The following is a 114963-nucleotide window of genomic DNA, read 5'->3' as shown; positions in this document are numbered from 1 at the left end:
GGTCAGACGATAGCCACATCCCTTCTCAAACATTTGCGCTGCCTGCTCCCGAAGCAGACGATCATGTCTTACTCCCAGATTTATAGACATGAAAAGCCTCCCGTTTCCTGGACTTCAATTTCGTTGTCCAAGAAACGGGAGGCAGTTCACAAAGCTGAAGCGGGGGCTTCATCTATAGAGCCTCTCCCGGAGACGCTCCAGAAGCGGCGAGGTGCGAGCAGAGAGGTGCGAGCAGACTAGAGGCTACTCGTCATCGTCGTCATCCTCAGTGTCCAGAGGGAGCATCATCTCATCGGTCAGAGCGCGGCGCAGAGTGTCCAGACCCACCGAACCGAGCAGAAGCGCACGCGTGTGGAATGCACGCAGGTCATCGCCGCGGCGCACAGCCTGATCGCGCAACTCCAGCCAGAGGCGCTCGCCAATCTTGTAGCTCGGCGCCTGACCCGGCCAACCCAGGTAACGCAGGAACTCGAAACGCAGGTGGCCCTCGGACTCGTCCAGGTTCAGCTTCAAGAACTCATAACCCAGCTCAGAAGTCCAGATGGTGCCCGGCTCAACGCCCAGCTGCTCAGCCCACTCGTCCGGAATCGGCATCTCGCAGTGAACACCAATATCGAAGACCACGCGGGCGGCGCGCATACGCTGAGCATTCAGCATGCCCATGCGGTCACCCGGATCCTTCAGGTAGCCCAGCTCCTCCATGAGGCGCTCGGCGTACAGAGCCCAACCCTCACCGTGACCGGAAACCCACAGCATGTTCGTACGCCAAGAGTTCATGGTGCCCTGCAGAGCCGTAGCAATCGCAATCTGCAGGTGGTGGCCCGGAACGCCCTCGTGGTACACGGTGGAGGTTTCACGCCAGGTAGTGAACGTATCCTCACCCTCGGGAACCGACCACCACATGCGGCCAGGACGCGAGAAATCGGGGGAGGGGCCGGTGTAGTAAATACCGCCCTCGTTCGTGGGGGCAATGCAGCACTCAATACGGCGCATGGGGCCGCCAATCTCGAAGTGGCTACCCGCCAGGTTCTCCACAGCGGCGTCGGCGAGCTTCTGCATCCACGCCTTCAGCTCATCGGTGCCGTGCAGCTGACGTGCCGGGTCCTCATCGAGCAGCTGCTTCGCGCGCTCAATGCTTGCGCCCGGCTCAATCTCCTCGGCAACCTCACGCTGACGAGCGATAATGCTCTCCAGCTCCTTCACACCCCAGGCGTAGGTTTCGTCCAGGTCAATGGTGGTGCCCAGGAACGAACGGGAGTGCAGGCTGTACGCCTTACGGCCCACAGCGTCGCGGGAGGGAGCGACCGGCTGCAGCTTCTCCACCAGGTAGCTGTTGAGGCGGCGGTAGCCTTCCTTGGCGGCCTCGGCACCTGCGGCAGCCTCGTCCTTCAGAGCGGGGACAGCCTCGGCGACCTCAGCCGCCAAATCGTCAAAGAAACCACCCGGAGCGTAGTACGCGGCGGTCTGCTCAATGACAATATCCACCTGGCGGCGCGGGGCGACCTTGCCCTCTTCACGAGCCGCCTCGAGGGTCTGGATGTAGCCCTCCAGAGCCTCGGTGACGCGGTGCATACGACCGACAATATGCTCCCAATCCTGCTGGGTGTTGCGCTTCATCAGGTCGAAGACCGAACGCACTTCCTGCGGTACGGACGCAATATTGTTCAGCTGCCAGCCGCCAAAACCAGCCTTGTGCTGCTTGCGGTACAGGCTCAGACGCTCCTGCAGAGCATCCAGGGTGACCAGGTCAACGTCATCAATAGGCAGGACGTTATCAACCTTCTTGAGGGTCTTCTTCGCAAGGCGCGCGAAAGCCTTCTCGCCGGCGGGCGAGTAATCGGGGTACAGGGTCTCTACGCCCTTACGACCAAGCTCGGTTGCATGGACGGGGTTCAGGTCGAGGACCTTTTCAAAGTATTCGTTAGCAATCTGATCGACGTCGGTCAGCGAGCGCTTCAATCGGTAGATGCTGGGAAGTTCCTGGTAAGTGCTCATGTTCATATCCTAACGCAGGGGTGTGCCTTCAACCACGATTTTCGGTGATTTAGCTCGCTTAAACCGGCAATATTACGGGCTGAGAAGCACCGAATGCGACAAAAAGGGCACACCTGTGGACAACTCCCAGGGGCGGATGCGCGAAAACGCCCCGGCTTTCTCCCTCCGAACGTGCAGGAAAGAGAAAACCGGGGCGTGCCCAAGATGGGCTACAAGCTACTAGCAGGGGAGGCTAGCCGGCGAAGTATTCGCCGTTCAGCTCCAGCAGACCGTTCGCACCCTCGACCACGCCGAGGCGGTGCGCAATGAGGCGGTCCTGCAGCTCATCACCTGACACCAAGTCCACCAGAATGTTCGGGTACTTGGTCGAGCAGCGGATGAACTCGTCGTACGCCTCATCGCTGAACGGGGCGTTCGTAATGAAGGTGCCGAGCTGGCCGCCGCGGGCGTGAATCGCCAGGAAGAACGCGGTAATGTCCTGCGGCTGAACGCCGGCGGACAGTACGCCGTTAGATGCCGGACGCAGAGTACGAACGTAGAACGCTCGCTCTTTTTCGCCGGTGGCGGGGGTAGCCACGCCGTCCACACCCCGAGCCTCCAGAGCCTCCACGGTGTAGCCGCGCATCAGGAACAGGTCGAAACCAATGCTGCGGAAACGCTCTTCAGACACCTGCGCCAGGGCGGGTGCCAGAGCCTCGCGGCGGAAGACCTGACGGTAACGCTTCAGAGCCTCACGCACCTGAGCGGCAGCAACCTGCAGCGCGGTCGAGGGCTCAGCAGCAGAAACAGCAGGAGCGGAAACAACCGGCTGAACGGGAGCCACAACGGGTGCAGAAACAGCGGGCGCAGCCGGCTCAACAACCGGAGCCGCGGAAACAACCGGCGCAGCCGCCGGAACCTCAGCGGGAGCCTGCGTAGCAGCCGCCACCGGCGAACCAGCCGGACGCGCCAACAGCGCCGGAGAAGCACCCGGTACCGGAGCCAACGGCTCACGACCCTCACGGGCCGCCAGACGAGCCTGACGCTCCGCGGCACGCGCCTCCTTGGCAGCCTGAAGAGCCTCCTCACGAGCCTGCAGTTCAGCGGCAATATCCTGAGGCAGCTTGTGCTTGAGCGATTGGGGCGGCAGCGGCGCCATGCGGGCGGTCACCGCCTCCGGAGCGCCCTCCGGGAAACGCTTGAGCAGTTCCTTACCCGCCTCGCTCAGCTCGTAACGCTCCGGGTTCTTGCGGGAAGTACGACCGGTACCCTCACGCAGAGCGTTCAGGTAGCGCTCGCCCTTCAGCACGTGCATCGCCACCGAATAGCGGTTACGTAGACGCGGGGTCAGCTTGTAGCGGTGCGGCGCGACCTCACCCTGCAGGTACGGGATGTCCAGGGCGATCTTCAGCTCATCGTAAATGTCGTAGTAGGAGATGCGCGGGTTCTCCTCCACGAGCTTCAGAATCGGGTACAGCAGCTGATGCGGGTACGGCAGAGCATCCACAGCGGCAGGATCCAGCAGAGCCGAAGCCACCAGCTTCTGAACGCTCGGCTCAGCCATCTGCGCCAGGGTGGGCGCAAACGCGGAACCCAGCGAGTAGACGGTCTCACGCTCGGACAGGTAGTGGTGCGCGGTCAGCACATCGTAGATGTAATCCTGCGCGTCAATCTGCACAAAATAGGGGTTCGAGGACGCCTGCTGAATACGCTCGTCGCGGTCAAAGACCTGCTCCAGGCTCGGAAGGCTCAGCTCCACATCGGCGCCGTGGTCGTTGAGAGTATCGAGCAGAAGCACGCCCATGTGGGTCAGCAGAGCGTCGGTTGCGGCAATATCCTCAGCGGTAATCGAGGTGCCCTCATCCTTCACCAACGCCAGCACGGAGCTCAGCTCGCTCGCCGGCACGCCGGTCTCCTCATGACGAGCCACCAGCTCCTTCGCAGACGGGGACAGCGAGTACAGAGTCAGCGGCGAATCCGTGTGCTCGTGAATGGTCTTGGTGCGCAGGTAGCCCTCACGGGTCAGCAGGCTCAATGCCTGAGCAATCACCGGCTCAACAATGCGCTGCTCCAGGTACGACAGACCGTACCAACCCTGCACGAAACCGCACTCGCGCAGCACCAGCTCACGAATCTTCACGGGAGCCGCCGCGGGGTAGGACGGGGTAACGCTCAGGACGATGGGCAGAAGCTCACGCACCGTAATGTGCGAGAGCAGAACCGGGTAGAACTGCTTCAAGTAGTAGAGGTACACGCCGCTGAGGAGGGGCAGAACCGGCAAGAGAGCCTGAGCCTGTTGCTCCTTCGGGGTACCCAACAGCTCGCGGCCAGCCTCGCTCAGAGTGTAGTGCAGATTGCCCGGATGCAGCTGGCTGAGGGACACCTCAAGATAATCAGCGTTGACCAGCGCCGCAATCAGCTTATTAAGCGCCTCACGGAAGAGGACATTGTCACCCACAGCGATGAAACGCTGAGTCATATTGAAACCCAGGTCTACGCCAACCGGGGTGTACATATCGGGGAAGAAAACCTTCTCGCCACGATCCTGCGCGCGCTCAAAATGGCGGAGCAGAGAGAAAGCCGCCGCAACGCTGAGAGTGCGTGCTTCCTCGGGTAGAGCCTCCCACGAGGTTTCCTGCTGCAAAGAGTGCAATTCGGAATGATCGATATGGAGCATTGTTTTATTCACAAAAGCCACGCCGGGCTCCTTATCTAGTGTTATTTATCGTGCAGGCGTTCTTCATGAAGTGCAGTCATTTGAGCGGGAAAATAATCACGAAAGTGAGCGGCACCATCTTTATTTTTGGGCCGGCACTTTGAAATCCCGCTGTGAAGAGAAGCAAGGTAGGTAGTTTTTTCTCAACCCGTCCCGCTTACGCACCGTCTTCTATGACGCGCACTCAGAAAGAACGCTATAAATTGGGGTGAAGTGTCTAGACCGTCACGGGTATATACACTTCGTGAAATAATGCGAAGAATATATAACGCACTACCTTCTCATTGTATCGGCTGGTTCGAGAAATAACCTAGATTTCTAAAACCAGCCGATATGTGAAAAATATCCTCAAGGAAAAGTGAAAATACATTAAGTGAAATGACGCGGGAAATGCGCGAAGATCAGAGATATTCGGAGAGAAATACTCGCCCCAGAAACACCCCCGGCTACTCCATGCCACGGGCAAAATACTCCTCGTCAATGCGGTAACCGCACTCGCCCTCACCATCAAGAACACCCACACGGTGACGAATCATCAGCTCCACCAGCTGGTGCCGATCAACCAGCGCAATATTGCGAGCGCCCGGCAAACCTTGCAAATACTCGGGAACCGGCTGCGCAAAAGCACCGCAGGTCACCAAAACACCCTGCAGGCCGCCGTGCAAAAGCACTGCACCGGCAAGCTTCTGAATCTCGTTCGGGGTGACCTTCATGGTTCCGCAATAATGCTTCACCTGAATATAAATCGGCGCAAAATCCAGACCGTCAGAATAGCGGGCAATAACATCCACGCCCTTATCGTCGGCGCCGCCGGTTACCTCGGTCGTAAAACCGAGAGCCGTAAAAATATCGGCAACAATCTGCTCAAAGTACTCCGGCGTCACCGCGTGAATATGTTGAATCAAATCCTGCGTAAAATGCTCCGCAAACTCAGCCTGAGCGTGAATGACCGGCGAATCGCTGGCGCGCAAAATAATATCCAGGGGAGACTGACCGGCGGGCCAGGACCCCGCAGCCTCCGCAGTGCCCGCAGAATTCAACGCGTTTACAAGGTGCTCTGCACCGGGTGCTTTATGGGCGGGGGCAGAATCCCCGGTATCGGGGAGGAACGGTTCCATGCCTGTGCCCGCGTCACTATCAGACGCACCAAAAATGAGGCGATGCTCCGCCTCCGCAGTCTCCAGCAGGGCATTCGCCTGCTTCTTCAGCTTCTTCGTGGTCCTCGCCGTCAGACTCTGAGCACACAGAGCCTGCACCTGCTTCACCACGCGCGGCGGCACCGAACCGTGCAGGTGCGGGGTGCAGGTCAGCTCGGCGCCCAGGGGAGTGAGCAGATACTTCCTCTTCTCCCACGGGGTCAGACGAGGCATCAACTGGGCATAACGAAGCGCCACCAAGATTTTCAAGGTGGTACGTACAGCCACCGCAAAATCGGTGGACTCAAGATCAGGAAGGTTCTTATTCGACCCCAACGCCTTAGTCTGCTGCCGCAACTGCTCACTAACATAGGCTGCGGTGCGAGGTACAGTCTTCGACAAGCGCCGTAGCGTCGGCAACAGAAGCGCGATATAGACATCCGGTGGGGGCCTATGGTTTTTATTCAGCATCTTTGCCATGGTCCCTGCCAATTTATTAACACTAATGTGATGGTATATACATCGTAGCATCAGTACGTATCATCATGACTTTATCGTTTCTAATATGACAAAACCGAAAGAATTAGCGCATTAGATGTTGAATAGCGCAATATAAATCTTGAATTTGAGGCAAAACAATAAATTCCCGCCGCACCAGCCGGTGCAACGGGAATCTACTATTCAGATGAGCCGCCCACACTACATGGGGCGGGCGCGCCTCCACGAACCGGGGCCCGGACGCAAGGACGCACCCAGACGCTGGCGACGGTTCAGCAGACGCGATGCCGCACCCACCAGCGACTTCGGCTCCTGCTTCGCGGAGCTTGCCTGCATCATCGCCACCACGGCGGTCAGCGCGGCAATCTCCTCCGGGGTGGGGGAGCCCTTGACCACCTTCAGCAACGGCTCTTGTTCAGCGTCAGTATCTACCGAAGACTGAACGGGTTCCTTCGTTGCGCTGGACGCGGTAGCCGAGCGTGCCGAAGACCGAGCGGAGCCACGCTCAAGCTGCTCGGAACCCTCAGCGGACTCCGAACTATCCTTCTTCTTGCCGAACGAGAAATAACTCAGCGGATTGTAGCCTGCCAAAGGCACGCCTCCTTAGAAACCTAAAATCGTGCGAACGCCTGCACCACAAACGGTGCGGGCACAACGGAAGCCTACAGCGGGATGTTGCCGTGCTTCTTCGCCGGGGTTGCCGCACGCTTATCGTGCAGGGCGCGCAGCGAAGAAATGATGCGCACGCGAGTCTCGCTCGGGGCGATGACCTCGTCAATGTAGCCCAGCTCAGCAGCCTGGTACGGGTTCAGCAGCTCTTCCTCATACTTGGCGATCAGCTCAGCGCGGCGAGCCTCAACATCGCCACCCCCAGCCGCCAGAGCCGCCAGCTCACGACGGTACAGAATATTCACCGCACCCTGAGCACCCATCACACCAATCTGAGCGGTGGGCCACGCCAGGTTAATATCGGCACCCAGCTTCTTCGAACCCATCACAATGTACGCACCGCCGTACGCCTTACGGGTAATGACGGTAACCAGCGGAACGGTCGCCTCCGCGTAAGCGTAGAGCAGCTTAGCGCCGCGGCGAATAATACCGTTGAACTCCTGATCGGTACCGGGCAAGAAGCCGGGAACATCCACAAAAGTCAGAATCGGAATGTTGAACGCATCGCAATGGCGCACGAAGCGGGCAGCCTTCTCGGAAGCCGAAATGTCCAGGCAGCCGGCGAACTGCATCGGCTGGTTCGCCACAATACCGACCGTGCGGCCCTCAACGCGGGCGTAACCAATCATCACGTTCGGGGCGTACAGCGCCTGCATCTCCAGGAAGTGGCCGTCATCCACCACGGACTCAATGACCGCGCGCATATCGTAAGGCTGGTTTGCCGAATCCGGGATCAGGGTGTCCAGGTCCAGATCGTCAACGGTCACCACGGGCTCCTGGTCGTGCTCCAGGGGCAGGGGCTCGGCAAGGTTGTTCGACGGCAAGAATTCCAGAAGCTCACGCACAAAATCGAACGCGTCTTCCTCGTCCTCAGCCAGGTAGGTGCTGGTACCGGTCACCGAGTTGTGCTGACGCGCACCACCGAGGGTCTCCATGTCCACATCCTCACCGGTCACGGTCTTAATGACGTCCGGGCCGGTAATGAACATGTGCGAAGTCTTATCCACCATGATGATGTAGTCAGTCAGGGCGGGGGAGTACGCGGCACCGCCAGCGCAGGGGCCCATAATGACCGAAATCTGCGGAACCACACCGGATGCGCGCACGTTCATACGGAAAATATCGGCAAACATCGCCAGGGAAGCCACGCCCTCCTGAATGCGGGCGCCACCACCATCGTTAATGCCGATGACCGGGCAACCGTTCTTCAGAGCGAACTTCTGCACCTTCACAATTTTCTCGCCGTTCACCTGCGAGAGGGAACCACCGTACACGGTGAAATCCTGAGAGTACACGGCAACCAGGCGGCCATCCACGGTGCCGTAACCGGAGACCAAACCGTCACCCAGAGGCTTCTTCGCCTCCATACCGAACGCGGTCGTGCGGTGGCGGGCGAGGGCATCAAACTCAACGAAAGAACCCTCGTCCAAAAGCATCTCGATGCGCTCGCGGGCGGTGTTCTTGCCGCGTGCGTGCTGCTTCTCGATAGCTGCCTCACCGCTGGGCGCGAAGCTGCGCTCTCGACGTGCATAAAAATCAGCGAGCTTACCGGCGGTGGTGCTCAAATCAAATTCCTGCTGGAGGTTCTCGGACATTATTCCTCGTTCCTGCTCCACCCGATTGTCGGGAGCCAGTGGTTGCGGTGATGGTTGTTCAGGAGGCCCCGAAGAGCGCTCTTGAACAATGTGCATATCCCTCAACTATAGTGCGAACTAGGGCACATGTGCCAGGTGAGAAGCCAGAATATCAACACTAGATACACTTTTATGCACTCAGTACCCAAGAAGGTGCATATAGTAAACGAAAAGTGCAAAAGAGCGGCTCAAAAGAGCGCAGAAAACCCCCTCTCGCGCCGGCAATCCTTGCCGGCGGAAAGGGGGGCTTACGTTCAAGCTTTTCCAGCGTGAAGCGGTGCTCGACCTTAGATGGTGCCCAGAACCGGGTTCCACTCGGTCACGGTGTGAGACAGAACCGCGCCACCAATGTTCATCGGGTCGTTAGCCACGATCTTCTCGGCAGCCTCAGCGGAGTCAACCTTTGCAATCAGCAGAGCACCGGCGGGGGTCTCGCCATCCAGCAGGGGACCGGAAACAATCAGGTTGCCCGCCTCAATCTGCGAACCAAGGTACTCGCGGTGAGCCGGGCGGTACTTCGCCTGCTCCTCGGGAGCTGCGTAAACGTAAGTAATTGCGTAATAAGCCATAGCGGTCTTCTTTCGAGCAGGGCGGAGGAACCTCCGCAGCCGGTCGGTGCTTGATGCACCCTCACTGTCTAATGTACCGTCTCGGGCGCCGGGCGGGCATCACCGGCGGCAAGAAAATTGATATGGTGAGAAATCAGCATGACTCGGCAGAAACCGGCAGATTACGGCGGCAGGTTAATAACGAGTCGGAGTATTGCAGGACGGATTGAGGTAGGACAGAAAGGTACAGGCTATGGAGAAGAATATGAACACCCAGAGTGATCATTCGGTTTTGGATGCGCCGCGCATCCGCACCGTGGCGCTGGACGCTGGCTACTCCAGCGTAAACCTCTACGACGAAGTGGACTCCACCACCACCCGCGCCCGCGAGCTACTCATGGGCGGCACCGACCCCGAACGCGAACAGCTCGGCGAGCTCTCCGTCTACGCCAGCCTCTACCAAAGCGCCGGACGCGGCCGCCTCGCGCGCGCCTGGACCGCACCTCCCGGAGCCTGCCTCGCCGCAAGCATTGTGGTGCGCCCGCACGCCTCCACCGACCCGCTCGCCCGAGAACTCCCCGAAGACAGCTACCACTGGATGACCCTCATCGCCGGGCTCAGCGTGGTCGATATTTGGCGTAGCTACGGCGTGGACGCCGCCCTCAAATGGCCCAATGATGTCATCGCGCAGGGTGCTAAGGGGTGCGGAATCCTCGCCCAGCTCGTTCCCGAAAGCGGCGCCAACGAGGGGCAACGCAGCATCATTGTGGGCATCGGACAGAACACGAATATGTCCGCCGAGCAGCTGCCCGTACCCACCGCCACGAGCCTGAGCCTGTGCACCGGTGCCGCGGTTGATTCCTCCGAGGTGCTTGCCCGACTGCTGAGCATCTTCGCTCGACGCTACCGCGCCTTCGTGCGTGCCGGTGGCGACCCCGAACGCCCCGACCCGCTCAACCCGGATAGCCTCAGCCTGCTCAACCAGGCACGCGCCGCCACCGCCACCCTCGGCGCCAGCGTCCGCATGAGCCTACCCGACGGAAGCACCGTAGACGGTGTTGCCGAAGACATCGACGCGCAGGGGCGCATCCTCATTCGCCGTGAGGATGGTGCACTAGAAACCTACGCGGTGGGCGATATTGAGCATCTTCGCCCTGCCAACGGTAGCTACGGAGATTTTCAGCAGGCACACTAGAACCAGTCCCTAAAAATTCAGCCCAAAAAATTCAGCCCAAAAAAATTAGCCCGGCACGGCAACCTCATCAACCCGCACCACCTCAACCGGCGGCCCCAGCCGGAACACACACCAACCAGCACAGCTAAGGAACACCATGCGTTTGCGCGGAAAACTCAACCCCGGTGAGCATGTCATCATTGCGACCCGACAGCACTACGGTGCCCTGCTGCCCACGCTTGCCTACCTGCTGGTTGCTATCGCCGCCTCAACCTTCGCCTCCACGGCGCGGTCCTCGCCGATTCTGTGGACTCTCGGCATGATCTGTGCGGTAGGTACCCTGGTCGGTGCCGTGCGCACCGCCTGGCGTTGGGCAACCACCTACTACCTGCTGACCACCCACCGGCTCGTGGTGCGCCGCGGCGTGATGACCCGCAGCGGAGACGAGTCCCTCTACCTAGATTCCATGGGGGAGCGTTGGGCAAAACAGCGCGGCCCGGGTGCCTGGCTGGGCTACGGTTCGGTGTATGTGGTCTGCCGCGGGGTGCATCACCGCCTGACCTATGTGCCCGACCCGAAGCGCTTTGAGAAAGAAATTAAAGCCGCCCGACGCGACTACTACGCCCTGCGCGCTCGCTATATTTAGGGCTTCTTCGGCCTCTGTCACCGACCCGGGCGGGAACTGTCGGGTTGGCTCAGAGCCTAAACCCGCCGCTAAATCTGCCGAAAAAATGCGGATTAGAGTATTCTTAAATGTGAATTACTCCACTAAACTATCCTAGGGTGCGGGCGCTTTTGTGACCCAAACACCACCGCGGAGGGGTATATTAACAAGGCGCTACACGGTGAGCATCATCGCAGCGACGCAATGCGAAACCCGCAGAGCACAACGAGGTACCACGTAACCTAGCGCCACCACGGTATAGACCAGACAGTATTTTCCGGCAGGGATGAAAGGAACGGCAGCGGCAATGAGCACGGCAGACCGCCACGAACCTGCGCACTCTCCGCAGGACACCGGCGCCACCATGGGCCCCGAAACCCAAATGCTCAACCTCAAAATCCTGCAGAATCTCGCGCAGAACAATATCTACCGCGATGAGGATTCCAAGGCAGGAATTCGTGCCCTCGAAAAGTCGCTCCTGGGGGAGGGGCGCCGCTACACTCCCGTACAGGCTGCCGAATACGCCGGAATCCCCCTGAAAACCGCACAGCGCATCTGGCACAACATGGGCTTCCCGACCATCGCCGAGCACGCGCCCTACTTCACTGAAACCGACGTGCAGATGCTCGCCGACCTGCAGAAGCTGGACGAATCCGGCGATATTCGCATGGAGTACGTAGCGTCCCTGGTGCGTGCCGAAGGCCAGCTGACCGACCGCACCGTCGCCTGGCAGATTGAGGCGCTGGTGCACAACATTATGGTCACCGAAAACCTTGACGATAATGATGCCCGCCGCAAGCTCCTTAAAGACTTCCCGCGCTACCTCGAGGTTCTCGAGCGCCTGGCGCTGTACGCATACCGCCGCCAGATGTACGCCGGAATCCTGCGCCTGGGATTGCGTGAGAACAATGTGACCACCTCCGGTCTATCCCGCCTACCCCTGGTACGCGGCGTGGGATTCGTGGATCTGGTCTCGTACACCTCCCTGGTGCGTAACCTGGACGCCGCGGCTCTTTCTCAGCTCATCAACCACTTTGAGCAGAGCTGTCTGGACGTCATCGCACCCCTGGGCGGTCGCATTATTAAGACTCTCGGTGACGAAGTTTTCTTCCTCACTGAAACCCCGGACGCTATCGCAGAAATTAGCCTGCGTCTCTCCGAAAAGATCGGTGCCGACCCGCAGCTGCCGGACTCCCGTGTCGCCTTCATTTGGGGCGAGGTTCTGGCGAACCGCGGTGACGTGTACGGATCCAGCGTGAACCTGGCTGCACGCCTGGTTTCCCTGGCTGAACCGGGTACCGTGCTGACCGATAATGAGACAGCAAACACGCTCCGACAGGTGGGAAATCGCTACAATCTCACCTCTCAGGGAACGCGAAACGTTAGAAGCTTTGGTAACGTAGACCCCGTGGCGGTGACTCGTCGCGTGAACTACACAATGGAGATAGACCTCTCATGACTGAACTGAAACTACGTACCGGTGGTGCAACGCACCGCGGCGCACATCGAGAAAATAACGAAGATTCGATGGTCGTCGCCGGTTCCCTTTGCGTGGTCGCGGACGGCATGGGAGGCCACGAGGCGGGAGAGGTTGCTTCGCGCCTGTGCGTGCGTCAGCTCGCCTACTCGCCCTTCTTCACCATGCCCGGTGGCCGTAGCGAAGAGGAACAGCAGGCTTACCTTGACCGCCTCGCAGCTATCGACGAGGAAGATCCCGCCAAGCGCCGCCGCCGCGCAAACACCCTGCTCAATAACGAGATTGTGGGCACCCTCAACCGCCTGCACGATATCATTGGTGAAACCAACGAGGAGATTAAGCAGGCGCTGTCCCGCTCCGGCGGTACGACCGTAACCGGTGCCTGGCTGACCCGCATCGGCGACCGTAACCTGTGGGTTGTTTTCAACGTGGGTGACTCCCGAACCTACCGTCTGCTGCGTGAGGAAGAAGGCATTCACCACTCCGCAATGGAGAAGCTGCCCGGCTCCGAGGGTTCTGCCTCGCTCGAGCAGGTCACTAGTGACCATTCCGAGGTGCAGTACCTGGTGGACGAGGGTCAGATTACTGCCCTGGAGGCGCTGACCCACCCGCGCCGCAACGTGATTACCCGTGCGCTGGGTACCGGCAACTACTGGGAGCCGGACTTCTGGGTTCTGCCCGCCCGCGCCGGTGACCGCCTGATGCTCTGCTCTGATGGTCTTTCCTGTGAGCTGTCGCACGAGTACATGGCGCGCGTGCTCACCTCGATTCGCCACCCGCAGGATGCTGCTGACGTTCTTCAGCACGAGGCGCTGCGTTCGGGCGGCCGCGACAACATTACGGTGATTGTTGCTGACGCTGTCGAGGCCTAAACTCGAAGCCTAAACTTCATACTTTATGATTCACCCCCGTTTTCTTCGGACGCTCGGTTGAGCGCCTGCAGGAGGCGGGGGTGAACTGTATCTGCGTTCAGCGCTGCTGAGATGAGAGACGAAGAATATGCGCTCGCGGACTTCGGCAATATGACGAGCGATAGGGGAGCGGGGCGGCAAAAACGTTAAACTGGACGGGTGACTGAGAACAACACCACCCAGCAGACTGCCCCCGCCGAGACTCGAGCAGAGAGCCCCGCAGACAGCTCCGCGGAGATTACCGAAGCCCTGCGCGCCGAGTACGCGGAACTAACCGATAAGATTCGTGCCGCACGCCGTGCCTACTACAACGAAGACGCCCCCTTCCTCTCCGACGCCGAGTACGATGCGCTCTACCGCCGCCTCGAAATCATTGAGGCGGAGCACCCGCTCATCATTGCCAACGACTCGCCCACCCAGGAGGTCGGCGGCGAAGCCATCGAGGCCTTCGCGCCCGTCACCCACCTGGAACGCATGTACTCCCTCGAGGACGTCTTCTCCTTCGAGGAGCTGCGCACCTGGCTGACCAAGACCGAAGAGAGCACCCGCAACCTTACCGGCAGTGCACCGCAGTGGCTGACCGAGCTGAAAATTGACGGCCTCGCCGTGAACCTGCTTTACCGCAACGGCACCCTCGTGCGCGCTGCAACCCGCGGCGACGGCACCACCGGCGAAGACGTCACCCACAACGTGCGCACTATCGCCAGCATCCCGCAGCAACTGAGCGGTGAGGGCCACCCCGAAGAAATCGAGATTCGCGGCGAGGTGTTCATCTCCTCCGCCGATTTTGAGAAGCTCAACGAGTCCATGATCGCCGCCGGCAAGAACCCCTTCGCGAACCCGCGTAACGCCGCGGCAGGCTCGCTGCGCCAGAAGGATGCGGCGATTACCGCCTCGCGCCCGCTGAGCATGTACGTGCACGGCATCGGTTCGCGCACCGGCCTGGATATTGCCACTCAGTACGAGACCTACGATCTGCTCGCTTCCTGGGGCCTGCCTGTGAGCCCCTACAGTGAGATTGCCGCCAACACCGAGGCGGTGTTCGACTTCATTAATAAGTACGGCGAGCAGCGCCACTCCCTGGTGCACGAAATCGACGGCATCGTTATTAAGGTCAACGACTTCGCGACCCAGGCTCAGCTGGGCTACACCTCCCGCGTGCCGCGCTGGGCGGTGGCGTACAAGTACCCGCCCGAAGAGGTGCACACCAAGTTGCTGGATATTCGCGTGGATGTGGGACGCACCGGCCGCGTGACCCCCTACGGTGTTATGGAGCCCGTGTTCGTCTCCGGCTCGACCGTCGAACGCGCGACCCTGCACAACCAGGACGTGGTCAAAGCTAAGGGCGTGCTCATCGGCGACACCGTGGTGCTGCGCAAGGCAGGCGACGTGATCCCCGAGATCGTCGCCCCCGTGGTTGCCCTACGTGACGGCACCGAACGAGAGTTCGTCATGCCCAGCGAATGCCCCTCCTGCGGTTCGCCCCTTGCCCCCGGTAAGGAAGGCGATGTGGACCTGCGCTGCACGAACCCGCGCTCCTGCCCGGCGCAGCTGACCGAGCGCGTGTACTATGCGGCAAGCCGCGGCGCCTTCGACATTGAGGCGCTCGGCTTTGAAGCAGCAAAGGCACTCACCAGCCCCGCAACCCCGGATACCCCTCCGCTAACGACCGAGGCGCACCTGTTCAGCCTCAACATTGAGGACCTGCGCGAGGTCACCATCGAACGTGAGAAGAAGGTCAAGGGTGTGGGCACCGGAAAGATGGAGCGCGTGCCCTACTTCTACACCAAGCCGACCAAGGCACGCCCCGAGCCGAAGCCCACGAAGAATACGCTGAACCTCTTCGCCGAGCTGGAGAAGGCAAAACAGCAGCCGCTGTGGCGCGTGCTGGTTGCCCTCTCGATTCGCCACGTGGGCCCGACCGCTGCCCGCGCGCTCGCCGCGGAGTTCGGTTCGATGCAGGCGATCCGCGAGGCTGACCGTGAACGCCTTGCCGCTGTGGACGGTGTGGGCACCACGATTGCCGACTCGATTATTGAGTGGTTTGCTGAGGACTGGCACGCTGAGGTGGTGGACTCCTGGGCTGCCGCCGGTGTGCGCATGGAAGATACTCGTGACGAGTCCGTGGCGCGTACCTTGGAGGGCATGACCGTGGTTGTGACCGGCACGCTGAACGGTTACACCCGTGACGGCGCGAAGGAAGCCATTATTTCTCGAGGCGGTAAGGCATCCGGCTCGGTGTCTAAGAGGACCCACTTTGTGGTTGCTGGCGCGAACGCCGGCTCGAAGCTGGATAAGGCTCAGCAGCTGGGCCTGAAGGTACTGGATGAGGAGGGCTTCACTGCCCTGCTCGAGGGTGGCCCGGAGGCTGTTGAGGCTACCGCCGAGTAGACCCGGTAGTGGGGGCACCTGAATCTGACCCCTGCAATATATAGAGCATTCAGGCTCTGGAGTGCGTGCTTCAGGGTCTGAATGCCAATTTCTGGCATTTATAATTACCACAGCTTTTAAGGCGGAAGCGCCTTAAAACACTCCCAAAGCGAAGAAATATTTAAAAAATATTTACACGCTGTTCAAAACCCTTAAAGGTGGCGCCCATCAACCCCGAATCGGAAAACTCGGCGGGGGAGCGCATCCGATTTAAACCCCTAGAAAACCCCGAAATTCCGGGGTGAAACCCTTAAGGCGCGCGGGGCTCAAGGTCTTAAATAATGTTTCCTGCACTTTTAACCTGGAAGAACCCTGGGAGAACCCGGGACGTTCGCTGTGAACTTGAAATCGGGTTGGAATCATAAAAAACCTCGGCTATCTTTGAGACCAGATGGATTCTCGCAAGAGAATCACCTGTGTGGTTTCAAGCTTGGAATGCTTGAAACGATGCCCGGTTCTACCGCACGTCCCCATCGAGGAAGTGCCACCCGGATTCCGCACATAAGTGCAGAATCGCTCACGGTGACATGAAATCGGTGGAGAGCCGCTCACATGGTAGAGCCAGAATATGAGTAACCTACTTCGTTATCAAAGGGTGAGCGGCGGCGCGCTAGAGTTCCGGGGACGGAACGAGCGGGGACGGCCCCAAGGAGCATTATGAAGAACACTTCCATTCGTCGTACCGCAGCAGCTCTCGCCATCGGTGGCGCTGTAGCAGCTACCATGTCGATGCCCGCTGCAAACGCAGTAGACGGTGCTACCTGGGACGCACTGGCACAGTGCGAGTCCGGTGGCAACTGGTCCATCAACACCGGTAACGGCTTCTACGGCGGTCTGCAGTTCACCCAGCAGTCCTGGAACGGCGTCGGCATGTCCGGCTCCCCCGCGACCGCTACCCGTGCACAGCAGATCGAGGCTGGCGAGCGTCTGCTCGCTATCCAGGGCTGGGGCGCATGGCCCGCATGCTCCGCTAAGCTTGGCCTCTACGGCAAGACCGGCGCAGCTCCCACCTACACCGAGCCCACCACCACCGTGGCTGCACAGTCGCAGACCCAGCAGACCTACACCGCTCCCGCGGCACAGGCTGCACCCGCAGCTCCTGCAGCTCAGGCTGCACCCGCAGCAGTTGAGGCACCCGCAGCAGCTCCCGCTGCACCGGTAGCACCCGCTGCACCCGCAGTTGAGGCTCCCGCAGCTCCCGCAGCAGCACCGGCAGTTGAGGCTCCCGTAGCAGCAGCTCCCAAGGCAGCGGCAGGCACCTACACCGTGGTTCCCGGTGACTCCCTCTCGCTGATCGCTGCAAAGCTCGGCGTTGCAGGCGGCTACCAGGCAATCGCAGCTGCGAACACCGACATCATCTACAACGTTGACCTGATCTTCCCCGGCCAGGTTCTGACCATCCCCGCCTAAGGATTAACCCTCAAGCGTAACGTGGACACGTTGTAGCCCAACGCCCCGCACCTCACACGAGGAGCGGGGCGTTGAGCATTTAACCCGAAAACAGGGGAGAAGAACACCGCCTGAACACGCAAACCAGCAGGTAAACCCTCCAACCCCCAATGAGACGGAAAACGCAACCTCCACTACACTAGAGAAGAGACAAGAAAACAAACTACGGGAGAACCATGTCTGCCATCACCTTTGAACAGGTAAAGCACCTGGCATCGCTGGCACTCATTGAGATGACCGATGAAGAACTCACCGCGATGGCGTCTGAGCTGGACGTCATCGTCGCATCCGTTGAGACCATGTCGCAGAAAGCAACTGCCGACATCCCCGCGACCAGCCACCCCATCCCCCTCGAGAACGTCTTCCGCGAAGACGTACCCGTCACCACCCTCACCCAGGAAGAGGCGCTCTCCGGCGCCCCCGACGCACAGGACGGCAAGTTCCGCGTGCCGGCAATCCTCGACGAAGACTAAGAGGAGAACAACCAAGTGAACGAACTGATCCAGCTCACCGCCGCAGAAGCAGCAGAAAAGCTCGCATCCGGCGAAATCACCTCCGTCGAGCTCACCCAGGCACACCTGGACCGCATCGCAGCCACTGACGGCGCGCCCCTAAGCGACAACCGAGCAGACGGCAAGAACGGCCTCAACGCCTTCCTGCACATCAACGCCGAAGAAGCACTCGCCACCGCAGCAGCAGTGGACGCAGACCGCGCAGCAGGCAAGGAACTGCCCCCGCTCGCAGGCGTACCCATCGCCGTCAAGGACCTCATCGTCACCAAGGGCCAGCCCACCACCGCAGCATCGTGCATGCTCGAAGGCTGGATGAGCCCCTACGACGGCACCGTCACCCGCAAGGTCCGCGAAGCACGCATGCCCATCCTCGGCAAGACCAACCTTGACGAATTCGCAATGGGCTCCTCCAACGAGCACTCCGCATTCGGCGTAGTCCGCAACCCCTGGGCACTCGACCGCGCACCCGGCGGCTCCGGCGGCGGCTCCGCAGCAGCCGTCACCGCCTTCCAGGCACCCCTGGCGCTCGGCACCGACACCGGCGGCTCCATCCGCCAGCCCGCAGCACTGACCGGTAGCGTCGGCGTTAAGCCCACCTACGGCTCCGTCTCCCGTTACGGCGTCATCGCCATGGCATCCTCCCTCGACCAGGTAGGCCCCGTCGCACGCACCGTCCTGGACACCGCACTGCTCCACGAAGCAATCGCAGGCCACGACCCGCTCGACGCAACCTCCCTGCCCGATGAGCCCGGCAACTTCGTTGAAGAAGCCAAGGCAGGTGCCGAAGCCGCACGCAAGGGCGACCTGTCCGGCCTGCGCATCGGCGTCATCAAGGAACTTGGCGGCGGCGACGGCGAAGGCTTCGAAGCAGGCGTCCTCGCACGCTTCCGCGAATCCGTCGAAGAGCTGCGTGCCGCAGGTGCAGAGATCATCGAGGTCTCCCTGCCCTCCGTTACCGAAGCCATCAGCGCCTACTACATGATCATGTCCTCCGAGGTGTCCTCCAACCTGGCACGCTACGACGGCGTCCGCTACGGCCTGCGCGTCGTACCCGAAGACGGCCCCGTCACCATCGAACGCGTCATGTCCGCAACCCGCTCCGCAGGTTTCGGCCACGAGGTCAAGCGCCGCATCATCCTCGGCACCTACGCACTGTCCGCAGGTAACTTCGACGCCTACTACGGCGCCGCACTGCGCGTACGTACCCTCATCCAGCGCGACTACGCGGCAGCATTCGAAAAGTGCGACGTACTCATCTCCCCGACCGCGCCCTCCACCGCGTTCAAGCTCGGCGAGAAGACCGAAGGCGACCCCATGGCAATGTACCTGGGCGACGTCGCAACCGTGCCCGTCAACCTGGCAGGCGTCCCGGCGCTCTCCCTGCCCGGCGGCCTCTCCGAAGAGAACAACCTGCCCGTCGGCATCCAGTTCACCGCACCCGCACGCGAAGACGCACGCCTCTACCGCGTCGGCGCAGCACTGGAAGAACTGCTCACCGCAAAATGGGGCGCACCGCTCTACAAGAGCCTGCCCGACACCGAAACTCTGATCCGCGACTTTGACTTTGGGGGAACCAAGTAATGAGTGAAGAAGTCCTCAGCTTCGAAGAAGCCATCGAAAAGTACGACCCGGTCCTCGGCTTCGAGGTGCACGTCGAACTCAACACCAAGACCAAGATGTTCGACTCCGCACCCAACGAGTTCGGCGACGAACCCAACACCAACATCACCCCCGTATCGCTCGGCCTGCCCGGCGCGCTGCCCATGGTGAACAAGACCGCTGTTGAGTCCGCCATCAAGCTCGGCCTGGCACTGGGCTGCGACATCGCAGACAAGTCCTACTTCGCCCGCAAGAACTACTTCTACCCGGACTCTCCGAAGAACTTCCAGACCTCCCAGGCTGGCGGCCCCATCGCGGAAAATGGCTCCCTGGACGTTGAGCTCGAAGACGGCACCATCTTCACCGTCGAAATTGAGCGCGCCCACATGGAAGAAGACGCAGGCAAGCTCACCCACGTCGGTGGCGCAGACGGCCGAATTCAGGGTGCAACCTCCTCCCTGGTCGACTACAACCGCGCAGGCGTGCCCCTGATCGAGATCGTCACCCGACCCATCGTCGGTGCCGGCGAGCGCGCACCCGAACTGGCACGCGCCTACGTTGCCGCAATCCGCGACATCGTCCGCTCCCTCGGCATCTCCGACGCCCGTATGGAACGCGGTAACGTCCGATGCGACGCCAACGTCTCCCTCATGCCCAAGGGCGCAGAGAAGTTCGGCACCCGCTCCGAAACCAAGAACGTGAACTCCCTCCGTTCCGTTGAGCGCGCCGTCCGCTACGAGATCCGCCGCCACGCAGCGATCCTCGAACGCGGCGAAAAGGTCACCCAGGAGACCCGCCACTGGCACGAAGACACCCGCGAAACCTCCTCGGGCCGCCCCAAGTCCGACGCTGACGACTACCGTTACTTCCCCGAACCGGACCTCGTACCGGTCGTCACCAACAGCGATTGGATTGAGCGTCTGCGCGCCGAACTGCCCGAACCCCCGGCAGAGCGCCGCCGCCGCCTCAAGAACGAATGGGGCTACTCCGACGAAGAGTTCCGCGACGTCGTCAACGCTGGCGCACTCGACGTCATCGAAGAGACCGTCGCCGCAGGCGCAACCGCAGCAGCAGCCCGCAAGTGGTGGATGGGCGAAATCGCCCGCCGCGCAAAGCAGGCTGAAGTTGAGCTCACCGCCCTCGGCGTGGAGCCCGCAACCGTGGTCGCCCTCGAAGCGCTCATCTCCGAAGGAAAGATTAACGACAAGATCGCCCGCCAGGTGCTCGAGTTCGTCCTCGCCGGTGAAGGAACCCCCGCCGAAATCGTTGAGGCACGCGGCCTCGCCGTTGTCTCCGACGACGGTGCGCTCACCGCAGCTGTCCAGGAAGCACTGGCAGCAATGCCCGACGTTGCCGACAAGATTCGTGCCGGCAAGGTTCAGGCTGCTGGCGCTATCGTCGGTCAGGTCATGAAGGCTACCCGCGGTCAGGCTGACGCCGCCCGCGTGCGTGAGCTGATCCTGGCTGAGTGCGGCGTGGAAGGCTAAGCTTTTCCGCTGATCCGGCTCTAGCGAAAGAGGCGCTGTCTCCCGTGTGGGAGACGGCGCCTCTTGCGCTCTCTAAAGTCCGTGACTGGTTCCGTATGGCTCTGCACGGTTGCTTCCGCTTGGAAAGGCGGTTATCGTCCTCGTTCCTATAGGTAGGGGGGTGGGTACGCTATACCCTTCCTCCGCTCCTGCAGGGGAACCCACCCTCTCGGGCGCTCCGCTCTCTCCTTGCTTCGCTGCGGAGAGCACCCGAGAGGGTACCCTGATGTCGCTTCCGGAGGGTATAGCTACCCCGCTCCGGCTAGGCTTGGTGCGTCGTGTGGAGGGGCGGTGTCGTCCGTAGTGACATCAGGGTGCCCGAAGCGAAGCGAGGGCGGGTGCCCCTGTAGGAACGAGGACGAACACCGTCCCCCCCCCGCGTAGCGCAACGTGCTGAAACGAAGAACGCTCCGTCCGTATCACTTGGATACAGACGGAGCGTTCTATTTAAGAGATGAGTTACTCAGTAACGCCGAGGTTGGTCAGCAGGAACGCGTAATCCCAGGCAATTTCACGCCAACGCGTATACCGGCCGGAACCACCACCGTGACCGCCCGACATGTCAATCTTCAGCAGCGGCACCGGCGACGACGGGTCAATCTGCTCACGCAGTGCCGCAACCCACTTGGCGGGCTCCACGTAGAGCACGCGCGTGTCGTGCAGGCTCGTCACCGCAGCAATCGCCGGGTAGCGGACCGGGCGGATGTTCTCGTACGGGGTGTACGACTTCATGTAGGCGTAGACCTCGGGGTCCTCAATCGGGTTGCCCCACTCTTCCCACTCCATCGCCGATAGCGGCAGCTCCGGGTCGAGGATGGTGGTCAACGCATCCACGAACGGTACGGCGGCCAGGCAGGCGGCGTACTTTTCGGGGGCGAGGTTCAGCACAGCGCCCATGAGCAGGCCGCCCGCGCTACCGCCGTAGCAGCCGATACGCGCCTCATCAGCCCACGGCTTCGCCGCAATGTAGCTGGTGACGTCCACGAAGTCGGTGAAGGTGTTCTTCTTCGACAGCTTCTTGCCGTTCTGGTACCAGGAGCGGCCCATCTCGCCGCCGCCGCGAATGTGCGCGATGACGTAGATGACGCCGCGGTCCAGGATCGACAGCATCGGGATAGAGAACATCGGGTCCATGGACGACTCGTACGAGCCGTAACCGTACTGGATGACCGGGTGCGGCTTGCTCATGTCCAGGTCGGCGCGGTGAATCACGGAAATCGGGATGAGCGTGCCGTCCGCTGCGGGTGCCCAGTCGCGGTAGGCGCGGTAGTCCTCGCGGTTGTAGCCGCCCAGCACCGGGGTTTCACGGCGCAGCAGCAGGGTCTGCGACATGGGGAAGTAGTCGTAGACACGGCGCGGGGTCAGGTACGAGGTGTAGGCGATGCGCAGCACGGGGGAGTAGTTCTCCGCGCGCAGCACCGAGGCGGTGTACAGTTCCTCGTCGAAACCGGCCGGTTCCATGAAGGTCACGCCCGCGGGTCGGCGGCGGCGCCACTGGATGGGCAGCTGCTCACGCGGCGCCAGGAAGATGCGGGTGGTCGTGTCTGCGCGGGCGGTGACGACCAGGTGCGTTGCGGTAAAGGTGAAGCCCTCCAGGCGCACGTGCTCGCTGTGGCGGATGACCGGCACCCAACGCTGCGCGTACTCTTCGAGGCTTTCGCCCTCGCGCGGCATGTCGGCGAGGACCAGCTCGGAGTTCAGCGCATTGTAGTCGTGCTGAATCAGCAGGTGCTGCTCGCCGGCAATGTTGAGCGGCTCAGCGTAGTATTCGATGCCCGCGCTCTTGGGGATGAGCAGGGTCGGCTCGCCCTTGGGTTCGCGAGTGGGGACGATGCGCACCTCGGTGTACTCGGAGTTCGAGCTGGTGAGCACCACGGAGGAACGGTCGGAGCTCATAGCCGCCGAGAGCCACATGGTGTTGTCCGGCTCTTCGTAGATGAGGTGATCTTCGGTGCCCTGTCCGACGTCGTGCACATAGACACGCCAGGGACGCCAGGAGTCGTCGGGGACCACGTAGATGAGCTGCTCGGCGTGGTTGATGAAGAAGGAACCCGCCGCAATGTTGGGGATGGTGTCTTCGAGGAAAGTGCCGGTTTCCATGTTGAGGAAGCGCTGCTCGTAGCGTTCGTCGCCCTTCTCGTCCACGGAGATGCTCAGCAGCTTGCCGTTACGTGCCGGCTGGAAGCTGCCCAGGGAGAAGAACTCCATGTCCTTGGCGTATTCGTTGCAGTCGAGGATGACGACCTCACCCTCGAGCACCTCGCCGGGGGTGACGGTCGGCGGGGTGTAGCGCACCACCTCGTCGCCCTCGTGCAGGGCGGGGTAGCGGTAGAAGACGGGGTACTGGCCACCGGGCACCATACGGCTGTAGTACCACCAGTCACCGATACGGTTCGGGACGGTCAGATCCGACAGCAGGGTGCGGTTCTTAATCTCGTTGAAGATGGACTCGCGGAGGGGCTGCTGGTCTGCGGTGACAGCTTCGGTGTATTCGGCTTCTGCTTTGAGGTAGTTGAGGACCTCTTCGCTTTCCTTGTCGCGGAGCCATTCGTAGTGGTCGATGAAGACGTCGCCGTGGTGTTCGCGGCGGTGCTCGACCTTCTTCGGTACGGGCGGGGTGAGGTTCTGTTCAGCCATGCTGCCACCTCTTTCAATGAGTTATGGGTTTGTGAATGGTGTGTGCCGGAGGCGCCTGCCTCCTCTGCCGCCGGGGTGGCGGTGAGGGTGTGCGGGGGACTGTGGGCACGCCTAGTTCTAGTGTATCGAAGAGTGAGGGAGGCTACTATATTGCCGCCTGCGCGGGGTTGCCCGGCTCAGCCTGTGGAAGCCCCGCCGAAGTCTCACCGAAGCCTCGCCGCAACGTGCGCTTTCGGCGGCTAGTTGGCGCGTCCCTTAATGGACATGAGGGTGCGGCGGCCCGCCTTGTTTGCCTTCGTGAAGGCGCGGTTACTCTGCCGGTACTCGCGCTCCTGAGAGCGCAGGCGCAGGCGTGCAGATTCTGCCATCATCCTGCGGTAGCGTTCAAAACGTTCGGGGTCGAGGGAGCCGTCGGCGAGCGCCTGCTGCACCGCGCATCCGGGTTCGGAACCGTGGGAGCAGTCGCTGTACCGGCAGGAGGAGGCGTAGCTGGAAACGTCATCGAAGGTCTCATCAATGGCTGCGCTGTCGCTCGTGGCGGCGAGGGCTCGCACGCCCGGGGTGTCAATCAGCACCGTGCCAGCCGAAGATTCTGCACCGGAGTCTGCCTCACCGGGCAGAACAATCATTTGGCGGCTGGTGGTGGTGTGGCGTCCCTTGCCGTCGGCATCGCGAACCGCGGAGGTCGCCTGCACCCGGTTTTCTGAGCTGGCCTCGCGGGGGTCAACTCCGGGGTTGAGCAGGGCGTTGACCAGGGTAGATTTTCCGGCGCCGCTGCGGCCCAGGAACGCGGCGGTACGCCCTGCGACGAGCTCAGCCACCGGGGCAGGGTCGTAGCCGTTATCCGTGCAGACGATGAGCACCGCATCCACGCCGCTACCCAGGGATTCCTGATACCCGGCGAGCTGTTCTGCGGTTACCAGGTCACCCTTGGTGAGAATTAGCGCGACCTGCACCCCGGAAGCGTGCGCCAGAGCGGTGTAGCGTTCAATTCGCCCAATGGACGGCTCGGGGAAGCAGGGCTCAACGATGCAGAGCATATCCACGTTGGCGGCGACAGGCTGATCCGCGGATTCTCGGGTGGCGCTGGGTCGGGTGAGGTAGCTTCGCCGGGGCAGTATCGCGAGGGGTTTGTGCTCCGCGGGGTGGGCTGCACCGCCAGTTCCGGGGATGGGCTGGGTGAGTACCCAGTCACCCACGACGGGGTACTCTTCTTCGCCGTAGTCGTTCTCAACCGGACGCAGCGGAGCGGAAAGCTTAATGAGCTCACCCCGCTCGCAGGTCAGTAGCTCGCAGCGGGTGCGGTGTACGGCACTAACACGGGCGAGGGTAAAGTTTTCGAGGGTACCGCCGAGGGTGAACGCGGCGCGGATTGCCGCGCCCTGCCAGGAGGGGTCGAACCCTAGAGTCTCTAAGGTGTATGGAGCGGGAGCAATGGTCACAGGAATAGTCTTTCTTGGTTGCGGCGCCCGGATAGCGGGTGATTACAAGGTTCGTTCTTTTTCAGGGTTCACCGTTTACAACAGCGAGGCGCGGGCGCCGGCACGGATGCGGCGGGCGGCAAGGAAGGTTAGCCCCAGCCCGATAGCGGCGTAGAGTACTGCCAGGGCTGTGTCTGTCGCCAGGAGCGCGAAAAGCTCCGGCGCGGTGCCGTTCGCGATATCGCTAGAGGTATCTAAAGCCTGCACCAGCCGGGATCCGGGAACCCACGAACATACCCACGCAAGCCACGTCGGGTAGGTACTCACCGGCACAATCACGCCCGCGCTGACCGGCAGAACAATAGATAGAACGTTTGAGCCCGTGTACGGATCCGATAGGTACAGGCCCAAGCCGGCAGCAAAGATACCTAGGCAGACTCCGCCCAGAACCGCAACCGGCATCAGTAAGATGGTGCCAACTAAAAGCCCGGAACTTGCTCCCGCAGCGGAGGATGTGAGGGAGAGTAACCACACGATGCCCACATTGCTCAGACCCGTCACGGATGCCAGCAACGCGGGTACCGCCGCCGCACCGAGCCAGTAGCCAGCATCCACCGGGCGAGCCGTACACACGTACTCGAAGACGCCAATCCACCGGTCTGTGGCAACGCGCGCAACAATACCGGCTGCCACCGAACTGAGGGTGGCAATCAGAGCAGACGCGCAGCCGATGCGTACCGTATCGTTCGCGGCAAGATCAGCACCCAGAAGCACCGTGAAAAGCACGTTAAGACCGGGTACGAGAACCAGAGTCGTGATGGCCGTTCCGAGGGTCGCGAAGGTAATAGAAGATGACCAGCCAATAGAGGCGGTAGACAGTGCCCGACGCACCACGCCGGGCAGAGAATCAGTAGAGAGAACACGCACGCTACATCGCCCCCAGAGTTCCGCGACGACGGGCGGAGGCGAGAGCCTTCCGGGCAAAAAGGAAGGCACACAACGCCCAGATGAAGCTCACGACCAGGGTCTGAATTACGGGCAGGAGTGCATCCGTCGGGGTAGTGATGGCGGTACGCCCAAGTAGGAGGTGAACCGGCGCCTGCAGGGGAATGAGCACGCCCGCAGCATCCAGCCAGGCGGGCGCTTCAATGGTCGTGAAGAGAACCCCGGAAAGAATAAAAACCGGCACGAGCAACAGCTCCTCGTAGGCGATAGCGTTCGGCGTGGCCACGAAGAATACCGCAATCATGAACGTGACCGACAGGCACGCAAGCCACAGCAGGGGAACGCCCAGAACGTAGCGCGGCCAGAGTGCTGAAAAATCCGTGACCTGCGGGTTAAGCGTCACAAGAGCCCAGATGAGCCACGACAGGGGCAAAGCCGCCATACCCACAATGGAGGCGCTCGAAACGATAGCCGCCAGCACCCGCACCGGAGAAATCGACCCCGAACACAGGTACACGAGGGTCCCACGGAAACGCTCGAAATTGATGATGCCCGCAGACACGATGCAGACCGACCACATGCCCACAATGCCCGCGCGGGTCCACGCGAGGGTCGGGTCAACGGAGTGACCCGCGGAGCTCTGCGCCGCCGCATGCACGGCGAGCGCCTGAAGGATGACCGAGCCGAGTACCGTACTGATGAGCAGCTGAATGAAGTAGGGGACCGTCAGGAACTGGCGCAGGCTAAAGCCCATGAGTCGCAGTTGGCGGGCGCACTCCTGCCACAGGTCGTACCGTCGACCCTGCCGCTGGAACTCTTCCGAGCGTTGCGTCTGAGCGTTCATCGCTTGAGCCCCTCCGCCATCGCCAGGTAGGCCTCCTCCAGGGTTGCCGGGCGCGTGTACGGCTCGGTTCGTGCCCCGATATTCGCCGCGGCAAGCCCCTCCGCCAGGATGCGGTGCGCCTCACCCGCCTCGAACGTGGTGCGCTCGCCGTGCCAGTAGAGGGTCAGCTCCCAGCCGGAACCGCGCGGGGCAAAAAGTACTGTCGCCCGATCGCCAAGGAAGCTACGCAGCGCATCGAGACCCTCGGTGGCGGTGGCTTCAACCTGCACCACGGTCGTGGCGGCAATACCGGCGTGAGCGGCAACGTCCTCGAGGGTGCCGCTCACGGCGACAGAATCGGCACCCAAAACGGTGATGGTATGCGCCAGGTCCTCGATTTCGCCCAGCAAGTGACTCGTCAGCAGGACGGCGGCGCCGTCCTCCGCGAGGGAGCGGATGAGGGTTCGAACGGTCAGGGCGATATCGGGGTCGAGCCCGTTGGTCGGCTCATCCAGCAGGAGCAGGGAAGGGGAACCGAGCAATGCCCTGGCGATGTGTAGGCGCTGCTTCATGCCGCGAGAAAACTCCTGGACAGGCCGCGTCGCAGCGTCGGAGAGTTCCACGCGGGCTAGGGCATGCTCCACCTCGTGTCGTCGAGCTCGCCCGGAAACCCCCGCAACATCGGCGAAGAACAGCAGGTTATCGCGGGCACTGGCGCGCGGGTAGAAGCCGTTCTCCCCGCCGAGGGCGAGGCCCACGTGACGGCGTGCCCGCTGCGGGTGAGCGATGGCATCAACGCCATTCACGGTGAGGCTACCGCCGGTGGGAGTCAGCAGGGTCGAGCACATTTGCACGGTCGTCGTTTTGCCCGCGCCGTTGGGACCGAGGAGGGCGTGAATCTCGCCGGAGCTAACGCGAAGCGAAACCCGGTCGACGGCGGTAAAGGCGTTTTCACCTTTGCCAAAGACGCGGCTGAGCTGCGCGGCGTCAAGAACAAGAGACATGGTAGGTAACCTTCGGGTATGACCCTCTGGCCCCTATACCGGAGGGATGCTGTGCAGGATAAACGGCGTAGTGAGCCGCGCCCTGCGCGAGTGTATGTGTAGTCAGTGTTGTAGTCTCAGTGTACCGAAAAGCGCGGATAAAAGTGATGGGGGTTACTGCATGTGGAAGGGTGTCCTCCAAACCCCTCGATTGCCACCCGGTATTGTTGCCAACGTTTTGTTGCAGGCGGGTTTTTGTTACGGACGTTAAAAAACGTCATCTTTGCAATGAAACGTCTTAAAGTGCCGCGCACCCACAAAACCCTTGACCCCGCCCCGTGCCCTGTGACACTCTAAATAACAGGTCAAGAGCGCCAGCGACAAGCCCCAGCTAGCTGGCCGGCAACCCTCCTCCGCGGTGGGGTGCCCTGGGTGAAGACCGGGCGGCACGCACAAGCGTGACGCAAGCGCGGGACCGATGTGACCGAATTCGGTACATCAATCGTGACAGGATTATTCGACGACGATTCCTGTACCGTCGGCATGCGGCCCCCTAAGAATCCCCATTAGGAGCCACGCATGAGCAACAACACTACCGTCCCGACTCCCGCCAACCCCGCAGGTTGGAAGTTCGAAACCCGCCAGATCCACGCAGGTCAGGCGCCGGATGCCGCAACGGGAGCTCGGGCACTACCCATCTACCAGACCACTTCCTTCGTCTTTGACAGCGCCGAGCAGGCAGCGAACCGTTTCGCTCTCGCCGAGCTGGGCCCCATTTACACTCGCCTCAACAACCCCACCCAGGAAGCTATCGAAAACCGTATCGCCTCCCTGGAAGGCGGCGTTGGCGCGCTGCTGCTGGCATCCGGTCAGGCAGCTATCACCTACGCAATCCTGAACATTGCCGGCGCCGGTGACCACGTGGTCGCCTCGCCCTCCGTGTACGGCGGCACCTACAACCTGCTCAAGTACACCCTCGCCGACCTCGGCATCGAAACCACCTTCGTTGAAGACCCGGACGACCTGGACGCATGGCGCGCCGCAGTCCGCCCCAACACCAAGCTCTTCTACGGCGAGTCCGTGCCAAACCCCCGCAACGACGTGCTCGACATTGAGCCCATCGCCAAGATTGCGCACGAAAACGGTGTGCCCCTGATCGTGGACAACACCGTACCCACCCCCTACCTGCTGCGCCCCATCGAGCACGGCGCGGACGTGGTGGTCCACTCCGCAACCAAGTACCTGGGTGGCCACGGCACCTCCATCGGCGGTGTGATTGTTGACTCCGGTAACTTCGACTACGGCGCAGACCCCGAGAAGTTCCCCAAGTTCAACCAGCCCGCCCCCGGCTACCACGGCCTGGTCTACGCACGCGACCTGGGCAAGGACTCCGCATTCGGTGCGAACCTCTCCTACATCCTGAAGGCGCGCGTCTCCTTGCTGCGCGACACCGGCGCCGCAATCTCCCCGACTAACGCCTTCAACATCGGCATCGGTCTGGAGACCCTCTCCCTGCGCATCGAACGCCACATTGAGAACGCCACTAAGGTCGCCCACTGGCTCGAAGCAAACCCGCAGGTCGACAGGGTTATCTGGGCTGGCGTGGAATCCTCCCCCTGGTACGAGCGCGCACAGAAGTACCTGCCCAAGGGCCCCGGCGCGGTGCTCGGCTTCACCCTCAAGGGCGCAACCCTGGAGCAGACCCGCGACTTCGTGGATGCACTGAAGCTGCACTCCAACGTGGCGAACATCGGTGACGTGCGCTCGCTCGTGATTCACCCCGCCTCCACCACCCACTCCCAGCTTTCCGCTGAAGAGCTGGAGAAGATTGGCGTGTACCCGAACTTCGTCCGCCTGGCGGTTGGTATTGAGAACATTGACGATATTCTCGCCGACCTGCAGCTGGGCTTCGACACCCTCTCCTAAACGGTGATGCAACCCGCAGGTGGACCGGAAAGACTACGGCTTTTCGGTCCACCTGCGGATTCCCCGTTACGGAGCATTTTGTGACTGAGCGGCGTTGATGCCGCCCAACCTGTTGCTTCTTCTACCCACAGACGAGTACCCCGCTCACACCCGGCACCACCTCGCCGGCCAACCCAGTGAAGGGAACCCCCATGACCGCCCAGAGCACTAGCCCCTCCGGCACCACGCTGTCCAGCTCCAAACAATCCGGCACTATCAACCAGCCTGTCACCGCGCCCATCCCCGTGGCTGGCACCCAGCGCGAGCATCCCGAAGCGCAAGGCTACCTGCGTCAGCTGAACATCGGCGACCTGGGGCTCGAATCCGGCGTGACTCTGCCGCAGGTCACCATCGGCTACGAAACCTGGGGTACTCTCAACGAGGCTGGCGATAACGCCATCCTGATTCTGCATGCGCTCACCGGTGATACGCACGTCTCCCGCGGCGTACCCACCCCCGACATGCCCGCCCCGCTGATTCGCGCTATCGAATCGGACGGCTGGTGGGAAGGCATCGTGGGCCCCGGCTCGGTCGTGGACACCAACCGCTACTTCGTGATTGCCCCCAATATTCTGGGTGGCTGCTACGGCTCGACCGGCCCGGCAAGCATTATTCCCGAAGGCTACCCGGGCGCCGGTGAGCACTGGGGCTCCCGCTTCCCGCAGGTAAGCATCCGCGACTCTGTGCGTGCGGAGGCGCACCTGGCTCGCGCCCTGGGCGTGACCAGCTTCCGCTACGTAATTGGTGGTTCCCTCGGTGGCGCTCGCGCCTTGGAGTGGGCGGCGACTAACCCCGAGCTGGTGCGCGGATGCGCGGTGATCGCCTCCGGTCCTTCGGCTACTGCCGAGCAGATTTCCTGGGCTCACACCCAGAACATTGCGATTCGTTCGGACGCGAACTTCGCCGGCGGCGACTACTACAACGGTCCCGCGCCGACTGCGGGTCTTGCCCTGGCGCGCCGTATTGCGCACACCACCTACCGTAGCCCCGCCGAGCTGGAGCACCGCTTCGGTCGCGAGGAGAACCGCGGCGAAAGCACCGTGGGTGGCTCCCTGGGTGAGCCGCGCGGTCGCTACGCCATCGAAAGCTACCTGGACCACCACGGCGCCAAGCTGGTTGAGCGTTTTGACGCGAACAGCTACCTGGCGGTTAACGAGGCACTGATTTCGCATGACGTGGCTCGTGGCCGCGGCACCCTCGCGCAGGCGCTGGCGCATACCGATTGCGAGTGGACCATTGCGGCGGTGAATACGGACCGCCTGTTCTTCCCGCACGAGTCGCACCGCCTCGCGGAGGCGTTGCCCACCCCGGTTACCGTGGACATTATTGAGTCGAACCACGGCCATGATGGCTTCCTCATTGAGGCGAAGCAGGTGGAGCGTATCCTGGCTCGTGCGCTGGGTGTTGAGGAGGGCTCTGTTACCCCGAGCGAGGCCCAGCGTGAGCGTGAGGCGCTGGATTCGATGACTCGCCTGTACGGCACGGTTAATCGCTAACTCAACCGGTGCCCGGGGCTTTACACGTATCCGCAGAATGTTGTTTTATCCAAACAGTAGGTGTGGGATTGTGTGCGAATAGTTGGGTATTCTCAACTACCCTTCCGCCCGCCGAGAATTAACCTTCACCCTAAAGGTTAGCTAAGGAGGCGCCGGGTGCTTGCGTAATGCGGGCACCCGGCGTTTCTTTGCACCTTCTCGAAGAGTGTTGTGCCAAGTCAGGGAATATTTTCCGGTTTTTCGGGTGCTTTTTGGTGCCTCCGCGAGATACCGCGGAAGTAGCCTCCTGTTGCACTGGAAGGTAAAGGTTCTCAGTTTGCTTTAGACCCGCTCTAACCCCATAGCATTAACGCTGTGGTAAGTATTCAAGAGGTAGCGGAGCAGTTGGGGGTGAGCACCCACGCCCTGCGCTATTACGAGAAAGAGGGGCTCATTGCGGTGCCCCGTGATGCTCACGGAACCCGTATTTTTGATGAGGAGTCTATCTCCGCAGCACGGTTTATTGCTACCTGCCGTCAGGCCGGCATGAGTCTTGCCGACATTCGTACAATCTTGGACAATCCGGATGATCACGCACTCTCCGTCGATGTGATGGAGCGCGCCCGCCGAAAGATTGAAAACGAGATTGCGGGGTTGCAGCAGAACCTTGAGCACCTGGATCGCCGTATTCAGGAGCACCGCAGTCACCTCGATGGCACCCGCTAGATAACCGTCTAATTTTCATGCAGGTATGCACGCCGACGCCCGGTATTTCCGCACAGGGAATCCGGGCGTCTTTTGTGCTCAGCTAATCATGCTCAGCTGCTCGTGTTCAACTACTCAGGCTCAGGCACGAGGTATCTTCACCCCGGAAGCCTACCCCCAAGTAGTTTTCTCCGGGTCAATACCGTGTGCACGAGCATTCTCGTAGATGACATCCCGCAACCATTTTGCGAGCCCGGTCGCGAGTTTCTCGTAGTGCGCCTTGAAACGGGCATCCTCAACGTAGCCGCGGGCTAGAATAGCGTGCTTGGCGGGGGTGACCTCAAAGAAGAAGAGGGAGGCGCGGTGCTGCTCGGCGAGCGCGTTCGCCTCCTCGCTGCCCGGCTGCACGCCGCGGTTGAACGCCTCGACGAGGGCGTGCTCCACCTCCTCAACCTGCTGTTTGCCGTTCTGCCAGTCGGCACGGTTCATCGTTGCAGTACGGCGCTGGTACTCGGCCCAGTCGTCAGTTTTTCCGTAACGCTCCTGCGCCTCCTGCTGGTGGGCTAGGCTGAATCCCTCGCCCATAATTTCTGCTTTTTCGGCAGCGCTGAGCTGCTCATTTTTAGGTGCCATAGTGTCCTCCAAAAGATGTTCGATGGTTTCAAGCATGCGCTTGTACGCGACGATTTTGCGTTGAAGCATATCCCGCTGAGCGAGTAGATGCTCGGTGCTGTTCGCTTCGTCCTGCAGTATGTTGTGAATGGCGTCAAGGCTCATGCCGGTGGCGCGGTACCCCATGATGACGGTGATTCGTTCAAGATCTGTATCTGTGTAGTATCGGTACCCGTTGAACTCATCGTGTGCCGGGTTGAGTAGGCCTCGTTGCTCCCAGTGGTGCAGGGTGCGGACTGTTAGCCCGTGCAATGATGCCGCTTCTCCTACGGTGTATTCGTGCTGCCCGTCAGGCGGTGTTCTGTTCGCGTCCATGGTTTCACTGTAGAACCTGACGTTAGGTGAGGGTCAAGTTAGCGGCGGAACCGGCGGTGCAGGTTTGTTGGGGAGTCCTCGCTAAGATGGGTTCATGAGCGAAAATAAATACGTCGTCGAATACACCCGCCCCGAGAACGAACGCGCGGGCACCCACCTGGTGCTCATGCTGCACGGCTACGGCTCCCAGGAACACGACCTGCTGTCCCTGGCGGCGCACCTTCCGCAGGAGGGCTTCACCTACGCCTCCATGCGCGCCCCGCAGCCGGTTGGCACCCAGTTCTCCGCGAACTCGACCGGCTCCTACATTGCTGCAGACGCTATCGGCTACCAGTGGTACCCGCTGAACCAGCAGCTCGAATCCGACCAGCGCGCCATCGAACAGGCGAGCGACTACGTGCTGGAGTGGGTGCGAGCAAACCGCGAACCGTACGCTTCGGTGACCCTGCTGGGCTTCTCGCAGGGTATGGGCGTCGCAACCTCGATGGTGCGTCACGCTCCCGGCGAGTTTGCCGCCATGGTGGGTCTGTCCGGCTACGCCGTGGACTCTGATTCGCCGTACTTCAAGGACGAGGAGCTGAAGAAGACCGAGCTTCCCGTGTTCTTCGGCCGCGACCAGGAAGACCCCGTCATCCCGCAGGAGATGGTGAACTACACCTACGACTGGATCCGCAAGTACACCGACGGCATCAAGGTGCTGTACGCCGGTGCGGGCCACGGCGTGAGTGCCATGGAGATTCGCCATGTGGGCGAGTTCCTGGAGGTGAAGGTGCAGGGTAAGGAGCCGCGTATTCGTGCGCAGAAGGTTGCGGAGGCGACCGGCACCGCCGACGGCTCCGACGCCTAAATCGACATATGGAAAGCCCCCGGGTCATCAACTCGGGGGCTTTACGTTTAGCTTTTGCGTCCGCTTGGGATGCGTGGCTCAGTTTAGACTCCGCACGGAAAGCGGTATTCGTCCTCGTTCCTGCAGGGCTGGGTGGGTGGGTACGCTATACCCTTCCTCCGCTCCTGCAGGGGCACCCGCCGCACCCGGACGCTCCGCTCTTCCTCGCTTCGCTGCGGAGAGCGTCCGGGGCGGCACCCTGATGTCGCTTCCGGAGGGTATAGCTACCCCGCTCCGGCTAGGCGTCGCGCGTCGTGTGGAGGGGCGGTGTCGTCCGTAGTGACATCAGGGTGCCCGAAGCGAAGCGAGGGCGGGTTCCCTGTAGGAACGAGGACGAGCATCGTCCCTCACTCTAACGCCCTATCTCAAACGGAGTAACGGGTCGGACTAGTCCTCGTGCGCAACCTTCACGGTCACGCCGTTAAAGCTGACGGTGTCGCCGGGGTGCAGCTGCTTGCCGCGTGCTTCTTCAATGTCGCCGTTGACCTTTACCAGGCCGTGCTGAATGACCTCGCGTGCCTGCGCGCCGTCCTCTACGAGGTTGGCGAGCTTGAGGAACTGGCCGAGGCGGATCATGTCGTCGCGAATAAAAATTTCTTCCATGCCTTCTAGTTTATCCCGCCGGGTGCATCCTAGCTTCCAGAGATTTGGGGGAGTGGTGAGCCGGGGAGGCATACCCAGGGATGGGTTGGTGATGGTACCCTAGTGTCTTGCATCAAAAAGTGTGCATATTGCGCCGATGAGCGCGAATACGGGCACCCCGTTCTGGGTTGCGTCCCTTATCAACCCGAACTCACGCACGTCACAGCCGGTGGCGGGGCAGAAGGAGTAACTATGGCTGAAAAGTCCACCCTCGATAACGTTATTGCGCTCGCGAAGCGCCGCGGCTTTGTTTTCCAGGCCGGTGAAATTTACGGCGGTTCCCGCTCCGCATGGGACTACGGCCCCCTCGGTGCAGAGCTGAAGGAAAACATCCGCCAGCAGTGGTGGCAGCGTTTTGTCCGCTCCCGTGCGGACATGGTCGGCCTGGACTCCTCCGTTATTCTGCCCCGTGCAGTGTGGGAAGCATCCGGTCACGTGGCGACCTTCACCGACCCTCTGGTTGAGTGCCTGTCCTGCCACAAGCGTCTGCGTCAGGATCACCTGCTGGAGAACTTTGAGGCGAAGAAGGGCCGCGCAGCTGAGGGCATGAGCGAGATTGCCTGCCCGAACTGTGGCACCCGTGGTGAGTGGACCGAGCCGCAGAACTTCTCCGGTCTGATGAAGACCTACCTGGGCCCGGTCGACAACGAGGAGGGCCTGCACTTCCTGCGCCCGGAGACTGCTCAGGGTATTTTCGTGAACTTCAACAACGTGGTGACTGCATCCCGTAAGCGCCCGCCGTTCGGTATTGGCCAGATCGGTAAGTCGTTCCGTAACGAGATCACTCCCGGTAACTTCATCTTCCGTACCCGCGAGTTCGAGCAGATGGAAATCGAGTACTTCGTGCACCCGGACGACGCTGACAAGTACTTCAACGAGTGGGTTGAGGACTGCTGGAACTGGTTCGTAGACCTGGGTATTAACCCGGACAACATGCGCCGCTTCGACGTCCCCAAGGAAGAGCGTGCACACTACTCGGCTGGCACCATCGACGTTGAGTACCGCTTCGGCTTCCAGGGTTCCGAGTGGGGCGAGCTGATGGGTGTTGCGAACCGTACCGACTACGACCTGGGCGTTCACAACAAGCACTCCAACGCGAAGCTTGAGTACTTCGACCAGGCTACCGGCGAGCGTTACGTGCCGTACGTGATTGAGCCGTCCTTCGGTCTGACCCGCTCCATGATGGCGTTCCTCGTCGACGCATACGTCGAGGACGAGGCACCCAACACCAAGGGTGGCGTGGACAAGCGCGTCGTGCTGAAGCTTGACCCGCGCCTGGCACCGGTCAAGGCTGCTGTTCTGCCGCTGTCGAAGAAGGCTGAACTGTCTGAGCCGGCGACCAAGCTGGCGAACGAGCTGCGCGGCCTGTGGAACGTGGACTACGACGAGGCGGGCGCTATTGGTCGCCGTTACCGCCGCCAGGATGAGATCGGTACTCCGTTCTGCATCACCGTGGACTTCGATACTCTCGAGGACCAGGCTGTGACCATCCGCGAGCGTGACACCATGAACCAGGAGCGTGTGGCTCTGGATCAGGTGAAGTCCTACCTGGCAGCACGCCTGGCAGGCTAAAAATATTCATCACATGGTCGGCGGGTAGCCTCTTAGAGCGAAAGAGGCTACCCGCCGTCGTGTATTTAGGCTACCCTGGTTAGACTGATTGGCACGATAGACGCGAGCGAAGGAAGGCACACGGACATGGCTGAACGCCTTAGCGAAAAATTTGAGATTCGCCCCTGGCAGGAGGGTGATGACCTTGCCCTGCTTGAAATCTGGAACTCTGCCCGTAATGAGGTTGAGGAGCGCCAGCGTGGCCTTTTCGGCCCGGATACGGATGCGCCGTTTAGCCGCACTCTGGTGGTGACTGTTTCGGGTGTGCCGGTGGCTGCGGGTACTGTGGTGGCTTCGCTGCTGCATCCGGCGCGTCTGTGGTCGTATGTTGAGGTGGCGGCTGATCACCGCCGTCAGGGTATTGGTACCGCGCTGCTGAATGCGCTGCGTGAGATTGCGGCGGCGCACGGTCAGACCACTGCTTTGCGTGTGAAGCTGTCCCCGTTTAGCGATGGTGAGGAGTTCGCGCAGGCGGCTGGCATGAAGCTGGTTCAGCGCTCCCGTATGGTGCGTGTGGAGCCGGGCGCGATTCATCCGGTGTCTTTGCGTGAGGATGCTGACGGTAACGAGACCCAGGCGATTGAGGATTTGGCGACCGGTTCGGTGGAGCTGACTTCTGCGCTGTGGAATTTCTACCGCCGCGCCCACGAGTGGGATGTTCCCGCCGAGGTGGGTTTGGGCACCGTGAACCGCTACTTCCTTTCGGATGAGGTGCGTGCTTTTGGCGCCGTGGTGCTTCGCGACCACATTCGCGAGGCGGCTGCCGAGGGTAAGAAGGGTCAGATTGTGGCCTTTGCGGTGAGCTACCACCCCTTCGAGACCGACCCGGAGGCGGCGCTGGTGAATGAGAACACCGCCACCGAGCTGCTGCTGGGCTACGACTTCGATAATGAGGGTGCCGTGGAGGCGATTATGCAGGTGCTGTCCCTGCTGAGCGCTAAGTACCCGGTACTGGTTGAGGTTGATGACGCCATGGAGGCGCTGGTTCAGGTGACCGACGTGCTGCTGCGCGCCGGTACCGCCTCGGTGGAGGGCGACCCGACCTATATTTACGTGACCGAGTAGGTTCTCGGGTAGATTCCGAGTAGATGCTCGGTACCGAGCCTGCTGGCTGACTCTTGCTGAGAGGGGCGGGGGAGTGGAATGCTTCCCCGCCCCTTGTGCGTACTGCCCCTTGCACGTACCTGCGCCCGCCGCCGACTACCGCCGCGGGGTGCCTCCAAAAAATCCGCCTGTGCTGTGCCGCTGTGCCCCGTTAGCTGAGTCCGGTTCTCGATTTGCCCCCGTATGCCACAATATAGGGGTGAATTCTGAAGCACCCCGTCTTACCCTTCCGCCCCTGAAACTGGGCAAACTGACCGTTGATACTCCCGTGGTTCTCGCCCCGATGGCTGGCGTGACCAATAAGGCTTTCCGCCGCCTCTGCAGTGAATATGGCGGCGGCCTGTACGTTACCGAGATGGTGACTGCGCGCGCCCTGGTGGAGCGTAAGCCCGAGTCCATGCGCATTATTGAGCATGACCCGGACGAGAAGATCCGCTCCATCCAGATTTATGGTGTGGACGCGGTCAACGTCGGTAAGGCTGTGCGCATGGTTGTTGAAGAGGACCGTGCCGATCACATTGACTTGAACTTTGGTTGCCCGGCTCCTAAGGTGACTCGCCGCGGTGGCGGTGCCGCCCTGCCCTGGAAGACTGACCTGTTCACCGCGATTGTGCAGACCGCGGTGAAGGAGGCGTCCCGCAACGATATTCCGCTGACCATTAAGATGCGTAAGGGCATCGATGACGACCACATTACGTTCTTGGAGTCCGCCAAGATTGCGCGTGATGCCGGTGTTGCGGCGATTGCTCTGCACGGTCGTACTGCGGCTCAGCATTATTCGGGTAAGGCTGACTGGGATTCCATTGCGCAGCTGCGCGAGCTGATTCCGGACGTGCCGATTCTGGGTAATGGCGATATTTTCTCCGCTGAGGATGCGGTGCGCATGGTTGAGCAGACCGGCGTGGACGGCGTGGTGATTGGTCGCGGCTGCCAGGGCCGCCCGTGGCTGTTTGGTGACCTGCAGAATGCGTTTGAGGGTTCGTCGGAGCGTATCCGCCCGACCCTGACTGAGGTGTCGGACATGATTTACCGCCACGCAGAACTGCTGGTGGAGACCTTCGGCGATGAGACCCGCGGCCTGCGTGAGATTCGCAAGCACGTGGCGTGGTACTTCAAGGGCTACCCGGTTGGTGGTGAGCTGCGCGCGAAGATGGCTCAGGTGCCCGACCTGGCGACGTTCCGTGAGCTGATTGCTCAGCTGGATCACTCGATTGGTTACCCTGGTGCCGCCGTGGAGGGTTCGCGCGGTCGCGCCGGCAGCCCCAAGCAGCCGCACCTGCCCGATGGCTGGCTGGATTCGCGCATCCTCGGTGATGCTGAGCGTCTGGGGCTGGTGGAGGCTGAGCTGGACATTTCCGGCGGCTAACCCCCTGTACTTGTGTGCCGCGGCGTGCTGTTTGCGCGTCGCGGCGCATCCTTTTTCGAGCCTGTTCGCGCGTTATTTCCCGCTCCTGCAACGCCCACAGGCGCTACCTGTTGACCCCCACCGTAGAATTGAGTTTATGGCTGGATTAATCCGCAAAGAAGACATTGACGAAGTCCGCGCCCGTACCGATATCCGCGAAATCATTGAAGGCTACGTGAGCCTCAAAAGCGCAGGTATAGGCACCTTCAAGGGGCTGTGCCCGTTCCATGACGAGCGCACGCCCTCCTTCAATGTGCGCCCGCAGGTCGGCTCGTACCACTGCTTCGGTTGCGGTGAATCCGGTGACGTGTACTCCTTCGTCATGGCGATGGAACACACCAGCTTTGTTGAGACGGTGGAGCGTCTTGCCGCCCGTATCGGCTACACCCTGCACTATGAGGGTGGTAAGCCCGGCGACCGCTACGAGGCGGGTATGCGCCGCCGCCTGCTCGATGCACACAAGATTGCCGCCGAGTTCTTTGAACGCAACCTCTACAGTGCTGATGCGCAGGAGGCACAGCGCTTCCTCGGCGCCCGCGGCTTTGACCCCGCCGCAACCCGCAAGTTCGGTGTCGGCTACGCACCCCGCGGCTGGGACCACCTGCTCAAGCACCTGCGCTCCCAGGGCTTCACCGACGAGGAGCTGAAGGCGACCGGCATGTTCTCCGAGGGCAACCGCGGCCTGTACGACCGCTTCCGCGGTCGCATCATCTGGCCGATCCGCACCATCGCCGGTGAGACCATCGGCTTCGGTGCCCGCCGCCTCTTCGATGACGACCAGGGCCCCAAATACCTGAACACCCCCGAAACGCAGCTGTATAAGAAATCCCAGGTGCTCTACGGCATTGACCTGGCAAAACGCGATATGACCAAGACCAAACAGGTCGTCATTGTGGAAGGCTACACGGACGTCATGGCGGCGCACCTAGCCGGCATCACCACCGCCGTAGCAACCTGCGGAACCGCGTTCGGTCCCGGACACATCAAGATGGTGCGCCGCATGATTACCGACGACGGCTCCGGCGGCGAAATCATCTTCACCTTCGACGGCGACGCCGCAGGTCAGAAGGCCGCCATGGCAGCCTTCCAGGAGGATCAGCGCTTCGTCGCGCAGACCTTCGTGGCGGTTGCCGAGAACGGCATGGACCCCTGCGACCTGCGCCTGCACAAGGGGGATGCCGCCGTGCGCTCGCTGATTGCTTCGCGCCGCCCGCTCTTTGAGTTCGCGATTGATTCGACCCTCGCCAAGTACGATTTGGCGACCCTTGAAGGCCGCGTGCTGGCGATGCGCGCCATCGCCCCGATTATCGCCGGCATCAAGGACCGCGACCTGCGCCCCGCCTACATGCGTAAGGTCTCCGGTCAGCTCGGCCTGGAGCTGGACGAGATTCAGCGCGCCGTGGCGTACGCGCAGAACCACCCGAAGCTTTCGCGCACCCAGCAGGCGGAGGCCGCCGCCGCGCCGCGTTACGAACGTCTGAACGAAGGGCCGCAGGGCCAGCCCGGTATGGCACATACTGATGCGCCCTACGATCCCGCCTACGATGCGCCGCCTCCCGAGGATTACGCCGTACCCAGCGCCTACGCCGGTCAGAACGCTGCCGCGCACCCGCCGAGCAGCATTCAGCCCGCCGCACCCCAGCCGGAGGCGACCGCCCCCGCCGTCGAGGAGTTCCTCACCCCCGACCCGCGCGATCCGGTTGCGCGCCTCGAAAAGGCGGCGCTCGAGATTGCCCTGCAGCACCCCGAGCTCATCAGCGTGGAACAGTGGCGCAACCTCGCCACCGTGCAGTTCCGCTACCGCACCCACCGCGAGGTGGCCGCCGGCATCATTCATGCCGCAACCGTCATGGCGCCCACCCCCGGCATCGAATGGATTAACTGCGTGCGCTCCGGCGCGGTAGAAGGCGTACACCCCGCCATCGCGGAGCTCGCCGTCTCACCGTTGCCGGTCAGCAGCGCCGAGCGTCTTCCCGGTTTCGTCACCGGCGCACTCAACGCCCTGTTTGAGCAGCAGATCGCCCGCCAAAAATCCGACCTGATGATGCGCTTGGAACAGCTCAGCGCCAACCCGGACGACGAAGAGTTCGAAGCGGTACAGCATCAGCTTCTTGAGCTGGAGATGCGCCGCCGCCAGCTCAGCGCCCAGCGTGGCTAAACACAGTTCCTGGTGAGCGCCCCGGCTGTCTGCCGAGCGTTTTACGTTCCGCAGACAGCCGGGGATAGCGCGGGGTAACCGGAACCCAAGCCCCAATCCAACCGCATACCCCAACCACACAGCCCAAAGAGTGATGCACTTCACGGCATTTCAAGTTGCGGAGCCCAAACAGCCCCGGTATAGTTATTACTCGTTGCAAGGGAAACCAGCAACGAAAACAAAATAATCCCCCGTAGCTCAATTGGCAGAGCATTCGACTGTTAATCGAAGGGTTACTGGTTCGAGTCCAGTCGGGGGAGCAGATATAGCAAGAACCCCGGAATGAAGTTCCGGGGTTCTTGCTATATACGTTCCTCTGGCTCGAACCAGTAACTCCTCGGGCTTACGCCCTCGGCGAGGCAAAGATTTTTGGTTCCTCGCGCGCTCGGAAAATCTTCGCCTCGCTAGGCGAGTCCAGTCGGAACGTTCCCTCCGCAGCCGTGTCCACAGTCGTGAACCAGTTTATGAAGCCCGCCCCTCAAGAAAAGTTCACCCCACCCGCACACCCTACGCGCCCATCCAAAGCACAACAGGGGAACGCCTCCCCAACCATCTTTCGCACCTACTCCAGAGCAAATCCACAGGTGCAACCAAGCCCAGAATGCTACGCCCGCAGCTCAATACAAACCTCAGAAAGTCGAAAATACCTGAAGAGTTAGCGCAAACCCCCGTTCAAACGGTCACGCGGGGGTACTATAAGGGGCTAAACTATAGGAGGTGGAGTGCGAAAAAGAAGCCTCCAAAAACACGTCACGGAGAGGTGGTCATGACCACTACTACTAATCCCAAGGCACCCAAGCGTTTCTTTGCTGGCATCAGCGGGATTAAGTCCGGCGTCGCGAACATCATCGACGCTGGCAAAACCTTCAAGACCCTCGGACCCAGCCAGGTCAAGGACGAAATCCAGATTGCAAAGCACGAGCTGAAGACCAAGGGTATCGCCGTTGGTAAGGGCGCAGCCTTCTTCGGCGTCGCAGCAGTCTTCGGTCTGTTCCTGATTATTGCGCTGGTCGCCGCAGCAATCCTCGGCCTCGGCACCGTCATGCCCTACTGGGCATCCGCGCTGATTTTCGCCCTCATCTTCCTCATCGTCCTCGCTATCTGCGCACTGGTCGGTCTGAAGAAGGTCAAGGCTCAGCTGCCGTTCAAGCCCGAATCCGCAATCTTCGGTCTGCTCTTCGACCTCGGCGTACTCAAGGAAGGTACCGCCATGTCCGCTGAGCGCCTGAAGAAGGAGCAGGCAGAGCGCGCCGAGCAGAAGGCTAAGGAAGCTGAAGAGGCAGCAGAACGCGCCCGTAAGGAAGCTGAAGAGCGCAAGGCACGCGGCGAGGAAGAGCCCAAGCCGCCGACCTTCGAAGAGCTCAAGCAGCGCACCGCAGAGCGTCGCCAGCACCTGGCTGCCCTGCGCGACGACCTGCAGTCCTACACTGGCGACGTTCAGTCCAACACCCAGCAGGCTCTCGATGCTCTCAAGGCAGTGCCCTCCGAGGTTGCCGCAGGTGCAGCAGCTACCGGCCGCGGCCTGGCAGAGAACGTGCGCAAGCCCGAGGTTCTGCAGGCACGCTGGAAGTCCTTCGCAGCACTGGGCGCATCCATTGCAACCGTCCTGCACTTCCTGAACCGCCTGGTACGCCGCTAAACCCGGTACAGGATTAACGCCAAGCGTCCAAACGCCCCGATATTCGTATCGGGGCGTTTGTGCGTCTACGGCAGGTTCCGGGCGCCTGTCTCAACGGTTGGTTTAGAGGTAACTCCCAGCCAAAGCCGCCCGCTACAAGTCGGAGAAGGACGCAGCTCACAGGTAGAATAGACAAGTGCTGTACGTACTGGACCCACCCGGTGCACGCGGCAGACAGAGGTAGAAGCGGCGCACCGTCGCACCCGAAACCCCAAAGTCACCGACACACTACACCCCGATGAGGAGCCCCGTCATGGAACAGGCAAAGACGATTCTGATTGGCGCAGAAACCTACCCGCCGGACATCAACGGTGCAGCACAATTCGGTCACCGCCTCGCCACTTCCATGCTCAAGCGCGGCCACTCCGTACACGTAGTCGCCGCCAGCCCCATCCCCGGCCCCAGCTACCGCACCGAGGTAGAGGGCGGCATCGTGGAGCATCGCCTGCGCTCGCATCTGCCCCCGACCCACGAAACGAACCGCATCTGCCTGCCCTGGGAAATCTGGTCCGAGGTCGGCGCAATCCTCGACGAGGTCCGCCCGGATGTGGTGCACGTGCAGTGCCACTACATCATTGGTCGCGCGCTGATTTTCCAGGCGAAGCGCCGCGGTATTCGTGTTATCGCAACTAACCACTTCATGCCCGCGAACCTTGACCCGTTCCTGCCCTTCCCCTCTCCCGTGAAGCGCGTGATTGAGAAGGCAACCTGGAAGGATATGCGTTTCTGCTTCTCCAAGACCGCGGTCGTCACCACCCCCACCCAGATTGGTGCGGATGCGATGCGCGACCTGGGTCATTTTGACCGCCCGGTCATGCCGGTTTCTAACGGTATTGAGATCAGCGACTACGAGCTGGCTGAGGGTGCTGACGCCGGCAAGGTTCCCGGTGAGCTGCGTATTGCCTTCGTGGGTCGCCTTGCCGAAGAGAAGAACGTGGACGTGCTCATCGAGGCGCTCTCCCTGCTGCCCGATACCCTCGAGCACGTGGTGCTTGATATTGCCGGTGGTGGCGAACTGCGTGAGGCTCTCGAGCAGAAGGCGCACGATTGTGGCGTTGCCGATCGCGTGATTTTCCGTGGCTTCGTTCCGGATGAGCATCTGCCCGAGGTGTACCAGATGGCTGACGTGTTCTGCCAGCCCGGTACCGCTGAGTTGCAGTCCCTGGTTTCCCTGGAAGCGATGAGCGCCTCCACCCCCGTGGTGCTCGCGAACGCGCTGGCTCTGCCGCACCTGGTGGAGGACGGTGTGAACGGCTACCTCTTCGAGCCCAATAACGCACAGGATTTGGCGAAGAAGCTGGAGGCTGTGCTCTCCCTGCCCGCCGCTGAGCGTGAGCAGATGGGCCGCGAGTCCCGCCGCATCGTGGGCTTCCACAGCGCGGAGAACACCTGGCGTACCTTCGAAGAGCTGTACGTGAGCGACGCTCCGTACCAGCGTTACCTGGATTCGCGCCGCTAAGTTTCTTTAGGTGCTGAGTGGTTGATTGAGTGTTTTTCGTTCTCAGTCGCCGTTCAGGTACTCTAGAGGATGGTGCTGGCGCCCATTACGCGCCGTCACTGCACCGGATGGGGAGTTAGCTCAGCCGGTTAGAGCAGGGGACTCATAATCCCTTGGTCGCGGGTTCGAGCCCCGCACTCCCTACGGCCCCGCCCGTCGACTTCACCCACTTGTCGGCGGGCGGGGCTTTTTCGTGCCTGCGCCCGCCTATTTTCGTGTGTGGAATGCATCAACGGTGATGAAAATGAGTAAATGACGAACGAAGACGCACCATAGCGTTCAATACGGTAGGGTTGAAGAGTCTTGTCACGAAAGACAGTGTGATGCCGCCGGTAGATGCCGATTCTGCCGGTAGGTGTTGCTTCCACACACCATACGAGAGGATCTCAATGTCGGAGAACACTCCCAACAACCCGTCGCAGGGTGCCGCCGGGGGCTACGGCTACGATGCTGGCGCGCGTCCCGCACAGGACGCTTCGCTTCCGGGCCAGGCTGCTCAGCCGGGTAATGTAGCTCAGGCTGCTCAGCCGAGCCAGCCCGTGCAGTCGAGCCAGCAGGGTAATGCTGCTCAGCCTGCCGCACCGGTAGCACCTCAGCAGCCCGTTCAGCCTCAGCAGGCACCTCAGCTCGCTCAGGCAAACGCTAATGCACAGCCGAATGCTGAGGATCAGGCAGCTCCCGCTCAGCCCGGTCAGCCTGCCGCCGCACCTCAGCCTGGTACTGCACAGCCCGGTGCTGCACCTCAGCCCGGTCAGCCCGGCCAGGCAGTCTACGCGCCGAGCGCACCGCATCCGGTGGTGAAGGCACTGGGTGCCACCTGGAATGCGTTCCTGGACGTCTTCTCCAGCAACCCGGCGACCGCGCACGCCCGCATTTCTTCCGCCGGTGCGTGGGGTTGGATTGTTCCCACGACTCTGCAGGCGCTGGTGGGTGCATTCTTCTTCAGCCAGCTGGTTATTCTGGCTGCCGTTGTCATGATGTCCATGTTGGGCTACATGTTTGGCGGTCGAGGCGGTGCCGCATACGGTGGTGCCTACGCCGCACAGACCGTACCGACCGGACGCATGATTCTGGCGTACGTGCTGATGGCTCTTGCAATCTTCGGTGTGCAGGTTCTGCGCGGTGTGCAGCTGCAGCTGACCGCGCGTATTGGCAAGGCTCCGGCGTCCTTCACCGCGAGTATGCACGCCGTGTCGGTGTCTTCTCTGGCGTTGATTCCTTCGTTCCTGGTGCTGAACCTGCTCGTGTTCTTCTTGACCCTCACCCGTAGCGGTGGCGGTGCGTTCTTCCTGACCATGCTTATGGTTCTGGTGCTTGCTTTCGCGGTGTTCTCGGGTGAGGCTCTGACCTACCTGGGCTTGAACCGTCTGGGCCGCTTCGCGAAGTCCCCGATTATCATGCACGCGGCGCTGAGCACCGCGTGGGTTCTGGCATCCATGGTTGTTTACTACGTGGCTATCCGCCTGATGGGAGCCTAGAATGCACGCGATGACTTACACCCCGGCTGCACCGGCTCGTCAGCGTTGGATGTTCCTGGCGGTTCTGCTGACCATTGCAGCGCTGATTCTGAGTGCCTGCAGCGCGAAGATTGAGACCCAGTTGGGTCTTGAGAGCGCCGAGAAGGGTACTCGTACGATTCTGGTTTCCTTCAACATGAAGGATAACCAGGACAAGGTTAAGGGCGGCACCCAGGCGCTGGATGCGTCCGTTCGTAAGCACCTGCCCGAGGGCATGGAGTACGAAGGTATTCAGTCCGAGGGCGAGAAGGCTCGTGCGACCTTCAAGGTGTCCTTCTCCTCCGTGGACGAATACCACTCCAAGGTGACCTCTCTGCTGAAGGCTTCGGGCTCCGACATCAAGCCGCAGATTAGCATCATCAACTCTGACCAGGGCCTGGTGCAGGGTATTCAGGTGAAGGAAAACTTCAGCTCGGGTGACCTGCTGGGTTGGCTTCCCGAGGCGCTGGTCGTGGATGGTGTGGTGTCTGCATCCAATAAGAACAGTGTTCTCAGCAGTAGCGATGAAACCACTGTGAAGTTTGGCGAGAAGGAAGTGAAGAACTCCGGTGGTTCTAAGATTTCTGCGAAGGATGTTCAGGACCGCGGTTTCCGTAACGTCATTCTTGACGTGAAGGAGAAGGACGGCGGTTACTCCGTGATGGTTTCCTTCGTCGCGAAGGAAATCATGAACACCGAGACTGCCTCGGCAGTCGACGCCTACCTGAACCAGGTCAAGCCTGAGGGCTCCGAGCTGAAGAAGGGCCTGGAGTCCTCGCAGGCGAAGGCATATGCTCCTTCCGCATCGACCGCCAGTGCGAAGGAAGAAGTGGGTCGTACCCTGACCTTTAGCGCTTCTTCGATTGAGGACCTGGGCAGCGGTCTCAAGAAGCTGTTTGGCGCAAGCAGCACTGATTTCTCCGCCAGCCGTGAGGTAGTGGCGAAGGATAACACCTTCACCGTTCAGAAGAAGATTTCGGGTCTGCTGGACTGCTCCCTGCTGTGCTCCCCGAACGGTGATGGCTTGACCCTGACCATCGTGGACAGCAACGACAAGTCCTACATGGTTGACCCCGAAGGCCGTGCTAGCTCCTCCCGTTCTGGCGGTAGCAGCACTCTCATCGCGGTTGACCGCGTTTCTTCGCGCCAGATCGAGATGAAGAGCATGAAGGTCGCTACCTCCCTGGGTCTGGACGGATCCATGGAAGCACGTTTCCTCTACGCATTCCCGACCGAGGATGTTGCGGGCGCTGAGCAGAAGCTCAAGGACGTTTTCGCAGGCGGCAGCAATGACGAGACCGAGGTCCGCCAGGACGGCGACTCCACCATCGTGAGCGTGAAGGTTCGCGGTAAGGACCAGAACGAGTTCAACCAGCGACTGAACGAATACATGCCCGATTCGAAGGTAACCGTCACCCGCCCCGGTGGCTACCACCCCTTCGGTTCCGACTACACGGTTACCCCTGAAATCAAGCTCTCTTCGAAGCTGGGTAACTACTACTCGGCTCCCTTCGAGTTCACCTTCAAGGCTCCGACCTTCTCCTCGCTGGACCAGCAGAAGGTAGATGCCGCGAACAGCCTCGCGAAGAACTCTCAGCACGTGCAGCTCACTGTCAACGGCGGCGAGCTGAGCGTCAAGACTGACCGCGGTGTCAGTAGCACCTCCGGTCTGACCGTTCCGGCATCCGGTTTGAGCATGACCGACGTAATCGTGGACGCGGTTATTGTGGGTCTGCTGCTGCTCATCCTGATTCTGCTCTTCCTGTTCCGCAAGAAGATCGCGGCGGCTCGTGCAAAGGGCCGTGAGCGTCGTGCCGCTTCGGCTGCTGCGCTGGGCGCGGCGGCTGGTGTTGCGACCGGTTACGGCGCAACCCAGGCTGACGCACAGAACGGCTACCCGGCACAGGGCGGCTACGCTGCGCAGAATGGTTATGCTGCTCAGTCCGGTTACCCGGCGCAGAACACCGCCTACGCCGCGGGTGACGATTCGCCGACTCAGGTGTTCACCCCGCAGCACGGCCTGAACTACGGCGAGAATGAACCGACGAAGGCAATGCCTGCGTACGATGCGCAGGCTGCGCAGCCTGCACAGCCCACCCAGCCGGTTCAGCCCGGTCAGACTGCTCAGCAGCCTGTACAGCCGAACCAGTTCGGTGCTGATGACGGTGACGTCCTCCAGTAAGTAGCTGCCTCTAGCACCCCGCTAGAGAACGCAATCTAGGCTGGATTCTGTGGCCCGTTGCCTCCTTCTTGGGAGGTGACGGGCCACAGCTGTATCTGCGGCTTGTCGCCGTTAGTGCCTGCTCCTAATACCCGCCCGGCACGGGTAGCAGAATGCTCGGTTCCTTCGACCTCAGCAGGCTCATGGGGTTGATGTACTCGGCGTCCTTGCCGCTGCCGTCTCCGCGGGCGCCTCCCTGGCGTACGCCCCAGTACAGGCACGCGGTGGAGCACCGCCGGTAGGGGCGCTCGCTGTTGCCGCCCGCCGTGACTGCGACGGTGCCGATGACCTCACCGGCTGCAACCGTGGTGCCGACGGTGAGCGCCTCGTCCATGGGTTCGAAGGTGCTGCGCCGCCCATCCGGATGCGCAAGGACCAGCACTTTGCGGTTGACGACCGTGCCGCTGAACACCACTTTGCCGGGTGCCGGTGCGTAGACGCGCCGGTCGTGTTCGGGCACGGCGAGGTCTACGCCGCGGTGCCCGGCACTCCAGCGTTGGGCGGGCTTCTCAAAGGGATGGATTACCCGCGGTCTGGATGCGGCGGTGGGGGAGCGGTAGCGTAGTCGGCTCGCGGCGAGCTCAACGGTGTTGGGAGCCTCGGCACGTGAGAAGGCATTGTTCCAGGCACCCACGCCGCCCGAATTATCCTGCCCACCCGCGTAGCCCTGCCCACCAGCACACACGAGCACGCCCAGCAGACAGCACGCCACCAGCATTACGCGCCGCAGCGTTGTTTCTAATGTCTTCATGTTTTGCTTCATCTTCTGAGCACATCACGAATCGCCCCGCCCCGCAGGGCCTCACGAAAAATTGTGGATAACTGCGCCGTTTCCGCCTTAAAATCCGTTATCCACAGTGCCCCTGCACACACCCGAACCGCCTGCGCAGGTTTTAACCCCATCCCGGCGGATTAATCGCGGAATATACGGTACAATGTCGTATTGCAGTGTGCCTGCGCGGGTATTATCCCTCTTCGAGGGGGTCCGTACAGCATCACTGACGACGCGCGGCGTGAGCGGCATCCTCATCGGGGGAGCCGATAAGGGACCTTCGGTCCACCCACACGGGGTGGTTAGGGCCTGAGCTGAACGGGTAACCGTGAACGCTAACCGCCGCCAGGAAAAACTGATAACTACTATGCGCGCGTTGGGCTAGCCCGAATGGGAGGTCCGCGCGGCACCACAAAAAGGAGACGACATGCCCGTCGTAACTATGCGTGAAATGCTGGACTCCGGCGTTCACTTCGGTCACCAGACCCGCCGTTGGAACCCCAAGATGAAGCGTTTCATCCTGACCGAGCGCAACGGCATCTACATTATCGACCTGCAGCAGTCCCTCGCCTTCATCGACAAGGCATACGAGGCTGTTAAGTCGACCGTCGCACACGGTGGCAACATCCTGTTCGTGGGTACCAAGAAGCAGGCTCAGGAAGTTATCGCTGAGCAGGCAACCCGCGTGAACATGCCCTACGTGAACCACCGCTGGCTCGGTGGTATGCTGACCAACTTCAGCACCATCTCCAAGAGCATCGAGCGCATGAAGGAACTCGAGCAGATTGACTTCGACGATGTAGCAGGTTCTCGCTACACCAAGAAGGAACTGCTCCTCATGCGTCGCGAGTTCGAGAAGCTCGAGAAGACCCTCGGCGGTATCCGTAACCTGTCCAAGGTTCCCTCCCTCCTGTGGGTTGTTGACACCAAGAAGGAGCACCTGGCAGTTAACGAGGCTCAGAAGCTGGGCATCCCCGTTGTTGCTATCCTCGACACCAACTGCGACCCCGACGAGGTTGCTTTCCCGATCCCCGGTAACGACGACGCTATCCGCTCCGTCAACCTGCTCACCCGCGTGATTGCTGACGCAGTGGCAGCCGGCCTGATCGAGCGCAACGCTAAGAAGAACGGCAAGGCTGAAGCAGCTGAGGAGCCCATGGCAGCTTGGGAGCGCGAGCTCCTGGAGCAGCACGAGGCTGCACAGGCTGAAGAGGCTGCTAAGTAAGCTTTCTTAGCCCACTAAGCTTTATGCTTTGTGGCCCCCGCCTGCGGGGACCACGTTCGGACGGCGCCCGCCCTGACCTGGGCGCGGCGCCGTCCGCCATTTGTACCACCGGGATGTCATCCCGATTTATTACAGCAACACAAGGAGTTCACAATGGCGAACTACACCGCAGCAGACATCAAGGCACTGCGCGAGAAGACCGGCGCAGGTATGCTCGACGTCAAGAAGGCTCTGGACGAGGCTAACGGCGACCAGCAGAAGGCTGCTGAAATCATCCGCGTTAAGGGTCTGAAGGGCATCACCAAGCGCGAGGGTCGCGCAACCGCTGAGGGCCTGGTAGCTGCACGCGTTGAGAACGGCGTTGGCTACATGATCGAGGTCAACTCTGAGACCGACTTCGTGGCAAAGTCCGACCCCTTCATCGCTTTCGGCCAGAACGTGCTCGAGGCTGCTATTGCTGCTAACGCTTCCACCCTGGAAGAGCTGCAGGCTGCATCCTACGAGGGCAAGACCGTTGAGGAGCTGACCACCGACGCTGGTGCACTGCTCGGCGAGAAGATCGTTGTCCGCCGCGTTGCACGCGTTGAGGGCGAGAACGTTGCAGTTTACCTGCACAAGACCTCCAAGGACCTGCCGGCACAGGTTGGCGTTCTGCTGGCTGTCTCCGGTGAGAACACCGACGAGATCGCACACGACGTTGCAGTTCACATTGCTGCAATGAGCCCCAAGTACCTGGATTCCGAGTCCATCCCCGCAGACCAGATCGAGACCGAGAAGCGCGTTGCTCGCGAGACCGCAATCGCTGAGGGCAAGCCCGAGAAGATTCTGGACAAGATCGTTGAGGGTCGCCTGAAGGGCTTCTTCAAGGAGAACACCCTGCTCGATCAGGACTTCGCGAAGGACTCCAAGAAGTCTGTCGCACAGGTTCTGTCCGAGGCTGGCGCAACCGCTACCGCATTCGCACGTTTCCGCGTGGGCGCATAAGGACTCGCTGCAGTTCTGCCCTCCCGTATTGCGGGTTCCCGGTAAGGGAAATCGTATGAGGTTGGGATTATAGCCTGAAGCCGGGTAGTCACCACTGGTGGCTACCCGGCTTTGCTGTATCCTTGATAAGGACTAGGCGGCAGGAGTCCGCCCCGATCACCTATAACAATCCCTAGGTAAGCCACTGGAGGAACCATGACTGAAGCGAATCCCCGCCCGATGCACCGTGACGAAACCGGCCGCCGCCGCGTTTTGCTCAAGCTTTCCGGTGAGGTTTTTGGTGGCGGCGAAGTCGGTATTTCTACCGAGGTCGTGCGCAGCATCGCTAAGCAGATCGCCGCAACCGTTGGCGAAGTTGAGACCTCCATCGTGATTGGTGGTGGCAACTTCTTCCGCGGCGCTGAACTCTCTCAGGCGGGTATGGATCGTTCCCGTGCAGATTACATGGGTATGCTCGGCACCGTGATGAACTCCCTGGCTCTGCAGGACTTCCTGGAGCAGGAGGGTATTGACACCCGCGTTCAGTCGGCTATCACCATGCCGCAGGTTGCTGAGACTTATATTCCTCGCCGCGCGATTCGCCACATGCAGAAGGACCGCGTCGTGATTTTCGGTGCTGGTGCGGGTCTGCCCTACTTCTCCACCGACACTGTGGCTGCTCAGCGCGCCCTGGAAATCCACGCGGACGAGGTTCTGGTCGCTAAGAACGGTGTGGACGGCATCTACACTGCTGACCCGAACAAGGACCCCAACGCTGAGCGCCTGTACAACCTCACCTACGATGAGGCAATGCAGCGCAACATCCGCGTGCTGGACCAGACCGCGTTCTCCCTGTGCCGAGACAACAACGTGACCATGCGCGTGTTCGGCATGCAGGGTGAGGGTAACGTGACCCGCGCGATTCTGGGCGAGAAGATGGGTACCCTCGTTACTCGCTAACGCCTAATTTTCTAGGCCGGGGCATGTTTGATGCCCCTCTGATTGTGACCGTGCTCGATAGCGCGGACTTATTCTGGACGGTACCGCGCGGGTAAGCGCTAAAACTCGCTTATGCCCGCCGGTACCGTCTAGACTTATATCAAATACGACGTTCTGCCTCTTTCCCTCCGACTTCGCGTTATTCCTAAGGTTTTTGCCTCGGATGCGCCGCGAACCGACGGGGAATCATGAGGGCTGAGCGAACGCCCACCGACAATTCTGGCACCCCAGAATTCCGACAAAGGAGATCCTTTCGTGATCGAAGAAATCCTTGCCGAAGCCGGCGAGAAGATGGAAAAGACCATCGAAGCAACCAAGACTGAGTTCGCTAAGGTTCGTACCGGTCGTGTGAACCCCGCAATCTTCAGTGGCCTGACCGCAGAGTACTACGGTGCACCGACCCCGCTGCAGCAGCTGGTGTCCTTCAACGTTGAGGACGCACGTACCGTCAAGATCGTTCCCTTCGACGTGACCGCACTGGCAGCTATCGAGAAGGCTCTGCGTGACTCCGACCTGGGTGTTAACCCCAGCAACGACGGTGCAGCTATCCGCGTTGTCATGCCCGAAATGACCGCTGAGCGCCGTAAGGAATACACCAAGCTCGTCAATCACAAGGCTGAAGAGTCCCGTGTCTCCATCCGTAACGTCCGCCGCCATGCTAAGACCGCTATCGACAAGCTCGTCAAGGACAGCGAAATCGGTGAGGACGAAGGCGCACGCGCTGAGAAGGAACTGGACGCACTGACCAAGAAGCACATCGACCAGGTCGACGCACTGTACAAGCACAAGGAAGCTGAACTGCTCGAGGTCTAAACCCCAAATGAGTGCACGCAAAGAAGCGAAAGAAGAGAGAGGCGCACAGCCGGCTCCACAGCAGAGCCCGCAGGCGGCGGTAACCCCCGTGAAGTCGCGCAGCGCCAAAGCAGGCCGTAACCTGCCCGCCGCCATTGGCGTGGGCGTTGGTTTCGGCGTGCTGTTGGTGCTCGGTCTGATCTACCAGCCGATTTTTGTGGCGATTGCAGCTGCTGCGGCTGGCCTGGGCGCCTGGGAGATTGGGCACGTGCTCAACACCCGCCGCGGCTACGGCATCCCGGAATACCTGCTGGGTGGCCTGTCCGGCGCGATTGTGGCGGTGTCTTACCTGTTCGGTTTTACCGGTCTGGGCATTGCCTTGGCGGTGAGCCTGCTGGTGCTGCTGCTCTCTTCTGCTCTCGTGCGTGCTGACCGTCAGGTCTCACTGGGTAAGTCTTTGAGCGGCAGCGCCCTCGCCCTGCTGTGGGTGCCGCTGATGCTGGGCATCGCCATGGTCTACTTCCAGACCGACCACGGCGAGCGCGGCGTCCTCATGATTCTGCTGATGGCCATCTGCAATGATACGTTCGGCTTTATCGCCGGCGTGAATTGGGGCAAGCACCCGATGGCACCGAAGATCTCCCCGAAGAAAAGCTGGGAGGGACTGGCTGGTTCCTTCGTCGGCTCGGCGGTTGTTGGTGCTATCGCCCTGGCGGTCATGGGTTCGCCCTGGTACTGGGCTATTCCGCTGGCTGCGGTCATGGTGGTCGCTTCGACTGCCGGTGACCTGGTGGAGTCCGTGTTCAAGCGCCGTATGGGTGTGAAGGACATGTCGAATATCCTGCCCGGTCACGGCGGCATGATGGATCGCCTGGACTCGATTCTTTTCGCTGCGGCGGCTGGTTGCCTGATTTTCCGGTTTATTATGCCGCTCTAAAGCTTCAAGCTTTTATTGCTTACGGAGGCGGGGCGTTTCTTCCCACGGGTGGGGAGGGGCGCTCCGCCTTTGCTGTACCCGGTTTGCTGTATCCGGCTTTGCTGTACCCGCTGAATAGGGGCGTAGAAGTCAGGAAAGCAAGGGACTATCTCTAAGACACCGCCCGCCAACCTTGCGTCAGGTAGCCTGCGCATTGGTATTCTTAAAGTTCAATCGTCGAGAGGAGCCCACTTTGGCAAGCACCACCCGCGGAGGCGGATTTGCCCGTGCCGGAGAAACCGAACCCGGCTACAAGCGTAGTGAAGTAGACCGCCTGTTCACCCGCCTCGCCGAGGACTACGAGAAGCTCAGCGGAGCCTCCGAACTGCCCGAAGACCTCTACACCTCCCGACGAATCCGCCAGGTCGTCTTCCGTGAAGAACCCGGCGGCTACCAGCTGGACGTGGTCGACCGCGCTCTCGAAAAGATTGAGGAACGCTTCGCCAAGCTCGAACGCAGCCGCTACATTGAGGCGTACGGCCTGGACAACTGGGAACGCTCCCTCGTAGAGACCGGCGAGCTGCTCGCTGGCCGCCTGGAGCGCCCCGCCGGTGAGCGTTTCCGCCGCCCCAGCAAGCGCCGCCACATGGGCTACTTCGTCGGTGATGTGGACGCCATCTGCGACCGCGTGTACGCCCAGCTCAACAGCGAAGAGCCGCTGGACCCCTCCGTGGTGCGCCACGCAAAGTTCCGCCCCGCCTCAGGCACCGTCAGCTACGAGGAATCCCAGGTGGACGCATTCCTGGACCGCTGCATTGAGCTGCTGCAGGATCTGCTCTAAAACGTATGTGTAGAATCCCCCGCCCCGGATGACAGGGTGGGGGATTTTTCTGTGCTGAGGTCTTCTCTGCTGAGGCGCCTCTACGATGGGGGCGGCGCCAGTACCCGGACGCACCCGCGAGCTCATGAGACACTAGAACCATGAAGTTTGGATCCTCAGCACGCGTCGGCGGCAGCCGCGACCGCCTCACCGACGCCCTCACAGAACTCACCCGCGCACCGCAGCGCGTCACCCTCCTCGGCTCAACCGGCTCCATCGGCACCCAAGCCATGGAAGTCATCGACCACCTCGCCGCGCTCAAGGGCACCAGCGCCTCCGCCGCCGACGCACCGCTGAAGGTCGTCGCCCTCTCGGCGGGCTCCCGATCCCTCGAACTGCTCGCACGCCAGGCAGTGCACGTGCGCGCCGAACTGGTCGCCACCAGCGGCACCGCAGAAGACGCACAGCGCCTGCGCGAACTCATCGAAGCGGCAGCCTCCGAAGCAGGAGCCACCGGCTACACCCCGCAGATCGCCCACGGCGCCGAAGCCTCCGTACAGGCGGCAGCGCACCCGGCAGACACCGTCCTGAACGGTATCACCGGCTCCATCGGCCTGGAACCGACCCTCACCGCCCTCAACAGCGGCTACCGCGTGGCACTCGCCAACAAGGAATCCCTCATCGCAGGCGGCCCGCTCGTACGCGCCGCCGTGGACGCATCGCCCCTGGACACCCCCATGGTGCCGGTGGACTCCGAACACTCCGCCCTCGCGCAGGCGCTCGCCTCCGGAACCGACGCCGAAATCGACCGGCTGATTCTGACCGCATCGGGCGGCCCGTTCCGCGGCTACAAACGCGAACAGCTGCACGACGTGACCCCCGCGCAGGCGCTCGCACACCCCACCTGGGACATGGGCCTGGTCGTCACCACCAACTCCGCAACCATGGTCAATAAGGCGCTCGAAGTGCTCGAGGCGCACCACCTGTTCGGCGTGGACCTGGACCGTATCGACGTGGCGGTTCACCCGCAGTCCGTCGTGCACTCCATGGTGCAGTTCGTAGACGGCTCCACTATCGCGCAGGCGTCGCCGCCGAGCATGGTTCTGCCCATCGCGCTGGGTCTGACCTGGCCGCACCGCATCCCCGGCGCGGTGCCCGCTTGTGACTGGTCGAAAGCGGCATCCTGGACTTTCGAGCCGCTGGACGAGGAAGCATTCCCCGCCGTGCGCATGATTAAGGACGCCGGTAAGGTCGGTGGCACCCACCCGGCAGTGTTCAACGCCGCCAATGAGGAAGCCGTGGCAGCATTCCACGCGGGCGCGATTCGCTTTACCGACATTGTCGATTCGGTGGCGCGCGTGCTGGAGGAGCACACCGGCAGTGCCGAGGCTGTCTCCGACGCTGACCTGACGCTGGAGGCGGTGCTGAACGCGGAGCGTTGGGCTCGCGTTCGTGCGAATGAGCTGCTGGGTATGACCGGACGCTAAATCGGTTCTGAGGGGTATGCTCCTGGAATGGACTTGGAGGGGAGGTGTTCGTCCTCGTTCCTACAGGGGCACCCGCCCTCGCTTCGCTTCGGGCACCCTGATGTCACTTTCGGACGACACCGCCCCTCCGCGCCCCCTTGCCTCCCCCCCCCGGCCCATAGTAGGCTAGTGTTCAAAATATGTTCTCTCTAGGGCAAACAACAAAGACCCCTCGAACGAGTGAACAAAGATGCAGCATATATTTCACGAGGAAGTGCCCCTATGCGTCGACCGAACACCCTACGAACCCTTGCCGGGGCTCTACTCCCGCTAACCCTGCTACTTAGCTCCTGCGCGTCCGGGCAGCCCAGCGCCGACTCCTCGGCATCCGCTAACACTGAGAAGGCGTATAGCGCCTCCAAGAGCCCCGATAGTCAAGCTATCGAAAAAGTAGAGAACCTCGCCTCACTTTCTGACAACGTTGCCCGTGCCTACCAGCGCTCCCTGAGCCAGTGCATGGCTGAACGAGGATTCCCGAACTACAAGGTTCCTGCCGGAGAAACTGAACCCCCGCTGCTACAGACCGCTGGTTTCGAACCTCTCACCGTCGCGGATGCCCGCACTCGTGGATACAAAGAGCGCTGGTCTTTGGTAACTGCTGAGCTGGAAGAGCAGAGCCGCACTATGAGCGACGCCGAAATGCAGGCTCTTCACGGCACTGAAGGAAAGGGCGGTTGCCAGCAAGAAGCCACCCGCGCAGTCTTCGGTTCAGAAGAATCCCGTGCGATCATAAAAAAGGTCAACGTCACTGCGGTTCACTACCTTAACAACGACGCAATCTTCAAAGATCTTGAGCCTGCCACCGAGAAGTGGGCACAGTGCATGAAAGAACGCTTCGGAGGCGACTACACGTCTCCGGATATGGCTCGCGAACAGTACCGCCAGAACAACCAAGACACCCACGAGCTGGCGATCAACGATGCGACCTGCCGCGAAGCAACCGGGCTAGATGCAGAACAGCGAAAGATGGCTATCGCTTACCTGAGTTCCTTCCTCGAAAAGGAACAGGGTCTCATCGAACAGGTGACCACCGCCAAGAAAACTGCTGAAGAGAACGCCCGGAAGATTCTGAGCTAATCCTGCAAACTAATCAGACCGGACTAACCAGAGCAGGCGTACAAAGTCGCTGTAACAGCTGCACCTCGCCACAGCATATTGTGCCCGGCACGTATCCCCGTGCCGGGCACAAACTAACTCCATACGGCATCGCCGCCACCTAAGCCCAAACGGCACAGACAATAGCGTTTCCACACGCGCACCCAAAGAAGGGACACCATGAGTGCCACCCCCACCCGCCAGAAGAAAACCCACTGGCTCTACGGTATTATCGCCCTGCTCCTCATCATCACCGTTGGCACGCTCATCAGCGCCCAAAACATCAAAACCACCGCCCAAAAAGACGCGGAAGCAGCACCCCCGGACCCCTCCACCATCACCGCCACGGTCACCCGCGAGAAACTGCGCACCACCGTGCCCCTGACCTGCACCGCGAACTACGCCACCTCAACCCCGCTGCGCTACAGCGGCGAAGGGCAGTACACCGCAATCACCATCAAACACGGTGATACCGTCGGCAACGGCACCCTCATCGCAGAAGTCAACGGTGAACCGCTCATCACCCTCACCGGCGGTTTCGCACTCTACCGCGACCTCAAACTCGACGACAGCGGCCCCGACGCCGCACTCCTCAACGAGGCACTAACCGCCATGGGGCGCCAGGGCCCGCAGCCCGCGCGCATCACCGAAGACACCTACGAGGCTCTCAACAACCTCCTTGACAGCCTCGGCTACGCGCACGTGAAGACTGACCAGCCCATTCCCGCCCGCTACTTCCTCATCATCAACCGTGCTGGACTCGTCACCGGCAACCCCCGAGCAACCGGCGCCATTGCGGACGGCCCCGTAGCCACCATCGCAGAAGGTAGCAAGACCCTCAGCTGCACCGGAACCACCGGCAGGCTCACCCCCGAAGCTCGTAGCGGCCAGAAGGTAACCGTGCCCTCTCTTGGTGATACTGAGTACGTCGCAACCCTCGGCTACAAGAACACTTCTGAAGCCGCAGGTGCCGCAGGTAACAGCCAGGCCGGTCGCCAGGCTAATGGTGCAGAAGGCGCGGCTGGCTCCAACCTCAACGGCGCAGCCGGTGCGGCAGGAGGCACCGAAGGCGAACGCATCCTCACCCTCGACGTAGGAGATAAGGCGGACAGCCTCCGAGGCGCCGTCAACGCGGAACTCACCCTCGAAGAAACCCCCGAAGCGCACCTGGTCGTACCCTCATCGGCGCTCTACACCCGTGATGGACAGACCCGAGTCATCGTGCTCGGCCCCGAAAGCTCCAACGGATCGAAGGCACGTGAAGAACGCGAGGTAACCGTTACCGTCATCAGCAACGCCAACGGCAAGAACGCCGTCACCGGTGACCTGCACGAAGGCGACAGCGTCAAAATCATGCGCGAGAAAAAGTAGGGAGTAGACATGACTGACTCCCGCGCCGCTCACGCGCACCCACCAGCCTATAGCGTCGATATTCAGGGAGTGTCCCAGCACTTTATGCAGGGTGACACTCGAATTGACGTGCTCAAAAATATTGACCTGAAAGTCCGCTACGGAGAAGTCGTCGCAATCCTGGGACCGTCCGGCAGCGGCAAATCAACCCTGCTGAATATCCTCGGTCTGCTCAGCACGCCCGCCTCCGGCAACTACCTGCTGGACGGTACAGACACCGCAACCTTCACCGCGGCACAGCGAGCTGAAGCGCGCCTAGACAACATCGGTTTCGTCTTCCAGGCGTTCCACCTCATCGAGCATAAGAACGTGTACCGCAACGTTGAGCTACCGCTCATCTACCGTGGCGTGCCCAAAGCGGAGCGAGCGCAACGTGTTGCGGATACTCTCGCCCTGCTGGGGTTGAGCCACCGGACGGATGCGCCCATCACCACTCTCTCCGGTGGCGAGAAGCAGCGTGTGGCTATTGCGCGTGCGCTCATCGGGGAACCGGCGTTGCTGCTCTGTGATGAGCCGACCGGCTCGCTGGATGAAGAGCTCACCCGTGAAGTGATTGACCTGCTCCGTGAATGTACGGGTGACCAGCAAAGCACGATTGTGATTACCCACGACCCGCTCGTGGCGGAGCACTGCGACCGGGTGCTACGTATGCACGAGGGGCAGCTCATCGAGCAGAAGGCACCGCGACACGAAGAAACGACTGTTCGTGCGTCTCTGCATCAGCCTGGCTTTGCTGAGGAACAAGCATCTAAGCCACAGGGCAGTGGTCGTGCACCTTGGGCGCTCGCGTCCCTCAAAGAAGCCTGGGACGCTACCGTTCACCGGGTAAGGCGCAATATCTTCACCATGCTTGGTGTGGTTCTGGGTATCGCTTCGCTTGTGCTGACCGTTGGTCTGACCGCCACCATTTCTGGGCAGCTGGCTGACAGCTTCGACATTTTTAGGGCTAAGCACCTGACGATAAGCTCGACCCGAACCGAATCCATGAGCCGTACTGAACTCTTGAACCTAGCGGCAAGCGAGAACTACCGGCGTGTTAGCCAGCTGAACGGAGTGACCGGTACCGCGCTAGTGGATCAGCTGTATGAATCCGCAGATATTCAGCGCGGTCCAGACAACTTCGGTGAGCGCGGTGCTAACGTGACGGCGTCCGTTCTGGCGGCAACGCCCAGCATCTTTAGCGTGCAGGGTCACGAGCTGGTGTGGGGTCGTACCTTCGATGAGGGACACGTGGAGCGTAACGATAAGGTTGTGGTGCTCAGCGAAAGCGTGATGCGCCAGCTCGCGCTGCCATATAGCCCCGGGGTCACGGTTTATATTCACGATGAGCCGTACACCGTTATCGGCGTGGTGCGGGAGAATCCCTCGCTGACTCTGTCGTACGGTTCGGTCTACCTGCCACTGGGTGCGAAGCCTGGTGCCGATGCTGAAGAAGCACAGCCCGCCGCCGGTGGTGGTGGCGCGGCAGCGCAGACCGGTAAGCGTTCCACTCAGATTGTGGTGAGTACTGTTGCCGGTGCCGCAAACCAGATCGCGGAGGAAGCGCCGTACGCTCTCTCGCCGGAACGTCCCACCCTGTATAGCGTGAGTGTTCCGCCGGAACCGAAGACCCTGCGTGAAGCCGTAGACCAGCAGCAGCGCACCATGCTTCTTGCCATGAGCGTTATTACCCTCGTGATTGGTGCGATGGGCATTATGAATACGTTCCTGGTCGCGGTGATGGAGCGTCGCCGTGAGGTTGGTTTGCGTCTGGCTATTGGCATGCGCCCTTCGGGTATTCTGCTGCAGTTCTCGGCGGAGGCGCTACTGACCGGCATCCTGGGTGCTGTGGCTGGTATTGTGCTGGCGGTTAACGGCATTTCGATTGTGTCTTTGATGAACCGTTGGACGCCGATTATTAGTGCTGACACTATCCTGCTGGGCCTGGGCGCTGGCGCGCTGGTTGGTGTGTTGGCTGGTCTGTATCCGGCGGCGAAGGCATCGCGTATTGACCCGGCGCAGACCCTGGCGGCAGGTTAGTCGTTGAGGAAGGCGCGGAGGGGCGGTGTTGTCCGTAGTGACATCAGGGTGCCCGAAGCGAAGCGAGGGCGGGTTCCCTGTAGGAACGAGGACGAACACCGCCCCTCAAGTCATATCCCAGACAAATCCCACCCAAGCCAGCCCCTCCAGAAAGCGAGGGAGGGCGCCTTCACAGGCTAAGCGAGTATCCTAGAAGCTTCGTATCCCCTAACCGAAACGAGAAAAAGCGTGGAAATCCTGCTGTACGTTGTGGGTATTATCCTCATGGCAATCGCTATTGCCGTCTCGATTGCCCTGCACGAGGTGGGGCATCTGGTGCCCGCGAAGCTGTTCAATGTGCGCGTCCCGCAGTACATGATTGGCTTCGGTAAGACCGTGTTCTCTTTCCGCCGCGGCGAGACTGAGTACGGTTTCAAGGCGATCCCGTTGGGCGGCTACATTTCGATGATTGGCATGTACCCGCCGAGCCCTGCTGAGGTGAAGGAGCACCATGAGGAGGGTCATTCGGGCAGTACCAGCCCGTTTGCGTCCCTGGCTGAGGAGGCGCGCGCAGCGGATGCTGAGCGTCTGCAGCCCGGCGACGAGGACCGCCTGTTCTATAAGTTGCCGGTGCTCAAGCGCATGGTGATTATGTTGGGCGGCCCAACCATGAACCTGCTGATTGGTGTGGTGTGTACTGCTGTGCTGATTTGTGGTTTTGGTACGGCGCAGGTGACGAATAAGGTGTCAGCGGTGTCTGAGTGCGTGCCAAGTGTGAGCGTGACCCATGATTCGATTAGCTATGGCGAGTGTACGGATAAGTCCACCCCGTCGCCCGCGAAGGCAGCGGGCGTGCAGGTGGGTGACCGCGTGGTGGCGGTGAACGGTACCCAGACTGGTTCGTGGGAGGCTGTGTCTTCGGCGATTCGTGCGGCGGGTTCTCATCCGAGCACTTTGACGGTGGAGCGTAATGGTCAGCGTCTGGATTTGTCGGTGACTCCGGTTGAGATGATCCGCCCGGTTTCTGATGGTAAGGGCCAGTATGCGCGTGCCGCGGACGGTTCGATTGCGACGACTCGCGGCGGTTTTGTGGGCATTTCCCCGTCGAGTGAGTTGGTACCCGGTTCTATTACTGAGGTGCCCGCGATGGTGGGCGATACGCTTTCGCGTGTGGGTTCGTCGATGCTTTCGTTGCCGCAGCGTGTGTGGGAGTTGACGGTGACCCTGGTGACCGGTGGCGAGCGTAGTGCTGAGTCGCCGGTGTCTGTGGTGGGTGTGAGCCGTATTGCCGGTGAGGTGACGGCTACTGACCGTATTGATGTGAAGGCGAAGGCTGCGATGTTGGTCTCGCTGGTGGCGAATATGAATCTGATGCTTTTTGCGTTCAACCTGATTCCGCTGTTGCCGCTGGATGGTGGCCACGTGTTGGGTGCTCTCTGGGAGGGTGTGCGTCGCTTCTTTGCACGTCTGACTGGGCGTAAGGATCCGGGTCCGTTTGATCCGGTGAAGTTGCTGCCGTTGACGTATGTGGTTGCGGGCGCATTCATTGTGATGTCTGTCATCCTAATTGTGGCGGATATTGTTAAGCCCATCACCCTGTTTTAGTGTGTTGTCACGCGCGGTAAGGGTACCCGTATTAGTGCTTTCTTTCGCGTCAGTGGCACAATAAAAAGTTGAACGAAGGATGCGTCGTACGTCCTTCATAACCCATGTATGGAGGAAAACCTTGTCGGTCAGCCTTGGTATGCCGAAGCCCGCTCCCGCGGTTCTGTCCCCGCGTCGTAAGACTCGCCAGTTTAAGGTGGGTTCTGTCGGTGTTGGTTCTGAATCTCCGATTTCGGTGCAGTCGATGACGACCACTAAGACCCACGACATTGGTGCGACTCTGCAGCAGATTGCTGAGTTGACCGCTGCCGGTTGCGATATTGTGCGTGTGGCGTGCCCGACTGATAAGGATGCGGAGGCTCTGCCCATTATTGCGAAGCAGTCCCGTATTCCGGTGATTGCTGATATTCACTTCCAGCCGAAGTACGTGTATGCGGCTATTCAGGCTGGTTGCGGTGCTGTGCGCGTGAACCCGGGTAATATCCGTAAGTTCGATGACCAGGTGAAGGAAATCGCTCAGATGGCTTCGGACCACGGCGTTTCTCTGCGTATTGGTGTGAATGCTGGTTCGCTGGATAAGCGTCTGTTGGAGAAGTACGGTAAGGCTACTCCGGAGGCTCTGGTTGAGTCTGCTGTGTGGGAGGCTTCGCTCTTTGAGGAGCATGGTTTCCGTGATTTCAAGATTTCTGTGAAGCATAATGACCCTGTGGTGATGGTGGAGGCGTACCGTCAGCTGGCTGAGCGCGGTGACTGGCCCCTGCACTTGGGTGTGACTGAGGCTGGTCCGGCGTTCCAGGGCACTATTAAGAGCTCTGTGGCGTTCGGTACTCTGCTGTCTCAGGGTATTGGCGATACTATTCGCGTGTCGCTGTCTGCTCCTCCGGTTGAGGAGGTGAAGGTGGGCACCAAGATCCTGGAGTCGCTGAACCTTCGCCCCCGTAAGCTGGATATTGTTTCTTGCCCGTCGTGTGGTCGTGCGCAGGTGAACGTGTGGGAGCTTGCTGAGAACGTGACTAAGGGCCTGGAGCACATGAAGGTTCCGCTGCGTGTTGCCGTGATGGGTTGCGTGGTGAACGGCCCGGGTGAGGCTCGTGAGGCTGACCTGGGTGTGGCGTCCGGTAACGGTAAGGGCCAGATTTTCGTGAAGGGTGAGGTCATTAAGACTGTGCCTGAGGATCAGATTGTTGAGACTCTGATTGAAGAGGCGACCCGTATTGCTGCTGAGATGGAGGCTTCGGGCGAGTATGTTCCCGAGGGGTCCCCGGCTGTTTCGGTGAGCTAGTTAGCTTTTGTGCGCGGAGGCGCCCTGGTGAGGGCGCCTCCGCGCTTTTCCGGTTATGTCCGGTTATGGTGGTGGCAGGCTTGGTGCTTGCCGCTGCCGGTTGTGGCCGCCTGATTCGGCTACTTTTTCGGGGGTGTGTCCCCGTATTTTCACTTAATTTTTGTCGCTCATTCTCTATCACTCAACAGGTCATGTTCACTCTTTTTTCTCGCCGCCGTAAGGCTAATCGTGCCCGGCGTGCTGCTGTTTCGTCTGCTGCTGTTTCGTCGATGGATTCTTCCCCTATGCCTGATCGCGTGAAGGAACACGTTTTTGCTCTGGATGCTCGGTGGTGCGATGAGCTGGAGGAGGTCCTGTTCAGTGACCCGGTCCCGAATCTGTACTCCATTGAGCATTATTTGGCGTGCCCTCTTCCGGTGAGGTCCCCGCGTATTCCGTTGCATTACTATCAGGGTTTTGTGGGTTGTGAGCGTGACGGGCAGTTGTGCTGTGTGCTGCTGTTGGGTTCGAATGTGGTGCCGGTGCGGTTGTGCGGTGCTGCGGTCGAACATGATGTTGCCGAACGTGTAGAAACCTCTGATGCCACCACCCTGGATGCTACGGCGCTCGCGCATCGTGACGCGCTGGCTCAGTTGCTGCTACAGGTGGGTTCTCGTCTGGATTCCATGTTCGGTGAGAGCGCCTTCGTGATGCCCCTGTGGACGCGCATGCAGGAGCTGTGTGAGCAGACTCGCGGCGGTAAGAGCCCGCTGTTGCAGATGTTGCAGCCGAGCCTGGGTGACGGTTGCGATCACCGTGCGCGGGTTCTGTCGGAGCGTCCCAATCAGCCACTGCTGTATCTGCCGCCGGAGAAGGACCTCGCCCGCTTCTACGAGGCGGAGCTTCCTGAGCTACCGGCTCACCTGCCCGCGCCTCTCAAACCCGAGCCCCTCAAGCCGGGGGAGAGTCCCGCCGGTGCTGTCCAACTCAGCGGTGAGGCTGCCGGGTATGCGCGCCTCGCCACCTCCGCGGACCTGGGGGAGCTTCTGCCCGCCGCGGCCGCCATGTTCACCGAGGAGGTCGGCTTCGACCCGGTTGCTCGCTACGGTGACGGCTATGCGGCGCGCCTGCGCACGCTCATTGCCGGTCAGCGTAGCGCCATTGTCACCGATGTAAACGGGCGGGTTATCTTCAAGGCGGATGCGGGCATCGTGAACCTGGACGCCGCACAGGTGCAGGGCGTATGGCTACATCCGGACTACCGCGGCTGCGGTCTGGCTAAGCCGTTCTTTGCCGCCGCCGCGCAGGTTCTGCAGCGCCGCTACCCGCATTTGAGCCTGTACGTGAACGACTACAACGCCCGTGCTCTTGCCATGTACCGGGGGACCGGTTGGGAGCAGATTGGGCAGTTCTCGACCATCATTTTTGAGCGCTAAACACGCCGAACCCTAAAACGCTATAAAATTAAAGACGACTGTGCCTTTTTCGCGGCTCACCCGGTGAGCCTCGGGCACCCTACCTAAACCTATCGACCTTTCAAGGAGAATCGTGGTACTTCGCCTTTCCAACCTCTTCGTGCGCACTCTGCGCGAGGACCCCGTAGACGCTGAGGTCGCCAGCCACAAGCTGCTGGTCCGCGCCGGTTACATCCGCCGCGCAGCCCCCGGCGTGTACACCTGGCTGCCCCTTGGCCTGAAGGTACTGCGCAAGGTCGAGAACATCATCCGCGAAGAGATGGACGCCATCGGTGCGCAGGAAGTTCACTTCCCCGCACTGCTGCCCCGCGAACCCTACGAGGCAACTAACCGCTGGGACGAGTACGGCGACAACCTTTTCCGCCTCAAGGACCGCAAGGGTGCAGACATGCTGCTGGCACCCACCCACGAGGAAATGTTTACCCTGCTGGTGAAGGACCTGTACTCCTCCTACAAGGATTTGCCGGTTTACCTGTACCAGATTCAGACCAAGTACCGCGATGAGGCACGCCCCCGCGCGGGCCTGTTGCGCGGCCGCGAGTTCGTCATGAAGGACTCCTACTCCTTCAACATTGACGATGAGGGCCTGAACGAGGCGTACATGGCTCACCGTGCCGCCTACCAGCGCATCTTTGAGCGCCTGGGCCTGGAGATTGTCATTGTGACCGCACAGTCCGGCGCGATGGGTGGCTCCCGCAGTGAAGAGTTCCTGCACCCGACCCCTATCGGTGAGGACACCTTCGTACGTTCCGCGGGCGGCTACGCGGCAAACGTTGAGGCCGTCACCACCGTGGTTCCCGAGGAAATCGAAATCACCGAGGACACCCCGGCGGCACTCGTTGTGGACACCCCCGACTCCGCCACCATTGAGACCCTGGTGGAGCGCATGAACGAGCTGCACTCCGAGGTGACCGGCGGCACCCTGGATGCTTCGCAGACCCTCAAGTGCTTCCTGGGCACCGTCATCACCCCCTCCGGCGAGCGTAAGGTCTTCGCCGTGGGCGTTCCCGGCGACCGTGCCGTGGACCTGGGCCGCGTTGAGGTCAACATCGGCGCCCTGCTGGGCATCGGCGGCGAGGTTGAGGTTGAGGCAGCCAGCGAAGAGGACCTGAAGGCATACCCGCAGCTGGTCAAGGGCTACATTGGACCCGGCCTGAGCCTGGACGCGCCCCTGTTCGGTGCGCACACCGAGGACGAGGATGCGGTAGCTTCCGCAACCGGCATTCCCTTCTTCGTTGACCCCCGCGTGGTGCGCGGTACCCACTGGGTGACCGGCGCAAACGAAGAGGGCAAGCACGTGGCGAACCTGGTCTTCGGCCGCGACTTCACCGCCGACGGCGTCATCGAGGCGTGCGAGGTGCGCGAAGGCGACCCGGCACCGGACGGCTCCGGCGAACTGGTGGCAGCCCGCGGTATCGAGATGGGCCACATCTTCGCCCTGGGTCGCAAGTACGCTGAGGCACTGGGCCTGAAGGTCCTGGACCAGAACGGCAAGCTGCAGACCGTGACCATGGGCTCCTACGGCGTGGGCGTGACCCGCGCACTGGCTGCTATCGCCGAGGGCAACCACGACGAGAAGGGCCTGATCTGGCCGCGTAACCTGGCACCGGCAGACGTGCACATCGTCATCACCGGCAAGGACGCAGCATCCCACGAGTACGCTGAAGAGCTCAGCGCATCCCTGGAATCCGCCGGCCTGCAGGTCATGCTGGATGACCGCCCGAAGACCAGCCCCGGCGTGAAGTTCGGCGACGCCGAGCTGCTGGGCGTGCCCACCATCCTGGTGATTGGTCGCGGCTTCAAGGACGGCGTGCTGGAGCTGAAGGACCGCCGCAGCGGTGAGGCTCGCGAGGTGTCCGTCGAGAACGCGGTGGCTGAGGTCATCGCTGAGGTGCGCGGCGCCTAAGGCACGCCACTAGCCCGCAAAAACGTAAAACCGTCGCCACCTGCCCTACCTCCCAGGAGGTGGGGCAGGGTAGCGGCGGAAGAATGAAAGAAGAGAACTATGGCATACAAGCCGAAGCGTTCTGGCTCTAAGAAGAGCGCCCCGAATGCGCGCGCTCGCCGTGCCGCATCCCGCGTGGCGAATGGTGTGAACACTCCCCGCACTCGCGTTGAGAGTGAGCCCGTGGTGGAGGCACCGGTGCGCGTGGGTACCCGCGCGATTCGTGAGGAAGAGGTTGCCGAGGCGATTGCCCCGGTCATCTCCGAGTTCTCGCTGGTGCTGGAGGGCCTGAAGATTTCGGGCCCGGCGGCGAACCGCACAGTGAAGATTACGGTGGACTACACCGCTGAGCGTACCGATTCGCTGTCGCTGGATTCCCTCGCGGAGATTTCCGGTGCGATTTCGAGCGCCCTGGACCGTGCGGATGAGAACGACGAGTTCTTCCCCTACGAGCTGGAGGTGTCCTCGCCGGGTGCTACCCGTGCCCTGACCGAGCGCCGCCACTGGGAACGTGCCCGTACCCGCCTGATTGCGGTCACCGCACCCGACGGCACCGAGTACCTGGCGCGTCTGCACGAGGTGCAGGATGAAGGTCCGGTGCTGGCTCGTAAGAAGAACACGAAGAAGGGCCAGAAGGAGTCCTACCACGAGCCGTCTTTGCTTCCGTGGGAAAATATTGCTTCTGCTCACGTCGAGATTGACTTCAATTCGCCCGTTGAGCCGGTAGAATAGAGTTATTAAAGCTTCAGGCACGGGGTGTTCCGTGCCAGGTATATACCGTTCGGGAGCCGGGGCGCATTGAGCGTCCCGGCGCCGTGCTAACTGGGAAAGGCTGAAAAGCGTGGAGGATATTAAAACTATTGACCTGGGCGCACTGCGCGCATTGGCGAAGCAGCGCTCTCTCGTCATGGAGGAGCTCTTCACCCTGGTTGAGAACGCCCTGCTGCTCGCGTACATGAAGCAGCCCGGCGCCATTAAGGGTTCTCGTGCCGTCATCGACCACACCACCGGCGAGTTCGTTATTCTGGCTCCTGAGCTTGATGAGGATAACCAGAAGATTGACGAGTTCGACGATACCCCGAACAACTTTGGCCGTATCGCTGCCGCAACCGTCCGTCAGGTGCTCTCGCAGCGTCTGCGTGACGCTGAGGACGCATCCGTTCTGGGCGAGTTCAAGGACCGTGAGGGCACCCTGGTGTCCGGCGTGATTCAACAGGGCAACAACCCGCGTATGGTTCAGGTTGACCTGGGCACCGTTGAAGCTGTTCTGCCCAGCAACGAGCAGGTTCCGGGCGAGAAGTACCCGCACGGCTCCCGCCTGCGCGCCTACCTGGTGGAGGCTCGCCGCGGCCCCAAGGGCCCCTCGATTGTGGTTTCTCGTTCGCACCCGAACCTGGTTCTGCGCCTGTTCGAGCACGAGGTTCCCGAAATCTCTGAGGGCCTGGTTTCCATTAACTCCATCGCACGTGAAGCTGGCCACCGCTCCAAGATTGCTGTGTCCGCGAAGAACCCGACCATTAACGCTAAGGGTGCGTGCATCGGCGATATGGGTGCCCGCGTGCGTGCGGTTGCTGCCGAGCTGAACGACGAGAAGATTGACATTGTCGACTACTCGACCGATCCGGCAACCTTCATCGCTGCGGCACTGTCCCCGGCGAAGGTCACCGAGGTCATTATCGCGAACCCGCGTGAGTACTCCGCTCGTGCCGTGGTTCCGGATGACCAGCTGTCCCTGGCTATCGGCCGTGAGGGTCAGAACGCACGTCTGGCAGCGAAGCTGACCGGCTGGCGTATCGATATTCTCTCCGAGTCTAAGTACGCTCAGGTTCGTGCCGAGGAAGAGGTTGCAGCTCGCGTGGCTCGTAGCCTGGCTGAAGAAGCTTCCGCTGAGAAGGCAATTGAAGAAGCAGCAGAAGAGTCCGCACAGGACGCTGAATAAGCATTAGCCCCGGTGAGGGGCGTATCCCGCGGCATATCCTTTTGATGCAGGCGCAAGAGATCGGGCAGTAACGTGCCCGGTGTTCTTGCGCCTGCGTCACAGTTTTGCCCATGATTCTTAAAAACGGGATACACTATTAAGATGTGCCGGTGTGTAACCGGGCGCTTTAACGCGCCCTCGCACACGCCGGAATGAGCATCACGAATGTACTGCGAACACGGTTCTGCACACACGCTAGAGAGGGGAGAGGACCATGAGCAATCACGACCTCACCGCAACCTCCGAAGCGTTTGAAGGGCCGGTCCGCACCTGCATCGGATGCCGTGCCCGCGATGAGCAGTACAACCTGCTGCGCATCGCCCGCACACCCGTCACGTCTGCTACCGAGCAGGCGGACACCCCGCCCTATCAGCCCGATACGGCGGGAACTATGCCCGGACGAGGCGCTTGGATCCACCCGAGCGAAAAGTGCGTAGCCGCTCTGCAGAAGAAGAACGGCCTGGCGCGCGCCTTCAAAAAAGCGGTCCCTGCAGCCCAGCTGCAGGCGTGCTGCGAGCAGATTCGAGCCGTGATTGCGGACTCGACCCCCTCGTAGACGCTTTTCGGGCATATGCCCTCTGTAAGTCAACGAGTTTGACGACTTCTTATCTGAAAGCGAGTCAGAAAACTGATGGATATCTAATGAGTGCCGCGAAATGAGTACCCTTTCGTGCTCACCCACCGGCAATTTCACGAATTGGCGCGCCTTCGGGCGTGAACCCCGTAAACATTAGTGTCCGCACCATTCCCGGTGCGGACCGGGAATGGAGAAAATTTGGCTCAGCCTCGAGTACACGAGTTTGCTAAAGAAGTAGGCGTACCTTCCAAGGAAGTTATCGCCAAGCTCAAGGATATGGGCGAGTTCGTTAAGAGCTCCTCTTCCACCCTGAACCCCATGGTTCTGAAGAAGCTGCGCGCGGAATTCCCCGCCGCAGCCGCTAAGCCTGCCGCAAAGGCAGCTCCCGCAGAGTCGGCTGCTAAGCCGGCTCCCAAGCCTGCAGCGGCTAAGCCCGCCGCTAAGCCTGCGGCAGCCCCCAAGCCCGCAGCGGCAAAGCCTGCCGCTAAGCCGGCACCCAAGCCTGCAGCTAAGCCCGCAGCAGCTGAGAGCGCAGCTCCCAAGCCTGCAGCCGCTAAGCCCGCCGCAAAGCCGGCAGCAGCAGCACCCAAGCCCGGCGGCCCCCGCCCGGGTAACAACCCCTTCGCATCCCAGCAGGGCATGGCACGCCCCGAGGCTGCACCGAAGCCGGCAGCACCCAAGCCTGCCGCTCCGAAGCCCGGCCCCAAGCCCGGTCCTCGCCCCGGTAACAACCCCTTCGCATCCCAGCAGGGTATGAAGCGCGGCGGCGGCGACTCCCAGCGTTCCGGCGGTCCCCGTCCGGCACGTAACGGTCGTCCCGGTGGCAACGGTGGCGCACGCCCCGGCGGTAATGGCGGTCCCCGCCCCGCAGGTGGCGCACGCCCCGGCGGCAACGGCGGTCCTCGCCCCGCAGGTGGCGCACGTCCCGGTGCACCCCGTCCGGCTGGTGGTGGCGGCGCACGCCCGAACCCCTCGATGATGCCCAAGGTTTCCAACGTTGGTGGCGGCGCGTCCGGTTCCAACAACGGCGGCGGTAACGGTGGCGGCGCACGTCGCGGCGGCGGTTCCGGCGGCTTCAACCGCGGTCCGGGTCGTCCCGGCCCCGGCGGTCGCGGCAACGCACAGGGTGCATTCGGTCGCGGCGGCTCCAAGCGTAAGGGCCGCAAGTCTAAGGCAGCTCGCCGCCATGAGCAGGAGCAGCTGAACGCACCGGCACCCGGTGGCGTGGTTGTTCCTCGCGGCGACGGCTCGACCGAGATTCGTCTGCGCCGCGGCGCGTCCATCATGGACTTCGCTGAGAAGATTGGCGCAAACCCGGCATCGCTGATTACGGTTCTCTTCCACCTGGGTGAGATGGCTACCCAGACTCAGTCCCTGGACGAGGAGACCTTCGAGCTGCTGGGTGCTGAACTGGGCTACGTCATCAAGATCGTTTCCCCGGAGGATGAGGAGCGCGAGCTGCTCGAGTCCTTCGACATCAACCTCGAAGCCGAAGCAGAAGCTGAGGGCGAGGACGTTCTGGAGGTTCGTCCCCCGGTTGTTACCGTCATGGGTCACGTTGACCACGGTAAGACCCGCCTGCTGGACGCTATCCGTAACACCAACGTCATTGAGGGTGAGGCCGGCGGCATTACCCAGCACATTGGTGCATACCAGGTCCACACCACCGTTGAGGGTGAAGACCGCGCGATTACCTTCATCGATACCCCCGGTCACGAAGCGTTCACCGCTATGCGTGCCCGTGGTGCGAAGGTCACCGACGTGGCGATCCTCGTGGTCGCAGCTGATGACGGCGTTATGCCCCAGACCGTTGAGGCACTGAACCACGCACAGGCAGCTAACGTGCCGATCGTGGTTGCTGTGAACAAGATTGATAAGGAAGGCGCGTCCCCGGACAAGATCCGTGGTCAGCTCACCGAGTACGGTCTGATCCCCGAAGAGTACGGTGGCGACACCATGTTCGTGGACGTCTCCGCTCGCAACGGCACCAACATCGACGAGCTGCTTGAGGCTGTCACCCTGACCGCTGATGTGCTCGAACTGACCGCTAACCCGAACAAGGAAGCACGCGGCGTTGCTATTGAAGCAAACCTGGACAAGGGCCGCGGTGCGGTTTCCACCGTCCTGGTTCAGTCCGGTACCCTGCACGTCGGTGACGCTATCGTTGCCGGTGTTGCTCACGGCCGTGTTCGTGCAATGTTCGATGAGAACGGTCAGGCTGTGAAGGAAGCTGGCCCGTCCCGCCCCGTTCAGGTGCTGGGTCTGTCCACCGTTCCTCGTGCAGGCGACACCTTCCTCTCCACCGAGGAAGAGCGTACCGCTCGTCAGATCGCTGAGAAGCGTGAGGCTGCTGATCGTAACGCTCAGCTGGCTAAGCGTCGTAAGCGCGTGACCCTCGAGTCCTTCGACGCCGCTGTGGCTGAGGGCAAGATGGACACCCTGAACCTGATTATTAAGGGTGACGTCTCCGGTGCTGTGGAAGCACTGGAAGAGTCCCTGATGAAGATCGACGCCGGTGGCGACGAGGTTCAGCTGCGCGTCATCCACCGCGGTGTGGGTGCTATTACCCAGAACGACGTGAACCTGGCAACCGTGGACAACGCGGTGATCATCGGCTTCAACGTCCGCCCGGCAGAGCGCGTTGCAGAACTTGCAGACCGCGAAGGCGTCGAGATGAAGTTCTACTCGGTCATCTACCGTGCGATTGAGGAAATTGAGCAGGCCGTCAAGGGTATGCTCAAGCCCGAGTACGAGGAAGTGGAGCTCGGCTCCGCAGAGATCCGCGAGGTCTTCCGCTCCTCCAAGTGGGGCAACATCGCAGGTTCGATCGTCAAGAACGGCATCATCAAGCGCAACGCCAAGGCACGCCTGGTGCGCGACGGTTCCGTGGTGGCAGACAACCTCACCATCGAGTCGCTGCGTCGCTTCAAGGACGACGCTACCGAGGTTCGCGAAGGTTTCGAGTGTGGTATTGGCCTCGGCTCCTTCAACGACATCAAGGAAGGCGACATTATCGAGACTTGGGAGATGCGCGAAAAGCCGCGTGTCTAAGACTCACACGCTGATGCGCCCGTCACCCGCTAGTGTTCCCGCACCCGCAGGCTTCTAGATTCTAGAGCCGGCGGGGCGGACGCTGGCGGGGCGGGCGCTTCCGCATTACCTGGACCGCCTCCGCAACACCCCGAGTGTTCGCGGAAGCACCACGAGATTTCAAGGAGAAACACATGGCTGATGCAGCCCGCGCGGCACGACTTGCCGACCGCATCAAGGTAATTGTGGCGAAGGCGCTGGAGCGTCGTGTTAAGGATCCCCGCCTCGGTTTTGTGACCATTACCGACGCCCGCGTGACCAACGACCTGCAGCACGCAACCCTTTACTACACCGTGTTCGGTTCCGAGGAGGACGCCGCAAACACCAAGAAGGCGCTGGAATCCGCTAAGGGTATTCTGCGCGCCGAGGTGGGTAAGAACATCACTGCCCGCCTGACCCCCACCCTGACTTTCGTTGCTGACGAGGTTCCCGAGAACGCCTTCCACATTGAGGCGCTTCTGCGTGAGACTCGCGAGCGCGACGCCGCCCTGGCAGCTGCAGCTGAGGGCGCCGAGTACGCTGGTGAGGCTGACCCCTACAAGAAGGATGAGCCTGCCGAGGGTGAGGACGCCTAAGTGGCGAAGAAGCAACCTCAGGGCCCGTCCGGCCTGATGGTCATTGATAAGCCCGCCGGGATGAGCAGCCACGACGCAGTCTCTCAGATGCGTCGTATTGCTGGCACCCGGCGGGTTGGTCACGCCGGTACGCTGGATCCTGCCGCGACCGGCGTGCTGATTTTGGGCATCAATAAGGCGACGAAGCTGCTGACCTACCTGGTCGGTCAGGATAAGACCTATGATGCGACGATTCGCCTGGGCATTGAGACGCTGACCGAGGACGCGGAGGGCGAGCACACTGCCGCCCACCCGGACGACGTTGAGGCGCTGACCGGTTTGGGCGCTGAGCAGATGCGTGCGCGCATCCTGGAGTCTGTGGCGCAGTTGAGCGGCGATATTCTGCAGGTTCCTTCTGCGGTGTCCGCTATTAAGATCAACGGTGTTCGCTCGTATGCGCGTGTGCGTAGCGGTGAGCAGGTTGAGTTGGCGGCGCGTCCGGTGACGATTAGCGAGTTCACGGTGCATTCCGTCAGCCCCGGCTTTGCCGAGTACGTCATCGAGGATCCCGAGAATGAGGGCGAGCACGCGGCAACCTCGGTTCCCGTGATTGACTGCGAGGTGACGGTTTCGTGCTCCTCGGGCACTTACATTCGTGCCCTGGCGCGTGATTTGGGCAAGATTCTGGGCACTGGTGGCCACCTGACGGCTCTTCGTCGTACCCGCGTGGGTGCGGTGGTGCTGGAGGATGCCGCCGATTTGGCGGAGCTGAAGCAGCGCCGTGAAGAGTCGGAGGCTCCGCTGGAGGATTTGCCGCTGCTACCCCTGGAGGAGGCGGCACGCCGCATCTTTGGTGCGCGTGAGCTCACGGCTGCGGAGGCGAGCGATATTTCCTATGGCCGCCGTATTAGCCCCAGCGGTGACGGTTCCGTGGTGAAGCGTGTCGCTCACGCGAGCGCGGATGAGTCCGGCGCGGTGCAGCATGCCAGCGTTGAGGGTATTGTGGCGGGTTTCGCCCCGGACGGTACCCTGGTCGCTCTGCTGGAGAACAAGAAGCAGCGCGGGAAGGTGCAGGCCGCCCCGGTGCTGGTTTTTGAGGCGAATCGTTCCTTCAACTAGGCGTTGAGGCATTATGATGGGCGAAGAGGGTTCGGTATTTGCACCTGCCTAAGCCTGATTCCTCAAGCCTGATTGATTCAGCACCCTATTGAACGTGCGCCCTCATTCAACGCGCTAACTGATACAACCCTGAACACACAAGACAACTCGTGCGGGTGCTCCGGCCCTGCTGAAGGAGAGAAGATGAGCGAGAACCAGAGCTCCGCTAAGAAGGCGAGTGAGCCTCGTACCGCGCCGGTACCGCGCGTAGAGTCTGCACAGACTGAAGCTGCTGCGAAGGCGGGTACTGCTAAGCCTGCTGAGTCCACTATTTCTGCGGCGAAGGCACCCGAGGGTGTCCGCGTGACCGCACCGACTGCCGGCGATAAGGCATCGCAGAAGGCGGCTAAGAAGGCTGAGAAGAAGGCAACCCGCGAGGCGTTTGCCCGCCCCAAGAGCATTGAGGAGGCGGCTAAGCCTCAGAACCGTGCGGCGTTCCGTGCGGCGGTGGCGCTGTACGGTCTGTTCATGATTGCGTACGGTGTGTGGCAGGTTCTGGGCGGTATCCGCGTGATTCCGGATGCGCCTCAGGATTTTGCGAACCCCTCGGTGCAGTCGAACTACGTGTTCTTCGCGGCAACCTATGTGGGTGTGGGCCTGTCCTTCGTGTTCATTGCCCTGAAGTTCAAGTGGGTGAACATGCTCGCGTTCTCCTGCCTGGTGGTTTTCCTGGGTGGCGTGGGTCGTATCCTGTCGTGGGCGTTCTTCGGCACCCCGCACTGGTCGCTGATCGTGCTGATGGTGACTGAGCTTGTGATTCCTCCGTGTCTGCTGGTGTGGTACGGCTGGATTAACAAGTCCAATAAGATTCGCGAGGAGATGCTGAAGGCTTCTCGTAACCAGGCTCGTAAGTAGTCGTAATGCCCGGGAAGGTTCCTGCCGCACGGTGGGGTGCCTGCCCGGGCTTTCTTATGGGCGGGGTTCGCACGGTGCGGCTCTTTCGACGTGTGCCTCGACGTGTGCCGGAGGCGCCTCCAGACTCCGTGACGGCAGGGGAGAGGGCATCGCCTGCGAGGGGCACCGTCCCATTCCCTGTTGATTCCCGTTTTGAATTCTGCATCCTGCCGCCTGTGGTCTAGGATGGATAGGTACATTTATCTTTTTCAGGAGAGCCCGTGACCCTCTACACCGCTTTGAGCGAGGTCCCCGCCGGCTACGGCCCCTCGGTCGTGACCATCGGCAATTTTGACGGCGTGCACCGTGGACATGCCCGCGTGATTTCGCGCGTGGTCTCCCTTGCTGAAGAGCACGGTTTGAGCTCTATTGCGGTCTCTTTTGACCCGCACCCGATGCAGGTGCACCGCCCCGAGGTGACCCACCACGACATCATGGGTCAGGGCTCGCGCCGCTACTTCATGTGCCTGCTGGGCCTGAACGACTACCTGCTGCTGAACTACAACCTGGAGTTCGCTGCGCAGACCCCCGAAGAGTTCGTGAAGACCACCTTCGTGGATGCGCTGAACGCGCGTTTCGTGGTCATTGGTGACGACGTGCGCTTTGGCAAGAACAACTCCGGCGACCTGAACACCATGCGTGAGCTGGGGGAGAAGTACGGCTTCGAGGTCGTGGTCGTTGAGGACCTGATGGTGGATGAGAACACCCGCTGCTCCTCGACCCGCATCCGCCAGCTGCTGCTGGAGGGCGATATGTCCGCCGCAACCGAGCTGCTGGGCCGCCACCACATGATGGCTGGCGAGGTTGTGCACGGTCTGGCGCGTGGCCGTGAGCTGGGCTTCCCGACCGCGAACCTTGAGCTTGAGGCGCGCGGCCTGATTCCCGCCGACGGCGTGTACGCCGGCTGGCTCGTGGACGAGTCCGGTAATCGTCATCCTTCCGCTATTTCGGTGGGTACGAACCCGACTTTTGACGGTATTGAGCACCGTCAGGTTGAGGCGCACGTGATTGACCGCCCCGAGGAGCGCGTGGAGGATTTCAACCTGTACGGTCAGCGCGTGCTGATTGAGTTCGTGAAGCGTCTGCGCCCCATGGTGGCGTACACCGGCGTTGAAGCGCTGATTGAGCAGATTAACGATGACGTGGTGCAGACCCGCGAGGTGCTGGCTGAGGATGCGAAGAACTACTGCCCGCCGGAGTGCCCGGTGCAGGCGGAAGTGAAGCAGCCCGGCCTCTAAGAGCAACAGCCTGCGCTCATAGCTTTTGCCTTTAACGGCTTTGAAGCCCCGGCGGTAGATTTTCGGATCTGCCCCGGGGCCTTTGCGTACCCGCCCCTATGCGCCGGAGCGGCTACCTGCCGTACGGCACCCCTGTTTTAGTCGCCCCGGTTTTAAGAGAAGATAGAGTCATGGAAAAAATGAACGTCGAATCCTTCAACCTCGACCACCGCGCCGTAGCAGCACCCTACGTGCGTATCGCGGACCGTAAGGTTCTGCCCGGTGGCGACACCCTCATCAAGTACGATATCCGCTTCACCCAGCCGAACACCGCGCACCTGGAAATGCCGACCGTGCACTCCATCGAGCATCTGAGCGCCGAGCACATGCGCAACCACACCGACCGTTTGATTGATTTCTCCCCGATGGGTTGCCAGACCGGTTTCTACGCGCTGACCCTGGGCTTGGAGCCCGAGGAGTTCTTCCCGATTCTGGAGGCAACCCTCAACGATATCCTGAACGCTACCGAGGTTCCGGCGGCGAACGAGGTGCAGTGCGGTTGGGGAGCTAACCACACCCTCGAGGGTGCGCAGGCTGCGGCTCGCGAGTTCCTCGCGGCACGCGATGAGTGGGCGCAGGTGATGGCGTAATGAGCGCGCAGATTCCTGACGCTTTCGCATCCGCCTTCAACCCGGTGGACTTTGACCCGAACGCTTTTGACCCGGCTGAGGCGTTTAACAGCATGTTTGAGCTGATGGACGGCATGTCCAACGCCATCATTATTCAGGTGGCGATGGACGAGGAGCTTGCACCGTTCCTGAAGGTGACCGAGGAGCTGCAGCCCTCCTTCACCGAGGGTACCGCCCAGTTCCACCCGCGCTACCTGCAGGTGGGCGAGGACCAGGTTCCGCTGCTGCTGGTCCGCTCGAAGATTGGTCTGGTGAACGCGGCGAGCGCCGTGACCGAGGCGATTAGCTACTCCTCGAACTGCCTGGGCGCCATTAGCGCGGGCACCGCCGGCGGTTTGGCTCGCGGCATTAACGTGGGCGACGTGCTGATTGGCGAGAACTACACCTACACTGACGCCGACGCGACCGCATTCGGTTACGCGCGCGGACAGGTTCCGGGCATGCCCGAAAGCTACGACGGCCAGGCGGATGAGTGGCAGGATGCTCTGGAGCATGCGCTCGCCGCGCTGGAGCCGGTGCGTGAGCAGGCTGAGAGCGCGTGGGAGGTACGCCGCGGCCAGATGCTGGCGGGCAACTCCTTCGTGACCGCACACAACGTGAAGGACACCCGCGAGGCGTTCGAGGGCGCCATCAGCACCGACATGGAGACCACCGCTATTGCGCAGGTCTGCCACAACTACGAGATTCCGTTTATCGGTGTGCGTTGCGTGTCTGATTTGTGCGGCCCGGAGGCTGACCAGGACTTCCACCTGGCGATGGATGTTGTGGCTCCTCGTTCGGCTCGTTACGCCCTGCAGCTGGCTGCTGAGCTGTGGACCGAGGCGCAGCTGGAGGCGCTGGATCTGGCTCTCTAAACCTCTAGAACACGCGGTAAGACTGCGGCGGGATGCGAATTTGAACCCGCTGTTTGAAATGCCGGAGGAAGTGCCGGGGCGTGGACCTGATGGGTTCACGCCCCGGTCTTTTGCACTCGGTCTCTGCGCCCGGTTATACCCCTGAACCGCGAGAAATGCAGAAATATTAACCGCGGTGAATACACATTCTGTGTGTCGTGGAGTACTATGAATGAGGAAACTATCCGATCTCACAGAGGAGTACGTCGTGAAGTTCTGTCCGACTCTCGCCTCCGTCACCGGCCTGCTCGGTGGCTACAAGGTTGCTACCAGCACTGGCGTTCGCCCGCTCGGTGGCGCTGTCCTGGCACTGTGCGGTGCCGTGGCTTACAAGAATTGGAAGCGTAAGGCTGGCGCAGGCCGTGCCACCTTCCTCACCGCTGTATACCTCGGCGCGTTCGGCGCCGCTCATCCGCTCGCCAAGAAGCTTGGCGCGTGGCCTGCAGTCTACACCGTGACTGCTGCAACCGCTCTGTGCTCTATCGTCATTGGACGTAAGCGACAGAAGTAGTCTTTGCATCAAAGACGGCGGAAAGGCAACGTTGCCTTCCCGCCGTCTTTTGTATTCCCTCCCGCCGTACCGGCCGGGTGGGGGTACGCCGGGGCGACGCGCGAAGGCAACCCCTTCTGCGTAACGCCCCATCACTCGATGGGGAGTGAATCAACCGGTACCGCTCTCAGCCACCTGCTGAACTGCGGCACCACCCGATAAGTTTCCCCGCCACCGGCGGGTACACCCCACGAGGTAAAGGAAAAGAAGAAGATGAATATCACCCCGGACTCATCCCCGGTACAGCAGGGAGTAGCGGCAGCTGCCTCTGAGAGCCCGCAGCTAGCGCGTGGACTCTCCCTGCGCCACATTATGTTCATCGCCCTCGGCTCCGCCATTGGTACGGGCCTGTTCTACGGCTCGGCATCCGCCATTCAGCTGGCGGGCCCCTCCGTGCTGCTTGCCTACGTTATTGGCGGCGCGGCAGTGTTCATGGTGATGCGCGCAATGGGCGAACTCGCCCTGGCGCACCCGGTTTCCGGCGCGTTCTCTGAATACGCGACCCGCTACCTTGGACGCTGGGCGGGCTTCGTGACCGGCTGGACCTACGCCCTGGAAATGGCGCTGGTCGCCATCGCGGACGTCACCGCTTTCGCCGTGTACATGAAGTTCTGGTTCCCGAACAGCCCATCCTGGATTTGGATTGTTTCAGTCCTGCTGATTCTGCTCGCCATTAACCTGGCGAAGGTCAAGGCGTTTGGTGAGACCGAATTCTGGTTCACCCTCGTGAAGGTCAGCGCCATTATCGCCATGATTGTTGGCGGTATCGCCCTGCTCTTCGTGGGCGTGCAGGCGCACGACTCCGTGGCGCCCTCGGTCACGAACCTCTGGGCTCTTGAGGGCGGCTTCTTCGCGAATGGCTTCTCGGGCTTCCTCGCTTGCTTTACCGTGGTGATGTTTGCCTTCGGTGGTATCGAGAACATCGGTATTGCCGCCGGTGAGGCGAAGGACCCGCGCACCTCAATCCCTAAGGCGATTCGCACGGTTCCGTTCCGCATCCTCATCTTCTACATTCTGACCCTGTCCGTCATCATGTCCCTGTACCCCTGGTACTCGGTGACCAAGGCGAACTCGCCGTTCGTGCAGATTTTTGAGGGCCTGGGCATTCCGGCTGCTGCTTCGATTCTGAACGTGGTCATCATTACCGCCGCCATTTCGGCCCTGAACGCGGACGTGTACGGTGCCGGCCGCATGATGTACGGCCTGGCAAAGCAGAACCTCGCCCCCGCATCCTTCGCGAAGGTCACGAAGAACGGCGCACCCTGGATGACCACCCTCATCATGGTGCTGGTTATGGCGGTCGGCGTGATCGTGAATGTCCTCTTCGAGAATGCCTTTGAGGTGGTCGCCTCCCTGGCAACCTTCGCGACCGTATTCGTGTGGGTCATGATTCTGCTGGCGCACATCGCATTCAAGCGTAGCGGCGCCGATACTGACCCACAGCCGGTACGCCAGCCCCTGTGGCTGAGCTACCTGGCGTTGGCGTTCATGATTTTTATCGTGGTGCTCTTCGGCTTCTTCGCTGACACCCAGCTGGCGCTGGTGATGGGCGCGATCTGGTGCCTGTTCCTGCTGGGCTACTACCGCCTCGTGGTGGTGCGCGCTCGCGCTGAAGCATAAATACCGAATAAACGTAGAGCTGGTGTGAGAGCCCGGTGTAAGAAACCGGTGTAAGAAACCGGCTGTGAAGCCCGGCGACCGGTAGTGTGATGAGCTACCTGCCGCCGGGCTTCTGCTCACCCTTCCACGAAAGCGTCCCGGTAGCGTAGAATGGGAAGAACGCGTCTGCAGTCCGCAGTAGACGACGTGTATTACAGGGCGTAAGCCCACCACCCGGCGGCAACCGTCCGTACGGGACGTATGCGGTACTAACTCTAGGAGTTAAAAAGTGGCACTGGATCCCGCTGTCAAGCAGGCAATCATCAAGGAATACGCAACCCACGAGGGCGACACCGGTTCGCCCGAGGTTCAGATTGCAGTTCTGTCTCGTCGTATCGCCGACCTGACCGAGCACCTGAAGTTCCACAAGCACGATCACCACTCCCGTCGTGGCCTGATGATCCTCGTTGGTCGTCGCCGCAACATGCTCGGCTACCTGAAGAGCGTCGACATCGAGCGTTACCGTTCGCTGATCGAGCGCCTGGGCCTGCGCCGATAAAACAGGAGCGTCTTGACGCTTTTGTGGTGATTAATCGCCTTTAGGCGGTGTGTGCGGACGTGCTGTCAGCACTACCAACCCTCCAATCCGGAGGCGGGTAGCGCCAGCGCGTCCGTACTGCCGCGTTGAGGGGCGCATCTTCCGCTGGCTAGATTCCACACTGGAATTCCAAGCTAGGCAACGTGAGAAGATGCCGCCCCGCCTGAAAGAAAGAACACGGGCCGTACCGGCACACACGCCGCGGTCCTCGGTAGCGAATTACGGAACAACACCACCCCACAACCTCGCCGATAAAAATCGGGCATAAGTAGGGGAGCAGTGCCGTGGTTTCCTATCGAAGGCCGACTCGTGCGCCGTACGGCCTACCAAGAAGAAAGAAGGAACCGTGGAAGGTCCCGAAATCAAGTTTGCCGAAGTCGAAATCGACAACGGCATTCACGGTAAGCGCCACGTGCGCTTTGAAACCGGCCGCCTCGCAAAGCAGGCCGCTGGCTCCGTCCTCGTCACCATCGATGACGAGACCACCCTGCTCTCCGCAACCGCAATCGGCAAGTCTCCCCGCGAGGGCTTCGACTTCTTCCCGCTGACCGTGGACGTGGAAGAGCGCATGTACGCAGGCGGCAAGATCCCCGCATCGTACTTCCGCCGCGAAGGCCGCCCCAGCACCGAGGCAATCCTGGCAGCCCGCCTGATTGACCGCCCGCTGCGCCCCGCCTTCACCAAGGGCATCCGCAACGAGGTTCAGGTCGTTGTCACCGTCCTGACCTACGAGCCGGACGAAATTTACAACACCTTCGCAATCAACGCTGCCTCCGCATCGACCTCGCTGTCCGGTGCGCCGTTCAACGGCCCCATCGGTGGCGTGCGCATGGCACTGATTGACGGCCAGTGGGTCTGCTTCCCCAAGTACTCCCAGCTGGAAAACGCAGTGTTCGACATGGCTGTTGCAGGTCGTATCGTCACCAAGGCTGACGGTACCGAAGACGTCGCCATCATGATGGTTGAGGCTGAAGCAACCGACAACTCCTGGAAGCTCATCAAGGAAGACGGCCAGACCGCTCCCACCGAAGAGATCGTTGCAGAGGGCCTGGAAGCTGCTAAGCCCTTCATCGCAGCACTGTGCAAGGCACAGGCTGACCTGGTGGCTCGCGCAGGCAAGCCCGCCCTGGACCTGCCCTTCTTCGGCGGCCACGGCGAGGACGTCGACGCAGCAGTTGAAGCATTCGCAGCAGACCGCCTGGCAGAGGTGTACTCCATCGCTGGCAAGCAGGAACGCGAAGCAGCGGCAGCCGAGCTGCAGGAAGAGCTCATGGAAGCTCTCACCGGCGAAGGCAAGGAATTCGAAGAGCGCTCCAACGAGGTCTCCGTAGCATTCGCTGCACTGACCAAGCACGTGGTTCGCCAGCGCATCCTCACCGAGCAGGTCCGTATCGACGGCCGCGGCCTGACCGACATCCGCCAGCTCACCGCTGAGGTTGAAATCCTGCCCCGCGTTCACGGTTCCGCTCTCTTCGAGCGCGGCGAAACCCAGATCATGGGTATCACCACCCTGAACATGCTCAAGATGGAGCAGCAGCTGGACTCCCTGCACCCGGTCAAGTCCAAGCGTTACATCCACCACTACAACTTCCCGCCGTACTCCACCGGTGAGACTGGCCGCGTGGGTTCGCCCAAGCGCCGCGAAATCGGTCACGGTGCCCTCGCAGAGCGCGCAATCACCCCGGTGTTGCCCTCCCGCGAAGAGTTCCCCTACGCAATCCGTCAGGTCTCCGAGGCTCTGGGCTCCAACGGCTCGACCTCCATGGGTTCGGTGTGTGCATCGACCCTGTCCCTGCTGAACGCCGGTGTGCCGCTGCGCGCACCCGTTGCAGGTATCGCAATGGGCCTGGTCTCTGACGAGGTTGACGGCGAGACCCGCTACGCAGCCCTGACCGACATCCTCGGTGCGGAAGACGCACTGGGCGATATGGACTTCAAGGTTGCCGGTACTTCCGAGTTCGTGACCGCTATCCAGCTGGACACCAAGCTCGACGGCATCCCCGCATCCGTGCTCGCTGGCGCACTGACCCAGGCACGTGAGGCTCGCCTGCACATCCTCGAGGTGCTCGTCAGCGCGATTGACGCACCGGACGAGATGAGCGAGTTCGCACCGCGCATTATTTCCGTGAAGATCCCGGTCGCCAAGATCGGTGAGGTCATCGGCCCCAAGGGTAAGATGATCAACCAGATTCAGGAAGACACCGGCGCAGACATCTCCATTGAGGACGACGGCACCGTGTACATCGGTGCAGCTGACGGCCCCTCCGCCGAGGCTGCACGTTCGGCAGTGAACGCTATCGCTAACCCGCAGGTTCCCGAGGTCGGCGAACGCTACCTGGGTACCGTGGTGAAGGTGACCGACTTCGGTGCGTTCATCTCCCTGACCCCCGGTAAGGACGGCCTGCTGCACATCTCCGAGATGCGTAAGCTCAACGGCGGCAAGCGCGTTGTTGACGCTGAGGACGTTGTCTCCGTGGGCCAGAAGGTCCAGGTGGAGATCACCAAGATTGATGACCGCGGCAAGCTCTCGCTCGCACCGGTCGTTGAGGGCGGCGACGACGAGTAGTCGTAACCCCCGCTAAGTGATGAGGGGCGTTCGGCGCACCCGGTGCGGTTCATTCCCCGCCGGATGCACCGGGCGCCCCTTCGCTGTGCTTGTATGCATCTTCTGACGCTCACCCGCTCTATTAGCCGGACTGTCTACTCCCGGACTGTCTACTGCTAACGGGACGGTGAGCTCACCTTCAGACGTACCTGTTGAAAGGTTCTTCTCTCTATGTCTATTTCCCTGCCCGTCGAGCTTGAGGCGATTGCCGAAGAGCTCAACTACGAGCACGGCCGCCTCATCTACGAGGGTGTAGGCGGTAACGAGGTGCGCCGCTCCATCCTGCCCGGTGGCGTACGCGTGATTACCGAAAAAATGCCCGGTACTCGCGGCGTATCCATCGGCTTCTGGGTGGGAGTCGGCTCCCGCGACGAGGCCCCCGGCATGCTCGGCTCCACCCACTTCCTGGAGCACCTGCTGTTCAAGGGCACCGGCACCCGCACCGCCCTGGACATTGCATCCTCCTTCGACGCGGTAGGCGGCGAATCTAACGCCCTGACCGCTAAGGAGCACACCTGCTACTACGCGCGTGTGCTCGACGATGACGCACCCATGGCGGTGGACGTCATCACCGACATGGTCACCAACGCCCTGCTGGACCCGGCTCACCTGGAGCAGGAACGCGGCGTGATCCTCGAAGAGATCGCCATGGACCAGGACGACCCGACCGACGTGGCTTTCGAGAACTTCGTGGAGCAGCTCATGGGAGATAACCCGCTGGGCCGCCCCATTGGCGGTACCCCGCAGGAGATTACCGAGGTGCCGCGTGACGCCGTGTGGGAGCACTACAAGCGCTACTACACCCCGGACCGCCTGGTGATTTCTGCGGCCGGTTCGCTGGAGCACAGCACCATGGTCCGCCTCGTGCTGGAGGCGCTGACCCGCTACGGCTGGAACTTGCAGGAGGGTGTGGCACCAGCTCCGCGTCGCGTGCGTACCGACAGCGGCATTGTGCCGCTGAGCGAGCTGCGCGAGGTGGAGAAGGGCTTCGAGCAGACCAACATTGTGATGGGCTGCCCGAGCATTATCGCCGGCGACGACCGCCGCTACGCGATGAGCGTGCTGACCAGCGCGTTCGGCGCGGGCATGTCTTCGCGCCTATTCCAGGAGATTCGCGAGAAGCGCGGCCTCGCCTACAGCACGTTCGCGTTCTCTGGCGCGTACTCGGATGCCGGCTACTTCGGCATGTACGCGGGTTGCCTACCCGCCAAGACCGAGCAGGTGCGCGAGGTCATGGGCTACGAGTTCGATAAGCTCGCCACCGCCGGTATTACCGAGGAGGAGCTGACGAAGGTCCGCGGTCAGCTGGCTGGATCCACCGTGCTTGGTAGCGAGGATTCGGGTTCGCGCATGTCCCGCCTGGGCCGTGCCGAACTGGATTCCGGTCTGTTCACCAGCACCGACGAGCTGCTGGAGAAGATCCGCGCGGTCTCCCTGGAAGAGGTCCGCGACCTGGCGGCGTACCTGGGTGAGCAGCAGATGATTACCACCATCGTGCGCTAACTCTCAACGCTCATGAAGCACAAAAATGCCCGTTCCCACACCCCAACTGAGGGGGAGGGAACGGGCATTTTCTTTGTCTGAAGCAGCGCTTACGGGCGCTCTGCCGCTGATGCTCTTGACGCTCAGCATGAGGCGGCAGAACCCGAAAAGCTACCGCTGAGAGCTACCCCAGCGCGTTACTTCTGAGCAGTACTACTTTTGCGCCTTGGCGATAGCTTCCATCAGAACCTGTGCGTAGAGCTCCTGACCGGCGGCCTCCGGGTGAACACCGTCGGAGGAGAGCAGACCGCTCTGAGTCTGCAGAGCCTGGCGGATCGTAGAGTTCCAATCCGCAATGATCACGCGGTCAGAGTGCTGAGCCGCAAACTCGCGAATCTTACCGTTCGAGTAGTCAATCCAGGTCAGGTTGCGCGGGCCGTAACCGGTGACCAGCACCAGCTTAGAATCGGCGGGCATAGCCGCCAGAACCTCGTCGAGCTGACCGTCCAGAATGGTCGAGTTCGCGGTCACCGACAGCACGAAGGTCTTACGGATCTGGCCGTTGGCGCCCATGGACTTAATAATCGGCAGAGCCTTGGCGATGGTGCGTGCCTCCGCCGCATCGATGGATGCTTCGGGCATCTTGTCGTACAGCTCGGGGGATACCGCCACCACGATGGAGTCACCCACAATGGTCACCTGCGAAGAGTTCACCGAACCGGTTGTAGCCTTCGACGCGGAGGGGCTTGCCGAAGCCTTCGCGTCCATGCCCGCAGCCGACGCGCTCGGGTTAGCTGACGCGCTCGCCGCCTGTGCCTCCTGGCGTGCCTTCAGACGCTCAGCGGCGGCACGCTTGCCGTCCTCAACGGACTGCTGGGCTGCGGTCATAGCGGGAGCGGTGTGCACCGCCAGACCGGTCGACGCTGCCGCCACAACAACAGCCAGGACTACCGAAACCGGCAGGAACTTGGTGCGCGAGGACTGGAAAGCCGCCACCGCACGGTTAGCGCTACCGCGGAAACCGTAGCGGCGAATCGGGGTCTCAACCCAGCGGTACGACATCTCCGCAATTGCGAAGGTAGCCACCAGCACACCCACGTTCACCAGCGGGGAACGGTCCGCACCCAGCAGGTAGTGCATGACCACGGCGAGCGGCCAGTGCCACAGGTACAGGCCGTAGGAGCGTTCACCCACCCAGCGCAGGGGCGCGAAGTTCAGCAGGCGGCGCAACATCTCGGAGGCGCCAGCGAGCATGTCAGGCAGCATGCCCTGAATCACGCCCAGTGCCAGCAGGGAGGCGCCGAACAGGCCCCAGGGAATCGCACCGGGTGCCGACTCGGGAACCAGAATTGCGTAGGGAATCAGCGCGAACAGGGACAGCCAGCTGATCATGACGCGGGCGAACGCGACCAGGCCGAAGGGCTGAGCCACGCGGTACAGCACGGACTGCTGCAGCGGCGGGTACAGCGACCAGGGGCGCGCGAACGCCAACAGGGCACCGAGGAGCAGGCCGTAGAGGTGGGTGTCGGTGCCGTAGTAGACGCGGCTGATGGGTGCGCCGGACATCAGAAGAGCGGTAGCAACGCTCAGTGACGCAAGAATGCCCAGCACCATGACCACGCTAAAACGACGCCAGTGGCGGCGCAGCAGCAGGCCAGCCGCAACAATCAGCAGCGGCCAGACCACATAGAACTGTTCTTCCACCGCCAGCGACCAGAAGTTCGTGAAGAGCTCCGGGGAGGTCTGTGCGAAGTAGTCGTTACCGGCAAAAATGGAAATCCAGTTGGACGAGAAGGTCGCCGCACCGGCAAGCTGACGGCCCAGGTTCACCTGAATATCGCCGCCAATGAGCAGGCTGACCGGTCCCATGACCAGGATCAGCAGGGTAATGGCGGGAAGCAGTCGGCGGGCACGGCGAATCCAGAAGCTGCCCAGGGCAATTTTGCCGGTGAGCGCACCCTCCCGCAGAAGCAGAGAGGTAATCAGGAAGCCGGAGATGACGAAGAAGATATCCACGCCAATCATGCCGCCGGGTAGTACGGTGGGCCAGAAATGGTACACCATCACGAGGAGCACAGCGATTGCTCGCAGGCCGTCCAGACCCGGCAGAATATAACGCCGGTTAGCCTCATCTGGACGCACGGAGGTGGTAAAGAGGGACTTCATACTGTCTGTGTACTCCGTAGGACGGAAATTATAGAAATACTTCCTAATTATATGGTTGCTATCTTTAGATGACGGATAAATGCCCGTATATGACGCATATAAGATTTTGTTTTTATACTGCTGAGGTTCTGCAGGGTATCTCATCTCGTGTGTGTGATGGCGTGAACTGCGCCCACACGGGGGATAATAGAGGCTGTACGTCACAGCGTCTGCCCCATCGTCGGGGTGCTCATAAGTTACGGAGGAGAGAAGATGGCCCACGAGGGTAACGAAAAAATCTGGAAGGTAGCGGTACTTGGTGCCGCGGGCCGTATGGGTTCTGAGGCGGTGCGCGCCGTCAACACCTCCGCAGACATGGACCTGGTGGCGGCGCTGGGCCGCGGCGACGACCTGCAGGAACTGGTTGACGCCGGTGCAGAAATCGTTATTGACCTGACCGTTCCCGAATCCACCGAGGCGAACGTGCGCTTCGCGGTGGAGCACGGCATGCACGCTGTGGTGGGTACTACCGGCTGGACCCCCGAGCGTCTCGACTCCCTGCGCGAGCTGCTGGCGGAGCACCCCGAGGTGGGCGTGCTGATTGCCCCGAACTTTGCGATTGGTTCGATTCTGGCGACCGAGTTCGCGGCGAAGGCGGCACGCTACTTTGAGTCGGTAGAGATTATTGAGATTCACCACCCGAACAAGGTGGATGCCCCCTCCGGCACCGCGGTGCACACCGCCCGCAAGGTTGCCGCCGCCCGCGCGGAGGCTGGCGTGGGTGCTAGCCCGGACGCCACCACCTCCGACCCTTTGGGTTCGCGCGGCGCCGTGATTGACGATATTCACGTGCACGCGGTGCGTCTGCGCGGCATGGTGGCGCACCAGGAGATTCTGCTGGGTGACCCCGGCCAGCAGCTGGTGATTCGTCACGATTCCTTTGACCGTGCCTCCTTCATGCCCGGCGTGCTGCTGGGTGTGCGCGAGGTGGCGGCGCATCCCGGTTTGAGCGTGGGCTTGGACGCCTACATGGATTTGTCGTAGGGGAGCGTTATGTCTGAACAGACTTCACCCGAGAACTCGCAGGTATCTTCCGAAGCTCCTAGCCCCTGGTGGACGTCGCTGCGCCTGTGGACCGTCTGCGCGTGTGTGCTGATGGTGTTGACCGTGCTGATTCTGCCGCTGCCTCTTGCTGCGCGTGCCTCTATTTTGGGCGTGCTGATTTTTAGCGCCGTCTTCGTGACGGTGGATGCGGGCGGATTCGGCAAGACCTTCGCGGCGCTGACCTGCGCGCTGTTGACCCTGTACCTGGTGCATATTGCGCAGCAGGGCTTTGTGATGCTGACCTCCGGTTCGGTGGCTGGCATTGTGCTCGGCGCGGGTATGATTCTGCTGCCGATTCTGGGTGCCTGGGCGCTGGTGCGTGAGGTGCTTTTTGGTGCTCGTATTCAGCGTATGGCTCAGGAGCTGACGGCTTCGGGCGAGCTGGCTGAGGACACCCTGCCGCGCACCCCTGCGGGTCGTGTGGATCGTGAGGCTGCGGCGGTGGAATTTGAGAGCTTCGCCGCGGCGGTGGAGCAGGACCCGAATAGCTGGAAGGCCTGGTTCAACCTGGCGTGCATGTACGATGCCGGCGGCGAGCGCAAGCGTGCCCGTGCGGCGATGCGTAACGCATGGTCATTGCGTTCGGGCGGCCAGGCGAAGGGCATGCGTTAGGCGCTAGCGATGCAATCCATCCTCAATGCCGCATTTACTTTCGGTGTGGGGTTGATGGATAGTACCGAGGATATGGGCCCGGTTTCATAGCCACTGTGTTCATAGCTTCTGGGGGTGAACCTCAGCGAAAGTACCGCGGGTTTGAAAGAGTCCGAATAGTAGAACACGTATGAAAACTTATGCGTCCTGTAGCAAAAATCTGCATTTCGGGCGTACTCTGGACATATGTCTGAGAACCTTTCGAACCCCGGTACTTTTGTTGAACCTGTCTTCGGTCGCCTCCTGACTGCAATGGTGACTCCCTTCGCCAAGGACGGTTCCGTTAACGAAAAGCAGGTCGCGGACCTGGCGAACTACCTTGTGGAGAACGGCCACGACGGCCTGGTGGTCTGCGGTACCACCGGTGAATACTCCACCATGACCGATGATGAGAACGAGCGCGTCTTCCAGATCGTGAAGGACACCGTCGGCTCTCGCGCGAAGATTATTGCCGGTGTTGGTTCGAATGACACCGCGCACACTATTGAGCTGGCGCATCGCGCCGAAAAGATTGGTGTGGACGGCCTGCTGGTCGTGACCCCCTACTACAACAAACCGACTCAGCCGGGTGTCTACGCCCATTTTGCGACCGTTGCTCAAGCAACTGAGACCCCCGTCATGCTGTACGATATTCCGGGTCGTGCGGGCATCCCCATCGCACCCGAAACCTACCGTCGCCTTGCAGAAATTGATAGTATTGTAGCGGTGAAAGACGCCAAGGCAGACTTCGGTGCCGCAACCGAAGTCATGGCAACCACCGACCTGCACTACTACAGCGGCGACGACGGACTGACCCTTCCCTGGATGGCAATGGGCGCCGTCGGCCTCGTTTCGGTGACCGCACATGTGGCACCCGCACTTTTCCGTGCCCTGATTGATGCTGTTGTTGCACAGGATTTGGTGGAGGCGCAGCGTCTGCACCTGGAACTGACTCCGATTGTCCGCGCAACTATGGGCCGTGCGCCCGGTTGCGTTGCCGCCAAGGAAATTCTTTCCTGGCAGGGTGTGCTGGATGAGCCCGTCGTTCGCCTGCCGCACGTACTCTCCGAGCCGGAGGTGGCACAGGCTATGCGAGCTGACCTGCTCTCCTCGAGCATCGCTCACACCCTCAAGAACTCCTAAACTTTGACGCATACCCGGCGCACGCAATAGCGTCGGGAGCGTATATATAGAGGAATTCGGCTACCCTACGCCCCGCTTTCGGGGCGAGTGATGTAGCCAACGGATGCGGACTCCACACCTAACACTAGGTGAGGGGTCCGCTCTGGCGTATTGTCGCGGTTTACCGCCCAACTATTCGGCTCCCACTCAGACAGGGGCCCAACTTAGTCAGAGGCACCCGAGCACTACGCCCCGCATACTTTTGAATACTTTCGGTGATTTGGACGCACCGGCAGCACCACCGCCTCGGCACAAGAAAGCCGGCTGGAGTGCTTGCGGTACGAAGCGTCGCTTACGAATCACAGACATCACAAGAAAACATAGAAGAAAGAGGAGACACACGATGAGCGTCTTTGAAGCGAATCTTCCCCTGCCTCCCCGCCTGAAGAAGGACACCCTCCGCGTGGTGCCCCTGGGCGGTCTGGGCGAAGTCGGTCGTAACATGACCGTGTACGAAATCAACGGCAAGCTGCTGATTGTTGACTGCGGCGTGCTCTTCCCCGAAGAGTCCCAGCCCGGCGTGGACCTGATCCTGCCCGACTTCAGCTACATTGTCGACCGTCTGGACGACGTGGTCGCCATGGTGCTGACCCACGGCCACGAGGACCACATCGGCGCGGTTCCTTACCTGCTGCGCCGCCGCCCCGACATCCCCCTGGTCGGTTCCGAACTGACCCTGGCATTGGTTGAGGCGAAGCTCGCCGAGCACCGCATCAAGCCCTACACCCTCGCGGTGAAGGAGCACCAGGTGGAGCGCTTCGGCCCGTTCGAGTGCGAGTTCGTTGCTGTGAACCACTCGATTCCGGACGCGCTGGCTGTTTACATCCGCACCAAGGCGGGTAAGGTCCTGCACACCGGTGACTTCAAGATGGACCAGCTGCCCCTGGACGGTCGCCTGACCGACCTGCGCCACTTCTCCCGCCTGGGCGAGGAGGGCGTGGACCTGTTCCTGCCGGACTCCACCAACGCTGAGGTTCCCGGCTTCACTCCGACCGAGAAGCACATTGGTCCGGTGCTGTCGAACGTCTTCCGTGACGCCCGCGGCCGCATCATTGTGGCGTCCTTCTCCTCCCACGTTCACCGCGTGCAGCAGGTTCTGGACGCAGCCGCTGAGCGTGGCCGCAAGGTCGTGCTCGTGGGCCGCTCCATGGTCCGTAACATGACCATCGCTGAGAAGCTGGGCTACCTGAAGGTTCCCGCCAACGTACTAGTGGACCTGAAGAAGGTTGACGACTACCGCCCCGACCAGATCGTGATGATGTGCACCGGTTCGCAGGGCGAGCCGATGGCGGCACTGTCCCGTATGGCGAACGGCGACCACAAGATTCAGATTGAGCCCGGCGACACCGTGGTGCTCGCCTCCTCGCTGATTCCCGGTAACGAGACCAGCGTGTTCCGCATCATTAACGCCCTCATGAAGCTGGGCGCTAACGTGGTGCACAAGGGCAACGCGAAGGTTCACGTTTCCGGTCACGCTGCCGCGGGTGAGCTGCTGTACTGCTACAACATTCTCAAGCCGAAGAACGTTATGCCCGTTCACGGCGAGGTTCGCCACCTGATCGCTAGCGGTGATCTGGCGATGGAGACCGGTGTTCCGAAGAAGAATGTGCTGCTCTGCGAGTCCGGCACCGTTGTGGATCTGCGCGATGGTGTGGCGTCCGTAGTGGGCGAGGTTCCCTGCGAGTACCTGTACGTGGACGGCCGCTCCGTCGGTGAGGTCACCGAGAGCGACCTGAAGGATCGCCGCATCCTGGGTGAAGAGGGCTTCGTGTCCATCGTGACCGTGGTGGACCGTGCAACCAAGCGTGTGGTGACCGGCCCGGATATTCACGCTCGCGGTATCGCTGAGGACGACTCGGTCTTCGACGAGATTGTTCCGAAGATTACCGCCGCTCTGGAGGATGCTCTGCACCGCGCACCCGAGAAGGTGCACACCGTGCAGCAGCTGCAGCAGATTGTGCGCCGCACCATCGGTGCCTGGATTTCTCGCCGTCTGCGCCGCAAGCCCATGATTGTTCCCGTGGTTGTTGAGAACACCTCGAAGGCTGCGAAGAACTAATACTCTGCGCGAGGCTAACTGCCTGTCGTAGCGAAAAGGCGGGGTCGATACGTTGTGTCGGCCCCGCCTGCTGTGTATCTGCGGAACGTATGGGTGAAAGCTACGCGAAAGCTACGCGAAAGCTAGGCGAAAGCGAACGCAGTAGGGGAGAAGCGCCTCATCAGCGCCCTATCAATGCCCTCATAGGCACCGGACGGGGCGCACTTTTTAGCTCACTGATAACGAAAGAATCGGTACATTAACGGGAAGGTTGATACCCTAAAAGGTATGGCTCCACGGACCACGAAGGGTCGTAACACGACCTCTACTAAAGCAAACACTAAGAAGACCACCCGCAAGCGCACCACCTCCCGAGGCAGTGCCCAGCGCGGTGCTAACGCGGCGAACCCTGTAGCGGGCGCTATCTCCTCCGTCTGGCTGAGCATTGCTCACGCTATCGGTGGGCTGTTCCGCTCCATTGGCGCGGTGCGCACCGACCTTGCGCCCGAAGACCGTCGTGACGGCGGAGCGCTCACCATCCTGCTGTTCGGCCTGATTAGCGCCGGAGTGGAGTGGTACAACTGGCGTGCGCACACTTCCCTCGGTTTGTTGCGAGCGCCCCTGGACGCCTGGCACACCATGCTGGGCGGTATTTTCGGTCAGGGTGCCCTGCTGATTCCGGTGTTCTGCCTCATCATGGCGTGGTGTGTTTTCCGTGGACCCGACCTGATTAAACGTAATAACCGCGTGGGGTTGGGTTCATTCATCATGCTGGTGGCGACCTCCCTGTTCTTTGCGCGCCACGTGGGTCACCCGACGTTCGCTGATGGTTTTGACGCCGTCTGGGCTGGCGGTGGTGTGGTCGGCGTGCTGCTGGGCACCCCCATTGTGCGGGTGAGCGGCGGTATTGCGTTCGTTGAGATTCTGATTCACCTGCTGCTGGGTCTTGCCGGTCTGATGGTTCTGACGAACACTCCGATTCGTCAGGTGGTGCCGCGGACCCTGCATCTGGTGGGCCTGGTGCTAGGTGAGAAGCCTAACGGTACGACCCGAACCTCCGTGAAGGATAGCTCGTCGGATGAGACTCAGACCGTGGACCTGAACGCCGAGGAGCACGACCGCAGCTACCTGTACGGTGACGATGAGAAGCCGGCGCGCTCGGCTCAGAAGTCTGGTGGACTGCTCTCGCGTCTGCGCGGTTGGTTGGGCATTGCTCCCGCTGCGTCGACCGATTCTTCCCTGGACGAGTACGCCGGTGATGAGGCATTCGTGAGCGCCGTGGTGGATGAGACTCACCCGGAGACCACGCAGATGCCCGTACAGCCGGCGGACTCTGCACAGGATTCTGCGCAGGGATCCGCTCAGCAGACGCGCCCGGCGGCTAAGCCGAACCGCCTGTCTCGTCTGCCCGGTCGCCTCAACCAGGCACCGGCTGCGCAGGGTACGTCCGCCCAGGGGGCTTCTGCGCAGAACAGCGCGTATTCGAGCAGCCCTGACCTCTTTGACGTTGAGGCGTCGGATGCGCCCGCAGCCCGCCTGGATCAGGTGCAGCGCGCCGCCGTGGCGAACGGCCGCGTGAACCGTATTCCTGGCGAGGAGCCTCTCTTTGACGTTGAGGCATATGACGGCTTCGGTGCTTCTGAGGAAGCTGCACCGCAGACGAAACCGCACCAGGTGGTGAACCTTGCACAGTCTGCTACCTCGGCTTCCGCATCCCAGGCTCCTGCAGCATCCGCGGCACAGCCTCCGATTCCGACCCGCATGCACTCGCCCGGTGCTCACCCGAAGAACGCGGCTCCCGCGGCTTCGCGAGTGCCCGAGGCTGGCGTATCCCGCCCGCTGCAGAACAATACTCAGGTGGCAACCACCGAGCGGGCGCGCGGCGAGCAGGTTGTGCAATCCTCCCGCGGCGCGTACGTGCTGCCTTCTGAGGAGATGCTGGTTTCTGGCCCGCCCGCTAAGGAATCCTCCGAGGTCAACGAGCACGTGGTTGAGGCTCTGACGAACGTGCTGGAGCAGTTCAAGGTGGATGCGCAGGTCACCGGCTTCTCGCGTGGCCCGACCGTGACCCGTTACGAGATTGAGCTGGGTCCCGCCACGAAGGTGGAGCGTGTGACGGCGCTGAGCAAGAACATTGCGTACGCTGTGGCGAGCCCGGATGTTCGTATTCTGTCCCCGATTCCGGGTAAGTCCGCGATTGGTATTGAGATTCCGAATACGGACCGTGAGACCGTTGCCCTGGGTGATGTGCTGCGTTCCCCGCAGGCTCACGCGAACCAGCACCCGATGGTCATGGGTGTGGGTAAGGACGTTGAGGGTGGCTTCGTGCTGGCGAACCTCGCGAAGATGCCGCATATGCTGGTCGCTGGTGCGACCGGTGCCGGTAAGTCTTCGTTCGTGAACTCGATGATCACCTCGATTCTGATGCGTTCGACTCCGGACCAGGTGCGCCTGGTGATGGTTGACCCGAAGCGTGTGGAGCTGACCGCCTATGAGGGTATTCCGCATCTGATTACGCCCATCATTACGAACCCTAAGAAGGCTGCTGAGGCTCTTCAGTGGGTGGTTCGTGAGATGGACGCCCGCTACGATGACCTCGCCCACTACGGCTACAAGCACGTGGACGACTTCAACAAGGCGGTGCGTGAGGGTAAGGTTCAGCCTGATCCCGGCAGCAAGCGCACGGTGCACGAGTACCCGTACCTGCTGGTGATTGTTGACGAGCTCGCCGACCTGATGATGGTCGCCCCGCGTGACGTGGAAGAGGCGATTGTTCGTATTACGCAGCTGGCGCGTGCGGCGGGTATTCACCTGGTGCTGGCGACCCAGCGTCCGTCGGTGGATGTGGTGACCGGTCTGATTAAGGCGAACGTTCCGTCCCGTATGGCGTTTGCGACCTCCTCGGTCACGGACTCTCGCGTGGTGCTGGATCAGCCCGGTGCTGAGAAGCTGATTGGTCAGGGTGACGCACTGTTCCTGCCGATGGGTGCTTCGAAGCCGATGCGTGTTCAGGGCGCGTGGGTGTCTGAGTCTGAGATTCACGCCGTGGTTGAGCACGTGAAGAAGCAGGCGCCGACCATCTACCGTGAGGATGTGATGGTGTCTGCCGCGAAGAAGCAGATTGATGAGGAAATCGGCGATGACCTCGATGATTTGCTGCAGGCGGCGGAGATTGTGATTACGACCCAGTTCGGTTCGACCTCGATGCTGCAGCGTAAGCTGCGTATGGGCTTCGCGAAGGCTGGCCGCATCATGGACCTGCTGGAATCGCAGGGCGTGGTGGGCCCCTCGGAGGGTTCGAAGGCACGTGAGGTGCTGGTCCGCCCCGACGACCTGCAGGCGACCCTGGCGCGTATTCGCGGTGAGGAGCCTCCGGCGGCTGACCCGTACGCGAACGCGGTTGACCCTGGCGAACCGGTCACCGACTATTTCGATGAGCCCGATGATGAGGGCTCGGAGGACGCCTGGCAGCTGACCGGCCGCTAACCCTTCAGCGCCCAGCCCACCCGGCTGAGTCCACTCGGCTGAGTCCACCCGGCTGAGTGAGCGTGCGACATGCACCCCGTATCGTCCCCGTGATGTCTGCTACGGCACACGTATAATGGACGGTACGGGGTGTTTGCGTATCCCCGATACGTTTAGGTGTCGGTGCGTACGCGGTCTCTCACCGTCGAAAGCCATCTACCCGTAAGGAGCCGTTATGAGTGAAGCTCGCAATTCCGCACCCGCCGGTGCGGTCAGCACAGCGAAGCCTTCGAACTGGAACGTGCCGAATGTGTTGACGGTTCTGCGTATTATTGCGGTTCCTTTCTTCATCGTCGCCCTGGTTGCGGGCGGTACTTTTGGTGCCGCTGATCCGACGCACCGCTGGCTCGCGTGGATTATTTTCATTCTTGCCATGCTCACGGACTGGGCGGACGGCTACCTGGCGCGCTCGCGTAATCTGATTACGAGCTTCGGTAAGATTGCTGACCCGATTGCCGATAAGTTCCTCACCGGCGCGGCGTTTATTGTGCTGTCGGCGCTGGGCGAGCTGTGGTGGTGGGTCACGATTGTGATTCTGCTACGTGAGTGGGGCATTACGATCATGCGCCTGTTCGTCATCAAGTACGGTGTGATGGCTGCTAGTAAGGGCGGCAAGATTAAGACCGTGCTGCAGACGGTGGCGCTGGTGCTGATGCTTCTGCCGCTGGGTCAGCTGGGTATCGGTTGGCTGATTCCTGGTTGGGTTCTGATGGGCGCGGTCACCGCGATTACCGTGTGGACCGGCCTGGTGTATGTGCGTGATGCGTATATTTTGCGTCGTAACTGGTTGCAGGCTCAGGCCTCTCAGGACGGCGGTAACTAGAGGCGAGGGGAGTGGCGTGTGCTGCTCCCCTTCGCTGTACCTGCGGTGCGTTTATGCCGCGTGAGGTTTTGGGCGGCGGTGCGCCGCTGAAAGGAGAGATTGATGGTTCCCCTCGTACTTGAAGATGCTCTGTCTCTTGAGCTTTCGACCGCTGAGGTTTTCTCCGGCACCCCGGAGGCGGCGGCGCTGCTACTGCGTGATGCGGTGCGGCAGCGTGCCTCCCAGGAGGGCCCCGTGCAGGTGGCGACGGCTGAGTCGTTGACCGGCGGGGATGTGGGCGGCGCAATCTGTACGGTGCCGGGCGCATCCGCGTATTATCGTGGCGGCGTGATTTCCTACGCCTACGAGGTGAAGGCGCAGGTGCTGGGCGTGGATGCTCAGCTGCTGGCGCGTGAGGGGGCCGTGCATCCTGCGGTAGCGGTACAGATGGCGGTCGGTGCGGCGAGGGTGTGCGGCGCTGACTACGTGGTGTCGACCACGGGCGTTGCCGGCCCCGACCCCGCGGATGGGCAGCCGGTGGGCACGGTCTATATTGGCGTGTGTTCCCCGGGCGGTTCTGAGGTGTTTGAGCGTCACTATTCGGGGGATCGTGCACAGATTCGTGCGGCGGCGAGCGCGGATGCGATTGCCCTGCTGGCGCGTGCGGTGCGCGGCGGTGCCGGTGGGGTTCTGAAGGACGAGCTGGCGTAGCGTGCAGGGCTGTGCGGTACCTGGCTGAGAAAAATTTTACGGTTCAAATATATTCACAGGGTTCTCTCAGCTCCGCAGGAATAAAGGCATAGGTTCGCCTGTTTGAATAGATACAAGCCGTAAGAAGAGGACGAAAATGGCGAGGCTCCTAGCTCGCGCCTCAAAAATCAGTTAGGCTTAACTCTGTACAGTCCCGCAGGTCGGGAATACCTACTCAGGAAAGTGATATAGAAGCTCATGGCTAAGCAGCGCGTATCGATTAATGGCATTACTAAGTGGAAGGAAATCGAGGAGACCCCCCGTCAGGTCGCCCCGATCGTTGAGGAAGCTAAGGTTGTTCCCCTGCGACAGGCAATCGGTGAGGTTCTTCGCGATGTTCGTCAGCGTCAGGGCCGCACCCTGCGTGAGGTTTCCCAGCGTGCCCGTGTTTCCCTCGGTTACCTGAGCGAAGTTGAGCGCGGTCAGAAGGAAGCTTCCTCCGAATTGCTGGCGTGGATTTGCCAGGCTCTGGATATTCCGATGTCCCAGATGCTGCGTGAGGTTGCCGACCGTATGGCGGTTCTCGAGGGCGTTCAGATTCCGGATACTGTTCCGGCTGAGATGTCTGAGCAGTACAAGAGCGATTACTACGTTCTCTCGAAGTAATGCGAGGCGGCACATGCCGCGCTAAACGTGAAGCGATGCCGTGCATCCCCGTAAGGTGGATGTGCGGCATCGCTTATTCTTGGGTTTACTCTGGACTAGTTCTGGGGTGATGTGACGAATTATGAAGCGAACTAGCGGTGAAGTGGAGGAGTGCTTGTGAAGCTGAGCGAATTTTGGGCGTGCATGGAGTATGAGTTCGGTGCCGGGTATGCGCCGGTGCTGGCGCGTGACTTGGTGTTGGGTTCGTTGGGTCATGTGACCGCTGCGGAGGCGCTGGACCAGGGCGTTAACCCGAAGGATGTGTGGCTTGCGATCTGTGAGGAGCAGGAGATTCCGCAGGAGCGCCGCCTGGGTCCGGATAAGGAGCCGCTACGCTAAGTAGCGGGGCTGGCATTGCCTACCGTAGGGGCGGGGTATCCTATGTGTTCGAGTGCAAGCGCTCGCGTGGGCGGTATTTTCGAATAATCAGCCGGGATTCCGGGGTTTTTCGAAAATATATGCCGAAATCCTATCCGATTCATTCGAAACCGTGTCGTAATTTTGTTCGATTCGTGCTAGACTTTTCCACATCAGGAATTTTTCGGAAAAATCTTCAAAGTTTTCCACAGATTTTAAAAAATGGCCTTATCCTGTCAGGCTGTGACCCTAGAGTAGTCTCAGAAGGAACCGGTAGGCCACAACCTTCAAGGTCTCGATTACGAGTCCCACCGATTCCGAAGAAACATTACTCCCGTCAACCACTGACAACACAAAGAACGAGGTACTACCGTGGCTAAGAACACCAAGTCTCAGAGCGTAGCTCGCGTTCCCGAAGAGGGTCGCGCCAAGGCACTTGAAGCCGTGATGGCACAGATCGACAAGAACTACGGCAAGGGCGCAGTCATGCGTCTGGGTGATAAGGAAACCACCAAGACCGAGGTTATCTCCACCGGCGCTATCGCCCTGGATGCCGCTCTGGGCATTGGCGGTCTGCCCCGCGGCCGCGTCATCGAGATTTACGGTCCCGAGTCCTCCGGTAAGACCACCGTTGCACTGCACGCTGTAGCGAACGTTCAGAAGGCAGGCGGCGTGGCAGCATTCATCGACGCCGAGCACGCGCTGGACCCGATCTACGCGGCAAAGCTGGGCGTGGACATCGACCAGCTGCTGGTCTCTCAGCCCGACACCGGCGAGCAGGCGCTGGAAATCATGGACATGCTGGTTGGTTCCGGCGCCGTTGATATCGTGGTCGTCGACTCCGTTGCAGCACTGGTACCCCGCGCCGAAATTGAAGGCGACATGGGTGACTCCCACGTGGGTCTGCAGGCTCGCCTCATGAGCCAGGCTCTGCGTAAGATTACCGGCCGCCTCTCCGCAACCGGCACCACCGCAATCTTCATCAACCAGCTGCGTGAGAAGATTGGTGTCTTCTTCGGCTCTCCCGAAACCACCACCGGTGGTAAGGCGCTGAAGTTCTATGCTTCGGTCCGTATCGACATCCGCCGCATTGAGACCCTCAAGGACGGCGCTAACCCGATTGGTAACCGCACCCGCGCCAAGATCGTGAAGAACAAGATGGCTCCGCCCTTCAAGCAGGCTGAGTTCGACATCCTCTACGGTGAGGGCATCTCCGTTGAGGGCGGCATCCTGGACCTGGCGGTGGAGAACGACATCGTCAAGAAGTCCGGCGCATGGTTCACCTACGACGGTGAGCAGCTGGGCCAGGGCCGCGAGAACGTTCGTAAGCTGCTCAAGGACAACCCCGAGCTCACCGAGGAACTGCAGTACAAGGTTCTGGTGAAGCTGGGCATCATTGAGGAAGAAGCTGACGAGCAGGCAGCTGCTGAGTCCGAGGGTAACGACCCGCTGGACGAGCTGGCTGAGGAGTTTTAAACCCGCCCGCGTAGCTTCTTGCTAACGCCACGACTGATTGCCGTGTGCTGTGCATTCCGCACGGTGCACGGCAATCTGTCGTTAACGGAAGAAGCACGTTAACGGGCGCGCATTAAGGGGAGTATCGGGGGCTCGGAGACAACGCCTCGTTACAATGGGGGAGCGCCGTATAGCCCGGCGCACGGGCCATCAAGCGAGTGCCAACACAGGGGAGAGGAGGAACTGAACATGACGGAACAGAACGGTCATGAAGAGCGTGAGCAAAACAGCGCGCGTGACGGCGACGCCGGTTTTGCGGCGCTGGATGCGACCGAACCGCACTTCGGTTCCTCAGTGCTTGGTAACTCTGTTTCCTTTGAGCCTGTTGCCCCGCCGGTTGAGGTAGGCGGCTTCGAGGCACTCAATTTTGAGGCACCTGCCGCCCTGGCGGAGCCCACCCTCAGCTGGGAGGCGCCTCCTGCTGTTGATGAGCCCCCATACCCTGACGAGCCTCCCTACGAGGACGAACCTGCGTATCCGGCAGAGCCTTTGTACCCTGAAACAGAGTACCCTGAAGCAGAGTACACGGGGGAATATTGGGTGCCCTCGGACGAAGTGGCACCCGCAGAAGCGATAGCGGAGCAGCGTGGGGGCCAAGAACCCTCACCACAGAAACTTAAGCCGAAAGCGCGGCAGGCTGAAAAGCCCGCGCATAAGAAGAAGTCAGCGCATAAGAAGAAGTCAGCGGCCACAGAAAACGCACCCAAAAAGTGGGTGTGGAACAGGGCCGCGGATTCGGTAGCCGCTGAGGAGTTCCCGGACTGGCACCCCGCCGCGCATGGCTTTGTTGAAGAAAGCATCGCCCGCGATAACGGCGGCGACTACGCCGGCAAGTTCCGCGTACCCGAGCTGCCCCTGCAGGCTGTGCCCGCCAACTTTGAAGATAGCAGTTCTGGGGAAGAAGGCGAATCGCCGCGCCGCAGCCTGCTCGTTGACCCGAACCTGCCCGCCGTCTCCATTGACGAAGCGCCCGTTCGTGCCTTCACCCCCGGCGGTGCCGAGCCGCGCCCCATGGCGGCTGGCCGCATGAGTCGATCCGGTGCCGCATCCATCGGATCGGGGCTCACCGCCGAAGAGAAGGAAGAGATCGAGAGGCAAGCCGCTCAGCGGGATAAGCAGAAGAAACGCAAGTCTTCGCGTGCCTCCAAGAACACCGACTATAAGCGCGGGTTCCGCCGTATGAGCGCGGCGCAGGAAGAGAAAATGCGGAGCCGCTCGCCCTACGCGCCCGCCTTCGGGGCTCGAAGTGACGACGAGGAAACCCGCAAGAGTCCTGCAGGCCGCGGCTCGGGGAGCAACCTATTTAGGGAGGGAAGTAGCTTGAACGAAGAACTCACCCCCGCCGAAGAAGCACTCATTCGCGGTATTGCCGAGGAGGAGGCACAGGGCGTCGGTACCGGAAAGCACCGTGCCGCTTCGGCTGGATCCCCGAAGGGCAGTTCTCGAGCACGCGGCTCCCAACCGGGCGGCTCTCAGATGGGACATGCTTCCTTACCGTCGGAAAGCAACGTGCCTTCCTGGAAGCAGAAGGTGCGTGCCGCCCGAGCGGCGGAAGAAACCGACCCCTACACGCGCGCTAAAACCATCGTGTACAACCAACTGGCGTACTCGGCAAAAACCCGAGGTCAGCTGCGTAAGAAGCTGCAGGCAGAAGGCTTTGACACGGAGCTCATTGAGCCGCTGCTCGATAAGTTCGAGGCGGCAAAACTCATTGACGACGCCGAATACGCCCAAACGTTCGTGGCGCAGAAGAGCCGCACCAAGAAGCTCTCCCGCGCCGCGCTGCGCCGTGAGCTCTCTGAACGCGGGGTGCGCGGTGAAGAGGCGGAGAATGCACTGGCTCAGCGCACCGACGAGCAGGAACGTGAGGACGCCGCCGAGCTGGTGCGTAAGAAGCTGCGCCCCGGCATGGACCTGAGTGACCGCGCCGAAAAGGACAGGGTGACCCGCCGACTGCTGGGGATGCTGGCTCGCCGCGGGTACCCCTCCTCGATGTCGATGTCGGTGATTCGTGAGGAACTCGCCGCCTACGGTGCGGAGGACGAGCTCTGGTAGAGGGTGAATAAAGACGGTCCGCACGCACGGATAGACCCATGCTGGGGTGACCGTAAAAATAGGCACAATAAAGGGTGAGCCCGCTACAGACACACTCTGTGGCGGGCTCACCCTTTACACTTTTGAGTTTTGTAAAAAGCCTTGTCGAAGGCTATATCCGCTGTTTACTCTGCTGCTTATTCAGCGGTTCCCAGACGGTTCGCGAACTCAGCGAGGGTTGCGTCCTGAGAACCGGCAATCTCAAGCAGCAGGCGCATCAGTTGCGCACCCTCACGGCGAATACGAGGCAACAGATCGGAACGCGCCGAAGAAGAGTACAGCTCCAACAGGGCGCACACGGTCACCGCTGTGCACACCGCCAAATCCTCTGCCAGGTGCTCATCCAGCGGGGCGTCCTCAAAGAGGGCAGAGTACAGCGCCGGTAGCGCCTTCTTGCGGTCCACCCGGTAGCGCGGGTACTCCGGCGAGGAGGGGAAGCCCAGCATCGCCTCAACGAAGGGGAAGCCGCGGTGGTGCAGGCAGGTGCCCTCCGCATCGACCATGCGCACCTGCGCGCCGTCCGCCGAACCGATCAGCACGTTCTGCGGCGAAAAATCGCCCGACGAGAGCATATACACCCTGCCGCGGTTGAGCTTGAACTGCTCGGGTACCGGCGGGCGTTTGGTAAAGAAAGGTTGCAGAACGCGGCGGAAACGGAAAGACAGCTCCTCAACCGCGGCGGGAAGAACGGGCGCGTCCTCATGCGCGGCAGAGCTGGAAGCCGGGCTGTCAGCATCGTGCTCGGGGGTGCGCACCTCGTCAGCCACACCGTACAGCTTCTTCAAACCGCGCTCGGCCAAACCCGGCGAGGCAATAGCGCCCGGGAACTGTGCCTTGCGGTCAGCACGCGCCAGGTTCAGGCGGTAATCCTCCACCGCCTCGCCCATAATGCCGCTGGCGGCAAGGGAACGATACGCCTCAATGTAGTAGTTCAGCGCGTCCAGCGCCTGCTGTTCGGTGCCCTCCAGTAGGGCGTGGGCGACCGAATACTGCTCGCCCTCAACGGTTCCGGCGCTCACATCTTCCAGCGCCAGCACGCGCAGCTCAGGATCCGCGCCGTAGAGCTGCGGGAACAGACCCGGAACCTGCCGGTTCAGCGCCTCCAAACCGTAGCGCTCACGCAGGTACCCGAAACCGCCGGCGTTCACCGTCGAATCCTTACGGCGGTAACGCTTCACAATAATCGAGGTCGGCAAAGACTGTGTAGACTCGAAAGACTGTGCAGACTCGGCGGCAGGCTCATACACGACACGCACCACAACGGAACGCATGCCGGTGCCCAGAATCTGCACGCGCTCAACCGTGCGGGCAGCCACCTGCTCCAAAGAATGCGCCCAGCTGAGCAGCTGCATCAGGGTCTGACGCATCGAGGCAGAATCAGCGCTCGCTTGAGGCGGCACGGGGGAGTAGGCGGCAATCGCCTCCTCGATGAGGGTGTTTAGAAGCTCCCCGTCAGGGGCGGGGGCGGAAGAATCGTTCGGTGACAGAGCCGGAAAGTTACTACTAAGGGAAACCTGCATAGAGCCATTATCCCCTATCGGATACCCTATAGGGCATGACTTCGACCCTCAGCGATTCCGCCCAGACCCCCGAAACCAGCCCCCGCACCTACGAAGTGCGCACTTTCGGCTGCCAGATGAACGTGCACGACTCCGAACGAATGTCCGGCCTGCTGGAGGCTAACGGCTACGTTCGCGCTGAGGAAGGCACCCAGCCCGACCTGGTGGTTTTCAACACCTGCGCGGTCCGCGAAAACGCTTCCAACCGCCTGTACGGCAACCTCGGTCAGCTGGCACCGGTCAAGCGCGCCCACAAGGGCATGCAGATCGCTGTGGGCGGCTGCCTGGCGCAGAAGGACCAGGACGCCATCATTGAGAAGGCACCCTGGGTGGACGTCGTGTTCGGTACCCACAACATTGGTGCCCTCCCCACCCTGCTGGAGCGTGCCCGCCACAACCACGAGGCGCAGGCAGAACTGCTCGAATCCCTCGAAGTTTTCCCCTCCACCCTGCCGACTAAGCGCGACCACGTGTACTCCGGCTGGGTGTCCATCTCGGTTGGCTGTAACAACACCTGCACCTTCTGCATCGTGCCGTCTCTGCGCGGTAAGGAGAAGGACCGCCGCCCCGGCGACATTCTCGCTGAGGTTCAGGCGCTGGTCGATGACGGCGCTATTGAGGTGACCCTGCTCGGTCAGAACGTGAACTCCTACGGCGTGGAGTTCGGCGACCGCCAGGCGTTCTCCAAGCTGTTGCGTGCCTGCGGTGAGATTGAGGGCCTGGAGCGCGTGCGCTTCACCTCCCCGCACCCGGCAATGTTCACCGACGACGTGATTGACGCGATGGCCGAAACCCCGAACGTCATGCCCGTGCTGCACATGCCGCTGCAGTCCGGCTCAGACAAGGTGCTCAAGGACATGCGCCGCTCCTACCGGTCCAAGAAGTTCCTGAACATTCTGGACAAGGTACGCGAGCGCATCCCGAACGCCGTGATTACCACCGACATTATTGTGGGCTTCCCCGGCGAGACCGAAGAGGACTTCCAGGAGACCCTGAAGGTTGTGGAACAGGCTCGTTTCTCCTCCGCGTTCACCTTCCAGTACTCGATTCGCCCCGGCACCCCGGCAGCGACCATGGAGAACCAGATCCCGAAGGAGGTCGTGCAGGAGCGCTATGAGCGTCTGATTGCCCTGCAGGACCGCATCGCCGGTGAGGAGAACCGCAAGCAGCTCGGTAAGACCGTTGAGCTGATGGTCGTTGCGGAGGCCGGTCGTAAGGCTGATCAGACTCACCGCCTCTCGGGCCGCGGCCCGGACCAGCGCCTCGTGCACTTCTCCGTGCCCGAGGGCTGCGAGACTCCGCGCCCCGGCGACATGGTGACCGTGCCGATTACCGAGGCCGGCTCCTTCCACCTGATTTCTGACCCGACCGCCGAGCAGTACCAGCTGCGCCGCACCCGCGCCGGTGACGCGTGGGACCGCTCCCAGGCGGATTCCTGTGGTACCGGCACCACCCAGGTGCCCGGTGCGCCGGTGGGTCTGGGCATGCCGACCATCGGTCTGCGCCCCTAAAACCTATAACGATTCATGCGCCCTGTTCTTCGGGCTCTTGCCGCCACGCAAGTGGGGGCGAGGGAACCGGTAGAATGGGGCGCATGACTATCTCCGAAACTCTGCCCGTTATCGCTATTGTGGGCCCGACCGGCACCGGTAAGAGCGCGCTCGCCATTGAGCTGGCTCTGCGCCTGAACGGCGAGTGCATTAACGCTGATTCTATGCAGTTCTACCGGGGTATGGATATTGGTACCGCGAAGGTCACCGCGGAGGAGATGCGCGGCGTTCCGCACCACCTGCTGGACATTATGGATGTGCGGGATGAGGCGTCCGTGGCGGAATTCCAGGAGCGTAGCCGTGAGCTGATTGAGCAGATCCGCGGCCGTGGCCGCTACCCGATTCTGGTGGGTGGTTCCGGCCTGTATGTGCGTGCCGCCCTGGATAAGTTGGAGTTCCCCGGCACGGATGCGCGGGTGCGTGAGCGTCTGGAGGCGCAGGCGCGTACCGAGGGTATTGGTGTTCTGCACGCCCGCCTGGCGGAGGTCGACCCGGAGTCGGCTGCGCGGGTGAAGGATGAGCGCCGCATTATTCGAGCCCTGGAGGTATTCGAGGTGACGGGCCGCCCGTTCTCGGCGTTCATGCCGGTGCGCGAGTACGTGACCGAGAGCGTGCAGATTGGTTTGGATATGGATCGTGCCCTGCTGCACGAGCGTCTGCACCGCCGCGTGGAGCTGATGCACGAGCGCGGTCTGCTGGATGAGGTGCGCGCCCTGAACGAGCAGGGTTTGCAGGAGGGTAAGACCGCCTCCCGCGCGATTGGTTACGCGCAGTTTGCTCGCGTACTTGAAGATGAAGACTATAGCGTGGAGCAGGCGATTGAGGACACGACGATTGCCACCCGCCAGTTTGCGCGCCGCCAGCTGACCTGGTTCCGCGCGGACCCGCGCGTGCACTGGCTGGATGCGCTCTCACCCACCCTTGCAGATGAGGCGGAAGCCATTATCCGCGAAAGCACCCGATAAGCCACCATAACGAGCCGCAACCGAACAGATACCTCCTCGAGTCGGTCAGCGCGGTAAAATCATAAACGGACAGGTCACCAACCTTAAGGACAGCATATGAGCGAGAACCCTTCCATCTGGGGCGAGCTGGCAGGCCTGACCCTCACCAAGGGTCACGGCACCGGTAACGACTTTATTTTTCTGACGGACGAGAACGCAGAAATCGCCCTCACCCCCGAGCTGGTAGCCCGCGCCTGCGACCGCCACTTCGGCATCGGCGCAGACGGCTTCATTCGTGCTGCCCGCAGCACCGCCTCCCGCGCGGGTCAGAAGCTGCTCGAGGAGCACCCGGACGCTGTCTGGTTCATGGACTACCGCAATGGTGACGGCTCTATCGCAGAGATGTGCGGCAACGGTGTGCGTGCGTTCGTGGAGTACCTGCGCACTGAGGACCTGATTGAGCTTGAGGTGGGCGAGACCGTCAAGATTGGTACCCGTGCCGGCGTGAAGACTGTGGCGCGCACCGAAGAGGGTTACGCGATTGATATGGGTCCGTGGAGCTTCATTCACGGTGACGCCGCCCGCGAGGGTGGCGAGGACTGCCTGGTGTCTGCGCGCGGCCTGAAGACTCCGCGTGCTGGCCTGTCCATTTCGATGGGTAACCCGCACACCGTGGTGATGCTCGGTTCCGACGGTAAGCTGGACGGCCTAGACCTGCACAGCCTGCCGCAGGTGAACCCCGCCCCGGTCAACGGCACGAACGTTGAATTTGTGGTGCCGGTCGATGTGGATACTGAGAGCGGCACTCAGGTGGGCGCTATCCGTATGCGCGTGCACGAACGCGGTGTGGGTGAGACCCTCTCCTGCGGTACCGGTGCGTGTGCGGCGGCTGCGGCGACCCGTTTCTGGGGTGGCGAGGAAGCTCCGGATGAGTGGCTCGTGCACGTGCCCGGCGGTACCCTCGCGGTGACTTTCGTGCTGGGTCCGGATGACCTGGAGCATGTTGTTCTGGCTGGTCCGGCGCAGATGGTTTCGACCGTCGTACTGCGATAGAGCGTTGCGATAGCGAGCAGTCCTCGATAGAGACTTTGATATACAAAAGCGGCGGGTGTTTTCTGAAACTAAAATCAGAAAACACCCGCCGCTTTTACGTCCCCTAGAAATCAGCGCCAGAGGTTTTAATTCTCGTAACGGTGCACCTGCAGAATACGGAAGCCCTTCGAAGTCGCATAGCGCGAGACCTCAAACTCGCCGGGGTGCAGCTCCTCAAGCTGCGCATCCATCCACTTCTGCAAAGAATCGGAGCCGAGGTTCTTCTGAACCACCAGGTAGGCGTCACCGCCGGGCGCCAGGCGCGGCAGCCAGGTCAGCAGAATCTCGTGCAGAACCTCCTTGCCCACGCGAATCGGCGGGTTCGACCAGATGGTGTCAAAACGCAGTTCGGGGTCGACGGAGTCGGGGGTTCCCACGGTCACGTTGGACAGGCCGAGAGCGGCGGCGTTGCGTTCGGTCAGGCTGATGGAGCGGGAGTTCACGTCCACCGCGTGCACCTGCGCCTGCGGGGCGAGCATCGCCAGAGTCAGGGTGATGGGGCCCCAACCGCAACCGATGTCGAGCATGCGTTCGCCCTGCGGGTCGGGTGCTTCCTGCAGCAAAATAGCGGTGCCCTTATCAATGCCGGAGGGGCTGAAAATGCCGTTAGCAGTAGTGACGGTGACCTTGCGGCCGGCAAGTTCCACCTGCACGGGGCGGGGCTTGAACTCGGTCTCGGGGGTTTCAGAGAAATAATGCTGCTCGCTCATGCTATCCAGTGTACCGGTAGGGCAAGATCCCGCCGCACACGGGCAGAGTATGCGCGGGGTGGGTCAGCAGGTTGCACGCCCTGAGCGCACAGGTGACCGAACCCCCTACCCGATGCGGGCAACGGCGGTAGAATTAGAGTCGTATGAATTCTAAGAACACCCCCGTATCTGATACCGAAAAGCTGCCCAGCGATGAGCAGCTGCGCCGCACCGTAGACCGCGTTCTGGGGCGCTCCCAGGCCGCCGCCTCCGTCACGACGTATGACGCCGCCGGTACCGCGCACCACAGCGATAACTCCTCCAGCATGCACGGCAACAATAGCCGCCGTGTGCTGGATACTCGCGCACGTGAAATTTCTGATGTTCAGCGCGAGCACTCTGAATTTGATGGTGACCAGGAAGACCTCGCCGAGCGCCGCGCACTGCGCCGTATCGCGAACCTCTCCACCGAGCTTGAAGACGTCACCGAGGTTGAGTACCGCCAGCTGCGTCTGGAGCGCGTGGTGCTTGCCGGCCTGTGGACCGAGGGCACCGTAGAGGACGCCGAGAACTCCCTGCGTGAGCTCGCGGCACTGGCTGAAACCGCAGGTTCTGAGGTTCTGGACGGCCTGGTTCAGCGCCGCCTCAAGCCGGACCCCGGCACCTTCCTCGGCTCCGGTAAGGCACTGGAACTCAAGGACATTGTGGAGGCGACCGGCGCCGACACCGTGATTGTCGATTCCGAGCTGGCGCCCTCTCAACGTCGTGCTCTTGAGGACATTGTGAAGGTCAAGGTCATTGACCGCACCGCCCTGATTCTCGATATTTTCGCTCAGCACGCTAAGTCCCGCGAGGGTAAGGCACAGGTTGAGCTGGCTCAGCTGGAGTACATGCTGCCGCGTCTGCGTGGTTGGGGTGCGTCCCTGTCCCGCCAGGCGGGTGGCCGTGCCGCAGCCGGTGAGGGTATCGGTTCGCGTGGTCCCGGCGAAACCAAGATTGAGATGGACCGCCGCCGCCTGCGCGCTCGCATGGCGAAGCTGAAGCGTGAGATTGCCGCGATGGCACCGGCGCGTGAGACGAAGCGCCTGAACCGCCGCCGTAACCGTGTGCCCTCGGTGGCTATCGCCGGGTACACGAACGCGGGTAAGTCCTCCCTGTTGAACCGTCTGACCGACGCTGGCGTGCTCGTTGAGAACGCCCTGTTTGCGACCCTGGACCCGACCGTCCGTAAGGCTCAGACCCCGGACGGTATCGGCTACACCCTCTCTGACACGGTGGGTTTCGTGCGTTCGCTACCGACCCAGCTGGTCGAGGCGTTCCGCTCCACCCTGGAAGAGGTTGCCGACGCTGACGTCATCCTGCACGTGGTCGATGCTTCGCACCCGGACCCGGAGGGGCAGATTCGTGCTGTCCGCGAGGTCATCGCGGAGGTTGACGCCCGCCATATCCCCGAGATTATTGTGCTGAATAAGGCGGATGCCGCCGACCCGTTCGTGCTGGAGCGTATGCGCCAGCGCGAGCCGGAGCACGTGATCGTTTCGGCGCGTACTGGTGAGGGTATTGAGGAGCTGAAGCAGAAGATCGCGGACACCATTCCGCGCCCCTCCATTGAGGTGAAGCTGCTGATTCCGTACTCGCACGGTGAGATTATTTCGCGCCTGCACGAGTGGGACGCCGAAATTAAGAGCACCGATTTCGTATCGGACGGCACATTCGTGGTGGCTCTGGTCCGTGAGGATGTCGCCTCCGAACTGTCCGAGTATGTGCTGGAGGGCGACCTGCTGGAGGTTCTGGAAGAGGAACTTGCGGAGGCGCACGCCCTGGCTGAAGCGACCGCTTCTGTTTCCGAGCAGTCTTCTACCTCCGAGGCTCTCTAAGGGCGGATGAGCGTGACCGAGAGCATCAACGCGCCCAAAAACACCTCGGGAACTGCACCCGGACCGGCGACCGACGGCACCCGATTCACCGGGCAGGAGCTTGAGACCCTGCCCGGTTCGAAGGATGCCCTGACCCTGCTGGATGAGGCGGTTGCCGCCACTGGCGGTCAGAATCGTGCCGGTCAGCGCACCATGGTGGCGCATGTGGCGCAGGCTCTTGAACTGCAGCGTCACCTGCTGGTCCAGGCGGGTACCGGTACCGGTAAGTCCCTGGGCTACCTGGTGCCTGCCCTGGCGCGGGTGGGGGAGTCGGACCAGCCGATTGTGGTTGCGACGGCGACTCTTGCCCTGCAGGCGCAGATCGTGAACCGCGATATTCCGCGTCTTCTACAAGCGCTGGAGCCGCGCCCGGAGTCGCAGGCGCAGGTGGCTCTGCTCAAGGGCCGTAATAACTACCTCTGCCTGCACAAGCTGGAGGGCGGCTACCCGGAAGACGAGCCGGATGCTCTCTTTGACATGCCTTCTTCGACCTCCCGCGTGGGTGAGGAAGTGGTGCGTCTGCGCGAGTGGGCTGACCGCACTGAGACCGGTGACCGTGACGAGCTGAAGCCCGGCGTCTCTGATCACGCCTGGGCTCAGGTGTCGGTGAGCGCCGCCGAGTGTTTGGGTCGCCGCTGCCCGCTGGTGGAGGAGTGCTTTAGCGAGATGGCGCGCAGCCGTGCCGCCGAGGCCGACATTGTCATCACGAACCACGCCCTGCTGGCGATTAACGCTTTTGAGGGCATGAAGGTTCTGCCCGAGCACGAGACGGTCATTATTGATGAGGCCCATGAGCTGGTGGACCGCGTGACCGGTGCGGTGTCCGGTTCTTTGACGGTTGCGATGGTTCGCCGTGCGGCGCGTAGCGTGAAGAAGCATTCAAAGGCTGATTCCGGTGCCCTGGAAATGGCGGCAGGCACCCTGGAGGCCGCTTTCGAGGGTCTTGCCGAGGGCCTGCTGAAGGGCCTGGACGGTCGCCTCCTGACCGCGATTTCTGCGGTCAATGATGCCGCCCGAACCGCCCTGTCCGATACGAAGCCGGACGGTCAGGACGTTGACGCTGGCCTGCAGATGGCGCGCTCGCGTGTCTCTGAGGTGCACGATATGAGTAGCCGCATTCTGGAAGCTTCTGCTGAGCAGGATGTGCTGTGGATTTCTCGTCAGGGCGGCTGGGAGAACGGCCGCTACGTTGCCGCCTCCGATACCGACCCTGCGACCCTGAACATTGCGCCGCTGAGTGTTGGCCTGCAGCTGCGTGACGGACTCTTTGCTGACCGCACCGTGATTTTGACGAGCGCGACCCTGACGGTGGGCGACTCTTTTGACGTTGCCGCCGCCGCCCTGGGTCTGCAGGGCGAGGGCGCGCCTCGCTGGACGAGCATCGATGTGGGTTCGCCGTTCGACTACCGCAAGCAGGGCATCATGTACGTTGCCGGGGATTTGAAGCCTCCGGGATTTGGCGTGCATGAGGGCCAATTGGAGCGCCTGCGTGAGCTGTGCGAGGCGTCCGAGGGCGGCGCCCTGGGACTGTTCTCCTCGAAACGTGCCGCCGAGCGTGCTGCCGAGTACATGCGCGAGCATAGCGACCTGAACATCCTTCTGCAGGGCGAGTCTTCGCTCAAGGCTCTGGTGGAGGAGTTCAGCGAGGACGTCGACTCGTGCCTGTTCGGCACGATGAGCCTGTGGCAGGGCGTGGACGTTCCGGGCGACTCGTGCCGTCTGGTGGTGATGGACCGTATTCCGTTCCCGCGCCCGGATGATCCGATTGCGCAGGCTCGTACGGAGGCTGTGAACCGTCACCGCGGTAATGGCTTTATGGCGGTTTCTGCTCACCATGCGGCGATTCGTATGGCGCAGGGCGCAGGCCGCCTGATCCGTTCGGTGTCTGACCGTGGCGTGGTGGCTGTGCTGGATTCTCGCGTGGCAACCAAGCGTTACGGTGGTTTCTTGATGAAGGCGATGCCGCCGATGTGGTCGACGCAGAATAAGGCGGCGGTGACCGGTGCGCTGGCTCGTCTTTCGGCGAGTATTGATCGTTAGCTCGGGTGGGCTCCAGTCCTGGCGGCGCCGCCCCCTCCGCTTTGGAGATATCTGCTTTTGAAATATAAAAATCACCCCGGTGATACGTGAACATTCACGTATCACCAGGGTGATTTTTTATATAGAGCTAAGAGCTTAGCGTTATGTCTCTAGAGGCTGCGCAGCACGGAGACGACCTTACCCATGACGGTTGCGCGGTCGCCCATAATCGGCTCGTAGTTGGCGTTGCGCGGCATGAGCCAGGTGTGGCCGTCGACCTGACGGAACACCTTCACGGTTGCCTCATCGTCGAGCAGCGCAGCAACGATATCGCCGTTGTCGGCGGTGTGCTGCTCGCGGACAACCACCCAGTCGCCGTCGCAAATCGCGGCGTCAATCATGGAATCGCCCTTGACCTTGAGCATGAAGAGCTTGCCGCTACCGACCAGCTGGCGGGGCAGAGCGAGCACATCCTCCACGGACTGCTCGGCGGTGATGGGACCGCCCGCTGCAATACGTCCAACCAGGGGAACGGGTACGAGGTCTTCGTCGCCGACTTCGAAGTTCGGCAGCTCGGGCAGGGACGAGGAGGAGCTACCGTGCATGCCGACGCCGTTCTCATCCAGCACCTCAATGGCGCGGGGGAGCTTGGGGTCGCGGCGAATGTAGCCCATGGTCTCGAGACGACCGAGCTGGTGGGTGACCGAGGACAGGGACGCAAGACCCACCATGTCACCAATCTGGCGCATGGACGGCGGGTAACCCTTCTGTTCAATCTCGGTGCGGATCGCGTCAAGAATCTTCTGCTGGCGCGCGGTCAGCGCCGGACGGGGTGCTGTTGCCATTTCTTTTCCTTCGGTCTGTACTCCGGCCTTTGTATTTCCGGTCGGGGCACGGATGGGTGCTTCACACGTTTTCTGGTGGTGTCCTAAAAATTTTTTGGTTCTGCCGAAATGGGTCTTATCTCGTCAGGGGGTGGAGGAATTCTATCCGTGCCGAAGCGATACCGGAGCGATACACAGGCAACGAGTATGCGCCTCCGCCCTACATAGCAATACTCAGCCAGCAGCACCTGCGGTCGATACAGAACCAAGCTGTAACGAATACAGAAACCTGCTGTGAGTAGGACTCATCAGGAGCGTGTGGAACGTCTCTTGACACCAGTGTAGAACACTACACCGAAAAACTCAAACAAATATTCTAGATTTTTTCTTCGAAACTCGAAGAAATTTTTAGTACATCTCTGCTAGACTTTAGAACAAGAGTTCGTATATACTCTTGAATCTCTCCTGAAATTCAGGATTTACGGGTGGATGTTCGAAAAATATTCGAAGATTCGACCCTGAGTATTCCGGGAGAGGAGAGTGAATGAGTGTTCGAATGTATTCGAATCCTCTGCCTCTCTCTTCGAATAATCTACCTCGGATGCTCTAGCGAGCATCTGGCGAAGAGAGAGCGCAGGGGATGGGGTGCTGGGGCGACCCAGCGCAGCCCGGTGCACCCGACGCTCTGACCTAACTAGAGAATAGCTACCCAATAGTTATCGCCTAACAATCACCACTCCATAGTTATCACTCAACTAGGACCTCCGAGCGGGTATCGCTCGGCATTGCTAGACCCGCGGGGCAACCCCGGGGCGAGCTGAGAGAAAGGAACCACAATGACTACTGCAGCACCTATTGCTTCTCAAGGCACTTCTGCACACCTTCCGGCAGGTTTGGTGGTACTTCACCCCGCCCGCACCGCGTCCGTCCGCACCGTGTCTGCCCGCACCGTGCAGGGGCGTTCTCGTGTGCTTGCGTCTCCGCAGTCTGTTCGCTCTTCTCGTGCGGCTCATGCACCCCGCCCCGCGCAGGTGGCCCAGCCTACCCACGCTCCCGCTGTTTCTGCACCTGCTATTTCTGCCAAGGCACCTGCTCCGGTTCGCTCCGCAGCTTCTGAGGCGCAGGCTGTTTCTGATGCACAGGCGCCTAGCGTGAAGAGTGCTCTTCTAGCTAAGGGTGGCGAACTTCTGCGCGCGGTTCCCGCTTCGATTCGTCGTCTTGGCACTCCGCGCGGTTTCCTGAAGGGCCTGCCTCTGCTGACCCTGGCAGCGCTGATTGTGCTCGGTGCTATTAGCTTCTTCGGCCCGGCAGCTTCTGCTTCCGTGGAGAACGCTTCGGTGACTCGAACCGTCGTTGTGGTCAAGCACGGCGAGACTCTGTGGGATATTGCTCAGGCGGTGGATCCGCAGGGTGACACCCGTGATACTGTGGTTCGTATTATGGAGTTGAACTCGTTGACCAGCACCTCTGTTGATGCCGGTCAGCGTCTGGAAATTCCTCAGACTCAGCGCTAAAGCTCAAGGCCGCGGCTCATGCCCGCTCCTGGGGTAGCAGAGCTGAGTCTGCAGATTCTGAACCCGCTATCTGGCTCAAACTGTAGTGCCTGAACTATATGAATTCTTGACCCTCTGAAATAGGAGCGCACCGATGCCTGTCCCCGTTGAATCCACACCCCTCGAACCTGAGCCCGCGAAGAAAGCGCATGCTCCTCGTCCTGTGGTTGCCGTCTTGGGTGAACCCGGAACTCGTGGCGCCCTGGTAAAGCTCCTCCAAGATGCTGGAGCGGACGTTATCGTCACTACCGCGCCCGATCAGCTGCGTGAGGCGGACGGCATGGTGGTTGCCGGCGGTGCGAGCTCTCTCGATGCGTACGAAGATCTGAAAGCTAAGGATGCTGAGCGTGTGATTGGTCGCCGTGTTGCCGGTGGTCGTCCGGTGCTGGTTGCCGGTGCAGCGTTGAGCTGCCTCTTTGACTCCGTTACGGTGGAGCACCCGCAGATGGGTCAGGTTCAGGTGCAGTGCATGGGGGAGTGGCCCGGTGAGGGCGTGGAGCTTGCTACCCGCGACCTGGTGCCCGGAACTTCCGCTCTGAACCCGTCCGCCGATAGCACGCTACTCAAGGACCTTGAGGGCGAGGCTCACTTCAAGTCTGAGCACGGTGTTTTTGAGTGGGCTTTTGACCAGAGCATTGAATATATTGCCCCTCCGGCGGTGACCTGGACGGCAACCGAACCCGCCTATATTGCGGCGGTGGAGAACGGCCCGCTGACTGCGGTGCAGTTCTGCCCGGTGGGTTCTGGTGAGCTGGGTGCGGAGTTTATGCGCCGCTGGGTTGCATCCCTGGCGGTAACCGGTCGCCTGTCTTCTGGGGACTCCGCTACTGTTGCGGGAGGTAACTAATGTCTGCGCCCGTTCTTGAACTTCTGCCCGCTGTTGATATTTCTGAAGGCTATGCGGTGCGCCCGGTGGGTGGCACCCTGTCCGGTGGTGAGCAGCGCCTCGACCCGGTGGAGGCAGCTCTGACCTGGGTGAAGGCGGGTGCCCGCTGGATTCACCTGGTTGACCTTGATTTGGCGTTTGGTCGCGGCACGAATACCGAGGTTCTGGCTGAGGTGGTTGCCGCAGTCCGTGCCGAGAACACCCGAACGGGCTCCGCTCCGGTTCGTATTCAGGTCAGCGGCGGCGTTCGTAATGCTGAGAGCCTGGAGCGCGCCCTGAGTCTGAACCCGGACCGCGTGAACGTGACCAGTGCGGCTCTGGCAGATTCTTTCTGGCTTGAAAGTACCCTGGCTCGCTACGTGGATTCTGATCTTTTGGCTCTTGGCCTGGACGCCCGCTACAACCCCGAGCGGGGCTGGGTGACGGTGGCTCGCGGTACCGAGTGGTCGGGCCCTGACCTGGCGGAGGCATTGGCTTGGCTGGAGGGTGCGGGCGTGCGCCGCTATATCGTTACGGATGTGAGCAAGGACGGTTCTCTGGGGGGTCCCGGTGCGGAGCTGCTGGATGAGGTGTTGGCCCAGACTGCTTGCCGGGTGGTGGCGTCCGGTGGTGTGGCGTCGCTGACTGATCTTGAGAAGCTGCGTTCCATGGTGCCTTATGGCTTGGAGGGCGTGGTGCTTGGTAAGGCGCTGTATGTGGGCAACTTTAGTTTTGAGCAGGCTCTTGAGGCTGCCGGCTCCCGCTAAAGCTACTGCTCCCGCTAACCCGCACAGACTGTATATATAACGAAGCCCCGCCTCCCTCATCGTGAACTGCGCCCCGAAACTTGGACGCTATAAATAGTAACCCTTACACAGCTTCC

At 61.3% G+C, this 114963-nt stretch carries 87 protein-coding genes, 2 tRNA genes and 1 riboswitch; of the genes, 71 read left to right on the top strand and 18 right to left on the bottom strand.

The features are described from left to right. Nucleotides 1–243: 243 nt before the first annotated feature. The 6 genes from RWZ58_RS05450 to RWZ58_RS05425 all read right to left on the bottom strand — a co-directional run bounded on the left by RWZ58_RS05450 (nt 244) and on the right by RWZ58_RS05425 (nt 9196). On the bottom strand, nt 244–1995 hold the full coding sequence (locus RWZ58_RS05450; protein ID WP_314657921.1) for a DUF885 domain-containing protein: 1752 nt from the start codon (nt 1993–1995) through the stop codon (nt 244–246). 232 nt (nt 1996–2227) lie between these two features. Continuing rightward, complete coding sequence (locus RWZ58_RS05445; protein ID WP_049355055.1) at nt 2228–4672, bottom strand: restriction endonuclease; 2445 nt, start codon at nt 4670–4672, stop codon at nt 2228–2230. Nucleotides 4673–5136: 464 nt separating this feature from the next. Next, on the bottom strand, nt 5137–6228 hold the full coding sequence (locus RWZ58_RS05440) for a restriction endonuclease (protein ID WP_311449897.1): 1092 nt from the start codon (nt 6226–6228) through the stop codon (nt 5137–5139). 297 nt (nt 6229–6525) lie between these two features. Further along, complete coding sequence (locus RWZ58_RS05435; protein WP_239663445.1) at nt 6526–6921, bottom strand: acyl-CoA carboxylase subunit epsilon; 396 nt, start codon at nt 6919–6921, stop codon at nt 6526–6528. 65 nt (nt 6922–6986) lie between these two features. Continuing rightward, a complete protein-coding gene (locus RWZ58_RS05430) occupies nt 6987–8588 on the bottom strand; it encodes an acyl-CoA carboxylase subunit beta (protein WP_314604256.1) in 1602 nt (533 codons plus the stop codon). 326 nt (nt 8589–8914) lie between these two features. Further along, complete coding sequence (locus tag RWZ58_RS05425) at nt 8915–9196, bottom strand: YciI family protein (protein WP_005508857.1); 282 nt, start codon at nt 9194–9196, stop codon at nt 8915–8917. Nucleotides 9197–9440: 244 nt separating this feature from the next. On the opposite strand from RWZ58_RS05425, the gene RWZ58_RS05420 reads away from it, so the two are divergent. The 9 genes from RWZ58_RS05420 (at nt 9441) to gatB (ending at nt 20878) form a co-directional block, all read left to right on the top strand. Further along, entirely contained in the window at nt 9441–10370 is a 930-nt protein-coding gene (locus tag RWZ58_RS05420) for a biotin--[acetyl-CoA-carboxylase] ligase (protein WP_314657920.1), read from the top strand. A gap of 136 nt (nt 10371–10506) precedes the next feature. Beyond that, entirely contained in the window at nt 10507–10995 is a 489-nt protein-coding gene (locus RWZ58_RS05415) for a glucose ABC transporter permease (RefSeq protein WP_303983527.1), read from the top strand. Nucleotides 10996–11320: 325 nt separating this feature from the next. Beyond that, nucleotides 11321–12472, top strand: coding sequence for an adenylate/guanylate cyclase domain-containing protein (locus RWZ58_RS05410; protein WP_314657919.1), 1152 nt, complete (start codon nt 11321–11323; stop codon nt 12470–12472). Beyond that, entirely contained in the window at nt 12469–13362 is an 894-nt protein-coding gene (locus tag RWZ58_RS05405; protein WP_314657918.1) for a protein phosphatase 2C domain-containing protein, read from the top strand. Before RWZ58_RS05410 ends, RWZ58_RS05405 begins: the two co-directional genes overlap by 4 nt. A 198-nt stretch (nt 13363–13560) precedes the next feature. Continuing rightward, nucleotides 13561–15792, top strand: coding sequence for an NAD-dependent DNA ligase LigA (ligA, locus tag RWZ58_RS05400; protein WP_399549530.1), 2232 nt, complete (start codon nt 13561–13563; stop codon nt 15790–15792). A 696-nt stretch (nt 15793–16488) separates the two neighbouring features. Beyond that, complete coding sequence (locus tag RWZ58_RS05395) at nt 16489–17241, top strand: transglycosylase family protein (protein ID WP_294639889.1); 753 nt, start codon at nt 16489–16491, stop codon at nt 17239–17241. Nucleotides 17242–17456: 215 nt separating this feature from the next. After that, nucleotides 17457–17753, top strand: coding sequence for an Asp-tRNA(Asn)/Glu-tRNA(Gln) amidotransferase subunit GatC (gatC, locus tag RWZ58_RS05390; protein ID WP_005507016.1), 297 nt, complete (start codon nt 17457–17459; stop codon nt 17751–17753). 15 nt (nt 17754–17768) lie between these two features. Continuing rightward, entirely contained in the window at nt 17769–19373 is a 1605-nt protein-coding gene (gatA, locus tag RWZ58_RS05385) for an Asp-tRNA(Asn)/Glu-tRNA(Gln) amidotransferase subunit GatA (protein WP_314657917.1), read from the top strand. Continuing rightward, nucleotides 19373–20878: an Asp-tRNA(Asn)/Glu-tRNA(Gln) amidotransferase subunit GatB gene (gatB, locus tag RWZ58_RS05380; RefSeq protein ID WP_314657916.1), complete on the top strand. Its 1506-nt coding sequence runs from the start codon at nt 19373–19375 to the stop codon at nt 20876–20878. Before gatA ends, gatB begins: the two co-directional genes overlap by 1 nt. 498 nt (nt 20879–21376) lie before the next feature. Here the strand turns inward: gatB and RWZ58_RS05375 are convergent, their stop codons facing one another. From RWZ58_RS05375 to RWZ58_RS05355, 5 genes are all read right to left on the bottom strand, one after another. Further along, entirely contained in the window at nt 21377–23554 is a 2178-nt protein-coding gene (locus RWZ58_RS05375) for a S9 family peptidase (protein ID WP_314657915.1), read from the bottom strand. Nucleotides 23555–23793: 239 nt separating this feature from the next. Further along, on the bottom strand, nt 23794–24996 hold the full coding sequence (gene rsgA, locus RWZ58_RS05370; RefSeq protein ID WP_314657914.1) for a ribosome small subunit-dependent GTPase A: 1203 nt from the start codon (nt 24994–24996) through the stop codon (nt 23794–23796). A gap of 75 nt (nt 24997–25071) precedes the next feature. Continuing rightward, nucleotides 25072–25902 carry an ABC transporter gene (locus tag RWZ58_RS05365; RefSeq protein ID WP_314657913.1) on the bottom strand — a complete coding sequence of 277 codons (831 nt, stop codon included), beginning with the start codon at nt 25900–25902 and terminating at the stop codon, nt 25072–25074. Between the two features lies 1 nt (nt 25903). Further along, the gene (locus RWZ58_RS05360) at nt 25904–26764 is read right to left on the bottom strand and encodes an ABC transporter permease (protein ID WP_314657912.1); all 861 of its coding nucleotides are present in this window, start codon (nt 26762–26764) and stop codon (nt 25904–25906) included. Next, nucleotides 26761–27747: an ABC transporter ATP-binding protein gene (locus RWZ58_RS05355; RefSeq protein WP_314657911.1), complete on the bottom strand. Its 987-nt coding sequence runs from the start codon at nt 27745–27747 to the stop codon at nt 26761–26763. The genes RWZ58_RS05360 and RWZ58_RS05355 overlap by 4 nt, the downstream gene beginning before the upstream one ends. Nucleotides 27748–28089: 342 nt before the next feature. Then, nucleotides 28090–28202: riboswitch (SAM riboswitch) on the top strand. A gap of 103 nt (nt 28203–28305) precedes the next feature. Between RWZ58_RS05355 and RWZ58_RS05350 the strand changes: the two genes are divergently transcribed. From RWZ58_RS05350 to RWZ58_RS05340, 3 genes are all read left to right on the top strand, one after another. Next, nucleotides 28306–29652, top strand: coding sequence for a bifunctional o-acetylhomoserine/o-acetylserine sulfhydrylase (locus RWZ58_RS05350; protein WP_314657910.1), 1347 nt, complete (start codon nt 28306–28308; stop codon nt 29650–29652). A gap of 191 nt (nt 29653–29843) precedes the next feature. Continuing rightward, entirely contained in the window at nt 29844–31187 is a 1344-nt protein-coding gene (locus RWZ58_RS05345; RefSeq protein ID WP_314657909.1) for a homoserine O-acetyltransferase, read from the top strand. A 354-nt stretch (nt 31188–31541) separates the two neighbouring features. Further along, the gene (locus tag RWZ58_RS05340) at nt 31542–31892 is read left to right on the top strand and encodes a MerR family transcriptional regulator (RefSeq protein WP_012903963.1); all 351 of its coding nucleotides are present in this window, start codon (nt 31542–31544) and stop codon (nt 31890–31892) included. A 150-nt stretch (nt 31893–32042) separates the two neighbouring features. On the opposite strand, the gene RWZ58_RS05335 is transcribed toward RWZ58_RS05340, so the two are convergent. After that, on the bottom strand, nt 32043–32858 hold the full coding sequence (locus RWZ58_RS05335) for a MerR family transcriptional regulator (RefSeq protein ID WP_314657908.1): 816 nt from the start codon (nt 32856–32858) through the stop codon (nt 32043–32045). A gap of 94 nt (nt 32859–32952) precedes the next feature. Between RWZ58_RS05335 and RWZ58_RS05330 the strand changes: the two genes are divergently transcribed. Then, nucleotides 32953–33705, top strand: a complete 753-nt coding sequence (locus tag RWZ58_RS05330; RefSeq protein ID WP_314657907.1) for a dienelactone hydrolase family protein — start codon at nt 32953–32955, stop codon at nt 33703–33705. 426 nt (nt 33706–34131) lie between these two features. On the opposite strand, the gene RWZ58_RS05325 is transcribed toward RWZ58_RS05330, so the two are convergent. Continuing rightward, nucleotides 34132–34347: an RNA-binding S4 domain-containing protein gene (locus RWZ58_RS05325; protein WP_060823767.1), complete on the bottom strand. Its 216-nt coding sequence runs from the start codon at nt 34345–34347 to the stop codon at nt 34132–34134. 231 nt (nt 34348–34578) lie between these two features. On the opposite strand from RWZ58_RS05325, the gene RWZ58_RS05320 reads away from it, so the two are divergent. From RWZ58_RS05320 to RWZ58_RS05275, 10 genes are all read left to right on the top strand, one after another. Next, nucleotides 34579–35958, top strand: a complete 1380-nt coding sequence (locus tag RWZ58_RS05320) for a glycine--tRNA ligase (RefSeq protein ID WP_314657906.1) — start codon at nt 34579–34581, stop codon at nt 35956–35958. A 126-nt stretch (nt 35959–36084) separates the two neighbouring features. Further along, nucleotides 36085–37062 (top strand): GNAT family N-acetyltransferase, encoded by a 978-nt coding sequence (locus tag RWZ58_RS05315; RefSeq protein ID WP_314657905.1) that lies wholly within the window; start codon nt 36085–36087, stop codon nt 37060–37062. Between the two features lie 238 nt (nt 37063–37300). Beyond that, nucleotides 37301–38467 carry a tRNA dihydrouridine synthase DusB gene (gene dusB, locus RWZ58_RS05310; protein WP_049341672.1) on the top strand — a complete coding sequence of 389 codons (1167 nt, stop codon included), beginning with the start codon at nt 37301–37303 and terminating at the stop codon, nt 38465–38467. Between the two features lie 136 nt (nt 38468–38603). After that, nucleotides 38604–40664 (top strand): DNA primase, encoded by a 2061-nt coding sequence (gene dnaG, locus RWZ58_RS05305; RefSeq protein ID WP_314657904.1) that lies wholly within the window; start codon nt 38604–38606, stop codon nt 40662–40664. Nucleotides 40665–40890: 226 nt separating this feature from the next. Beyond that, nucleotides 40891–40963 (top strand) — tRNA-Asn (locus RWZ58_RS05300). A 506-nt stretch (nt 40964–41469) separates the two neighbouring features. After that, entirely contained in the window at nt 41470–42342 is an 873-nt protein-coding gene (locus RWZ58_RS05295; protein WP_294625200.1) for a phage holin family protein, read from the top strand. Between the two features lie 292 nt (nt 42343–42634). Continuing rightward, the gene (locus RWZ58_RS05290) at nt 42635–43840 is read left to right on the top strand and encodes a glycosyltransferase (protein WP_296545647.1); all 1206 of its coding nucleotides are present in this window, start codon (nt 42635–42637) and stop codon (nt 43838–43840) included. Nucleotides 43841–43949: 109 nt separating this feature from the next. After that, nucleotides 43950–44023, top strand: a tRNA-Ile gene (locus tag RWZ58_RS05285). A 245-nt stretch (nt 44024–44268) separates the two neighbouring features. Next, complete coding sequence (locus tag RWZ58_RS05280) at nt 44269–45357, top strand: hypothetical protein (RefSeq protein WP_314657903.1); 1089 nt, start codon at nt 44269–44271, stop codon at nt 45355–45357. 1 nt (nt 45358) lies between these two features. Beyond that, entirely contained in the window at nt 45359–47557 is a 2199-nt protein-coding gene (locus RWZ58_RS05275; protein ID WP_314657902.1) for a flagellar motor protein, read from the top strand. A gap of 124 nt (nt 47558–47681) precedes the next feature. Here RWZ58_RS05275 and RWZ58_RS05270 read toward each other — a convergent pair whose 3' ends face one another. Then, on the bottom strand, nt 47682–48347 hold the full coding sequence (locus RWZ58_RS05270; protein WP_314657901.1) for a M23 family metallopeptidase: 666 nt from the start codon (nt 48345–48347) through the stop codon (nt 47682–47684). A 448-nt stretch (nt 48348–48795) separates the two neighbouring features. Between RWZ58_RS05270 and rpsB the strand changes: the two genes are divergently transcribed. From rpsB to RWZ58_RS05125, 29 genes are all read left to right on the top strand, one after another. Next, nucleotides 48796–49593, top strand: coding sequence for a 30S ribosomal protein S2 (gene rpsB / locus RWZ58_RS05265; protein WP_005508818.1), 798 nt, complete (start codon nt 48796–48798; stop codon nt 49591–49593). A 153-nt stretch (nt 49594–49746) separates the two neighbouring features. Next, a complete protein-coding gene (gene tsf / locus RWZ58_RS05260; protein ID WP_005508816.1) occupies nt 49747–50577 on the top strand; it encodes a translation elongation factor Ts in 831 nt (276 codons plus the stop codon). A 195-nt stretch (nt 50578–50772) separates the two neighbouring features. Then, nucleotides 50773–51516: a UMP kinase gene (gene pyrH, locus RWZ58_RS05255; RefSeq protein WP_005507067.1), complete on the top strand. Its 744-nt coding sequence runs from the start codon at nt 50773–50775 to the stop codon at nt 51514–51516. Nucleotides 51517–51810: 294 nt separating this feature from the next. After that, a complete protein-coding gene (gene frr / locus RWZ58_RS05250) occupies nt 51811–52368 on the top strand; it encodes a ribosome recycling factor (RefSeq protein ID WP_005507069.1) in 558 nt (185 codons plus the stop codon). Nucleotides 52369–52375: 7 nt separating this feature from the next. Further along, nucleotides 52376–53284 (top strand): phosphatidate cytidylyltransferase, encoded by a 909-nt coding sequence (locus RWZ58_RS05245; RefSeq protein ID WP_314657900.1) that lies wholly within the window; start codon nt 52376–52378, stop codon nt 53282–53284. 232 nt (nt 53285–53516) lie between these two features. Then, nucleotides 53517–54104: a cell division protein DivIVA gene (locus RWZ58_RS05240; protein ID WP_070847199.1), complete on the top strand. Its 588-nt coding sequence runs from the start codon at nt 53517–53519 to the stop codon at nt 54102–54104. Nucleotides 54105–54244: 140 nt separating this feature from the next. Continuing rightward, nucleotides 54245–55570 (top strand): 1-deoxy-D-xylulose-5-phosphate reductoisomerase, encoded by a 1326-nt coding sequence (gene dxr / locus RWZ58_RS05235; protein WP_314100224.1) that lies wholly within the window; start codon nt 54245–54247, stop codon nt 55568–55570. 261 nt (nt 55571–55831) lie between these two features. Then, nucleotides 55832–56686 carry a chromosome partitioning protein ParA gene (locus RWZ58_RS05230; protein ID WP_314657899.1) on the top strand — a complete coding sequence of 285 codons (855 nt, stop codon included), beginning with the start codon at nt 55832–55834 and terminating at the stop codon, nt 56684–56686. Nucleotides 56687–56884: 198 nt separating this feature from the next. Then, entirely contained in the window at nt 56885–58075 is a 1191-nt protein-coding gene (locus RWZ58_RS05225; RefSeq protein ID WP_314657898.1) for a secretion protein HlyD, read from the top strand. Nucleotides 58076–58084: 9 nt separating this feature from the next. Then, nucleotides 58085–60133 (top strand): ATP-binding cassette domain-containing protein, encoded by a 2049-nt coding sequence (locus RWZ58_RS05220; protein ID WP_314657897.1) that lies wholly within the window; start codon nt 58085–58087, stop codon nt 60131–60133. 228 nt (nt 60134–60361) lie between these two features. Continuing rightward, nucleotides 60362–61717 carry a site-2 protease family protein gene (locus tag RWZ58_RS05215; protein ID WP_314657896.1) on the top strand — a complete coding sequence of 452 codons (1356 nt, stop codon included), beginning with the start codon at nt 60362–60364 and terminating at the stop codon, nt 61715–61717. Nucleotides 61718–61856: 139 nt separating this feature from the next. Continuing rightward, entirely contained in the window at nt 61857–62999 is a 1143-nt protein-coding gene (gene ispG / locus RWZ58_RS05210; RefSeq protein WP_044142245.1) for a flavodoxin-dependent (E)-4-hydroxy-3-methylbut-2-enyl-diphosphate synthase, read from the top strand. 191 nt (nt 63000–63190) lie between these two features. Next, nucleotides 63191–64414, top strand: a complete 1224-nt coding sequence (locus RWZ58_RS05205) for a GNAT family N-acetyltransferase (protein WP_314657895.1) — start codon at nt 63191–63193, stop codon at nt 64412–64414. A 112-nt stretch (nt 64415–64526) separates the two neighbouring features. After that, a complete protein-coding gene (locus tag RWZ58_RS05200; protein ID WP_303983261.1) occupies nt 64527–66359 on the top strand; it encodes a proline--tRNA ligase in 1833 nt (610 codons plus the stop codon). Between the two features lie 99 nt (nt 66360–66458). Next, complete coding sequence (gene rimP / locus RWZ58_RS05195) at nt 66459–67130, top strand: ribosome maturation factor RimP (protein WP_049328006.1); 672 nt, start codon at nt 66459–66461, stop codon at nt 67128–67130. Nucleotides 67131–67239: 109 nt separating this feature from the next. Continuing rightward, complete coding sequence (nusA, locus tag RWZ58_RS05190) at nt 67240–68337, top strand: transcription termination factor NusA (RefSeq protein WP_049328007.1); 1098 nt, start codon at nt 67240–67242, stop codon at nt 68335–68337. Nucleotides 68338–68590: 253 nt separating this feature from the next. Beyond that, nucleotides 68591–68932, top strand: coding sequence for a YlxR family protein (locus RWZ58_RS05185; RefSeq protein WP_314657894.1), 342 nt, complete (start codon nt 68591–68593; stop codon nt 68930–68932). Nucleotides 68933–69151: 219 nt separating this feature from the next. Then, nucleotides 69152–72004 carry a translation initiation factor IF-2 gene (infB, locus tag RWZ58_RS05180; protein WP_314657893.1) on the top strand — a complete coding sequence of 951 codons (2853 nt, stop codon included), beginning with the start codon at nt 69152–69154 and terminating at the stop codon, nt 72002–72004. Nucleotides 72005–72177: 173 nt separating this feature from the next. Beyond that, complete coding sequence (gene rbfA / locus RWZ58_RS05175) at nt 72178–72618, top strand: 30S ribosome-binding factor RbfA (RefSeq protein ID WP_005507090.1); 441 nt, start codon at nt 72178–72180, stop codon at nt 72616–72618. Beyond that, the gene (truB, locus tag RWZ58_RS05170; RefSeq protein WP_314657892.1) at nt 72619–73716 is read left to right on the top strand and encodes a tRNA pseudouridine(55) synthase TruB; all 1098 of its coding nucleotides are present in this window, start codon (nt 72619–72621) and stop codon (nt 73714–73716) included. 183 nt (nt 73717–73899) lie between these two features. After that, the gene (locus tag RWZ58_RS05165; RefSeq protein ID WP_314657891.1) at nt 73900–74610 is read left to right on the top strand and encodes a DUF4345 family protein; all 711 of its coding nucleotides are present in this window, start codon (nt 73900–73902) and stop codon (nt 74608–74610) included. 260 nt (nt 74611–74870) lie between these two features. Further along, nucleotides 74871–75887: a bifunctional riboflavin kinase/FAD synthetase gene (locus RWZ58_RS05160; RefSeq protein WP_314657890.1), complete on the top strand. Its 1017-nt coding sequence runs from the start codon at nt 74871–74873 to the stop codon at nt 75885–75887. Between the two features lie 170 nt (nt 75888–76057). Next, nucleotides 76058–76516: an S-ribosylhomocysteine lyase gene (locus RWZ58_RS05155; RefSeq protein ID WP_005507094.1), complete on the top strand. Its 459-nt coding sequence runs from the start codon at nt 76058–76060 to the stop codon at nt 76514–76516. Further along, nucleotides 76516–77409 carry a 5'-methylthioadenosine/S-adenosylhomocysteine nucleosidase gene (gene mtnN, locus RWZ58_RS05150; RefSeq protein WP_314657889.1) on the top strand — a complete coding sequence of 298 codons (894 nt, stop codon included), beginning with the start codon at nt 76516–76518 and terminating at the stop codon, nt 77407–77409. Before RWZ58_RS05155 ends, mtnN begins: the two co-directional genes overlap by 1 nt. Before the next feature lie 211 nt (nt 77410–77620). Continuing rightward, nucleotides 77621–77959 (top strand): hypothetical protein, encoded by a 339-nt coding sequence (locus RWZ58_RS05145; RefSeq protein ID WP_313968683.1) that lies wholly within the window; start codon nt 77621–77623, stop codon nt 77957–77959. Between the two features lie 252 nt (nt 77960–78211). Then, nucleotides 78212–79618, top strand: coding sequence for an amino acid permease (locus RWZ58_RS05140; RefSeq protein ID WP_314657888.1), 1407 nt, complete (start codon nt 78212–78214; stop codon nt 79616–79618). 268 nt (nt 79619–79886) lie between these two features. After that, entirely contained in the window at nt 79887–80156 is a 270-nt protein-coding gene (rpsO, locus tag RWZ58_RS05135; RefSeq protein WP_005507098.1) for a 30S ribosomal protein S15, read from the top strand. Between the two features lie 385 nt (nt 80157–80541). Next, nucleotides 80542–82761, top strand: a complete 2220-nt coding sequence (locus RWZ58_RS05130) for a polyribonucleotide nucleotidyltransferase (RefSeq protein ID WP_314657887.1) — start codon at nt 80542–80544, stop codon at nt 82759–82761. A gap of 210 nt (nt 82762–82971) precedes the next feature. Then, complete coding sequence (locus RWZ58_RS05125) at nt 82972–84303, top strand: pitrilysin family protein (RefSeq protein WP_049341706.1); 1332 nt, start codon at nt 82972–82974, stop codon at nt 84301–84303. Nucleotides 84304–84495: 192 nt separating this feature from the next. Here RWZ58_RS05125 and RWZ58_RS05120 read toward each other — a convergent pair whose 3' ends face one another. Continuing rightward, nucleotides 84496–86448: an acyltransferase family protein gene (locus RWZ58_RS05120; RefSeq protein ID WP_314657886.1), complete on the bottom strand. Its 1953-nt coding sequence runs from the start codon at nt 86446–86448 to the stop codon at nt 84496–84498. A 252-nt stretch (nt 86449–86700) separates the two neighbouring features. On the opposite strand from RWZ58_RS05120, the gene dapB reads away from it, so the two are divergent. From dapB to RWZ58_RS05065, 11 genes are all read left to right on the top strand, one after another. Further along, nucleotides 86701–87471: a 4-hydroxy-tetrahydrodipicolinate reductase gene (dapB, locus tag RWZ58_RS05115; RefSeq protein WP_314657885.1), complete on the top strand. Its 771-nt coding sequence runs from the start codon at nt 86701–86703 to the stop codon at nt 87469–87471. A gap of 9 nt (nt 87472–87480) precedes the next feature. Then, nucleotides 87481–88143, top strand: a complete 663-nt coding sequence (locus RWZ58_RS05110; RefSeq protein WP_314657884.1) for a tetratricopeptide repeat protein — start codon at nt 87481–87483, stop codon at nt 88141–88143. A 225-nt stretch (nt 88144–88368) separates the two neighbouring features. After that, entirely contained in the window at nt 88369–89304 is a 936-nt protein-coding gene (gene dapA, locus RWZ58_RS05105; protein ID WP_314657883.1) for a 4-hydroxy-tetrahydrodipicolinate synthase, read from the top strand. 382 nt (nt 89305–89686) lie between these two features. Continuing rightward, on the top strand, nt 89687–91402 hold the full coding sequence (locus RWZ58_RS05100; protein ID WP_049362915.1) for a ribonuclease J: 1716 nt from the start codon (nt 89687–89689) through the stop codon (nt 91400–91402). Between the two features lie 267 nt (nt 91403–91669). Beyond that, nucleotides 91670–94867 (top strand): DNA translocase FtsK 4TM domain-containing protein, encoded by a 3198-nt coding sequence (locus RWZ58_RS05095; protein ID WP_314657882.1) that lies wholly within the window; start codon nt 91670–91672, stop codon nt 94865–94867. 214 nt (nt 94868–95081) lie between these two features. Next, nucleotides 95082–95729, top strand: a complete 648-nt coding sequence (gene pgsA, locus RWZ58_RS05090) for a CDP-diacylglycerol--glycerol-3-phosphate 3-phosphatidyltransferase (protein WP_298699339.1) — start codon at nt 95082–95084, stop codon at nt 95727–95729. A 99-nt stretch (nt 95730–95828) separates the two neighbouring features. After that, complete coding sequence (locus tag RWZ58_RS05085) at nt 95829–96419, top strand: nicotinamide-nucleotide amidohydrolase family protein (protein ID WP_314657881.1); 591 nt, start codon at nt 95829–95831, stop codon at nt 96417–96419. A gap of 237 nt (nt 96420–96656) precedes the next feature. After that, nucleotides 96657–97064 carry a helix-turn-helix transcriptional regulator gene (locus RWZ58_RS05080; protein WP_314657880.1) on the top strand — a complete coding sequence of 136 codons (408 nt, stop codon included), beginning with the start codon at nt 96657–96659 and terminating at the stop codon, nt 97062–97064. A 156-nt stretch (nt 97065–97220) separates the two neighbouring features. Further along, on the top strand, nt 97221–97442 hold the full coding sequence (locus RWZ58_RS05075) for a DUF3046 domain-containing protein (protein ID WP_005507110.1): 222 nt from the start codon (nt 97221–97223) through the stop codon (nt 97440–97442). A gap of 390 nt (nt 97443–97832) precedes the next feature. After that, the gene (gene recA / locus RWZ58_RS05070) at nt 97833–98936 is read left to right on the top strand and encodes a recombinase RecA (protein WP_294604459.1); all 1104 of its coding nucleotides are present in this window, start codon (nt 97833–97835) and stop codon (nt 98934–98936) included. Between the two features lie 228 nt (nt 98937–99164). Further along, nucleotides 99165–101030: a regulatory protein RecX gene (locus tag RWZ58_RS05065; protein WP_314657879.1), complete on the top strand. Its 1866-nt coding sequence runs from the start codon at nt 99165–99167 to the stop codon at nt 101028–101030. 176 nt (nt 101031–101206) lie between these two features. Here RWZ58_RS05065 and RWZ58_RS05060 read toward each other — a convergent pair whose 3' ends face one another. Then, nucleotides 101207–102589, bottom strand: coding sequence for a hemin ABC transporter substrate-binding protein (locus RWZ58_RS05060; RefSeq protein ID WP_314657878.1), 1383 nt, complete (start codon nt 102587–102589; stop codon nt 101207–101209). Nucleotides 102590–102624: 35 nt separating this feature from the next. Between RWZ58_RS05060 and miaB the strand changes: the two genes are divergently transcribed. The 3 genes from miaB to dapF all read left to right on the top strand — a co-directional run bounded on the left by miaB (nt 102625) and on the right by dapF (nt 106175). After that, the gene (miaB, locus tag RWZ58_RS05055) at nt 102625–104139 is read left to right on the top strand and encodes a tRNA (N6-isopentenyl adenosine(37)-C2)-methylthiotransferase MiaB (RefSeq protein WP_303989412.1); all 1515 of its coding nucleotides are present in this window, start codon (nt 102625–102627) and stop codon (nt 104137–104139) included. An 83-nt stretch (nt 104140–104222) separates the two neighbouring features. After that, entirely contained in the window at nt 104223–105143 is a 921-nt protein-coding gene (miaA, locus tag RWZ58_RS05050) for a tRNA (adenosine(37)-N6)-dimethylallyltransferase MiaA (RefSeq protein ID WP_314657877.1), read from the top strand. Between the two features lie 96 nt (nt 105144–105239). Then, entirely contained in the window at nt 105240–106175 is a 936-nt protein-coding gene (dapF, locus tag RWZ58_RS05045; RefSeq protein WP_314657876.1) for a diaminopimelate epimerase, read from the top strand. A 125-nt stretch (nt 106176–106300) separates the two neighbouring features. On the opposite strand, the gene RWZ58_RS05040 is transcribed toward dapF, so the two are convergent. Then, nucleotides 106301–106924 carry a methyltransferase gene (locus tag RWZ58_RS05040; RefSeq protein WP_314657875.1) on the bottom strand — a complete coding sequence of 208 codons (624 nt, stop codon included), beginning with the start codon at nt 106922–106924 and terminating at the stop codon, nt 106301–106303. 143 nt (nt 106925–107067) lie between these two features. On the opposite strand from RWZ58_RS05040, the gene hflX reads away from it, so the two are divergent. Continuing rightward, nucleotides 107068–108780 carry a GTPase HflX gene (hflX, locus tag RWZ58_RS05035; protein WP_314657874.1) on the top strand — a complete coding sequence of 571 codons (1713 nt, stop codon included), beginning with the start codon at nt 107068–107070 and terminating at the stop codon, nt 108778–108780. 6 nt (nt 108781–108786) lie between these two features. Further along, nucleotides 108787–110859 (top strand): ATP-dependent DNA helicase, encoded by a 2073-nt coding sequence (locus RWZ58_RS05030; protein WP_314657873.1) that lies wholly within the window; start codon nt 108787–108789, stop codon nt 110857–110859. A 149-nt stretch (nt 110860–111008) separates the two neighbouring features. Here the strand turns inward: RWZ58_RS05030 and lexA are convergent, their stop codons facing one another. Beyond that, the gene (lexA, locus tag RWZ58_RS05025; protein ID WP_070643922.1) at nt 111009–111683 is read right to left on the bottom strand and encodes a transcriptional repressor LexA; all 675 of its coding nucleotides are present in this window, start codon (nt 111681–111683) and stop codon (nt 111009–111011) included. 815 nt (nt 111684–112498) lie between these two features. On the opposite strand from lexA, the gene RWZ58_RS05020 reads away from it, so the two are divergent. The 3 genes from RWZ58_RS05020 to RWZ58_RS05010 all read left to right on the top strand — a co-directional run bounded on the left by RWZ58_RS05020 (nt 112499) and on the right by RWZ58_RS05010 (nt 114847). Further along, nucleotides 112499–113176, top strand: a complete 678-nt coding sequence (locus RWZ58_RS05020; protein ID WP_294628815.1) for a LysM peptidoglycan-binding domain-containing protein — start codon at nt 112499–112501, stop codon at nt 113174–113176. A gap of 133 nt (nt 113177–113309) precedes the next feature. After that, on the top strand, nt 113310–114062 hold the full coding sequence (locus tag RWZ58_RS05015) for an imidazole glycerol phosphate synthase (RefSeq protein WP_314657872.1): 753 nt from the start codon (nt 113310–113312) through the stop codon (nt 114060–114062). Then, nucleotides 114062–114847 carry a HisA/HisF-related TIM barrel protein gene (locus RWZ58_RS05010; protein WP_314657870.1) on the top strand — a complete coding sequence of 262 codons (786 nt, stop codon included), beginning with the start codon at nt 114062–114064 and terminating at the stop codon, nt 114845–114847. The genes RWZ58_RS05015 and RWZ58_RS05010 overlap by 1 nt, the downstream gene beginning before the upstream one ends. Nucleotides 114848–114963: the final 116 nt, after the last annotated feature.

The sequence above is a fragment of the uncultured Rothia sp. genome, assembly GCF_963544205.1.
GTDB lineage: Bacteria > Actinomycetota > Actinomycetes > Actinomycetales > Micrococcaceae > Rothia.
The sequence above is the reverse complement of the archived record's forward strand: the minus strand, read 5'-3'. Positions and strand labels throughout refer to the sequence as shown.

Excerpts from the sequence above, each read along its gene's own strand:
- gatC (WP_005507016.1), top strand. The coding sequence starts at position 17,457 with ATGTCTGCCATCACCTTTGAACAGGTAAAGCACCTGGCATCGCTGGCA.
- RWZ58_RS05020 (WP_294628815.1), top strand. The coding sequence starts at position 112,499 with ATGACTACTGCAGCACCTATTGCTTCTCAAGGCACTTCTGCACACCTT.
- RWZ58_RS05420 (WP_314657920.1), top strand. The coding sequence starts at position 9,441 with ATGAACACCCAGAGTGATCATTCGGTTTTGGATGCGCCGCGCATCCGC.
- RWZ58_RS05375 (WP_314657915.1), bottom strand. The coding sequence starts at position 23,554 with ATGGCTGAACAGAACCTCACCCCGCCCGTACCGAAGAAGGTCGAGCAC.
- RWZ58_RS05185 (WP_314657894.1), top strand. The coding sequence starts at position 68,591 with ATGAGCAATCACGACCTCACCGCAACCTCCGAAGCGTTTGAAGGGCCG.
- RWZ58_RS05120 (WP_314657886.1), bottom strand. The coding sequence starts at position 86,448 with ATGAAGTCCCTCTTTACCACCTCCGTGCGTCCAGATGAGGCTAACCGG.
- dxr (WP_314100224.1), top strand. The coding sequence starts at position 54,245 with ATGAAGTTTGGATCCTCAGCACGCGTCGGCGGCAGCCGCGACCGCCTC.
- RWZ58_RS05345 (WP_314657909.1), top strand. The coding sequence starts at position 29,844 with ATGACCGCCCAGAGCACTAGCCCCTCCGGCACCACGCTGTCCAGCTCC.
- RWZ58_RS05155 (WP_005507094.1), top strand. The coding sequence starts at position 76,058 with ATGGAAAAAATGAACGTCGAATCCTTCAACCTCGACCACCGCGCCGTA.
- pgsA (WP_298699339.1), top strand. The coding sequence starts at position 95,082 with ATGAGTGAAGCTCGCAATTCCGCACCCGCCGGTGCGGTCAGCACAGCG.
- mtnN (WP_314657889.1), top strand. The coding sequence starts at position 76,516 with ATGAGCGCGCAGATTCCTGACGCTTTCGCATCCGCCTTCAACCCGGTG.
- lexA (WP_070643922.1), bottom strand. The coding sequence starts at position 111,683 with ATGGCAACAGCACCCCGTCCGGCGCTGACCGCGCGCCAGCAGAAGATT.
- gatB (WP_314657916.1), top strand. The coding sequence starts at position 19,373 with ATGAGTGAAGAAGTCCTCAGCTTCGAAGAAGCCATCGAAAAGTACGAC.
- RWZ58_RS05015 (WP_314657872.1), top strand. The coding sequence starts at position 113,310 with ATGCCTGTCCCCGTTGAATCCACACCCCTCGAACCTGAGCCCGCGAAG.
- RWZ58_RS05230 (WP_314657899.1), top strand. The coding sequence starts at position 55,832 with ATGCGTCGACCGAACACCCTACGAACCCTTGCCGGGGCTCTACTCCCG.
- RWZ58_RS05065 (WP_314657879.1), top strand. The coding sequence starts at position 99,165 with ATGACGGAACAGAACGGTCATGAAGAGCGTGAGCAAAACAGCGCGCGT.
- RWZ58_RS05040 (WP_314657875.1), bottom strand. The coding sequence starts at position 106,924 with ATGAGCGAGCAGCATTATTTCTCTGAAACCCCCGAGACCGAGTTCAAG.
- RWZ58_RS05335 (WP_314657908.1), bottom strand. The coding sequence starts at position 32,858 with ATGGACGCGAACAGAACACCGCCTGACGGGCAGCACGAATACACCGTA.
- tsf (WP_005508816.1), top strand. The coding sequence starts at position 49,747 with ATGGCGAACTACACCGCAGCAGACATCAAGGCACTGCGCGAGAAGACC.
- hflX (WP_314657874.1), top strand. The coding sequence starts at position 107,068 with ATGAATTCTAAGAACACCCCCGTATCTGATACCGAAAAGCTGCCCAGC.
- RWZ58_RS05165 (WP_314657891.1), top strand. The coding sequence starts at position 73,900 with ATGAGCGAGAACCAGAGCTCCGCTAAGAAGGCGAGTGAGCCTCGTACC.
- RWZ58_RS05295 (WP_294625200.1), top strand. The coding sequence starts at position 41,470 with ATGACCACTACTACTAATCCCAAGGCACCCAAGCGTTTCTTTGCTGGC.
- RWZ58_RS05355 (WP_314657911.1), bottom strand. The coding sequence starts at position 27,747 with ATGTCTCTTGTTCTTGACGCCGCGCAGCTCAGCCGCGTCTTTGGCAAA.
- RWZ58_RS05290 (WP_296545647.1), top strand. The coding sequence starts at position 42,635 with ATGGAACAGGCAAAGACGATTCTGATTGGCGCAGAAACCTACCCGCCG.
- RWZ58_RS05415 (WP_303983527.1), top strand. The coding sequence starts at position 10,507 with ATGCGTTTGCGCGGAAAACTCAACCCCGGTGAGCATGTCATCATTGCG.
- dapA (WP_314657883.1), top strand. The coding sequence starts at position 88,369 with ATGTCTGAGAACCTTTCGAACCCCGGTACTTTTGTTGAACCTGTCTTC.
- RWZ58_RS05060 (WP_314657878.1), bottom strand. The coding sequence starts at position 102,589 with ATGCAGGTTTCCCTTAGTAGTAACTTTCCGGCTCTGTCACCGAACGAT.
- RWZ58_RS05095 (WP_314657882.1), top strand. The coding sequence starts at position 91,670 with ATGGCTCCACGGACCACGAAGGGTCGTAACACGACCTCTACTAAAGCA.
- RWZ58_RS05225 (WP_314657898.1), top strand. The coding sequence starts at position 56,885 with ATGAGTGCCACCCCCACCCGCCAGAAGAAAACCCACTGGCTCTACGGT.
- RWZ58_RS05320 (WP_314657906.1), top strand. The coding sequence starts at position 34,579 with ATGGCTGAAAAGTCCACCCTCGATAACGTTATTGCGCTCGCGAAGCGC.
- RWZ58_RS05395 (WP_294639889.1), top strand. The coding sequence starts at position 16,489 with ATGAAGAACACTTCCATTCGTCGTACCGCAGCAGCTCTCGCCATCGGT.
- RWZ58_RS05110 (WP_314657884.1), top strand. The coding sequence starts at position 87,481 with ATGTCTGAACAGACTTCACCCGAGAACTCGCAGGTATCTTCCGAAGCT.
- RWZ58_RS05245 (WP_314657900.1), top strand. The coding sequence starts at position 52,376 with ATGAGTGCACGCAAAGAAGCGAAAGAAGAGAGAGGCGCACAGCCGGCT.
- RWZ58_RS05145 (WP_313968683.1), top strand. The coding sequence starts at position 77,621 with ATGAGGAAACTATCCGATCTCACAGAGGAGTACGTCGTGAAGTTCTGT.
- RWZ58_RS05410 (WP_314657919.1), top strand. The coding sequence starts at position 11,321 with ATGAGCACGGCAGACCGCCACGAACCTGCGCACTCTCCGCAGGACACC.
- RWZ58_RS05220 (WP_314657897.1), top strand. The coding sequence starts at position 58,085 with ATGACTGACTCCCGCGCCGCTCACGCGCACCCACCAGCCTATAGCGTC.
- RWZ58_RS05080 (WP_314657880.1), top strand. The coding sequence starts at position 96,657 with ATGGCTAAGCAGCGCGTATCGATTAATGGCATTACTAAGTGGAAGGAA.
- dapB (WP_314657885.1), top strand. The coding sequence starts at position 86,701 with ATGGCCCACGAGGGTAACGAAAAAATCTGGAAGGTAGCGGTACTTGGT.
- rimP (WP_049328006.1), top strand. The coding sequence starts at position 66,459 with ATGGCATACAAGCCGAAGCGTTCTGGCTCTAAGAAGAGCGCCCCGAAT.
- RWZ58_RS05280 (WP_314657903.1), top strand. The coding sequence starts at position 44,269 with ATGTCGGAGAACACTCCCAACAACCCGTCGCAGGGTGCCGCCGGGGGC.
- rbfA (WP_005507090.1), top strand. The coding sequence starts at position 72,178 with ATGGCTGATGCAGCCCGCGCGGCACGACTTGCCGACCGCATCAAGGTA.
- RWZ58_RS05275 (WP_314657902.1), top strand. The coding sequence starts at position 45,359 with ATGCACGCGATGACTTACACCCCGGCTGCACCGGCTCGTCAGCGTTGG.
- RWZ58_RS05350 (WP_314657910.1), top strand. The coding sequence starts at position 28,306 with ATGAGCAACAACACTACCGTCCCGACTCCCGCCAACCCCGCAGGTTGG.
- dnaG (WP_314657904.1), top strand. The coding sequence starts at position 38,604 with ATGGCTGGATTAATCCGCAAAGAAGACATTGACGAAGTCCGCGCCCGT.
- miaA (WP_314657877.1), top strand. The coding sequence starts at position 104,223 with ATGACTATCTCCGAAACTCTGCCCGTTATCGCTATTGTGGGCCCGACC.
- RWZ58_RS05100 (WP_049362915.1), top strand. The coding sequence starts at position 89,687 with ATGAGCGTCTTTGAAGCGAATCTTCCCCTGCCTCCCCGCCTGAAGAAG.
- ispG (WP_044142245.1), top strand. The coding sequence starts at position 61,857 with ATGCCGAAGCCCGCTCCCGCGGTTCTGTCCCCGCGTCGTAAGACTCGC.
- RWZ58_RS05405 (WP_314657918.1), top strand. The coding sequence starts at position 12,469 with ATGACTGAACTGAAACTACGTACCGGTGGTGCAACGCACCGCGGCGCA.
- RWZ58_RS05330 (WP_314657907.1), top strand. The coding sequence starts at position 32,953 with ATGAGCGAAAATAAATACGTCGTCGAATACACCCGCCCCGAGAACGAA.
- pyrH (WP_005507067.1), top strand. The coding sequence starts at position 50,773 with ATGACTGAAGCGAATCCCCGCCCGATGCACCGTGACGAAACCGGCCGC.
- dapF (WP_314657876.1), top strand. The coding sequence starts at position 105,240 with ATGAGCGAGAACCCTTCCATCTGGGGCGAGCTGGCAGGCCTGACCCTC.
- RWZ58_RS05315 (WP_314657905.1), top strand. The coding sequence starts at position 36,085 with ATGGCTGAACGCCTTAGCGAAAAATTTGAGATTCGCCCCTGGCAGGAG.
- RWZ58_RS05360 (WP_314657912.1), bottom strand. The coding sequence starts at position 26,764 with ATGAACGCTCAGACGCAACGCTCGGAAGAGTTCCAGCGGCAGGGTCGA.
- RWZ58_RS05430 (WP_314604256.1), bottom strand. The coding sequence starts at position 8,588 with ATGTCCGAGAACCTCCAGCAGGAATTTGATTTGAGCACCACCGCCGGT.
- RWZ58_RS05450 (WP_314657921.1), bottom strand. The coding sequence starts at position 1,995 with ATGAGCACTTACCAGGAACTTCCCAGCATCTACCGATTGAAGCGCTCG.
- RWZ58_RS05030 (WP_314657873.1), top strand. The coding sequence starts at position 108,787 with ATGAGCGTGACCGAGAGCATCAACGCGCCCAAAAACACCTCGGGAACT.
- RWZ58_RS05125 (WP_049341706.1), top strand. The coding sequence starts at position 82,972 with ATGTCTATTTCCCTGCCCGTCGAGCTTGAGGCGATTGCCGAAGAGCTC.
- RWZ58_RS05205 (WP_314657895.1), top strand. The coding sequence starts at position 63,191 with ATGTTCACTCTTTTTTCTCGCCGCCGTAAGGCTAATCGTGCCCGGCGT.
- miaB (WP_303989412.1), top strand. The coding sequence starts at position 102,625 with ATGACTTCGACCCTCAGCGATTCCGCCCAGACCCCCGAAACCAGCCCC.
- RWZ58_RS05425 (WP_005508857.1), bottom strand. The coding sequence starts at position 9,196 with ATGGCTTATTACGCAATTACTTACGTTTACGCAGCTCCCGAGGAGCAG.
- RWZ58_RS05140 (WP_314657888.1), top strand. The coding sequence starts at position 78,212 with ATGAATATCACCCCGGACTCATCCCCGGTACAGCAGGGAGTAGCGGCA.
- rpsB (WP_005508818.1), top strand. The coding sequence starts at position 48,796 with ATGCCCGTCGTAACTATGCGTGAAATGCTGGACTCCGGCGTTCACTTC.
- RWZ58_RS05325 (WP_060823767.1), bottom strand. The coding sequence starts at position 34,347 with ATGGAAGAAATTTTTATTCGCGACGACATGATCCGCCTCGGCCAGTTC.
- RWZ58_RS05270 (WP_314657901.1), bottom strand. The coding sequence starts at position 48,347 with ATGAAGACATTAGAAACAACGCTGCGGCGCGTAATGCTGGTGGCGTGC.
- RWZ58_RS05010 (WP_314657870.1), top strand. The coding sequence starts at position 114,062 with ATGTCTGCGCCCGTTCTTGAACTTCTGCCCGCTGTTGATATTTCTGAA.